The 115,343-nt window shown below is 43.6% G+C and carries 94 protein-coding genes (1 of these 94 cut by a window edge); 51 read left to right on the forward strand and 43 right to left on the reverse strand.

What is annotated here, in order from left to right; translation table 11 throughout:
• Positions 1–901: the 5' portion of a 4-hydroxyphenylpyruvate dioxygenase gene (gene hppD / locus ACTQ9T_RS11740; protein WP_440465184.1), read on the reverse strand. The gene continues 200 nt to the left of window position 1, outside the view; the window shows 901 of its 1,101 coding nt (coding positions 1–901); its start codon is at positions 899–901; its stop codon lies beyond the left edge, outside the window.
• A gap of 177 nt (positions 902–1,078) precedes the next feature.
• Between hppD and ACTQ9T_RS11745 the strand changes: the two genes are divergently transcribed.
• The 5 genes from ACTQ9T_RS11745 (at position 1,079) to ACTQ9T_RS11765 (ending at position 6,795) form a co-directional block, all read left to right on the forward strand.
• Entirely contained in the window at positions 1,079–2,008 is a 930-nt protein-coding gene (locus tag ACTQ9T_RS11745) for a LysR family transcriptional regulator (protein WP_440465185.1), read from the forward strand.
• A 227-nt stretch (positions 2,009–2,235) separates the two neighbouring features.
• Complete coding sequence (locus tag ACTQ9T_RS11750) at positions 2,236–3,432, forward strand: amino acid aminotransferase (RefSeq protein WP_440465186.1); 1,197 nt, start codon at positions 2,236–2,238, stop codon at positions 3,430–3,432.
• 273 nt (positions 3,433–3,705) lie between these two features.
• Entirely contained in the window at positions 3,706–5,007 is a 1,302-nt protein-coding gene (gene fahA, locus ACTQ9T_RS11755; protein WP_440465187.1) for a fumarylacetoacetase, read from the forward strand.
• Between the two features lie 124 nt (positions 5,008–5,131).
• Complete coding sequence (locus tag ACTQ9T_RS11760) at positions 5,132–5,707, forward strand: VOC family protein (RefSeq protein ID WP_189585143.1); 576 nt, start codon at positions 5,132–5,134, stop codon at positions 5,705–5,707.
• A 35-nt stretch (positions 5,708–5,742) separates the two neighbouring features.
• Positions 5,743–6,795, forward strand: a complete 1,053-nt coding sequence (locus ACTQ9T_RS11765) for a TRAP transporter substrate-binding protein (RefSeq protein ID WP_440465188.1) — start codon at positions 5,743–5,745, stop codon at positions 6,793–6,795.
• Between the two features lie 62 nt (positions 6,796–6,857).
• Here the strand turns inward: ACTQ9T_RS11765 and ACTQ9T_RS11770 are convergent, their stop codons facing one another.
• Positions 6,858–7,715 carry an IclR family transcriptional regulator gene (locus ACTQ9T_RS11770; protein WP_440465189.1) on the reverse strand — a complete coding sequence of 286 codons (858 nt, stop codon included), beginning with the start codon at positions 7,713–7,715 and terminating at the stop codon, positions 6,858–6,860.
• 130 nt (positions 7,716–7,845) lie between these two features.
• Between ACTQ9T_RS11770 and maiA the strand changes: the two genes are divergently transcribed.
• The 5 genes from maiA to ACTQ9T_RS11795 all read left to right on the forward strand — a co-directional run bounded on the left by maiA (position 7,846) and on the right by ACTQ9T_RS11795 (position 13,304).
• Positions 7,846–8,493: a maleylacetoacetate isomerase gene (maiA, locus tag ACTQ9T_RS11775; RefSeq protein WP_440465308.1), complete on the forward strand. Its 648-nt coding sequence runs from the start codon at positions 7,846–7,848 to the stop codon at positions 8,491–8,493.
• Between the two features lie 503 nt (positions 8,494–8,996).
• Positions 8,997–10,502 carry a DUF4331 domain-containing protein gene (locus tag ACTQ9T_RS11780; protein ID WP_440465190.1) on the forward strand — a complete coding sequence of 502 codons (1,506 nt, stop codon included), beginning with the start codon at positions 8,997–8,999 and terminating at the stop codon, positions 10,500–10,502.
• A gap of 27 nt (positions 10,503–10,529) precedes the next feature.
• Complete coding sequence (locus ACTQ9T_RS11785; RefSeq protein WP_210540578.1) at positions 10,530–10,811, forward strand: hypothetical protein; 282 nt, start codon at positions 10,530–10,532, stop codon at positions 10,809–10,811.
• 76 nt (positions 10,812–10,887) lie between these two features.
• Positions 10,888–12,162, forward strand: a complete 1,275-nt coding sequence (locus tag ACTQ9T_RS11790) for a tetratricopeptide repeat protein (protein ID WP_440465191.1) — start codon at positions 10,888–10,890, stop codon at positions 12,160–12,162.
• Positions 12,159–13,304 carry a HupE/UreJ family protein gene (locus ACTQ9T_RS11795; protein WP_240216017.1) on the forward strand — a complete coding sequence of 382 codons (1,146 nt, stop codon included), beginning with the start codon at positions 12,159–12,161 and terminating at the stop codon, positions 13,302–13,304. The genes ACTQ9T_RS11790 and ACTQ9T_RS11795 overlap by 4 nt, the downstream gene beginning before the upstream one ends.
• 171 nt (positions 13,305–13,475) lie before the next feature.
• Here ACTQ9T_RS11795 and ACTQ9T_RS11800 read toward each other — a convergent pair whose 3' ends face one another.
• The 6 genes from ACTQ9T_RS11800 to ACTQ9T_RS11825 all read right to left on the reverse strand — a co-directional run bounded on the left by ACTQ9T_RS11800 (position 13,476) and on the right by ACTQ9T_RS11825 (position 18,364).
• Positions 13,476–13,877 (reverse strand): ExbD/TolR family protein, encoded by a 402-nt coding sequence (locus ACTQ9T_RS11800; RefSeq protein WP_413190427.1) that lies wholly within the window; start codon positions 13,875–13,877, stop codon positions 13,476–13,478.
• 38 nt (positions 13,878–13,915) lie between these two features.
• Positions 13,916–14,506: a MotA/TolQ/ExbB proton channel family protein gene (locus ACTQ9T_RS11805; protein WP_352309963.1), complete on the reverse strand. Its 591-nt coding sequence runs from the start codon at positions 14,504–14,506 to the stop codon at positions 13,916–13,918.
• A 257-nt stretch (positions 14,507–14,763) separates the two neighbouring features.
• On the reverse strand, positions 14,764–15,837 hold the full coding sequence (locus ACTQ9T_RS11810; RefSeq protein ID WP_440465192.1) for an energy transducer TonB: 1,074 nt from the start codon (positions 15,835–15,837) through the stop codon (positions 14,764–14,766).
• 169 nt (positions 15,838–16,006) lie between these two features.
• Complete coding sequence (locus tag ACTQ9T_RS11815) at positions 16,007–17,650, reverse strand: sensor histidine kinase (RefSeq protein WP_440465193.1); 1,644 nt, start codon at positions 17,648–17,650, stop codon at positions 16,007–16,009.
• A gap of 14 nt (positions 17,651–17,664) precedes the next feature.
• The gene (locus tag ACTQ9T_RS11820; protein WP_440465194.1) at positions 17,665–18,222 is read right to left on the reverse strand and encodes a response regulator transcription factor; all 558 of its coding nucleotides are present in this window, start codon (positions 18,220–18,222) and stop codon (positions 17,665–17,667) included.
• A gap of 1 nt (position 18,223) precedes the next feature.
• Entirely contained in the window at positions 18,224–18,364 is a 141-nt protein-coding gene (locus ACTQ9T_RS11825; protein ID WP_440465195.1) for a hypothetical protein, read from the reverse strand.
• A 266-nt stretch (positions 18,365–18,630) separates the two neighbouring features.
• Here ACTQ9T_RS11825 and ACTQ9T_RS11830 point away from each other — a divergent pair, with 266 nt between their 5' ends.
• On the forward strand, positions 18,631–19,167 hold the full coding sequence (locus tag ACTQ9T_RS11830) for a Spy/CpxP family protein refolding chaperone (RefSeq protein WP_440465196.1): 537 nt from the start codon (positions 18,631–18,633) through the stop codon (positions 19,165–19,167).
• Between the two features lie 161 nt (positions 19,168–19,328).
• On the opposite strand, the gene ACTQ9T_RS11835 is transcribed toward ACTQ9T_RS11830, so the two are convergent.
• Positions 19,329–20,966: a hypothetical protein gene (locus tag ACTQ9T_RS11835; protein WP_440465197.1), complete on the reverse strand. Its 1,638-nt coding sequence runs from the start codon at positions 20,964–20,966 to the stop codon at positions 19,329–19,331.
• Positions 20,967–21,010: 44 nt separating this feature from the next.
• Positions 21,011–23,068, reverse strand: coding sequence for a hypothetical protein (locus ACTQ9T_RS11840; protein WP_440465198.1), 2,058 nt, complete (start codon positions 23,066–23,068; stop codon positions 21,011–21,013).
• A gap of 259 nt (positions 23,069–23,327) precedes the next feature.
• Here ACTQ9T_RS11840 and ggt point away from each other — a divergent pair, with 259 nt between their 5' ends.
• The gene (gene ggt / locus ACTQ9T_RS11845; RefSeq protein WP_440465199.1) at positions 23,328–25,274 is read left to right on the forward strand and encodes a gamma-glutamyltransferase; all 1,947 of its coding nucleotides are present in this window, start codon (positions 23,328–23,330) and stop codon (positions 25,272–25,274) included.
• A 9-nt stretch (positions 25,275–25,283) separates the two neighbouring features.
• Here ggt and ACTQ9T_RS11850 read toward each other — a convergent pair whose 3' ends face one another.
• Positions 25,284–26,099 carry a helix-turn-helix domain-containing protein gene (locus ACTQ9T_RS11850; RefSeq protein WP_440465200.1) on the reverse strand — a complete coding sequence of 272 codons (816 nt, stop codon included), beginning with the start codon at positions 26,097–26,099 and terminating at the stop codon, positions 25,284–25,286.
• 303 nt (positions 26,100–26,402) lie between these two features.
• Here ACTQ9T_RS11850 and ACTQ9T_RS11855 point away from each other — a divergent pair, with 303 nt between their 5' ends.
• The 9 genes from ACTQ9T_RS11855 to cysE all read left to right on the forward strand — a co-directional run bounded on the left by ACTQ9T_RS11855 (position 26,403) and on the right by cysE (position 39,406).
• The gene (locus tag ACTQ9T_RS11855; protein ID WP_440465201.1) at positions 26,403–27,425 is read left to right on the forward strand and encodes a proline racemase family protein; all 1,023 of its coding nucleotides are present in this window, start codon (positions 26,403–26,405) and stop codon (positions 27,423–27,425) included.
• Between the two features lie 148 nt (positions 27,426–27,573).
• Complete coding sequence (locus tag ACTQ9T_RS11860; RefSeq protein ID WP_440465202.1) at positions 27,574–28,821, forward strand: NAD(P)/FAD-dependent oxidoreductase; 1,248 nt, start codon at positions 27,574–27,576, stop codon at positions 28,819–28,821.
• Positions 28,822–28,925: 104 nt separating this feature from the next.
• Positions 28,926–29,807, forward strand: coding sequence for a 4-hydroxy-tetrahydrodipicolinate synthase (dapA, locus tag ACTQ9T_RS11865; RefSeq protein ID WP_440465203.1), 882 nt, complete (start codon positions 28,926–28,928; stop codon positions 29,805–29,807).
• Positions 29,808–29,918: 111 nt separating this feature from the next.
• Positions 29,919–31,415 (forward strand): aldehyde dehydrogenase, encoded by a 1,497-nt coding sequence (locus tag ACTQ9T_RS11870; protein WP_440465204.1) that lies wholly within the window; start codon positions 29,919–29,921, stop codon positions 31,413–31,415.
• An 89-nt stretch (positions 31,416–31,504) separates the two neighbouring features.
• Complete coding sequence (locus tag ACTQ9T_RS11875) at positions 31,505–32,953, forward strand: alanine/glycine:cation symporter family protein (RefSeq protein WP_440465205.1); 1,449 nt, start codon at positions 31,505–31,507, stop codon at positions 32,951–32,953.
• A gap of 289 nt (positions 32,954–33,242) precedes the next feature.
• Positions 33,243–36,980, forward strand: a complete 3,738-nt coding sequence (gene dnaE / locus ACTQ9T_RS11880; RefSeq protein WP_440465206.1) for a DNA polymerase III subunit alpha — start codon at positions 33,243–33,245, stop codon at positions 36,978–36,980.
• A 72-nt stretch (positions 36,981–37,052) separates the two neighbouring features.
• A complete protein-coding gene (locus ACTQ9T_RS11885; protein ID WP_440465207.1) occupies positions 37,053–37,433 on the forward strand; it encodes an Hpt domain-containing protein in 381 nt (126 codons plus the stop codon).
• Positions 37,433–38,299, forward strand: a complete 867-nt coding sequence (locus ACTQ9T_RS11890) for an RNA methyltransferase (RefSeq protein WP_440465208.1) — start codon at positions 37,433–37,435, stop codon at positions 38,297–38,299. Before ACTQ9T_RS11885 ends, ACTQ9T_RS11890 begins: the two co-directional genes overlap by 1 nt.
• A gap of 195 nt (positions 38,300–38,494) precedes the next feature.
• Positions 38,495–39,406 carry a serine O-acetyltransferase gene (cysE, locus tag ACTQ9T_RS11895; RefSeq protein ID WP_440465209.1) on the forward strand — a complete coding sequence of 304 codons (912 nt, stop codon included), beginning with the start codon at positions 38,495–38,497 and terminating at the stop codon, positions 39,404–39,406.
• Between the two features lie 1,352 nt (positions 39,407–40,758).
• Here cysE and ACTQ9T_RS11900 read toward each other — a convergent pair.
• From ACTQ9T_RS11900 to pheA, 6 genes are all read right to left on the reverse strand, one after another.
• On the reverse strand, positions 40,759–41,292 hold the full coding sequence (locus ACTQ9T_RS11900) for a 2-amino-4-hydroxy-6-hydroxymethyldihydropteridine diphosphokinase (protein ID WP_440465210.1): 534 nt from the start codon (positions 41,290–41,292) through the stop codon (positions 40,759–40,761).
• The gene (gene folB / locus ACTQ9T_RS11905) at positions 41,282–41,719 is read right to left on the reverse strand and encodes a dihydroneopterin aldolase (RefSeq protein WP_440465211.1); all 438 of its coding nucleotides are present in this window, start codon (positions 41,717–41,719) and stop codon (positions 41,282–41,284) included. Before folB ends, ACTQ9T_RS11900 begins: the two co-directional genes overlap by 11 nt.
• Positions 41,720–41,769: 50 nt before the next feature.
• On the reverse strand, positions 41,770–42,732 hold the full coding sequence (rarD, locus tag ACTQ9T_RS11910) for an EamA family transporter RarD (RefSeq protein ID WP_210540598.1): 963 nt from the start codon (positions 42,730–42,732) through the stop codon (positions 41,770–41,772).
• 261 nt (positions 42,733–42,993) lie between these two features.
• The gene (locus ACTQ9T_RS11915; RefSeq protein ID WP_440465309.1) at positions 42,994–45,285 is read right to left on the reverse strand and encodes a bifunctional prephenate dehydrogenase/3-phosphoshikimate 1-carboxyvinyltransferase; all 2,292 of its coding nucleotides are present in this window, start codon (positions 45,283–45,285) and stop codon (positions 42,994–42,996) included.
• Between the two features lie 134 nt (positions 45,286–45,419).
• Positions 45,420–46,550, reverse strand: coding sequence for a histidinol-phosphate transaminase (hisC, locus tag ACTQ9T_RS11920; RefSeq protein WP_440465212.1), 1,131 nt, complete (start codon positions 46,548–46,550; stop codon positions 45,420–45,422).
• A 93-nt stretch (positions 46,551–46,643) separates the two neighbouring features.
• Positions 46,644–47,819, reverse strand: a complete 1,176-nt coding sequence (pheA, locus tag ACTQ9T_RS11925; RefSeq protein ID WP_440465213.1) for a prephenate dehydratase — start codon at positions 47,817–47,819, stop codon at positions 46,644–46,646.
• A 508-nt stretch (positions 47,820–48,327) separates the two neighbouring features.
• Here pheA and ACTQ9T_RS11930 point away from each other — a divergent pair.
• Together ACTQ9T_RS11930 and ACTQ9T_RS11935 are read left to right on the forward strand one after the other, a co-directional pair.
• Positions 48,328–49,269 (forward strand): transaldolase, encoded by a 942-nt coding sequence (locus ACTQ9T_RS11930; protein WP_194619771.1) that lies wholly within the window; start codon positions 48,328–48,330, stop codon positions 49,267–49,269.
• A gap of 108 nt (positions 49,270–49,377) precedes the next feature.
• Positions 49,378–49,845 carry a hypothetical protein gene (locus ACTQ9T_RS11935; protein WP_010201985.1) on the forward strand — a complete coding sequence of 156 codons (468 nt, stop codon included), beginning with the start codon at positions 49,378–49,380 and terminating at the stop codon, positions 49,843–49,845.
• 82 nt (positions 49,846–49,927) lie between these two features.
• Here ACTQ9T_RS11935 and ACTQ9T_RS11940 read toward each other — a convergent pair whose 3' ends face one another.
• On the reverse strand, positions 49,928–50,497 hold the full coding sequence (locus ACTQ9T_RS11940) for an adenine phosphoribosyltransferase (protein WP_440465214.1): 570 nt from the start codon (positions 50,495–50,497) through the stop codon (positions 49,928–49,930).
• Between the two features lie 329 nt (positions 50,498–50,826).
• Here ACTQ9T_RS11940 and ACTQ9T_RS11945 point away from each other — a divergent pair, with 329 nt between their 5' ends.
• A complete protein-coding gene (locus tag ACTQ9T_RS11945) occupies positions 50,827–50,991 on the forward strand; it encodes a rubredoxin (RefSeq protein ID WP_010201990.1) in 165 nt (54 codons plus the stop codon).
• 27 nt (positions 50,992–51,018) lie between these two features.
• Positions 51,019–52,050 carry an alpha/beta fold hydrolase gene (locus ACTQ9T_RS11950; protein WP_440465215.1) on the forward strand — a complete coding sequence of 344 codons (1,032 nt, stop codon included), beginning with the start codon at positions 51,019–51,021 and terminating at the stop codon, positions 52,048–52,050.
• Between the two features lie 104 nt (positions 52,051–52,154).
• On the opposite strand, the gene ACTQ9T_RS11955 is transcribed toward ACTQ9T_RS11950, so the two are convergent.
• Positions 52,155–53,195: a WG repeat-containing protein gene (locus tag ACTQ9T_RS11955; protein ID WP_440465216.1), complete on the reverse strand. Its 1,041-nt coding sequence runs from the start codon at positions 53,193–53,195 to the stop codon at positions 52,155–52,157.
• Between the two features lie 306 nt (positions 53,196–53,501).
• Here ACTQ9T_RS11955 and ACTQ9T_RS11960 point away from each other — a divergent pair, with 306 nt between their 5' ends.
• The gene (locus tag ACTQ9T_RS11960; RefSeq protein ID WP_440465217.1) at positions 53,502–54,434 is read left to right on the forward strand and encodes a DMT family transporter; all 933 of its coding nucleotides are present in this window, start codon (positions 53,502–53,504) and stop codon (positions 54,432–54,434) included.
• A gap of 135 nt (positions 54,435–54,569) precedes the next feature.
• Here the strand turns inward: ACTQ9T_RS11960 and ACTQ9T_RS11965 are convergent, their stop codons facing one another.
• On the reverse strand, positions 54,570–55,988 hold the full coding sequence (locus ACTQ9T_RS11965) for a solute carrier family 23 protein (RefSeq protein WP_189585047.1): 1,419 nt from the start codon (positions 55,986–55,988) through the stop codon (positions 54,570–54,572).
• Positions 55,989–56,529: 541 nt separating this feature from the next.
• Between ACTQ9T_RS11965 and ACTQ9T_RS11970 the strand changes: the two genes are divergently transcribed.
• Positions 56,530–57,963 carry an L-serine ammonia-lyase gene (locus tag ACTQ9T_RS11970; protein ID WP_189585044.1) on the forward strand — a complete coding sequence of 478 codons (1,434 nt, stop codon included), beginning with the start codon at positions 56,530–56,532 and terminating at the stop codon, positions 57,961–57,963.
• A gap of 113 nt (positions 57,964–58,076) precedes the next feature.
• Here ACTQ9T_RS11970 and ACTQ9T_RS11975 read toward each other — a convergent pair whose 3' ends face one another.
• The 3 genes from ACTQ9T_RS11975 to xthA all read right to left on the reverse strand — a co-directional run bounded on the left by ACTQ9T_RS11975 (position 58,077) and on the right by xthA (position 60,951).
• On the reverse strand, positions 58,077–58,475 hold the full coding sequence (locus tag ACTQ9T_RS11975) for a DUF4377 domain-containing protein (protein WP_010202007.1): 399 nt from the start codon (positions 58,473–58,475) through the stop codon (positions 58,077–58,079).
• Between the two features lie 380 nt (positions 58,476–58,855).
• Positions 58,856–60,079 (reverse strand): bifunctional glutamate N-acetyltransferase/amino-acid acetyltransferase ArgJ, encoded by a 1,224-nt coding sequence (gene argJ, locus ACTQ9T_RS11980; protein WP_440465218.1) that lies wholly within the window; start codon positions 60,077–60,079, stop codon positions 58,856–58,858.
• 47 nt (positions 60,080–60,126) lie between these two features.
• Positions 60,127–60,951: an exodeoxyribonuclease III gene (xthA, locus tag ACTQ9T_RS11985; protein ID WP_439293841.1), complete on the reverse strand. Its 825-nt coding sequence runs from the start codon at positions 60,949–60,951 to the stop codon at positions 60,127–60,129.
• Between the two features lie 221 nt (positions 60,952–61,172).
• Here xthA and ACTQ9T_RS11990 point away from each other — a divergent pair, with 221 nt between their 5' ends.
• The 5 genes from ACTQ9T_RS11990 to ACTQ9T_RS12010 all read left to right on the forward strand — a co-directional run bounded on the left by ACTQ9T_RS11990 (position 61,173) and on the right by ACTQ9T_RS12010 (position 68,218).
• Complete coding sequence (locus tag ACTQ9T_RS11990; RefSeq protein WP_440465219.1) at positions 61,173–61,769, forward strand: thioesterase; 597 nt, start codon at positions 61,173–61,175, stop codon at positions 61,767–61,769.
• Positions 61,770–61,778: 9 nt separating this feature from the next.
• Entirely contained in the window at positions 61,779–62,621 is an 843-nt protein-coding gene (locus ACTQ9T_RS11995; protein WP_440465220.1) for an ABC transporter ATP-binding protein, read from the forward strand.
• Between the two features lie 77 nt (positions 62,622–62,698).
• On the forward strand, positions 62,699–63,490 hold the full coding sequence (locus ACTQ9T_RS12000; protein WP_201588425.1) for an ABC transporter permease: 792 nt from the start codon (positions 62,699–62,701) through the stop codon (positions 63,488–63,490).
• Positions 63,491–64,047: 557 nt separating this feature from the next.
• Positions 64,048–65,745 carry an AMP-binding protein gene (locus ACTQ9T_RS12005; RefSeq protein WP_189585026.1) on the forward strand — a complete coding sequence of 566 codons (1,698 nt, stop codon included), beginning with the start codon at positions 64,048–64,050 and terminating at the stop codon, positions 65,743–65,745.
• 769 nt (positions 65,746–66,514) lie between these two features.
• The gene (locus ACTQ9T_RS12010; RefSeq protein WP_201588424.1) at positions 66,515–68,218 is read left to right on the forward strand and encodes an AMP-binding protein; all 1,704 of its coding nucleotides are present in this window, start codon (positions 66,515–66,517) and stop codon (positions 68,216–68,218) included.
• Positions 68,219–68,359: 141 nt separating this feature from the next.
• Here the strand turns inward: ACTQ9T_RS12010 and ACTQ9T_RS12015 are convergent, their stop codons facing one another.
• From ACTQ9T_RS12015 to sohB, 5 genes are all read right to left on the reverse strand, one after another.
• The gene (locus ACTQ9T_RS12015) at positions 68,360–69,229 is read right to left on the reverse strand and encodes an SDR family oxidoreductase (RefSeq protein WP_440465221.1); all 870 of its coding nucleotides are present in this window, start codon (positions 69,227–69,229) and stop codon (positions 68,360–68,362) included.
• A gap of 109 nt (positions 69,230–69,338) precedes the next feature.
• Positions 69,339–70,097 (reverse strand): histidine phosphatase family protein, encoded by a 759-nt coding sequence (locus ACTQ9T_RS12020; RefSeq protein ID WP_440465222.1) that lies wholly within the window; start codon positions 70,095–70,097, stop codon positions 69,339–69,341.
• A 48-nt stretch (positions 70,098–70,145) separates the two neighbouring features.
• The gene (locus ACTQ9T_RS12025) at positions 70,146–71,432 is read right to left on the reverse strand and encodes a phosphotransferase family protein (RefSeq protein ID WP_440465223.1); all 1,287 of its coding nucleotides are present in this window, start codon (positions 71,430–71,432) and stop codon (positions 70,146–70,148) included.
• 163 nt (positions 71,433–71,595) lie between these two features.
• A complete protein-coding gene (locus tag ACTQ9T_RS12030; RefSeq protein WP_227676190.1) occupies positions 71,596–72,846 on the reverse strand; it encodes an acyl-CoA dehydrogenase family protein in 1,251 nt (416 codons plus the stop codon).
• A gap of 260 nt (positions 72,847–73,106) precedes the next feature.
• A complete protein-coding gene (gene sohB / locus ACTQ9T_RS12035) occupies positions 73,107–74,087 on the reverse strand; it encodes a protease SohB (protein WP_194619802.1) in 981 nt (326 codons plus the stop codon).
• Positions 74,088–74,464: 377 nt separating this feature from the next.
• Here sohB and aspS point away from each other — a divergent pair, with 377 nt between their 5' ends.
• The 4 genes from aspS to ACTQ9T_RS12055 all read left to right on the forward strand — a co-directional run bounded on the left by aspS (position 74,465) and on the right by ACTQ9T_RS12055 (position 79,212).
• Complete coding sequence (gene aspS / locus ACTQ9T_RS12040) at positions 74,465–76,279, forward strand: aspartate--tRNA ligase (RefSeq protein WP_194619804.1); 1,815 nt, start codon at positions 74,465–74,467, stop codon at positions 76,277–76,279.
• Between the two features lie 79 nt (positions 76,280–76,358).
• Positions 76,359–77,363: a lysophospholipid acyltransferase family protein gene (locus ACTQ9T_RS12045; RefSeq protein ID WP_440465310.1), complete on the forward strand. Its 1,005-nt coding sequence runs from the start codon at positions 76,359–76,361 to the stop codon at positions 77,361–77,363.
• A gap of 180 nt (positions 77,364–77,543) precedes the next feature.
• Positions 77,544–78,290 (forward strand): glycosyltransferase, encoded by a 747-nt coding sequence (locus tag ACTQ9T_RS12050; RefSeq protein ID WP_194620402.1) that lies wholly within the window; start codon positions 77,544–77,546, stop codon positions 78,288–78,290.
• A gap of 64 nt (positions 78,291–78,354) precedes the next feature.
• Positions 78,355–79,212: a hypothetical protein gene (locus ACTQ9T_RS12055; protein WP_440465224.1), complete on the forward strand. Its 858-nt coding sequence runs from the start codon at positions 78,355–78,357 to the stop codon at positions 79,210–79,212.
• Here ACTQ9T_RS12055 and ACTQ9T_RS12060 read toward each other — a convergent pair.
• Complete coding sequence (locus tag ACTQ9T_RS12060) at positions 79,209–80,336, reverse strand: glycosyltransferase (RefSeq protein WP_440465225.1); 1,128 nt, start codon at positions 80,334–80,336, stop codon at positions 79,209–79,211. The two genes, ACTQ9T_RS12055 and ACTQ9T_RS12060, sit on opposite strands and share 4 nt — an antisense overlap.
• Positions 80,337–80,670: 334 nt before the next feature.
• Between ACTQ9T_RS12060 and ACTQ9T_RS12065 the strand changes: the two genes are divergently transcribed.
• From ACTQ9T_RS12065 to ACTQ9T_RS12075, 3 genes are read left to right on the forward strand one after another with little or no spacing between them, the layout of a single operon-like run.
• Complete coding sequence (locus ACTQ9T_RS12065) at positions 80,671–81,672, forward strand: capsular polysaccharide biosynthesis protein (RefSeq protein ID WP_440465226.1); 1,002 nt, start codon at positions 80,671–80,673, stop codon at positions 81,670–81,672.
• Between the two features lie 44 nt (positions 81,673–81,716).
• Positions 81,717–82,883, forward strand: a complete 1,167-nt coding sequence (locus tag ACTQ9T_RS12070; protein WP_440465227.1) for a nucleotide sugar dehydrogenase — start codon at positions 81,717–81,719, stop codon at positions 82,881–82,883.
• Positions 82,883–83,896, forward strand: coding sequence for an NAD-dependent epimerase (locus tag ACTQ9T_RS12075; protein WP_440465228.1), 1,014 nt, complete (start codon positions 82,883–82,885; stop codon positions 83,894–83,896). Before ACTQ9T_RS12070 ends, ACTQ9T_RS12075 begins: the two co-directional genes overlap by 1 nt.
• A gap of 17 nt (positions 83,897–83,913) precedes the next feature.
• Here ACTQ9T_RS12075 and ACTQ9T_RS12080 read toward each other — a convergent pair whose 3' ends face one another.
• The 5 genes from ACTQ9T_RS12080 to glnE all read right to left on the reverse strand — a co-directional run bounded on the left by ACTQ9T_RS12080 (position 83,914) and on the right by glnE (position 91,263).
• Complete coding sequence (locus ACTQ9T_RS12080) at positions 83,914–85,032, reverse strand: glycosyltransferase (RefSeq protein ID WP_440465229.1); 1,119 nt, start codon at positions 85,030–85,032, stop codon at positions 83,914–83,916.
• A 71-nt stretch (positions 85,033–85,103) separates the two neighbouring features.
• The gene (locus ACTQ9T_RS12085; RefSeq protein ID WP_440465230.1) at positions 85,104–86,177 is read right to left on the reverse strand and encodes a glycosyltransferase; all 1,074 of its coding nucleotides are present in this window, start codon (positions 86,175–86,177) and stop codon (positions 85,104–85,106) included.
• A 54-nt stretch (positions 86,178–86,231) separates the two neighbouring features.
• The gene (locus ACTQ9T_RS12090; RefSeq protein ID WP_440465231.1) at positions 86,232–87,068 is read right to left on the reverse strand and encodes a glycosyl transferase; all 837 of its coding nucleotides are present in this window, start codon (positions 87,066–87,068) and stop codon (positions 86,232–86,234) included.
• 106 nt (positions 87,069–87,174) lie between these two features.
• On the reverse strand, positions 87,175–88,104 hold the full coding sequence (locus ACTQ9T_RS12095) for a branched-chain amino acid transaminase (RefSeq protein ID WP_440465232.1): 930 nt from the start codon (positions 88,102–88,104) through the stop codon (positions 87,175–87,177).
• A 297-nt stretch (positions 88,105–88,401) separates the two neighbouring features.
• Positions 88,402–91,263 carry a bifunctional [glutamate--ammonia ligase]-adenylyl-L-tyrosine phosphorylase/[glutamate--ammonia-ligase] adenylyltransferase gene (glnE, locus tag ACTQ9T_RS12100; protein WP_440465233.1) on the reverse strand — a complete coding sequence of 954 codons (2,862 nt, stop codon included), beginning with the start codon at positions 91,261–91,263 and terminating at the stop codon, positions 88,402–88,404.
• 474 nt (positions 91,264–91,737) lie between these two features.
• Between glnE and tusD the strand changes: the two genes are divergently transcribed.
• The 4 genes from tusD to ACTQ9T_RS12120 all read left to right on the forward strand — a co-directional run bounded on the left by tusD (position 91,738) and on the right by ACTQ9T_RS12120 (position 93,324).
• Entirely contained in the window at positions 91,738–92,199 is a 462-nt protein-coding gene (tusD, locus tag ACTQ9T_RS12105; RefSeq protein ID WP_440465234.1) for a sulfurtransferase complex subunit TusD, read from the forward strand.
• Positions 92,200–92,266: 67 nt separating this feature from the next.
• Entirely contained in the window at positions 92,267–92,590 is a 324-nt protein-coding gene (locus ACTQ9T_RS12110; protein ID WP_240215979.1) for a hypothetical protein, read from the forward strand.
• Positions 92,591–92,644: 54 nt separating this feature from the next.
• Positions 92,645–92,974, forward strand: a complete 330-nt coding sequence (locus ACTQ9T_RS12115) for a hypothetical protein (protein ID WP_440465235.1) — start codon at positions 92,645–92,647, stop codon at positions 92,972–92,974.
• A gap of 8 nt (positions 92,975–92,982) precedes the next feature.
• Entirely contained in the window at positions 92,983–93,324 is a 342-nt protein-coding gene (locus ACTQ9T_RS12120) for a TusE/DsrC/DsvC family sulfur relay protein (RefSeq protein ID WP_440465236.1), read from the forward strand.
• Positions 93,325–93,399: 75 nt separating this feature from the next.
• Here ACTQ9T_RS12120 and ACTQ9T_RS12125 read toward each other — a convergent pair whose 3' ends face one another.
• Complete coding sequence (locus tag ACTQ9T_RS12125; RefSeq protein WP_010201269.1) at positions 93,400–93,969, reverse strand: tRNA (cytidine(34)-2'-O)-methyltransferase; 570 nt, start codon at positions 93,967–93,969, stop codon at positions 93,400–93,402.
• A gap of 362 nt (positions 93,970–94,331) precedes the next feature.
• Here ACTQ9T_RS12125 and ACTQ9T_RS12130 point away from each other — a divergent pair, with 362 nt between their 5' ends.
• Positions 94,332–94,472 carry an entericidin A/B family lipoprotein gene (locus ACTQ9T_RS12130; protein WP_189584958.1) on the forward strand — a complete coding sequence of 47 codons (141 nt, stop codon included), beginning with the start codon at positions 94,332–94,334 and terminating at the stop codon, positions 94,470–94,472.
• Positions 94,473–94,595: 123 nt separating this feature from the next.
• On the opposite strand, the gene hemW is transcribed toward ACTQ9T_RS12130, so the two are convergent.
• On the reverse strand, positions 94,596–95,822 hold the full coding sequence (gene hemW, locus ACTQ9T_RS12135; RefSeq protein ID WP_440465237.1) for a radical SAM family heme chaperone HemW: 1,227 nt from the start codon (positions 95,820–95,822) through the stop codon (positions 94,596–94,598).
• A gap of 383 nt (positions 95,823–96,205) precedes the next feature.
• On the opposite strand from hemW, the gene ACTQ9T_RS12140 reads away from it, so the two are divergent.
• From ACTQ9T_RS12140 to accC, 5 genes are all read left to right on the forward strand, one after another.
• Positions 96,206–96,703: an EVE domain-containing protein gene (locus tag ACTQ9T_RS12140; RefSeq protein WP_201588402.1), complete on the forward strand. Its 498-nt coding sequence runs from the start codon at positions 96,206–96,208 to the stop codon at positions 96,701–96,703.
• Positions 96,704–96,859: 156 nt separating this feature from the next.
• A complete protein-coding gene (locus ACTQ9T_RS12145) occupies positions 96,860–97,900 on the forward strand; it encodes a hypothetical protein (RefSeq protein WP_440465238.1) in 1,041 nt (346 codons plus the stop codon).
• A 484-nt stretch (positions 97,901–98,384) separates the two neighbouring features.
• Positions 98,385–99,752 carry an MATE family efflux transporter gene (locus tag ACTQ9T_RS12150; RefSeq protein ID WP_440465239.1) on the forward strand — a complete coding sequence of 456 codons (1,368 nt, stop codon included), beginning with the start codon at positions 98,385–98,387 and terminating at the stop codon, positions 99,750–99,752.
• A 356-nt stretch (positions 99,753–100,108) separates the two neighbouring features.
• Positions 100,109–100,537 (forward strand): acetyl-CoA carboxylase biotin carboxyl carrier protein, encoded by a 429-nt coding sequence (gene accB, locus ACTQ9T_RS12155; RefSeq protein ID WP_010201260.1) that lies wholly within the window; start codon positions 100,109–100,111, stop codon positions 100,535–100,537.
• Positions 100,538–100,676: 139 nt separating this feature from the next.
• Positions 100,677–102,038, forward strand: coding sequence for an acetyl-CoA carboxylase biotin carboxylase subunit (accC, locus tag ACTQ9T_RS12160; protein WP_010201258.1), 1,362 nt, complete (start codon positions 100,677–100,679; stop codon positions 102,036–102,038).
• A 165-nt stretch (positions 102,039–102,203) separates the two neighbouring features.
• Here the strand turns inward: accC and ACTQ9T_RS12165 are convergent, their stop codons facing one another.
• Positions 102,204–102,824 (reverse strand): hypothetical protein, encoded by a 621-nt coding sequence (locus ACTQ9T_RS12165; RefSeq protein WP_440465240.1) that lies wholly within the window; start codon positions 102,822–102,824, stop codon positions 102,204–102,206.
• Between the two features lie 254 nt (positions 102,825–103,078).
• Complete coding sequence (gene leuA / locus ACTQ9T_RS12170; protein ID WP_240215972.1) at positions 103,079–104,863, reverse strand: 2-isopropylmalate synthase; 1,785 nt, start codon at positions 104,861–104,863, stop codon at positions 103,079–103,081.
• Positions 104,864–105,080: 217 nt separating this feature from the next.
• On the opposite strand from leuA, the gene ACTQ9T_RS12175 reads away from it, so the two are divergent.
• Positions 105,081–105,569: an Lrp/AsnC family transcriptional regulator gene (locus ACTQ9T_RS12175; protein WP_189584927.1), complete on the forward strand. Its 489-nt coding sequence runs from the start codon at positions 105,081–105,083 to the stop codon at positions 105,567–105,569.
• A gap of 5 nt (positions 105,570–105,574) precedes the next feature.
• Here ACTQ9T_RS12175 and ACTQ9T_RS12180 read toward each other — a convergent pair whose 3' ends face one another.
• The 5 genes from ACTQ9T_RS12180 to ACTQ9T_RS12200 form a co-directional block, all read right to left on the reverse strand.
• Positions 105,575–106,831, reverse strand: coding sequence for a YbfB/YjiJ family MFS transporter (locus ACTQ9T_RS12180; RefSeq protein ID WP_440465241.1), 1,257 nt, complete (start codon positions 106,829–106,831; stop codon positions 105,575–105,577).
• 94 nt (positions 106,832–106,925) lie between these two features.
• A complete protein-coding gene (locus ACTQ9T_RS12185; protein WP_440465242.1) occupies positions 106,926–108,278 on the reverse strand; it encodes an ABC1 kinase family protein in 1,353 nt (450 codons plus the stop codon).
• Positions 108,279–108,349: 71 nt separating this feature from the next.
• The gene (locus tag ACTQ9T_RS12190) at positions 108,350–109,138 is read right to left on the reverse strand and encodes a HesA/MoeB/ThiF family protein (protein WP_440465311.1); all 789 of its coding nucleotides are present in this window, start codon (positions 109,136–109,138) and stop codon (positions 108,350–108,352) included.
• A 48-nt stretch (positions 109,139–109,186) separates the two neighbouring features.
• On the reverse strand, positions 109,187–110,059 hold the full coding sequence (prmC, locus tag ACTQ9T_RS12195; protein ID WP_440465243.1) for a peptide chain release factor N(5)-glutamine methyltransferase: 873 nt from the start codon (positions 110,057–110,059) through the stop codon (positions 109,187–109,189).
• Positions 110,060–110,110: 51 nt separating this feature from the next.
• Positions 110,111–112,027: an AmpG family muropeptide MFS transporter gene (locus ACTQ9T_RS12200; protein WP_440465244.1), complete on the reverse strand. Its 1,917-nt coding sequence runs from the start codon at positions 112,025–112,027 to the stop codon at positions 110,111–110,113.
• Between the two features lie 765 nt (positions 112,028–112,792).
• Between ACTQ9T_RS12200 and katG the strand changes: the two genes are divergently transcribed.
• Positions 112,793–114,976, forward strand: a complete 2,184-nt coding sequence (gene katG / locus ACTQ9T_RS12205; protein ID WP_440465312.1) for a catalase/peroxidase HPI — start codon at positions 112,793–112,795, stop codon at positions 114,974–114,976.
• The last annotated feature ends 367 nt before the right edge of the window (positions 114,977–115,343 follow it).

The raw sequence follows: 115,343 nt of genomic DNA on the forward strand, positions 1-115,343 counted from the left end.
CAGTCGTGCCATCGAGCAAGATACCGCGCATCTGTAGCTCAGAGACAGTCTCGCCATGACCCGGTAGACGCTCGCCCAGCATTTGGTAATAAGTATCATTTGGTGCGGTCATGAGTGGAATACCAGCCGCTTTTAGCTTATCGATACTGGCAAACAAGTCATCGCTAGCCAAAGCAATATGCTGAATACCTTCACCGTTAAAGTGCATCAAATACTCTTCGATCTGACCACCGCCCTGCTTGGCTTCTTCATTTAGCGGGATACGGATTTTGCCATCAGGCGCTGTCATGGCTTTACTAGTCAAACCCGTATATTCACCTTTGATGTCAAAAAATCTAATTTCGCGGAAGTTAAAGACACGCTCATAAAAGTTTGCCCAATAGGCCATGCGACCACGGTAAACGTTATGGGTTAAATGATCGATGACTTTGAAACCGTGTCCGACAGGGTTTCTGTCTACATCAGCAAAAAATTCAAAGTCGACGTCATAGATAGATTCACCATCTTTGTAACGGTCAATCAGATAAATCAATGAACCGCCAATACCTTTGATAGCAGGAAGGCGCAGCTCCATCACACCCGTTGGTACGTCTATTGGCTGCGCGCCCATCTCGATGGCACGCTCGTAGGCTTGTTTGGAATCTTGCACCCGAAAACCCATGCTACAAGCACCCGCACCATGCTCTTCTACAAAGTAACTGGCTTGGCTTTTTGGCTCACGATTCAGGATAAGGTTGATGTCACCTTGACGGTATAGCGCAACGTCTTTTGAGCGATGATTGGCCACGTGTGCAAAGCCAAGCTGTTTAAACAATGCTTCGACAGCATCCGGTTTAGGTGATGCGAATTCAACAAAATCAAACCCATTTAAGCCCATTGGATTTTCAAATAAATCTGCCATTGTAATCATCCTTAATTTCAATTGGTGGTCTAAAAATCATAAAAACAGTATGAGAAAGCACTCTTAATCATGAGAAAGCACTCTCAATCAATAATTCTTATTGACGATGCATTTATATTAGATTAGGTTTATTTATAAGACTAATTGTTTTTTATGATTTATTTATCAGGTTTACTTATGAATATCAGCATTCGCCAACTCACCGCTTTCATCCAAGTCGCTGACAACGGTAGCTTTACTCGTGCCAGCGATCAGATGCATTTGACCCAATCTGCCGTTAGTGGATTGATTAAAGAATTAGAATCTGGCCTCGGTATTGTGTTATTTGACCGTACTACCCGTCAGCTGTCTTTGTCGGTAGTTGGACGGCATTTGTTGCCGCAAGCACGGCGTATTTTGAATGAGATGCAGCTATTCGAAAATGAGGCGAGTAGTTTGACCAGCTTGGCGCAAGGTCAAGTACGGCTGGCCGTTTCGCAGTTCGCAGCCTCGTCCATGCCAGCAGTCATCGCCCAGTTTTCCAAACAACACCCCGAGATTGGCGTGTCGTTATTGGACTGTTCAGCAGAAAACTTACTTAGACATATTCAAGACATCGAAGTCGATTTGGGTGTCGGTACTGAGCTTGGTTTTATGGAGACTGATGACGATGTCAACGCTGATTTGTTATATCAGCTGCCATTTTGTGTGGTCATGCCTGACAGCCATGCGTTAGCGCGAAAACGTGAGATAACGTGGCAAGATTTATTAGACATTCCGCTCATCACGCTGCAAGGTCCTTTCATTGAACAAGTGACAGCAGAACTGGACGATCAGATCGCCAGCCATATCCAGCAGGCACGATATAAAGTGAATTTTATGTCTACCGCCCTTGAGATGACCCGTCAAGGATTTGGCATTACTCTATGTTTGCCCTATATGCCTGAGGTTATCGACTGGGTCAGTGCCAACGGCTTGCAAATGCGACCTTTGTCCCAGCCTGTTAAGATGCGACAGTTCTTTATTTATCAACGCTCCTCACGCGCGCTATCCCCTGCCACTATTGCTTTCAAGCAATTTTTACAAACGTATTTTAATGATCACTTTGATGGTTTGCACAATACTTAATTTGCATAATACTTAATTTACATAGTACGTAAGCCAAGTTTATTCAATCCTTGACGCAAACCATAAATATAGTTAAAAAATAAATAGGGCATGTTGGTGTTTTTTAAGCGTTTTATAGATTATTTGGCTTGTCGTCAGTCAATGTGACTAAATCTTACGTTGAGTTAATTATCCATTTGATTTATGCTTTTTGGCTTCGCGACTCATATTTTTTGTAAGGATACAGAATGTTTAGAAGTGTAGAATATTATGCTGGTGACCCTATCCTAGGGCTTATGGACAAGTTTTCTGCTGATCCCAATCCCAATAAAGTCAATTTGGGCATCGGTATCTATTACGATGAAGAAGGGGTACTGCCCGTACTGGACTGTGTAAAAACAGCCGAAGAACGCATCGCAGATCCTATCTCTGCGCGTCCATATCTACCAATGGCAGGATTGCCTGGTCATCGTAGCGCTTGCCAAAACTTACTGTTTGGTAAAAATGCTCAAGTGTTAACTGATGGTCGTGTGGCTACGATAGCGACCCTCGGTGGCTCAGGTGCATTAAAAGTTGGCGCTGAGTTTATCCATCAGTGGTTCCCGCAGTCAAAGTGCTATGTCAGCGACCCGACATGGAGCAACCATATCGCCATTTTTGAAGGCTGCGATGTAGAAGTGGGCACTTATCCCTACTACGATAAAGCCAGCAGTAGCATCAAATTCGATGAGATGATCGGTTTTTTTGAAACTTTAAATAAACAAGATATCGTACTGTTGCACCCTTGCTGCCATAATCCAACAGGTATGGATTTGACCAAAGCGCAATGGGATAAAGTTTTAGAGGTGATAAAACAGCGTGAGCTGATTCCCTTTATGGACATTGCCTACCAAGGGTTTGGCGAGGATGTGGACAGTGATGCTTATGCTATCCGTAAAGCGGTTGATATGGATCTCATATTATTCGTGAGCAATTCCTACTCGAAAAACTTGTCTCTGTATGGAGAGCGTGTCGGCGGTCTGTCTGTTGTTTGCCCTACCGTAGAGGAAACCGAACGCGTCTTTGGTCAGTTAAATTTCATCGTTCGCCGTATTTATACCAGTCCCCCATCGCATGGCGGACGTGTGGTCGATATCGTCATGAATGATGACGCACTATACCAGCAGTGGGTTAGTGAGGTTTATGGCATGCGCGACCGTATAAAAGCCATGCGCTTAAAGCTCAAATCGGTATTAGAGTCTAAACTTCCTGAGCGTAGTTTTGATTATATTACTCGTCAAAACGGTATGTTTAGCTTTACCGGATTGACAGTTGAGCAAATCGAGCAATTACAAACCGAATTTGGTATCTACATGGTATCTAACTCACGTATGTGTGTGGCAGGCTTAAACGTCAACAACATTGATTACGTGGCCAATGCCATGGTAAAAGTTCTAAAAGACTGATTAAATCACACGACTAAAAATGTGGTTTGATAAAAAGGCTGAGCACTTGCTCAGCCTTTTTTTGTGTTCCATTTTGGTGTAATTAGTAAAAATAATAATACAGTCAGTGAAAAGTAATATCGATACATCACGCACTGCTGATATCAATTTTATAGCAGGTATAGCGCCAAGCCATTGCACAAAAAACTTGCAATCCACATATCAATAAATTACATTATACGTAAGTAGTTAATTATAACGTAATCATAAATTTATATTAGCAAGGAGCAAATCATGTCAACGACTGACAGCACCCTCACCTCTTTTATCGATATCACCCCCGATTCTGACTTTTCAATCCACAATCTCCCTTATGGCATTTTTAGCGAGACCAAAGACGCTGCTGGTAATAACAAGCGCCGTGCAGGTGTTGCCATCGGTGAGCATGTACTGGATTTGTCCGTACTGGAGACAGAAGGGTTATTAAGTTTGGAAGGTGGCCCTTATTTTGATCAGCCTACTCTGAATGCTTTTATTGATTCTGGTCGAGACAATTGGACGCAGGCACGTACCACCATTCAAACGTTACTGTCTAGCGACAATAGCGACTTGCGTGACAATGCAGACTTGCAAAAAAAGGCGCTGTTTAAACAAGCAGATGTCACCATGCATTTACCTGTTCGAGTGCCCGGTTTTACCGATTTTTATTCTTCTAAAGAGCATGCCACCAACGTCGGAACTATGTTCCGTGATCCAAACAACGCCCTACTACCTAACTGGACTGAAATGCCTGTTGGCTATAACGGACGCGCCAGCACCGTCATCGTTAGCGGGACGGATATCGTACGTCCATCAGGCCAGCTAAAGCCCAACCCTGATGACCGTCCTATTTTTTCTGCCTGTAAGCGTTTAGATTTTGAGTTAGAGACTGCATTTGTCGTTGGCAAAGGCAATAATATCGGTCAACCAATCGCAGTAGATGAGGCCTCTGATCATATCTTCGGTATGGTACTGCTCAATGACTGGTCGGCACGAGATATCCAAAAATGGGAATACGTGCCTTTAGGTCCATTCAATGCTAAGACGTTTGCGTCTGAAGTATCCCCTTGGATTGTCACCATGGATGCATTGGCCCCGTTTAAAACGACTTGCCCAACACAAGAACCTAAGCCACTTTCTTATCTGAACGAAAAAGCGAGCGATAACAGCTTTGATATCCATCTATCGGTTGAATTACTGCCTGAAAATGCGGAGACGGCTACTATTCTTTGTGAGACCAATTTTAAATATATGTACTGGTCAATGGCACAGCAATTGACACACCACACTATCACTGGCTGCAAAGTCGAAGTCGGCGACATGATGGGCTCAGGGACGATTTCAGGGCCAACGCTAGACTCTTATGGCTCGATGCTAGAGATTGCTTGGAATGCGACTAAACCTGTCACGCTTGATGGTGGCGAGACGCGCAGCTTCATCGAAGATGGCGACACCGTCATTATGAAAGGCTATAGCGAAAAAGACGGCATTCGTGTTGGATTTGGTGAAGTACGCGGCACAGTAATACCCGCGCTTAGCTTTGATTTTGATAAATAATAACCGCATATAAAAAAGGCGTAAAAGTAGATTTAAACTGTCAGACAACAATGATGTACAGTCTATAAGTACTGACAGTTTGTCTATTAATATGAAATTTACGCCCTATCAAAAGGAGTTTGATATGAGCTTTCAAATTGAGAAAATCCATCATGTGGCTTATCGCTGCAAAGATGCCAAAGAAACCGTCGAATGGTATCAAAAGCATTTGAATATGGATTTCATCTTAGCATTCGCAGAAGACCATGTGCCTTCAACCAAAGCCTTTGACCCCTATATGCATGTCTTCTTGAATGCTGGTAGTGGCAATGTATTGGCTTTCTTTGAAGTACCCAACCAACCTGAAATGGGCTTTGATCCAAATACCCCAAATTGGGTGCAGCATTTGGCGCTAAAGGTCAAAGACCGTAATGAGCTATTGATTGCCAAAGAGCATTTAGAACAAGGTGGCATTGACGTCATTGGCGTGACCAATCACGGCATCTTTCACTCTATTTACTTCTTTGATCCCAATGGGCATCGTCTTGAGCTGACTTATGACGATCCAACCTCAGAAGACAAAGTCTCGATGATTACAGACGCCATCAAGCAAGACATGCTAGATGAGTGGTCTCGTACCAAACGCGCCCCAGCACATACGCAGTTTTTGCATAGTGAAGAGCTGGCTGAAGCACGCGAAATAGCGCCTGTCGGTGAATAGCAAACCATATCTAGCCATCATGAAAGGATTCGATGATGAAAGTAAAAACCCCTTTAGGAATACTCTTGGCTGCCTCGATTGCGATGACTGGCTGCTCCAATAACGATCAAGCGGTCAGCGCATCTACGGATGCAGGTGAAGTAACGACGTTGCGATTCTCGCATTTCATGACTGCTACTGACAATATAAACACCGAAGCATTAGAGCCATGGGCGAAGAAAATTGAAGCAGATTCAAAAGGCCGCTTAAAGGTTGAGATATACCCTTCTGCGACGCTCAGCAAACCGGGGGCTACCTATGACGCTACGGCGAAAGGTAGTGTAGATATTGGAATGCAAGCACAAGGATATACAGCAGGACGATTCCCTTTGACTCAAATCGTAGAGTTGCCAGGCATCACAAATACTGCACAGCAGCAGAGCTGTATACTTCATAAACTATATGACGAGGGTGTCATTAAAGACGAATACGAAGACACTCACTTGTTAGCGCTGATAGGCACTGGACAAGGCGCGCTTCATACCGTTGATAAACCGATTCGCACGCCAGCTGATATGAAAGGTCTGCGTATTCGCCAACCTTCTGCGGTTGCGAGCCACATTATTGAGGCGACGGGCGCTGCACCTGTCGGCATGCCTGCCAGTGATACTTATACCTCGCTTCAGCGCGGTGTCATTGACGGGCTCAGCTTTACTTGGCAACCCATTCAAGCGTTTCGCCTTGATGAGCTGATCAATACGCACACCAACATCCCTTTTTATAATTCCACCTTTGTGATCAGTATGAACAAAGATAAATATAACAGCTTGCCTGATGACCTCAAAAAAGTGATTGATGACAATTCTGGCGCAGAGCTGGCAGCGCATATCTCTAAAGTATTTGACGTCAGCAATGCCAAAGCGATGGCTGCTGCTAAAGAAAAAGGCGATATTATGATTGATATCCCTGACCCACTCAACGACCCAGATTGGAGAGGCCCATTAATGGAGGGCTCTCAGCATTACCTAGATGAAGTGAATGCCACTGGTCTAGACGCTGACAACGTATACGAAAAAGCAAAAGCGGCCAGTAGTGCCTGTATGGTTTAGAGGATGTTCGAAAATAAATCTTTTGATGCGATAGCCAGCTAGCTTATAGAATCACATACTGGCTACGCTATTTGATAACGCTGTGCTATCGCCAGTATTTGCTCAACCACGTTATGTTGCTCACTCATCGGTAACTGCTCTGTGGTTCCAATGATAGTAATGGCGTATTCTAACGGTAGCGCTTCACTAGCAATTTTGTCATTAATCGCAGATGAATTAGCAGCGCTACTGGCAAGCTGCGGTAAGATAACAGGAATCGTAATGGCATTAATGCCCATGAGCATATCGCCCGTCACTGTTGCATAGCCTTGAGTACGAATTTTGGCTTGCAGTTGAGTAAAATGTTGCCACTTCTCTGACATCTCTGCTGCAGCATCACTCGTGTGCCATTCGGCCTTAACCAATGGCTGAATGACAACATCAGGTTGATAACTGGCAAATAACTGCCCTGTCGCCGATGTCGTCAGTGGCATACGTGAACCGATGCGAGTAATGATACTGATTGGACTGTCTGGCTCAACCGACTGAATGATAATAGGGCCTTCACTAAACCATTTGGCGATTTGTACCCCGCAACTTAGGGTGTCTTTAATCTCATTAGCCACCTGCGTGAGACGTGCCAAAAGATTGTTTTGGTTGAATCCAGTATGTCCTAATGATGCCAATGTATTCACTCTATCGCCAAGACCATAGCGACCATCATCGAGCTTACGAGCATAGTCTTTACGAATGAGGCTGACTAAATAGCGATGACACTTCGCCGGATGCATTTGCATGGCTTCAGCGATATCCTTTAGCATCATAGGCTCATTGCGATCGATCAGCACATCTAGAATCGATAGCCCAATCTCAAGCGACTGGACGCCACTTTGGTTTTTACTGGTGACAGAACTATCTAAAAGGGTTTTGGCTGCTGGCATGATTTGCTCAATGAATAATTTACTTAGTTAAATGTCAATTTAAAGTCGGGATGAAGATTTAGCATCATCACGCTTGTTTTAGGACGTGTTGAACATTCACAACATATCATAATAAAAGGAATTAACAATGATGACACTTTATGGCTACTTTCGTAGCAGCACTTCTTACCGTACTCGTATCGCTATGAACCTAAAAGGTTTAGATTACGACGATATCGCAATCAATTTGGCACAAGATGAGCAGTTAGAGACTGCCTTTAAAGCGATTAACCCGCAAGGATTGGTGCCAGTATTACAAGCCGATGACTTACTATTATACCAAAGTCCAGCTATCTTGGAGTGGTTAGAAGACGTCTACCCTGAGCAGCCATTATTGCCTAAAGATGCTGCTGGACGTATGCATGTGCGCGCGTTGAGCGCCATGATTGGTTGCGACATTCATCCGCTTAACAATCGCCGTATCTTACAATATTTACGTAATGAGTTATCAGTAGACAAAAAAAATGTCATTGCATGGTGCAATCGCTGGATCAGTGAAGGATTTGCCGCTTTAGAAACACGTTTGGCAGCGGATAATCATCGCGGACAATTCTGCTATGGTGACAGCCCTACGTTTGCAGATTGCTATTTGATTCCGCAGGTTTCTTCTGCTCGCCGTTTTAAAGTAGACCTCAGTGCTTATCCCAACGTCGTCGCTATTGATGCCCACTGCCGCACGCTAAAAGCCTTTGCAGATGCTGACCCTATGATGCAACCCGATGCCCCTAAGCCTCAATAAATCACGAACCCGTTATTGAAAGGATAAGCACGTTGCAAAATAGGTTCTATAGTCGATTTGATGTAAAAAGAACACAGCTTAAAAAGAACATAGCATTGCTGGGATTGATTTTCGAAGCCTCTGTCTGCGCAGGCATAGCAAGCAAGAAAAATTGATATCAGCAGTGCGTGATGTATCGATATTATTTTTCACTGATTAAACCTTCTTATTTTAATACACCCTCTTGATTTTGAACTGATTATAGGCGATAGTTACTGACTTTAGTACAACTGCTTTGATATTGTTTTCAAAACAGTTTTTTGTAAAAAACCGACGACTGGTATGATAAAACCGATAAAAGTTCTAATAATTTGAGCTAATTCAGTGTATAGTTTAAATGAACTTGGTAAGGACACTATTTAATTTAATTAATCAAACTTTAGAATTTAATTGAATTCATCAAAGTTCATATGCTATAAAATTTTCACAGCCTCTATCACTTAAGTTTTTCTACAAGGATCCGTATGAAACACACCACAAAGGCTCTAATAGCCGCCATGACTCTATGCGTTAGCGCAAGCGCCGTCGCCTCTAGTCACCGTGAAGCCCCTTCAATTACCAAAACCCCTAAAGTCGATGCCACTGACTTTTATATGTTCAATAGTTATGAAAATAATCGAGCCGATTACGTCACGATTATTGCCAACTATCTACCGCTACAAGACGCTTACGGTGGACCTAATTACTTCGCATTAGACGACGATGCCTTGTATGAAATCCATATCGATAACAACGGCGATGCTGTCGAAGATATTACCTTCCAGTTTGACTTTACCCAAAACTTAAACAGTATCGAAATCGACTCAGATGGCAACCCATCGACAGCAAAGGTCGCCATTCCTTTGTCCAACGCTGGTGATGCTTCGGTTGCTGCTAACGTACAAACCAGTGAGAGCTATGACGTCACGATGGTCAAAGGCGATCGCCGTAGTGGCTCACGCACTGATTTGGGCAATTTCAAAAAACCATTTGACTATATCGGTACCAAATCGTTTGCTGACTACCCTACCTATGCACGCAGCTTCATTAAACCGTTAAACTTGGGTAGCTGTGGTACTGGTAAAGTATTCGTTGGTCAACGTGCTGAGAGCTTTGCAATCGACTTGGGTAGAGTGTTTGATTTAATCAACCTAAACCCATTAGGTGCACGTAATGGTGGTACTAACATTCTGGCAGATAAAAACATTACTTCTATTGCCATGGAAGTCCCTAAAGCTTGCTTAGTCAACGCGACTGGTAACGATCCTGTCATCGGTGCTTGGACAACGGCTAGCGTGCGTCAAGCAACCTTGGTAAATGGCAATCCTGCTTCTGGTATCAGCACAACGGCCAAAAAAGGCGGTGCATGGACGCAAGTGTCACGACTAGGTATGCCATTAGTCAATGAAGTGGTTATTGGACTTAAAGATAAAGATAAATTCAATGCGTCAGAGCCAAAAGACGATTTAGCGAAATTTGCTCCCTACGTCCAGTACCCCACGCTTCCAGCATTGATTGAAACTTTGTATGGAGATGCGGGTGCAGTAGCGCCAACGAACTTCCCTCGTCAAGATTTAATCACTGCCTTTTTAACGGGTGTTCCTACTATCAACAAACCTGCTAATCCAAAACAAGTGCCGGCAGATATGTTACGACTTAACACTAGCACGCCTGCTGTTGCAGCTGCCAATCAAAATGATTTGGGTGTGATTAGTATTATTCCAGGTCAGAACGATGGTCGCCCAAGTGCTAATGCTAAAGATGTGGCAGGTTTTCCAAACGGTAGACGTCCTGGTGATGATGTCACTGACATTGCGTTGAGAGTGTCTATGGGTGCTTTATGTCATGCTGGATTGCCTGCAGACGTCACTTGTGTGCCTGAGGATGCTAAAGCCGGTAAAGGTCTATTCACTGATGGTGCGCTAAAACCTGCGACCGAATTTGACTCAGTATTCCCTTATCTAACCACCCCAACCCCAGGTAGCCGATAAGCTGAATCTAACCCAAGGAGAAATACTATGCGCTATATAATGTTAGCCGTATTGATCACTGGATCAGCTGCACTTTCTGGTTGTTTCAATGATAATGACAACAATGACTTTGACTCGTCAAATCAGGTTGATAATGCTGTTGCGGCAGACCAAGCGAAAGCGAAGTTAGCTGTTAATAATACCTCTGCTGTGATTGATGCTAGTAATAATGTCGACACTGATGAGCCTCAAGATATTGATCGGGTGATGCTGCCTGAAGCCAATTTGGCAGAACCTGTCGCAGTATCAGGCGCCAATGCCTCGCTGTAGTTTGACCTGAAGTTATCCAAGCACCTAATCAGTTTACTGATTGGGTGTTTCTTTATGTTTTGAGCCGAGATATTTTATGCATTGGATTAAATTCCCTATCGGATTATTACTGTTATTACCTCTCAGCAGCCAACTGCTTCACGCTGCCCCCTTTATACCAAAAGACGATCAACAAATTCTAGCGACCCTGCCTACAGATTCCCCAGCGCCGCGCTATCTAAACGCTGCTGACTTTCGAACTGACACACACACAAATACCCCAGCACAAACCAGTCAATTACTAGAGCGCGCTTATCTACAAGGCGATCCTAGAGCATTGGGTCAGGCACGCGCGCAGTTAGATCAGAGCACAGATCAGAGTATAGATACACTAATGCTACGAGCACGAGCATTGCAGTCAGATCATAAATTTGCTCAAGCAAAAGCGTTATTAACGCAGATATTAGAACAAGAAGAGACTCATCCAGATGCTTTATTGACTCTTTCTTCTTTACTAGTCGTCCAAGGTCAGTTTAAAGACGCTTTGAGCTACTGCAACAAACTTGATGATCCTGAATTGCGTGTTTATGAGTTGGCTTGTCAGGCTCAGATACAGAGCATGACTGGGCAGCTTGAACAGGCAAAACAGACACTCAGTGGGCTGGCGGCGATCGCACCTGGGTTAGATGCATCAACTGCTCGCTGGATATACTTGATGCAAGCAGATGCCGCATTACGTAGCCAAGATACTTCGCTTACCAATCAGATTTTTAGTGTGATGGACGATCAAACCGTACCGGCGCTGATGGCTCGCGCTGACTGGCTATTGAGTATCGGTGAGTATGAAAAGGTGCGCGATATGCTCCAAGCGCATACGGATAAAGACGCCTTGCTACTACGCCTTATCACTGCTCAAATGGAATTAGGCGACCCTCAAGCACAGAAAAACTTGGCCTTGATGAAAGAGCGCATTGAGGTATGGCAGATACGTAAAGAAAATGCGCACATGCGCGAACAAGCGACTTATGCTTTGCTGGCCAATCAAGTAGACTCAGCACTAAAATTGGCTCAAGATAATTGGCAACAGCAGCGTGAAACGGCTGATATCGTGCTCTATGCGAGCGCAGCTATCAAAGCTGGCAGCCAAAAAGACATCAAGCTAATACGCCAATTTATGACAGACACGAAATTCGAATATCCTGCACTAGAGCAAGCGCTACGCTCAGGTAAAATCAGTGATTGTCTAAATTGCCAAGTTGCCACTACGCAAACGTCCAACACTCAAGCCAAAAGCACGCAAACCGTAAGCATGCAAACCGTAAGCATGCAAACTGTAAACACGCAAGGTATGAATAAGGAGAAGCTTTTATGAATGCGCTTCGCAGACTTATTGGAAGTCATACTTATCGTTACCTGACGCTGCTGTTACTGGCGCTGACGTGTTCAGTGGCACAAGCGCATGAGTCTAGTACCGCCTACTTAAACCTCAATCTAAGCGACTCTGAGAGTACGGCAGAGAGTAAATATGATACAGAATATGAGCTTTCACTGCGCGACTTAGCGTTGCTGATTGATATAGATCCAAACAAAGACAGTCAAGTCAGTTGGGCAGAAGTAAAGTCACAGACATCGCTGATAGAGCAATTGATTCAATCCAAAATAAAACTAGAAAGTAACGCACAAGCGTGTCAAATTACAAAATTTGCGCCATTGGCCATTAATACACGTGGCGGATTTAATTACTTATATAGCAATTTTGCCTTAAGCTGTGCTCAGCCGATTGATAATCTTGATTATCAAATATTGGCAGGTATCGATGCCAACCACCGATTGATTCTGACTCAGGCTAATGATGACACCGCCCTACAAGTGCTAGCAGTAGGTCAAAGCCCATTAGGAGCGCAGGCAAATACTGGCTGGATGTCTACCGCGACTAATTTTCTCAAAAGCGGTATACACCACTTGCTAATTGGTTGGGATCATCTGCTATTCTTATTTGTACTGCTCATTCCTGCGGTGTACGTGCGCAAACAGAAACAATTGATTGCTGTCACTAAGCCAAAAGCGGCGCTGCTTGAAGTGTTTTGGATTGCGACTTCGTTCACACTCGCTCACTCCATTACACTTAGCTTGGCGGCACTACAAATCGTTAGCATACCGCCACGCTTTATCGAATCTTTGATTGCACTGTCTATTGCCTTTGCCGCGCTCAATAATGTCGTGCCATTACTACGGGTACGAGCAGTCTATCTGGCCTTTGTTTTTGGACTGATTCACGGTTTTGGTTTTGCCAATGTATTGGTAGACTTGCCACTTGCTACCAGTGCACGTGTATTAGCGTTGTTGAGTTTCAACGTAGGCATTGAGATGGGACAGTTGGTATTTATCGCTTTGGTGTTTCCAATAGCGCTACTATTACGTCACACACAATTTTATAAATGGATTATATTTTATATCGGTTCGCTGATTAGCATTTTAGTGGCACTGTGGTGGTTTTTTGAACGGGCATTTTAGATGATTGCCGTTTTCTTCCTTTTAAGCTGATTCAAAAAATAAACCCTAGGGCGTGTCATCATTTAGATTGTGAAGTTTGAAATAGCTAAATGTATTCATGTGCTGATTGATGATATGCCCTAGCATCTTCTTGATGGTAGGGCGTATTTTTTACGGTGATATTCCAAAAGCTTACTCATTGACGAAAGCTACTTTAGTGAGACCTGCATTGCTCGCAGCAGCCAAGACTTGCGCCACCATATCGTAGCGAGTGTCTTTGTCTGCGCGCAGATGAATACTAAGATCTAGCCCATCACTTGCTGCTTGCGCAAACCGTGTCTGTAGTTGCGGCAATGACAGCGACTCTTCATCCCAAAACAGCTCATTATCTTGATTGATACTGATTTGTAATATGTTATCAGGCAAATCATTAATCGTAGCACTGGTCTTGGGCAGATCCAATGGCACAGTTGGGTTCATCACTGTCGCCGTCACTAAAAAGATAATCATCAGCACCAGCATGATATCGATGAGCGGTATCAGGTTCATCTCGCTCAAACCTTGAGTGTCATCATCTCCTAGATGAAACGCCATGCGTGTCTCCTTTTTTATAGCCAATAAATTGCAAGGATCTAAACATTTGTATTCGTTTTATCTGTCGTCACTGCTGGACGCATCGATGCACCTAAGAGACCATGAGCGATATCATTGGCTAAGAATAACGTTCGACGATTCATACGCGCAATAATGTTATAAAAAATCACAGCAGGAATCGCAACGGCAAGACCAAGCCCCGTCATGATAAGCGCCTCACCTACTGGACCTGCCACTTGCGCAAGCCCTGCCTGCCCGCTCATACCGATACTGCGTAGCGCATGAAATATACCCCATACCGTGCCAAATAATCCAATAAAGGGCGCAATAGCGGCAGTCGTACCTAGTAGCGGCAATCCTTGCTCACTCCGATGTCGATAACGACCAATCAGTTGCAATAAAGTCTGCTCGGTCATCAATCTGCGCTCCTCTGCACTGGCTTGCAAACTAGGCGGTACTTGTTTTTGTAATTGCTGCGCTAAATCAGCCGCGACAGTTTTGGCCAGTTGGCGACTATAATACAGCCGCAAAATCCCTGTGACCCAAGAGGCAACCGATAACGCCAAAAGCGCAAAAAATAAAGCCTTGGTAATAATATCTGTGTATTGCCAATAATCCATAAGATCCATACATCTTCCTTAACGTAATTATCTTGACGTGACTATCTTAACGTAATTATAGTAGATTCACTTTAAAAAAATACCATACTGCTGGGATGATTTTTTCTAAGACTCTGAAGTGCCAAGCACACAGCAAGTGAGGAAAACTTATACCAGCTGGATGTTACACTTGCCGTTTTTTTATATTGATCTGATGATAGACCGTGTTGTTCATTTAAAAACAGCTGCTGTCATTATCATCGGCGAAAGACCTTACAAATTCTATGTTACTTGTTAAATGTCGGTCTCTCATATACCAATGACATCGGCACAATTGCATCAACTGTCTTACCGTCTTTTTGCAGTGGATTGAGTTGCCCTGTCCTAACTTGCGTGGTTGCCATTGCATCGATTATTGGACTGCCTGAGGGTTCAAGCAGTTGCACCTCAGTAATATAGCCTTCTTTATTGACATGCAACTCTAGCATGACGATAAATACATCACCGAGCTCAGTATCAATGCTACGCCATATTAGCAATGGTAAGCTAGTCGTCGGTTCGTGCTTATCGAGCCAGCTGCCATAATCTGCCAAAAACGGGGCAGTCTCGTCACTTTTATTAACCTTACTATTTTTATCAGCCTTCTCATCTATAGCGGCCTGATCAGTGACTTGCTTTTCGGCTTGGGCAGCGGCTAACTTCAGCATGTTGGCAATTGCTTCATTGGCTGCTTGTATGCGCCATTGCTCTTGTTCGGCGAGCTTTCGGTTGGTTTGTTTTCCTAGTGCACGTTTCTGTCTGGCTTGATCACGGTTGAACTGCGCTGTCACAGCTCGAATCATCGCCGATAGATCTTGCTCTGTGTCGTCTGATTCATTTGATACATTCGATATTTTTCTTGATTCTACTGTCGTCAATGGTGACGCTGATGAGGGATTTTCGAGAAACTTTTCAGGATTACTTTCTAAATTGGGTGGTTTTTTAGCCACGTCAGTATTTGTTGTTGAAGGTATTGGCGCTTCTTTTGTTTCAGTTTTTAATGTTGCAGCTGATGACGTCTGAGCAGATGCTACTACTTTTTCTAATGGTTTGATTGGTTGAGTCTCAGAGACGGTTTTTTTTTCTGAGACAGGTTTGGATCGAGGTTCTGTACTTGGCGTATTAGTAGGAGGTGACGCTAATGTGATTAGCTCTAGTTGAATGGTCTCTGGTTTATTTTTTATTTCGGGAGGTTTCGGGGTATCGATAGATATCATTGCCCATACGGTGGCACCGTGCAAGGCAACCACAAAAATGGTGACCCAAGCATTGAGAGGACGAGTGAATGAATTTGGTAGTATCATGATGATTAGAATACTCATTAAAAACAAACCTGTATATCGATTTCTTCAATAAATAACCAAAGCATATCAAACATTCAGTCAGGGCACTGCAAACCACTATGCTTTAATGAATTGACAACGAGTTATCTTCATAAAGGCAATTTGACGTAACGCTTATTTATGTCAGCTCCTTGTGTTTAAAGGGTATCTATTTAATAGGCAAAATTATCTGTACCACCAGTCCTTGTAAGCCATCTTGGCGATTGTAGACATGAATCTGACCCTTATGCGCCATCACAACCGCATGGACAATTGCCAATCCCAAACCATAGCCACCTGTTTCACGATGACGAGCCGAATCAAGCCGTACAAAGGGCTGAAAAATACGCTCTACATCTTTATCCGCGACGCCGCCGCCCTCGTCCATTATGCTGATTTGAATCGCGGGTTTCTTATCCTCCATCTCCACTTCTTTAATATCAGCAATTACTGTTGAATCGGAGGCAGTATGCATAAAAGCATTACGAATGACATTTTCAAGCGCGCTATGTAGCTGTTCTTGATTGCCAAGCACTGTCCAAGGCGTTGTTGAATCAGTGGTAGATGAAGCGTCTGCCACCAATGCATGACTCGGCTGCCAATGCCAACGCACGTTTTTATGCTGAAACTCAAAACAAACGTCTTGTCCAATTTCACTGATGATGTCAGAAATATCAACCACTTCGTTTTCTATATTGTCGATGGTATATTGCTGCATTTGTAGAGATTGAATATGAATGATTTGCTCAATTAGCTCATTCATCCGTGCCGACTCTTTATCGATACGGTCGAGATAACGACTGGCATTCGGTGCAAAGTCGCGAGTCAGCTCAGTCGCCACATCAAGTCGCGCCAGTGGCGATCGTAGCTCGTGCGAGATATCACTGAGCATCTGTTTGCGTGCCAGCTCACTCTCAGCCAACCATTTTGATAGTTTAGCCACGTCTTTTGCGAGTAAACCAAGCTCATCATCTCCCATTTTTGATAGGTCTGGGTGGGTCTGATAATCGCTATCAATCATACGGTGTACGGTATTTTGTACACGGCGAATGCGTTGAGTCATTGTACGGCTCAGCCAAATACAAACCAAGACGCTAAAAACGAGAATAAATAGCAAACGTATGGGAAAATTGCCACGTTGCAGTGCCATAACATCAGCAAAACGCAAATGCGGACGTAATTGTATAATGACAGACTGCTCATCTGGTAAGACGACCGTCACATCAGCCAGCTCAGGGCGACTGTCGAAATCAGCTAGCGTAGCGCTATTTGGCATCATCGGTTGCAGAATATGGTTTAAGAATGACGACTTATCATTCGACATTTTATTATTATTATCGTGACTATTAGCCCTGTTATTGTCCACATTGGGCTGAGCTGCCATTGATTGCATTGATGGTTGCATTGATAGTTGCCCTACTTCACGCCGACTACCCTGCATACCTTTTTGCCTACGCTCATCTCTATTGCGATAACGCGGAAATATAATCGCCCCTTCTTCATCGTAAACTCTTATCTGATTCATGAGTTGACGGTCCTGACGATACATCTGCTTAACTGTACTTAAATCACCCGCTCTTAATGCCTCAACCATCTCTTGACGCTTAATCAATAAACTATCAATTTGTACGTTCATGCGAGCTGTTAGTGCTTTTTCGACCAGCCAACGCTCCACCATGATCGATAAAATAGAGGTGATGATAATTGTTAATAATAGACTTAGAAACAAACGCCAAAATAGTGTGATTCGCACTTTAAACTTTGGTGTTTGCTTAAGCGTTTTATGGTTAACAGCTTTCTTGGAAGCGTTCATCGATGAGTCCATCATTACAATACCAGCTGATAACCTTTACCACGAACCGCTTTGATCGGCTCATCATGAAAAGGTTGGAGTTTTTTGCGGAGTCGCGAGACATGCACATCAAGGCTACGGTCGAAGGGTTGTAATTCACGTTGTAAAACATGCTCTGACAGCCACGCTTTGCTCACCACCTCACCTTTTTGTTTCAGTAGCGCAACCAACAAATCAAATTCTGTCCCCGTCACTTGTAGTTCTATGCCATCTATCTGACAAAGCCGCTGGTTTTGATCCAGATGCAAACGGCTCTCTGGTAGCGGCGTATGCTCTGATATCGCTGCGCTGGTGCGTTTGATGACGGCATTGATACGTGCCAGCAGCTCTCTAGGATTGCAGGGTTTGGTAATATAGTCATCAGCACCAAGTTCAAGCCCAATAATACGATCAATTTCCTCCCCTTTTGCGGTCAGCATGATGACAGGGATATCACTGATATTGGGTAATTGACGCAAGACACTCAATCCATCGATTTTTGGCATCATAATATCTAACACCAGCAAATCGTAAGCAGCAGCGCCATTCAGCACATTATTGCTCGCGGTCTTGAGTTTCTGTATGACAGCCCTCACCATCGTGAACGCAGTCGCATGTCACCCCATGATTGTGCAAGTATTCTTGTAATAACTGGGTCAACTCTTCGTCATCATCGCCTAGTAGTATGTGTGGCACATCTTTCTCCTTGAGCGTTGGATCGCTTTATGAGCCATATTATCAGTCAATTGCTTATCGATTCGCTATAAACGTTACCTTTCTTAATACTTCATAAATGTTCGTAACCTTTAACTGTCGTAATATAGCGTCTATCAGCGACAAATACTGATAACAAGCTGTGATGGATAGTGGCTATCCGGGACACTTAGCATTCATAAGCTGATCAGATAAAAACTGACTTTTTCGCAACCAATAACGTATGCACCCTAAATAAGGTAACGATGATGAAAAAATTATTAATGGGCTCAGTATTAGCAATGTCTAGCATTTTCACCGTAACGGCTTGTACCAGTGTTAATGCAACCACTGATACCACACCAACGACCAGCAAAATGCAGCATAAAGATGGTATGAAAAAAGGTGGTATGAAAAAAGACGGCATGAGAGGTCCAATGTCGCAACTAGATCTAACAGCAACGCAACAAGCGCAAGTCAAAGCCATCATGCAAGCACAACACGGCGATCGTAAAGCTGACCGTACAAAAAACAAATTGGAACGGGCGCAAATGCAGCAACAGATGCAAGCATTGACTAATAGTAGCACTCTAAATACAGCCGCAGTTAATCGCTTAGCTGACCAGCAAGCGGCTAAAACCAAGCAGCGCTTCACTGAGCGAGTACAGACTCAACATGCTATCTCTCAAGTATTGACTGCTGAGCAACGCGCAAAACTTGCTACATTAAAAGCTGAAAAAATGGCGAAAGGTCATAAAGGCTCAGAGCACGGTAAAATGCATGGCAAACCCCATCAAGGCATGTAATTCGTCATTAATAGGCTATTTTTCATTCATACTGAATGTCCTATAAGACTGATTATGAACACATAAAAAAGCGCATCGTATAAACGGTGCGCTTTTTGGTTCCAGATATTTAGATTCAAATAAACCTGTCATTTTAAAGATCTTTCTGGCGCCGTACTGAATTATTCAATCGCCCCAAACTTCTCTTTAGCCATTGGCATGACACTAAACATCATCTTACCCATTGCCGTACCATTGCCATCACGATAATACTGCATCAACTCGCTACCATACTCGCGCACATCAATACTATTACTGGCATTGGGAACTTGCACATTACTTGGTAAGTTCGGAAATGCCATGTCTGTAGCGCTTATAGCGGAGTATTGCTGCAAAACATCTATGACCATGTTTTTATTGGAAGCAGTCTCGCTCGGAAGCTCACTACGCAGATGCTGCCATTTGAGCTGACCACGCTTATCAAAGCCATACAACTGCTGCGTCTCTGCTTTCTCTAGCATTGCACTTTCTGCCGTCTTTTCCTTTGCCTCTGCCATTGTTTCCTCTACTGTCTCACTGCCACTATCCATGCCACTCTTTATCATTGCTAGCATCTGCTGCACTAACGCTTTACTGGTAAATTTATCAGCACCTGTGGTGCTTACCTCGTAAGGCTCACTTTCTTTGATTAGCTCTGGATATCGCTGACTAATCCGCTCGTAAACGATGCGCATATAATCTTGATAAAACTGCTCATAACTCTCAGCGCTTTGTACACGGCGAATAACTTGGTTACTTGCCAGCATTGCTGGTAGCTGATGCGCGGGTAACTTGGGAGAGAGCGAAGCTAGCGTATTAGGGGCGACATAATCAAACTGGCTAACAGGTGCCGCATCAAATGTGGTATCTAACGCTGCAAAATGGCTTTTTATCAACTCACTGCCAAAGCCTTTGGGTAAGGTGCCATCATTAATGGCTAGCTTTAGCCATTTGTTGCGCCACTTTGTGCCGAGCTTATCGTCTAACATTTCTGAATTAAACATCGCAAAATTATCTGCCCATAGATAGATATTGCCATTTTTCAAATCTAGATAAATAGGCTGATTGACACTGCTTTGATGATTACGTGCTTGATACTGCATGCTCGCTAGCATTGTCGCCTTACCAGCCATTGGCTGATAGACGCCTTGTGCATTGATAGACAAGGGCTTTAGCACATAAGCATCTAGCAGCTTTGCCTTTTTGATATCTTGCGCTGTCGTTCGGTCATCATAATTGTCAAATAACTGTTGGTAAGACGCTGGCACGGTGATCTCACTATCATAATTGCTATCTACCCATGCCTCATAGGCATCTGTACACTCAAGGTAACGGTCTTTCAGCGTCGTTCGCTCAGCATCATAATCCGCCGCCAAAATATCTTTATTTTGCGCTTCTGCTTGAGTAAGTAAGGCGGCATATGCTTGATCGTGTGTGTCTTCGCAGTATTCATCGATATAGCCTGAGGCGACTGGCGCTTTGGCATTTATTTTAGTATTTATATTATTAAACTGCTGCTCGTTACTAATCTCCAGATTGCTATGGTAACTAAAAGACTGGCGGCGCTTTTTTTGTAACGCCATCGCCAATGCTGTCTTGGCTGCCACTGGCGTTTGCTTGGCAGTCATCGCGTTAGATTGGTCAAGACTGGTAGATTGGCAACCCGTTAATAATAATGCCCCTGTTACCAATGCACCAACAAATAAATGATTGCCATTAAAAACGGACGCAGTGCTCGCTGACGGAAGATGATTTGCAATGATTTTATATACTGTTCTCATTTTTTATCCTTAATAAATATGGGCTTGAACATGACAAGATAGCGTTATTGATCGTCTACCCTGTTGTCAGCATCATCTGCGGCATCGTCTTCGATATCATTATCATCTTGACGATCAACACTGTCATATTCTGCTGCCTCATCGCTGCTATCACCATCCGCATAATCGCTACCATAGTCGTCATCATTGTAGTTATCGTAGTCATCGTAACTACCACTGCGACCACTATAATCATAGCGGGCATAACGTGCCGTTTGCAGCCTGTCTTTTTGTTGGCGTTGCTCTGCCATCCATGCATTGCCATCGATAGCCGCTTTAGCATTTGCACCAAAAGACTCAGCCAATAAAGGCGTTAGTGCATGGTTATTAAAGCTGCTTTTATCATAGCGTATTTGGTTTAGTACGCTGGTCGTAGAGCCCATCAAATCGCCGCCGATATTTATCCGCTGCTGCTTGGCAAGCAGGCGATCGGCACTGTCTAAATAATAGTAATTTATCTGATTAAAAGAGATCGGACCAATGGCTTCAATTAGCTGCAAAAGCGAGCCCACATCCGCACTTTGATAGCCTTTATTGTATAGCTGAACTTTCGCCAGCGCGGTTTTTAGCATAGCGCCATCAGGATATTTCTGTGGATTGGCATCGACATAATCCTGTAGCGACTTTGTCATGTATTTTAGGGTTTTGCCGATCATCTCACCGCTTTTCTTACTGCCAAAATAGACTTTTACCGCACGGCTCGCCCCGACTTCTTTGGCAAAGGCATCACTGCGAATATCTACCGCGCTAAAGTGCTCGGGCGCAAGCTCTGCCATGCTGCTCTGTATGGCAGCGATGGTGGCATCATACAGCACTGCTGGCGGTAGCTGCGCGGTAATACTCTCTGGCAATCCAAAACTGACGGTATGTGAGGTCATTTGGTTAGGTAAAGGGGTGTTTTCAGGATTAACCAATGCCACGATAGGCATGATTGCTGATGGGTCTACCGTAACTGTACTATGGTTAAAATCGAACGCTAGCGGTATCTGTACGGATGAGGCAATCGTCGGAGTCACATAATCATAGCTATAAACGCTTTGCAGTTGTCGTTGTTTGGGTTTGTACTGACTGACACTATTAAACGTTAAATTTTGATATTGATAAGCATTTGACGCGGCTATCTGTTCAGGCGTGCGATGGAACATACTCAGCATTTGACCAATGACGCCCGTAGATGGCGTTGATGATTGGCTACCTTCTACAGCCTCTGATTTTTGTTTGGCCATCTGTATGGCTTCATAGTTTTTTAACAGATTTTTAGACTTTAAGTTCGAGACCCCTGAGAGAATACCACCCTCTACATTGCCATATTCATTATAGCCATCTCTGTCGTAACCCTCTCGATTGTAGCCATATTCGCTGTAACTGTCTTCATCATAGCCGTCTTCATCGTAGTTAATATCCTCTACAACACAGACTTCATAAGCGTCATCGTCATCATCTTTATTGCATTTATTCGACTCTATACTTACCGCTACTAACTCTGCCATAGCCTCAGTTTGCCTGTCCTCATGATCACTTTCATCATAATTACTTTCACCATAATCGCCATCAGGCTCATAAGCATAGGCTTCTATAATCGTTCTAAGTAAGCTACTAGAGCCTGCATCAATGCTATCTGGATCAATGAAAGGTGCGGCTTGATAATTGGCTTGCGCGACTGCCACATGCTCTGTTGCCAGATGCTGACGAATAGCCGCCAGTAAATGTGATTTGGCTTGATTGTCGGTATTGGGATATTTTTCTTGGTCAAATAATTGTTGATAACGCTCAGATTTGGCAGTGCGGCTGGCATTAAATGCGCGGCCTTGGGCTTTGCTCTGCGCGCTATCAGCGGTACTAAAATCCATCATACTTTTTGATGCCGTAGACGATGATAGCGCAGGGCTTGATTGACAACCTGCCAACCCAAACGTACTGCCAAGCAGTAATGCGCAGCCTGCAATAGAGGTTAATTTGCGCGACTGATATGAATGCTTGTTATGGTTATGGGCAGATGACTGATGATGAGTCATGCCAGAGTGACGCTGTTGGTCGCGTTTATGAGTGTGGTTGGATGACATAGTAATTTCTTCTTATAAATAGACAGACAATAATGAATAAATTCTAGCACTATTATTTATATCACAATGAGTTACAATTTAGTAAGATTAGAACGTATTTCTTAAAAATTTTCAGCATTTTTGATAGGACTGTTTATCTAGCAAACGTGGCGCCAATTATTATGTCAATGAGGACACGCCTTAACATTCAAGCCTCTTTATTTTTACAGTCTTATTTTTACAGACCCAGCATCATCACTTGCTCAAAAAGGAATTTACAATGCAACATCCAATATCAAAAGATGAAATTAACGCTTCTCAAAATAACCTTAAAAACAGAGCAAAAATTAAAACCGCTATTCTATTAATCAGCAGTACGTTTTTAGTATCGCTATCTGCTCATGCGGCTGAGCCAACCACCAATCAATCAACTACCATCAACCCAACATCGATTAATACCAGCGCCATCAATCTCGCTATTATGGCTGATAATCCTACTGTGTTGTCTGAAACCAAACGTGTTACACGAGCCAAAATCAATACGCTTACTTCCACGATGAACAATGCCAATGCCGATCAAGCCATCTATTCTGAAGATGCGATTCATCATCCGGTTTGGGCAAAGAACGGTATGGTCGCCACCCAAGAAGCCCTCGCCTCTGATATTGGACTCAAGATTTTAAAAGACGGTGGTAATGCCGTTGATGCTGGGGTCGCGGTTGGCTTTGCCTTAGCAGTGACTTTGCCGCGTGCTGGGAATATCGGTGGTGGTGGTTTTATGATGATTTATGATGCCAAGCAAGGCAAAACGGTGGCACTCGATTACCGTGAAAAAGCGCCGAGTAGCGCCTCGCGTGATATGTATCTTGATGAAGATGGTAACGCAGTCAGCGACTTGTCTCGTTATCATGGTTTAGCCATCGGTGTGCCAGGGACGGTCGCAGGATTGCTTAAAGCGTTAGAAGATCACGGCACCATGAGTCGCGGGCAAGTGATGGCACCTGCGATTGCACTGGCTGAGGACGGTATAGAAGTCACGGCTGGCTTGTCCGAGTCGCTCACCGCCTTGAGCGATCGTTTACAAAAATGGCCAAGCACCAAAAAGATATTCTTTAAACCTGACGGTAGCGCCTATCAACCCGGTGAGCGTTTAAAACAGCCTGAATTGGCAAAATCACTTAAGCTGATTGCCGTAAAAGGTGCAGATGGATTTTATAAAGGGGAAACCGCGAGTAAGTTGGTCAAAGCGGTCAATGAGGCTGGCGGTAGCATGAGCTTACAGGATTTGGCCAACTATGAAGCCATCGCTCGCGAGCCAGTTAAAGGCGATTATCGTGGTTATGAGATTGTCTCGATGCCGCCGCCGTCCTCTGGTGGTATCCATATCGTGCAAATCTTAAATATCTTAGAAGGTTATCCGCTAAAAGACTATGGTCAAAACAGCGCGCAAACCATTCACCTAATGGCAGAAGCCATGCAGTTGGCTTATGCGGATCGCGCAGAGTATTTAGGTGATTCTGACTTTATCGATGTGCCTGCCAGCGGCTTAACCTCAGAGGCTTATGCGGATAAACTGCGCACTTTAATCAATCCAGACAAAGCCACACCAGCATCTACCATCAAAGCCAACAACCCTCTGCCCTACGAGAGCGATCAGACCACGCATTTCTCTATCGTGGATAAAGACGGTAATGCGATAGCCAATACTTATACGCTGAACTTCTCTTACGGCACTGGCCTTGTCGCTGAAGGTACGGGAATTTTACTCAACAATGAAATGGATGATTTTTCTGCCAAGCCCGGTGTGCCGAATGGTTATGGCTTATTAGGCGGTGAAGCAAATGCCGTTGAAGCAAATAAACGCCCGCTATCCTCGATGAGCCCGACACTGGTATTTAAAGACAGTAAACCTTATATCGTCACGGGTAGCCCCGGTGGGAGCCGCATCATCACCACCGTTACCCAAATCATCTCGAACGTGATTGATCATGATATGAATATCGCTGAGGCCACTCATGCACCGCGTATTCATGATCAATGGCTGCCTGATGAGATTCGAGTGGAGAAGGCACTGAATGTTGATACGGTTAAAAAGCTTGAATCAATGGGTCATACAGTCAGTCCAAAAGCAGCCATGGGTTCGACTCAGTCGATTATGTTGACTCCAAATGGTGTTTACGGTTCTTCTGATCCACGTATCGTTGATGCGGCGGTAGTTGGGTATTGATTTTATTTTTTATGATAAATGCGTTTGACGAAATTGGCTGGGCGACATTCCCGTGAATTGTTTGAACTGACGGCTAAAAGCACTGTGATCGCTATAGCCGCAGTTCAACGATATCTGAGTCACTGACACCTCATGACTAGCCAATAACTTCACCGCATACTCCAAGCGCAGCTTTTGCACAAACTGTAATGGCGACATATTCAGTACGGCCTTAAAGGTACGCTCTAGCTGCGACACGCTCAAATTAGCCAAGTCGGCCAATTGTGCGATATTTATTTTTTGATCAAGATGCGCTCGTACAAACTGAGCAACTTCAGCCAAGCGCGCATGTTTACGTAAAACGCGCTCGTTATCTTCATCAATATCGACTGAAATCCCAACCATGGCGACCACTTGTTGGCTCTTATTATAGATAGGCAGTTTATTGGTAATACACCATCCTAACTGACCGGATGCGTAACTGTGCAGCTCTAAGTTATCAACGATAGACTTCCCCTCTCGCAATACCTTCATATCTTGCAAAATATAATCCCTACTCTGTCGATGAGAAAACACCTCTTCTGTGGTAAACCCTACGATATCTTCGTGCTGACTCAACTGACAGCGTTTTAACAAGGTTTTGTTTGCCAGCTGATAACGTGCCTGCTCATCTTTCACAAAAAATACCACATTGGTCAAAGTATTCAGCAGCGGCAGTAACAATGAGACATTACCGATAAAAGCCTCACTACTGTCAGGACGATAGACAGTCATATTCTGCTGCAATGACGTGGTAAGCATAGCAAGCGCGGTATCTTCTATTACATCTGTTATTACCTCAGTCATCGCATCTCATCCCTGTCATATCAATTTTACATTCAGCCAAACATCCATAACTCGCAGGCTATGTCGCGTATATCTATTATTACCAATTTTTAGGCAAAGACTTCTCTAGTGTACACCGAGCCACTATGCAGAAATACGCATTTATCCATGAAAAAACAGCAAGACGCTCTCTCTAAAAAAGTCCACTCTATATATAGACCTCAGCAAGTAACAACCAACTATTGGCTGTTAAATTAAAACCATTAGGTCTCATGCATAAAAAGCGGAATATAACTTTTTCACGGATGAATTAGGGCGTCGGTCATGTCTTCTATATTATTTAATTTTAAAATTATTGACTCTCATACGGGCGGTGAGCCCACTCGTATGGTCTATGACGGCTTCCCTGAACTCGTCGGCGACACTCTTCAAGATAAGCTGCAATACTTCAAACAAAACTTCGATCATCTGCGCCAAAGTATCATTTTAGAGCCACGCGGCAATGATGTTCTTGTCGGTGCGTTACTCTTCCCTGCTACCAATCCCAAAGCCACAGCGAGCGTTATTTTCTTTAACAATGCTGGTTATTTAGGCATGTGCGGGCACGGCACGATTGGCGTTATCGTCTCATTGGCTTATCAACGAAAGATATCGGCAGGCGTGCACTGGCTAGAGACTCCTGTCGGTCTGGTTAAAGCCACCTTACATGATGATGGCAGCTGTAGTGTACAAAACGTCCCTTCTTACCGTTATAAAAAACAAGTTGATGTTCACGTTCCTGAATTAGGTCTTATCCGTGGCGACATCGCTTGGGGTGGCAATTGGTTCTTTTTAGTCAGTGAGCATGGACAAGACATTCAAGCAAATAATGTCAAAAAATTGACTCAAGTAACCATGCAAATTAAGCAAGCACTAATCGCTGCTAATATCACCGGCGAAAACGGCGGCGAGATTGACCACATCGAGTTATTTACCGATAGCGATGATGACCAAGTCGATAGTAAAAACTTCGTTTTATGCCCAGGTTCAGCTTACGATCGCTCTCCTTGTGGTACCGGTACTAGTGCCAAGCTTGCCTGCTTAGCGGCTGACAACCGTCTAGCACCTGAACAATTTTGGCAGCAACAAGGCATAGTCGGCAGCGTATTCACTGGCAGTTATCAGCATGCAACTGAGCTTAATACTGAGTTCAATACCGATCTTAGTACTAAGCTCAATAATGCAGCTGGTACGGCTTATCCTGCACAGACCATTATCCCAACGATTCGTGGTCATGCTTATGTTTGTGCTGAGACCACACTCATTGTGCAAGAAGACGATCCTTTTAAATGGGGCATCCCGTCTTAATGAGGTCGTAGCATTAGTTATGAAATGACCTGATTTATTGAGTGGCTTAACTTATTAAGTGGCTTAACTTATGAAATGACAGGTTTATTGATAAACGCGTAAACACTCTTAAAACCGCTTAATCGACAGAACGTGAACGAGAAAAATTATGACTACCTTAAACGTCGACTTACATATCATTGGAGGCGGCATTATCGGTCTAGCGGCTGCGGTGACGTTGCAAGCGCGAGGCGTAAAGGTCGCACTGCTGGACGCCAATGAAGTGGGTCAAGGCGCATCATTAGGTAACGCCGGTCATATCGCTACCGAGCAAGTATTCCCCATTGCTGATGCTAGCATGCTCCGTCATGTACCCGCCATGCTATTGAATCCGACTGGACCGCTGCGCATAGACTGGCGCTATCTGCCGCGTTTGATGCCTTGGGCAATGCAGTTGCTCATGAATATGCGCCCTGAGCCCTTTGAGCGGATTCATCAAGCGTTGTTAAGCTTAAATAAAAATAGCCTCCAAGCGTGGCAAGGCTTTGCTGATCAGTGGCAATTGGGCGATTGGATACAAGTAAAGGGTTCGTTATTAACGGTTGAAAAGCCTAGTAGTCTTGAGCTACTAACAGCACACGGTAAGCGTCTCAATGACATTGATGTGAGCAATGAGCTGCTGAGCAAAGAGGATTTATTAGAGCGTGAGCCTGCCTTACAAGACAACCAATTAGCAGCGTTATTTTTCCCAAATACAGGACATATCACCAATTTAAAAGCCGTTATCAATCAGCTTCACCATACTTTTAGACAATTGGGCGGTCATGTCATTGAACATTGTAGCGTCTTTGCAGCGACCAATGATGCAGATGGTATTCATTTGACCACCAGTCAAGGTGACATGACAGCGTCCAAAGTGCTGCTAGCAGCAGGCGCTCACTCTAAAGCCTTGGCCAAGCAACTAACGGGCGTCAACATCCCTTTAGATACCGAACGTGGTTATCACTTAATGCTACCTCATGAAGGCGCGCGCTTACAGATTCCCGTATCGAGTCTGGATCGACGCTTTGTCATGACCCCGATGCAAGACGGCCTACGTTTGGCGGGTACGGTGGAGTACGCAGGACTTGACGCGCCTGCCAATATGCAGCGTGCACATATGCTATTACAACAAGCGCAGCCTATGTTAAAAGCGCCGTTAGATGCTAGCGATAGCGTGTCATGGATGGGGTTTCGTCCATCGACCGCAGACTCCTTACCAGTCATCGACAAAATCGAGCGCGTCTTTTTAAGCTTTGGGCATCAGCATTTAGGGTTAACGCAAGCTGTCGTTAGTGCGCAAATGATTGCCGAGTATTATTTTGATGAAGACCATACGATTGATCCAAAACCGTATCAACTGGCCCGCTTTCAATAAACAGCTTATCAAACGGTTATGAACCAAGTAAAAATCAACCGATTCATCATTGAATCATTACCCGTTAAATCACCATCAATATCAACACCAATAAGGATAGTCTCATGAACATAAATGGAATTTTAGTCCCAATCGTTACCCCTTTCGACAATAACGGTGACGTTGATGCGCAAAAATTAACGACACTGGTCGAAGCCTTTATTGACAAAGGCGTAGCAGGTATCGTCGCTTGCGGTACCACAGGGGAATACTATACGTTTTCGGCAGCGGAGCGCGAGCTGGTATTAACCACTATCGCTGAAGCCGCAAAAAATAAAGGCGCTGAAAATAAAGTCACTCTGATTGCTGGTATCAACAGCTTATCGACTGATCACTCTATTGAGCTTGCCGCACAAGCCAAAGCCTTAGGTTATGACGGCCTGATGCTGTCTGCCACCCCTTATAGTTTGCCCGAGCAAGATGGCATCATCGCTCACTTCGAAAAAGTCGCGGATGCTAGTGAGCTGCCGATTATTATGTACAACTTCCCTGATCGTGTTGGCGTTGCCATTGAATTTGATACTGTTGCTCATCTAGCTAAACACCCCAATATCGTCGGCGTAAAAGAAAGCAGCGGCGACTTTAGTCATGCGCTACGCATGCTGCAAGCTGATTTTGATGACTTTGATGTGGTTTGTGGCTGTGATGATCAGCCCGTTGATTTCTTCTTTTGGGGTGCAAAAAGCTGGATCGCAGGCGCAGCGAACGTCTTCCCAGCAGAGCAAGTCGCATTATTTAACGCCACTCAGCAAGGGGACTGGAATAAAGCAAAGCAAATCATGAGTGAGATTTATCCTGCTATTCATTCTATGGAATCTGGCAACTACAACCAAAAGGCCAAAGCGGGATGTTTAAAAGGCAGCATGGATGTCGGCTCAGTTCGCGTGCCACTAACTGACATGCCAGAAGACGAAAAAGCAGAGTTTTTAGCCTTACTGTCTAAATAGCACTCAGCTCAGCTTAGTAAAAACAATGTTAAGGATAACCCACGCTAAATTTGATGCCGTATTCAAATCTCGAATCGATGACATCAAATTTAGCAGATAAGGATTAGAAAAATGAGCACCAAACAACAATCTACCAAACAACAAGTATTTGAGAAAGCAAAACAGCAGCAATTATGGGCGGGTCACTTAATAGCAGCGGATGGCTTATCAGACGCTACTTTGGACAATTACACGCCGATTGATAACAGTATTATCGGTCAGATTGCTTCAGATACTAGCGATGATGTCGATACTGCCGTGCAAGTCGCTCGCGATGCTTTTGAAAACGGTGAATGGCGGCGTCTGGCTCCTGCTGAGCGCAAGGCTATTATGCAGCGCTGGTGTGCACTCATGCATGAGCACGTCGAGGAGCTGGCAGCATTAGATTGTGTGGATGCGGGCAAACCAATTACCGAATGCTTAAACACTGACATGCCAGCGACTATTGAGACTTTTGAATGGTATGCCGAAGCAGCGGACAAAGTATTTGGCAAAGTCGCGCCGACAGGTAGCGCGGCTTTAGGACTTATCGTACAAGAGCCCATTGGTGTCGTTGGTGCGGTATTACCTTGGAACTTCCCAGCCCAAATGTACGCATGGAAAGTCGCCCCTGCTCTTATTATGGGCAACTCTGTCATCGTTAAACCTGCTGAGCTGACCTCTTTATCGGCTTATCGTTTAACCGAGCTTGCCTATGAAGCTGGCGTGCCCAGAGAAGCGCTGCAAATGGTCTGCGGTCTTGGTGAAAATGTCGGCGCGGCGCTTGGTCAACATATGGATGTTGACATGGTGTCGTTCACTGGCTCAACTGAGGTCGGACGTTTGTTCTTACAGTATTCGGCGCAAAGCAATCTAAAAGAAATCGTCTTAGAATGCGGTGGTAAAAGCCCACAAATCGTCTTTGATGATGCCGTACTCGATGACGCTGCGATTAACGATATCTTATCAGCCGCGTTTTGGAATATGAGTGAAAACTGTAGTTGCGGCTCACGCTTATTAGTCCACAGCAGTCAAAAACAAGCGCTACTTGAGCAATTAAAAAACGGTCTGAAAGATTGGAAGGTCGGCTCACCTTACGACCCTGATACCGCCATTGGTCCTATGATTGAAAAAGCGCATTTTGACAAGGTTTGTCATTATCTGCGAATCGCTAAAGAGGAAGGTGCAACGATCGTTGCAGGTGGCAACATTCATGACGACATGGGCAGTGGCTGGTATATCGAGCCGACTATTTTTGATGATGTCAGCGCTGACATGACTTTGTTTAAAGAAGAAGTCTTTGGACCCTTGCTTGCGGTGACAAGCTTTGAGACGGAGGAAGAAGCCATAAAATTAGCCAATGAAACCAATTATGGACTCGCCGCTTCTTTTTATACACAGAACATCAAGCGCGCTTATCGTGTGGCGTCGTCTATCAAAGCAGGCACGGTCTCTATTAATGGTTTTTCAGAAGGTGATATAACGACACCGTTTGGCGGTTATAAGCAATCAGGTTTTGGCGGCCGTGATAATGGTTTAGAAGCCTTAGCACAATACGCACAGACCAAAACCATTTGGCTGGTCAATTAGCAAACGTATTCAGTCAGCACAGTCATCGATTAAAACAACAGCTTAAATGATTTAAGCCTTTAGTCACATATTTACAGGGAAGTAAGGCCATGGAAGCGATTATTAATACCATCGTCGGCTATATATGGAGCGATGCGTTAGTTTATTTGGCACTCGGTGTCGGCATTTATTTTACCGTGATGACTCGCGGTGTCCAGTTTCGCTATCTCAAAGAAATGGTTAGGCTGTTGTTTGACAAACAAACCTCAACCCAAGGCATTAGCTCATTCCAAGCCTTTTGTATGGCGTTATCTGGGCGCATTGGTGTTGGTAACATTGCAGGGGTTGCCACCGCTATCGCAGCGGGTGGTCCTGGTGCCGTTTTTTGGATGATCGTCATGGGTCTGCTTGGCGGTGCTAGCGCCTTTATTGAGTCTACCCTTGCACAGGTTTATAAGCATACGGTTGATGATCAATACCGCGGCGGCTCACCCTTTTATATCGAGCGCGGACTCAAGATGAAACCCTTTGCTATTTTAGTAGCTACGGTGACTTGTCTTTCTTATGGCGTTTTGGTGCCCGGCGTACAAGCCAATACCATCGCTGATTCTTTCGATACCGCCTTTAACATCTCACCTGCTGTGACAGGGTTAATTATCGTCGCTATGCTAGCTGTTATTATCTTTGGTGGTGTGAAACGAATCGCCAGTTTTGCTGGTAAAGTTGTGCCTTTCATGGCCATTGGTTACATCTTGATGATGGTTATCGTCTTAGCCTTCAATGCCTCAAACCTACCTGCTATGTTCGCTCTTATTTTCAAAAGTGCGTTTGGTATGGATGCTGTGTTTGGCGGTATCGTTGGTCTAGCCATATCTTGGGGTGTTCGCCGTGCGGTATTCTCTAACGTTGCTGGTGCAGGCGAAGCTACTTTCAGCTCTGCTGCTGCAGAAGTTTCTCATCCTGCCAAGCAAGGTTTAGTACAGAGTTTTTCTATCTATATCGATACGGTTGTTGTCTGTACTGCAACCGCCCTAATGATTTTATCTACTGGTATGTATAATGTCATTCCAGAAGAGGGCTTGACTCTGGTCGAAAATATGCCAGGTATCGAAGCGGGCACGGCATTTACCCAAGCCGCTGTCTCGACGGTGTTTAGCCAATATGGAAGTGGCTTTGTCGCTATCGCCATCTTCTTGTTTGCCTTTACCTGCTTGATTGCTTATTACTATATTGCTGAGACCACGCTAGTATACTTAGACAGTAAATTGCGCTACCCTGTTTTAAAACCATTATTAAAAATAATATTCTTAATAGTTTGCTTTACCGGTAGCATGCAGTCTGTTGGCGTGATGTGGGCGCTAGGTGATATTGGTTTTGGCAGTATGTGTTACCTTAACTTCATCGCCATCGTATTACTCAGTAAAACGGCGCTAAAAGTGCTAAAAGACTACGACGAGCAAATGAAGCTGGGACTCGATCCTATCTTTGACCCTAGAAAAGCAGGCGTTGAAAACGCAAACTTCTGGATAGCCTATAGTGATAAATATGATAAGCGTTAATTAAACTATCAGTGCTATCTTATACAAAAAACCCTTCTATATCGCCATGATATAGAAGGGTTTTTTGTATAATGAAACCTATGGTCAAAAACACTCAATTCAATTTGATACCCCTGAATCAGTGGTTGTCTGCGCCAAACAATGCTATTATTAACAGCTAAATCTAAAATGAATAAATATGACTATCGACGTCTTATTCTCTTCCAAAATTCAACATAAAGCATTGATAATAATAAATTTATTTCCTTAGTAGCTAATTCCCCTTTGATCGTACTAGTAAGAGTCCTCTATGGCATTTGTACACCTTGGCATTCACAGCGAATATTCGATTACCGATTCTATCGTGCGCATCAAGCCGCTAGTGAAAGCCGCTGCGGCTGATAATCAGCGCGCGCTCGCATTAACTGATTTGTCCAACCTCTATGCCACGGTAAAGTTCTATCGTGCCTGCCTAGGTGCTGGTATCAAGCCAATTATCGGCAGCGAAGTCATCATGGAGAATGAAGACACACGGCTCACCCTGCTCGCAATGGACAACGAGGGCTACCAAAACATCACTCGTATCGTCTCGCTCGGCTTTACCGAAGGTCGCGCCGACGATGCCAATCATGGGGTGCCGGTCGTTAAGCGTAATCATATTTTAGAACATGCCACTGGCGTGATCGTGCTCCTCACCGAAAAGTCAGATGTGGGTCAGGCACTGGTCGGCTCCATGCCAGAAAAAGCCGACGAGCTGCTGACAGAGTGGCAAGCAAAGTTTGCTGATCGCTTATATTTTGCCATCAAACGCACCAATCGCTCAGGCGAAGACACTTTTATTCGGGCGGCTATTCACTCAGGTGCTAAGCACAACATCCCCATTATTGCCCATAATGACGTGCGCTTCTTAAAGCAAGATGATTTTGATGCCCATGAAGCACGTGTCTGTATCGCAGGCTCCTATGTGCTTGCTGACCAAAATCGTCCGCAAACTTATTCCGATGCACAGTACCTAAAAACCCAAGCGCAAATGCAGCAGTTATTTGCTGATATTCCGCAGGTGATTGATAACACGTTGCGCTTAGCAACCCGCTGTAATGTGACCTTGACGCTGGGTATTAACGTACTACCCGATTTTCCTGTGCCTGAAGGTGAGACGATTGAAACGTTTTTCCGCGCGGAGTCAATGCGTGGGCTTAATAATCGATTAGATAAGCTGTTTCCCGTTGAAGCACGTACTGATAACTGGAGTGACTTCCGCCAAAAGTATGATGAACGCTTAGAATATGAGCTGGAAGTTATCTTATCGATGGGCTTCCCCGGTTACTTCTTAATCGTCATGGACTTTATCCGCTGGGCAAAAGCCAATGGCGTACCCGTTGGACCCGGTCGTGGTTCTGGTGCAGGATCCTTGGTCGCTTATGCGTTAAACATTACCGACCTCGACCCTATCCATTACGATCTACTATTTGAGCGCTTCTTAAATCCTGAACGTGTCTCAATGCCCGATTTCGATATTGACTTTTGTATTGAAGGTCGTGACCGCGTTATTGATTATGTCGCGCAAACTTATGGCCGTGAAGCGGTTTCGCAGATTATCACTTTTGGTACTATGGCGGCAAAAGCAGTGGTACGAGATGTGGCACGCGCGCAAAGTAAATCCTACTTTCTTGCCAGTAAAATGTCTAAACTTATTCCCAAAACACCGGGGATCACACTCAGTCAAGCGCTTGAGCAAGAGCCGCAGCTGAAAGACTTAATTTCCAATCCTGATAATATGGATTATGAAGATGCCATCGAAGTATGGGAGATGGCTATCAAGCTTGAAGGTATTTGCCGGAACGTGGGTAAACATGCCGGCGGCGTATTGATTGCACCGCACAGAATCACGGATTTTAGCGCCATTTATTGTGATGACGAAGGTCACCGCGTCAGCCAATTTGATAAAGATGACGTTGAAGCCGTTGGGCTGGTAAAGTTTGACTTTTTGGGTCTACGTAACTTGACCGTGATTGATGCTGCTGTCAGAAATATCAACCTGCGCCGTGCAAAAGAAGGCAAAGATGCGTTGGTGTTAGAAGACCTACCGTTAGATGATGCTAAAGCCTATAAGCTCTTACAAGATGCCAAGACCACTGCCGTCTTTCAGCTTGAAAGTATGGGTATGAAAAAGTATCTGGCGAAATTACAACCGACCAACATTGAAGACGTGATCGCCATGTGTGCGCTCTATCGTCCGGGTCCGCTCGATGCAGGCATGGTAGAGATGTATATCGACCGTAAGCATGGTCGCGAAGAAGTCATTTATGACCATCCCAACCTTGAGCCAATTTTAGAAAACACCAATGGCGTTATTGTCTATCAAGAACAGGTCATGCAAATCTCACAGGTGATGGCAGGCTATAGCTTGGGCGGAGCGGATATGCTACGCCGTGCTATGGGTAAGAAAAAACCTGAAGAGATGGCCAAACAGCGCGATATTTTCGTCACGGGTGCTACGGCACAAGGTATTGATGAAGTTACCTCTGGTGGCGTGTTTGACTTGATGGAAAAGTTCGCCGGTTATGGTTTTAACCGCTCGCATTCTGCGGCATATGGCGTGCTTGCTTATCAGACCGCGTATCTAAAACAGTACTATCCTGCCGAATTTATGGCGGCGGTATTGACCTCAGATATGAACAACACCGACAACGTTGTGTTCTTTATCAATGACTGCCGTGAAAACTTTGAGTTAACCGTCGTTAATCCGTCGGTGAATCGCAGTGAGTGGCATTTCGTCGCTGATACCCCGACCAATATTATTTATGGTTTGGGGGCGATTAAAGGCGTTGGCGAAGGTGCGGTCGAATCTATCGTTGATGCACGAAGACGTGAAGGCCCATTCAAAGACTTGTATGACTTTTGCCGCCGCGTCGACATCAAAAAGGTCAACAAGCGCACCCTTGAAGGACTGATAAACGCTGGCTGTTTTGATGACTTTGCGGCAACTTTACGACCTGACTTGCCAGCCGATGAAGCTTACGAGATTCGCGGTGCGTTAATGAGTCAGTTGCCAAGCGCCGTGCAAGCTGCGGAACAAGACCGTCAAAACCGTGAAATCGGTATGATGGATTTGTTTGGTGAAATGGATGGTGTCGTTGCCGCGCCACCGTTAGTGATGACGCCAGAGCTAATCTGGGGTGATAAGCATCGCCTAAAAGCAGAAAAGAATACATTGGGATTGTACTTAACGGGTCATCCGATTAATGAATACTTAGAGGAAATTAAACGCTATACCTCAGGTGCACGTCTCGACAAACTAACGGATACTGGCTATAACGGCAGCTGCTATTTTGCAGGCTTAATTATCGATATCGCCAACTTTGGCAATCGTAATGTGATTATCTTAGATGATGGAACCTCAAGACTGGAAGTCAGCTGCTATGCAGAGCGCTTTAATCGTGTCAAAGAACAGTTGAAAATCGATGAAGTCGTCATCATTAAAGGCAGCATCCGTGAGCGTGATGGACGCCTGTTTGCGCGCCTTGATAATGCGATGAGTATGGTAGATGCCCGTTTAAGATGGATGAAGAAGATCAGTATTAAGATTCATGGTAGCGATATTAATTTACTGACACGTCTGCAACCGTTACTTAAGTCTGCACAAGCCAGTATTATTCCAGCACCAAAAATGTCTTATGACAACGAGCAAGACGAGCAAAGTGGCAGCTTCAATGGCAATAGTGGTTACGATGCTGCAATGGGCGGAAGTCTGTTTGATGAAAATGGCAATGATTTATTGGCGCTAGAAAATGACATGAACCAAGATGTGCTTCAGAACGGTATCCATCAAAACCATGCTGGTCAAAGTTATGCCAATAATGCTTTGAGTAATACCGACGCCTCCATTAATGATAGTTGTCTGCCACTGGGACTGAGCATTTATGAGGAATTTGGCATCGCTAATGTAGGGCTATCCGAGCATTGGCGCGTCTACCCTAACGATGATAATTTGCAGCAGTTAAAGAACATGCTGAGCGAAGACAACTTACATTTCCATTACAGCTAAGACGTACCTTACTTTTCGAAACTTCATTATAGTAATCTTATTGCTTTAACTTTTAAAAATTGGACAGTAACCATGGACAAAATCACAAATAATAATATGATTGGACAAACTGACGAAGAGATTATCAATCACGAACAATTCGAAGACATGCGTGACTTGTTAGAAGAAGATTTTGCCGACTTGATACAGGTTTATATCACTGATAGTAAACAACGCATCACAAACTTGCGAACTGCTCAACAACAAAACGATGATGCCGCTGGCTTTGAGATAGCTCACGCTCTAAAAGGCGCTAGTGCCAACTTGGGCACCACTCAACTGATAAACTTGAGCTGCCAATTGCAAGAGCGCTGCCGTGAACGCCGTGTCGGTGAGCAAGCTGTGCTTATTGAAGAGATTGCCATTGCATTACACCGTGCTGAACAAGAAATTAATCAGAGATTGGGACAATAATGAGTAACGACTCTGCACGAGCAGTAAATGACTACCTTGATTGCCTACAAGTGGTTATGGTCAATACGACTTTGCCTGCCAATATTGGCTCGGCAGCACGGGCAATGCATACTATGGGTCTGTCGCGTTTAACCGTTGTAGATCCCAAGCTGCCAATCGATGAAACCAGCGTCTCTCATGCAGCAGGCGGCAGTGAGGTACTGTCATCAGCTTTGATAGCGCCCACACTGGAGTCTGCTATTGGAGACTGCCAGTTGGTATTCGCGGCCAGCAGTCGCAGCCGTCACTTGCCGCGCCCTGTGGTGACACCCACGCAAGCCGCCAAAATCATGTTCGATTTTCTTGATAAACAATCCACTTTCACTACAAGCAACCATACCGACGATAACCAAAGCGCTCATAGCAACGGTAAATCAAACATCGCTATCTTGTTTGGACGTGAAGATCGTGGTCTAACCAACGAAGAGTTGGCTTGTGCTGATTATCATATCCAAATCGATGCCAATCCTGCTTATCCTGTTTTAAATGTCGCCTCAGCCGTCCAAGTGATTGCCAGCTTTATTTTTGCTTATGCCCAAACGCACATTCAGACAGCAGATGATTTAGATAATAATTTGAGTGCTACTGCTCAGCCAACGCTTGATGTACATTTACGTCAGCAATGGGATGAGCCTGCTATTACTCAGCAGCAGTTGCAACAGCTTACTCAGCGTACCACTGACCTGATGGTGCACCGTGGTCTAGCAAATAGCGAGCATCTAAAATCGTTGCCCTCACGACTGTCTAGACTTGGCTCGCGTTTACAGCTTGATCAAAAAGAGTATCAACTATTGAGCGCGTTAATTGCCAAGCTCTCAAAAGACTAAAACAAGTCATTGTTATTGTTTATCAGCTCGCCTTCATTTGACAGCTTTTTACTATATTTTGCAGTATAAAGCTGTTATAACTTGCAGAAGCTTAGCGAAAACATGTATTCCTTATTATCCGAACTTTACGACCACCGATTAGAGGCATCGCTGTTTTAGCAACGACACTCTACCGACGAATAGATAGGACGCTCTATGTCATTGCCAGCCAAACTGTTCAAATCTCTTGCCAGCATCAAAAAAGACCTAACAGAAGATATTGATGCGGTATTTACCCGTGATCCTGCAGCGCGTAATAGCGTAGAAGTATTACTGACTTACCCTGGCATCCATGCACTTATTTTGCATCGCGGTGCGCATTATCTGTGGCAACATGACCAAAAGCTGGCAGCTCGCGTTATTTCTTACGGCTCGCGTATTATTACCGGTATTGAAATCCATCCGGCTGCCAAAATTGGTAAGCGCTTCTTTATCGATCATGGTGTTGGTGTGGTCATCGGTGAAACGGCAGAAATCGGCAATGATGTCACGCTTTATCATGGCGTTACCCTCGGCGGCGTCTCACAAAATAACGGCAAGCGTCACCCGACCCTAGAAGATGGCGTAACGGTCGGTGCTGGGGCAAAAGTATTGGGGCCATTTACTGTTGGCAAAAATGCTAAAATTGGCTCCAATGCCGTGGTCGTCAAACCCGTACCAGCAAACGCCACGATGGTCGGTAGTGCGGCTCGTATGATTTCAGACTATCATGATGAAAAAGGCAATCCTATTGCGACCAAAGTGCAAGATGCCAAACAACAAGAAAAAGCGGCTCAAACGGGTAAGATAAATCAAGACAATATTGAAAGCAATACAACCAGTGCCGCACGTGCCACAGCCTTTCAAGCTTATGGTATCGACCCTTCTTCACAAGACCCTGTCGCTGAAGCCTTCGCTAAAATGCTCGAACACATTCAGCAATCAGAAAACCGCCTAGATCAATTACAATCAGCAATGTGCCAGATCGATCCTGATTTTTGCAAAAAACAATACGATAAACTGTGCTTAGAAGATTTAGATGTGATTGATCGTGCTGATGTAGATGACATCAGTGATGAGAAAAAATAGCTGAGACAGTTGCTGAAAACATAAAAGGTACGGGCGCGTTATACATCAAGAAAGGTGCTAAAGTTGTATTAACTGATATGATGTAGGCTGGGCATTTATATTGCCCAGCTTTTATTTTGAGATATTTTGGCGTAATGGAAAAAATTCATGCTAAAAAGCAGAAGGTAGTGGCTAATGGACATAACGTCCGTTGTCCGATCAATGGGTGGTTTTGGGGATTCTCTACCGTCCAATTCAGACAATAAAAAGGTAGTAATTTAACACCATTATGGGAACATATTCCGTTTGCCATACAGGTAGCGAAGCATCGGCTATATAATTAGCATTCCTTCGTCTATCCTCCTAAATTGTACGAAATTAATTGACCACAGACTTTGATCATAGGGAAAAAATGTCGTTCTTTTATTCTAAAGATGTACATTTTATTTCCCTATCGATTTTTCTGAAATAACGTTAGTTATATAATTTTCTATAGAGTATACCCAAATTGCCATTACCTTTTAAAAGAGCTACTCTCCAATATATTTGGGGCAGTGCATAATCTCTTTGTGGCAAAACTAATGTAATCATCCATAAGTTGCTGATTCGCTTGCCTATCAAGTATTCATTGTCGAAAATTCAGATTCAATAGAACATTTCATTACATTATTCACGCTAGTACTTAACTAAGTTACAACCAATACAATTAGCTTGAAATGCGTTAAGCGACGTTTAATACACGTAAAATAATGGATTAGATATGACCGAAAGAGTAACCAACAAAGCAATTTTCAGTAGTAGAATTTTTTCAATTAATTATGTCACTTATCCTACTAACCACAGCGTTATGAATCACTGTGACCCCGTGCAAAAAGGCCGTTATTACAAATTAAACTTTATCTTAATTCAGCCTAAAGTTGGTGGTGTGTTCAAGTGTTCAAACTGCATTATAAACCTGTTTGACAGAGTTTATTTGTTTCGTCCCGATAAGTATGAGCACAGTGTTTCACGAATTCAGTCTGGTAAACGCGTGTTATTGAGTTTTGCTTTGAATATTTAGCCAAAGCCTATTAAAGCTGGGCGAACTGTCGAATTATTTTTCTTAAGTGAAAGCACCTGATTGGTTTGCCATAGGTATATCCCAGTGGAACCAACTAATTCGCCCCTCTAAGCCTATTAACAGACCACCTAAAATAGACTGCCATAATGGAACCACCTATATTAGGGCATATTTGATGACGCATGAGTAGGCATTGAACAACCAAAAAACCAAAGCGACTACTACAGTGGAAAAAAGAAGCGTCACACCTTAAAAGCGCAAGTCATTTTACATTGGCAAGCAGGTCTCATACGTGAATAGCATTTCAGCCGCTTCAAACACCAGTCACTGCAAGCTCTTCAATCCCTGCTGCCTCATGTGCTTTAAATGGATAGCGATCTGCCATTACAATCCAATTAGACGTTGGTTTAAATGTCGATTTATTGCTTAGGCTATTTTTTCCTTCAGCCAACTTGACTAGCAAAATATCAATATCCATTGTCACTCGCCGTATTTGGTTCGAATCAGTTTGTCGACATCTATTACAATCTCCTTCAAGGTTTTTAAAGGTTTGCTGTAGTTGCTGCAGACTCATCGGTGTTGCTAGTATGAGATGTACACATTGATTGGTGTAATCAGGTTTTGGTTGTTCTAAGTTTGCGGTGAAATCAGGGTTTTGAAAAGCAGTAGATAGCCGTATCTGACCTAGCGTTGCCAAACACTCTAGAGCAAGTGGTAGATATTTTTCGGCTTGATAGTTACTACCCAGCGCTACTATTATCTCCACCACAGGCTGCGCCTGCAAAGTCTCAGGTGGGCATTGTGTTAGCCTTTCCAAATTCAAATGCATCGATGTGTTATACATCATCGGCTTGGCTATTATTAGCTTCTTTGGCAGCTTCTTTGATAGCTAGCTCATCTGTTGACGTTGACGCATAGCGCGTGATTTGAACGCCAACTGCATCCGCTTGCGCAATAGCAGTCGGCTTGGCAACGCTTAACGTTATTTTATGACAAGCGTATTTTGCAAGCAGCTTATCAGAAATTTGCCCAGCCAAATGCTCAAGCAGTTTTGCTTGAATCTCTTTGCACCACGCGCTGACATCATCGCAGACCGCTTTATAATTTAGCGCATCATTGACATCATCTGATACAGCAGCACGGCTAATGTCGGTTTCAAGCGCAATATCAATCAGCAGCGGCTGCGTGATCGCCCGCTCCCACGCGTAAACACCGATGACGGCTTCGACTTTTAAACCTTTTACAAATACCACATCAGATTCAGTATGAAACATGCTTCCATCCTTGTTTGCTACATTTTTAATTCAGAGATTCAATTCAAACTTTATTTAACTTGCTTCAAAGCCTCTTCACGCAGACGCGCGGCTTTTAACACTTTACTTGGACGATGACGCCATAAATCAATGCTGAATAACAGCAAGCCTAGCCAAATCAAGCCAAAGACTGCCAAGCGTTTTAAATCAAATGGCTCGTTATAATAAAACACTGCCAAGAAGAAAATAAAGGTCGGCGTCAGGTAATTCATAAAGCTTAGAATGCTATAAGCGACGAGCTTGGTAGATTTATTAAACAATAATAACGGTATCAAAGTAATCGGCCCTGCGATCATAAGTAGCCAAATGTTTGAGCTAAACCAAAAGCTCAGCTGATGACTAACCACATCGGACTGCCAAAACCACCAAAGACATAAAGGTACTAGCATCGCTGTTTCGACAAACATCGCATCGACAGCTGTCAACGGGGTTTGCCGTTGAATAGTGCCATAAGTACTAAAGCTAAATGCCAAAATCAATGATATCCACGGCAGACTACCAATCATCACCACTTGGATCACGACAGACAAGAGTGCAAATCCAATAGCCACCCACTGCAAAGGTCGTAAGCGCTCTTTGAATAGAATCATCGATAGCGCAACACCTACCAATGGCCCTATAAAGTATCCCAAACTGGCCTCAAGAATACGGTCATGATTGACCGCCCATACATAGGTCAGCCAGTTGGTTGCTATAATCAAACCAGATATCAATGACAGCGCTATCCATCTTGGGTTTTGTTTGAGTGTTTCAATCCATTGCCAGCGCTTAGTGACTACTAGCACAATCAATAGACATAGGAATGTCCATATGATGCGATGACCAATGATCTCAGTCGCATCATAATCGGATAATTGTTTGAAGTATAACGGAAATCCGCCCCAGATAAAAAACGCAATAAGCGCAGTGATAATGCCGCGTCTGGTTGTGGTTATCGGGGCAACGGGTTTTTTGATGACATTTTGGGTAGTCATAATATAGGACAACTTTTTAGAGCAAAGCGCGCCCTCACCTAATTCTAAGTATTATTATCGATTTAGTGGCGAGAACGCAGGGTTACTACAGTGAGATTATAAATTAAAAAGCAATGTACTCATGCCAATGGTGACATGAGTACATTGCTAACGATGTTAGATAAAATTTTTAGGCTAATGTGGCTATTTGATCAGCTAGCCACCATCTGTTTATATTTTACAGTGCAAATCATAGAAGAATATTAATCAGCACTCAATGATTTATTCAGCGCCAGCATCTACTTGGATAGACATACCGATTTGGTTGGCAAGTTCAGCAAATCCTGGGAAGCTGGTATTGACAGTCTCAACCCCTTCAATGGTAATTTGCTTGGAGGCACGCAGACTGGCAACAGAAAAACTCATGGCAATACGATGGTCATGGTGAGACGTAATGTGACCGCCACCGAATACAGGCTGGCTATTATTGACATCACCATTCTCACTTCCAATACCTTGACCTTCGATGATTAGTCCATCATCCGTAACGGTACAGTCGATGCCGAGTGTATGTAGCCCTTCTGCCATTACTGCAATACGATCAGACTCTTTAACGCGCAGCTCTTTAGCACCAGTTAACACCGTGCGACCTTGCGCACAGCTGGCAGCAATGAACAATACAGGAAATTCATCAATCGCCAGCGGTACGAGATGCTCTGGTATCTCAATACCGACCAAGTTTGAACCACGAATCGTAATATCAGCGACTGGCTCGCCGCCCACATGCGTCTCATTACTCAAGCTAATATCTGCTTGCATGAGCTTTAAGATATCAATAATACCCGTACGTGTCGGGTTGATACCCACTTGCGTCAAGGTCAGCTCACTACCTTGACTGATAGCAGCGGCTACCATAAAGAAGGCCGCAGAGGATATATCAGCAGGCACAGCGATATCACCACCTGTCAATGTACCGCCGCCTATTACACTGATACGATTGCCATCAACGGTTACCGGATAACCAAAGGCGGATAGCATACGCTCGGTATGGTCGCGACTGACTTCAGGCTGTGTGACCGTTGTCGTACCCTCTGCCCATAGACCTGCTAATAGCAAGCAAGACTTCACCTGTGCTGAAGCAACTGGCATGTCATATTCAGTACCTTGTAATGGTTTACCGACCGTATCACGACCAGTGATACTGAGCGGTGCCGTGCCACTATGACCTGTACTTTGAATCACAGCACCCATAGCGCGTAGCGGCGCTGCCACACGCTCCATCGGGCGTTTATTTAAGCTAGTATCACCCGTCAACACACTATCAAATGATTGTGCCGCTAAGATACCAGATAGTAGACGCATGCTAGTGCCTGAATTGCCCATGTATAAAGGTGTCTTGCTTGGCTTTAAGCCATTCATACCAACACCATGAATGGTTAATCTTCCTTTATCAGGGCCTTCAATGCTCACACCCATATCACGGAACGCCTGCAACGTGGCAAGCGCATCCTCCCCTTCCAAAAATCCTGTAACATTCGTCACGCCTGTGGCAAGACTGCCCAGCATGATGCTGCGATGCGAGATGGATTTGTCACCAGGGATGGCAATGGTGCCAGAGACAGTATTGCTAGGCGTAATAATATAAGAAGCTGACATGGCAGAAGTATCCGTATAAGGGGTGCTGGCTAACATATGGCCAAAATGTCGCCGTGCGGCTTGCGCGCGGCCCAAAAGTCCCATCAGGGCGGTTGAATCTTTATCAATGATCAGCTGGCGCATAGTCTGTAAGTAGACACCATACTCATCAAGGGCGCTCACAATGGCGCTTTGATTGGCAAAAAATATATCGTGCCACATTTTAGGATCGCTGGCAGCGATACGCGTAAAATCACGAAAGCCACCTGCTGCATAACGAAACATATCTAAATTATCATCATGGCTTGCCAACTGCTCAACCAAATTAAAGGCAAGCAGATGTGGCAAATGACTGGTGTGCGCCAATATGCGATCATGGTGACTAGCATCCATTGATATGACATTTGCGCCCACCGCTTCCCATAGTAGCCGCAGCTTGGTGATGGCTACATTGCTTGTGGTAGGTAGCTCACAGATAATCACGCTATGATTGACAAATAAATTAGCGCGGCGAGCATGATACCCTGAATTTTCAGCCCCAGCAATCGGATGCGCGGGTACTAGTCCTATCGGCAGCGAGCCGAACACCGCTTTAGCAGCATCAATGATATTGACCTTAGTACTACAGACATCCGTCATGATGCAATCAGTGGCAAGCTGTCCGTCATCCATTGCCTGTTTAATGTCAAGAAATACTGCTTCGACGGCCTGTACTGGAACTGCAATGATAATTAAATCACTGCCACCAACGACGTCTTGTAAGTTAGCACTACCAGCATCTAACAAACCATGCTCAATGGCTTCAGTAATACTGGGTACATGCCTATCGGCCGCTACCAAACGCTCACTTAAGCCATGGTCTTTGATGGCTTGGGCAAGGCTGGCACCGATAAGTCCGAGACCGATCACGCACACTTGCTTAAATAACGGCGGCTGGATATTGATAAAGGACTGCTTATTATTTTTTTGATCGTTTTGAATGTTTTGCTGGCAACTCACGGCTTTTCTCTTTGAACAAACGAACGTGTTTTTAGGTCAAACAAACTGACATTCATTTTATAAAGTTTAATTGTCTAATCATCAGTCAGTATAGAGCGTAGTGTATCAATCAGGCGCATATTGTCTTCTGCAACGCCTACCGTGATACGCAACCAAGTAGGCAAGCCATAGCCTACCAATGGCCGTACGATGACCCCTTGCTCGAGCAACGCTTGATTGATCAATAGCGCATCTTCATCATCCATCTCTACCATTATAAAGTTGGCATGTGACTTAATAAAACCCAACCCTAATGCGTCGAACTGCTTCTCTAACCAGCGCATTTGCTCATCATTCATCAGACGAGTTTTTTCGATAAAATCTTGATCAGCAAGTGCCGCCGCTGCTGCCGCCAACCCAATACGACTGACGTTGAATGGCTGACGAATACGGTTTAATAAATCCGCCACTGCTACCGAGCTTAACGCATAGCCAACCCGCAGACCTGCTAGTCCATAAGCCTTAGAGAAGGTACGGACGATGATCACATTGTCAAACTCATCTATGAGTGCCCTATTATTACTTTCAGGGCTGTATTCGATATAGGCTTCATCCAATACCACCAATACCGAGCTTGGCAGACTGGCAACAAACTGGCGCAGCTCTTTATGCTCAAGCTGTGTCCCAGTTGGGTTGTTAGGATTGGCAATAAAGACAATCTTGGTATTAGGGTTGTCTTGAACCGCTTGACTCATGGCCTTTAAATCATGACCGAATCGATGGGCGGGCACTTCGACATCTGTAGCACCTTGCATTTTTGCCAGCATCGAATAGACCACAAAGGCATACTGACTATAAACGATAGCATCATTGGCACCCACAAAACTACGCGCCAAGATATCGAGCAAATCGTCAGAACCATTGCCCAACGTAATCTGATCGATATTGACATCATTGAAGTCAGCCAGTGCTTGCTTTAGATAGTAACCATTGCCATCAGGATAACGCGCCAGCTGACCGAGCTGCTCTGTCACTGCCAACGTCACTCGCGGTGAGCAGCCCATTGGATTTTCGTTGCTAGCAAGCTTTACCACATCTGAGATGCCGTACTCACGAGTCAACTCTTCAATCGGCTTGCCCGTTTGATAAGGAGCCAGCTCTAATATACTGTCGTACGCTGGCACGAGTGGTAATAAGCTTGATTCGGTCAATGGCGTTGTCTGCATATTGTATCCTTAGATGTAATAAACCATCTATTATTAATAATAACAAGAGCTTATGACAGCTATCTGCTATAAATGGTCTAGCTTTTAAAACGCTTACAGTACCGCTTTGGGATATGAGCCCAGTACACGTAAATCTTTTACCAATGGGCGAATATCATTAATGGCTGCGCTAACATTTGGATCATTAACATGACCATCCATATCAATAAAGAACACGTATGCCCACTTATTAGGACGTTCAGGACGCGTCTCGATACTGGTCATCGACACGCCATGATAAGACAATGGTTTTAAGATTTCGATAAGCGCGCCTGCTTTGTCATGTGCTGAAACGACGATAGAGGTCTTATCTTGTCCTGACGGCGCAATCGCTTCGTGACCGATGATAAGGAATCGTGTGGTATTGCTTGGATTGTCTTCAATATTTGAGTAAAGTTTATGCAAATCATACTCTGCGGCAGCGACATCCCCTGCAATCGCAGCCGAATGCCATTCATTCTTGAGTCGACGTGCAGCTTCACCATTGCTAGATACGGCAACGCGCTCCACATTGGGATAATTAACATCGAGCCAATGACGGCACTGGGCAAGCGATTGCTGATGCGAATAAATACGGCTGAGACCGTCAAGCTTGGTATGCTCTGCAACCAAGAAATTCTGATGAATCGGTAACTCAACTTCCCCAATTATTTTTAAGGTAGAAGACAAGAAACCGTCTAAAGTATGGTTGACCACGCCTTCTGAAGAGTTTTCAACCGGTACGACGCCGTACATCGCTGTACCTGCTTCGACTTCACGGAACACATCAGTGATGGTGGTCATTGGTACTGTATCAGCGGCTTTACCAAAATGCTTGAGGGCAGCGGCGTGAGTAAAAGTACCCACTGGACCCAAAAAGGCAATACGTTGCGGTGCTTCTAGATCTAAGCATACCGACATAATTTCACGAAACAATCGCGCCATTTTTTCATCAGCGATTGGACCAGTATTACGCGCCATGACCGCTTTTAGGACTTGCGCTTCACGTTCTGGGCGATAAAAAATAGGATTGGTTTTTTCAGCAGTAGGACTTTTTGCGATGTGTTCTTTTTTGACCGTCGCCACTTGCTGAGCCAGTTTGGCACGGTTATTAATCAATGTCTGGATTTCGCAGTCTACGCTATCAATACTATGACGCAGCTGATCTAAAAACTCTTTTTCGTTTGAGTGGTCGCTTACGTTAGTTTGATTTAGATTGTCCACTTTTTGCTCTGGTGACTGCTCACTCATTACCGCCCATCCTTTTTCTAATATTATTACTGAGTTTTATAACTGTTTGGTGTGACTTTTTAAGTTTATCTATACTTAGGTCTATCTATACTTGGGTTTATCTATACTTAAGCTTATTTGAGATTAGCTCTGACCATATCGCTAGTCACTGTTCAATAAAACAGTTTATCAAAAATATCATGTCCTACTCGCCTACACGATTCTTGGATTCATCAGCCAATACAGCAGACAAGGACACGACCGGCTCTACTATAGCAAAAACTACGCTCAGTGCCCATTCGTAAATGCGTGTAAACTGGCTAACGGCTATAAATATTAGCACAGTTATCTGATATGGCAGCGATAGGCGGCAAAACTATGAGAGAACACCGCCTCAAAACTATGTTACAGTTCAAAACTAATGGTCAATAGCACCTTTAATAAGCATGTTTAAAAATATAAACACGTTTAACAACAGATCCAGTCTTTAGAACATAACTATGTCAATTGATTCACACAAGGATACCTGATGAGCGCATTACAACAGCTTCGCACCATGACCACCATTGTCGCTGATACTGGCGACCTTAGCGCTATTGCCCGCCTAAAACCTGTCGATGCGACCACCAACCCCAGTCTCATTACCAAGGCGCTCATTCACTCTGACAATCAAGCCATGCTCTCAGAAACCATGAGTCGACATCGCGGTGACATCGATGCGGTAATTGATGCGTTAACCATAAAAATTGGCTGCGATATTTTATCGTTGATTGAGGGTCGCGTCTCAACTGAAGTCGATGCGCGTTTGTCTTATGACACCCAAGCGACTATCGATAAAGCGCTCAACTTCATGGAAGCTTATCAACAAGCAGGTATCGACTCAGAGCGGGTATTGATTAAGATGGCAGCGACGTGGCAAGGTATCGAGGCCGCACGTTATCTGGAAACCCAAGGTATTCACTGTAATCTAACGCTACTTTTCGGACAACATCAAGCGATTGCCTGTGCCGATGCTGGCGTGACCCTGATATCACCTTTCGTTGGACGCATTTTGGATTGGCAAAAACGCCAGCAAAACCGTCAGAACGTACCAGTCTCTGATGACATGGGTGTGCAATCGGTCAAGCTTATTTATCAATATTTCAAACAGCATGGCTACAATACGCAAGTCATGGGCGCAAGCTTCCGCTCTACTGAGCAGATATTGGCATTAGCAGGCTGTGATCTGTTGACCATTGCCCCCAACCTCATTGATGAGTTGGCAGCGATGGATATAGAAGTCCCTCGTCAGCTGTCGCCAAGTATGTCGATGGCGTTAGATGATATGACCCGAGTGAGTTTGACCCATGAAGAATTTAGTCAAGCTTATCAAAAAGATACCGTCACTCAAGATTTATTACCTAAGGGTATTGACGGCTTTATCGATGCGCGTGATGAGCTTGCTCAGGCATTGGCAGCGATGCGCAATTAATCGTTGCGATAATGGATGGTTAAACACTGTCAAATAAAAGAAATTTGCCTGCTAATAGTAAGTTCGTTATTATAACCCACTTCAAATAACAAGAAGCAAGGCTTGATTATGAGACGGCTATCAGTGGTATTAGCAGGTAGTGCGCTAGCGATTAGTGCACATGCAGTCAGCTGGGTAGAGATATCTGAGACTGATTCTGGTTCGATTTTCACCTTAGATTCAGACTCTATTGAAAGCTCTGACATCAATATCATAGATGAGAATAACGTCGAAAACATTTCGGTATCCATTCGCAGAACCTATCCACCGCAGTTACAACAGACGGATAAAAAAGGTAAAAAGGATAAAAAAGAAAGCTATATTCATCATAGCGATCAGCAGTTATTGATATCTTGCAAAGATGCCAGTTACTATAAAAGAGCCTATGTCAATTATGGCACTGACAACAAGGTCATCAAATCTTGGCAATCCGACAAACCAATATTGACCAGCAAGGATTTTAAGGTTACGACGCCTAAAACAATCGGTCGCAAAGTAGTAGAGCAAACTTGTGAGCGTTATCAACAAGACCAATAAAATACCAAATAAAATATATTGATACCAAAAAAGCGCGCTGAACTATTCAGCGCGCTTTTTTATTATGCTAAAAACCATTTCTCTAAGCTTTTAATACCGTATAAACAGGCACGGGGAATTCACCATGCAACTCAACCAAATCCAGCAGTACCAAAGCACCGACGACCGTATGATCCGCTGACTGGCACAGCTCATAAGCAGTGGTTAGTGTACCGCCCGTCGCCAAAATATCATCGACTAACAATACCCGTTCAGGTGGCAAGTTGTTTTGCATCTCAAGCGTGTCTTTACCATATTCTAGCGCATAGGCCTTGTTGGCAACAGGCGGTGGCAACTTACCCGGCTTACGCAGCAAAATCATGCCTTTACCCAAGCGACCTGCCAGCAAGCTTGCAAACACAAAGCCACGCGCCTCTACAGCACCCAAGCAGTCCACTTCATCCATCAGCCCTTCTGGCAAGGTTGCAAGCAGTGCATCAATGACCGCATTAACATGACTGCGCAGTAACGGGGTGATATCATAAAAATCAATGCCGACTTTTGGAAAGTCTGGTACTGTGCGGATAACCTGCCAAAACGGGTGGTCAGTATTGAGTATATTAGACAGATCAATTTCGGTATTAGCAGATGTAGCGGCAGCATTAACGCTCATAATAACCCTTATTTCATATGGCATAGATGGTAATAAGTGACGGTGATAAATGACAGACATCACCGTGAAATTAGTGGCGATTACTATAACATAATTTGGTGTAATATAGCGGCGAGACAAACAGTCATACAATCGCCTGAATCAATAAAATGCCAATCATGGACTTGATAAAAGCTGAGTCAGCTCAACATACAAGTGTAAACTTAACTATCAAAACAACGGTTATATGCTAAACTACGGGCGTTTTTAACGTCCAAATATGAGCAGTAATGCTCAGTAGACGCTCTAAAAACACCCTGTAACACTGGTAATGATCGATAGGACTATTTATGAAACGTTATGAATGTATCGTCTGTGGCTGGATATATGATGAAGCGCTTGGCTGTCCTGAAGAAGGGATTGCGCCTGGCACCAAGTGGGAAGACATCCCAGAAGACTGGATTTGCCCAGAGTGCGGTGTTGGCAAGCTTGATTTTGAGATGCTTGAGATTTAGTAGACGACTCTCTAATTAGGACACTTCATGACAAAATCCAATAATATCAATAATGCGGTATTGCTTAAAACCTCTGGAGATACTGGGGTATACCCTACTCCTGACTGGCAACGATTTGGGCAACACCAATGGCGCGAATCAGACCTTAGCGAACACCTCCATCAAGCGATGATAAATATCGGTGATGGCATTGAGTTGTGCGTTGAGGCAGGCGGTAATCCCAATCATCCCCCACTGTTGATGATTATGGGACTTGGCTCGCAGATGATATTTTGGCCAAATAATTTTATCAAGCGCCTTATTGATGCAGGATTTTTTGTGATTCGTTTTGACAATCGCGATATTGGCTTGTCTTCCAAAGTACAAATTGATGGCCTACCGCGTATCAGTCAGTTAAAAATGATGATGCGTTTGCAAACCGGATTGTCTAATAAGAGTACACAGGTTGCTTATAATTTGACCGATATGGCAGAAGATACCGCGCGTTTGATAAAGGCGTTGCAGCTGGGTAAGACACATCTACTGGGTGCTTCTATGGGCGGTATGATTGCTCAAATCGTGGCGGCACGCTATCCAAGTTTAGTACAACGCATGGCCTTGATGTTTACCACCACCAATCGGGCTTTTCTAAAGCCACCCAAGCCTAAGCAGTTGTATACGCTTATCAATCGCCCTGAGAGTCATTCTGAGCGCGATATTGTGCGCCATAGCGTCTGGTTTATGAAAACAGTCGGTACGCCAGGACACGTCAACGTCCGTATGGTGCGTGAAATTGCCAAGTTACGTTATCAGCGCAATTTCCATCCGCTTGGCACCGTGCAACAGCTCAATGCGATCTTGGCCTCGGGCTCTATTAGCCGGTTTAGCAAGCAAGTCAAAGCACCGACGATTGTGCTACATGGCAGTGCAGATGGGCTATTGCCTCCTTCACAAGGACGCGTGGTCGCTAAGACCATTCCCAATGCTAAGTTTCATTTAATCGAAGGCATGGCACACGATATCCCAGAGTACTATCAGCCTTATATGATTGATTTGATTCGCAATCACCTATTGGCTTAATACGCAGTTAACACCGTCAATCATTGGCGATAAAAAAGCGTGCCATGCTATGTATTACTCATAAGCATGACACGCTTTTTTGTCTCTTAGTTTGAGTAAGCGCTTTAATCACAACCAACACTCACCCCTTCTTTATCAATGCACATCTTATTGCCATTTTTTAAGTTGCCAATCCACGCTTTACCATTTGCAAATGTAAAGGCGGGCTTGCCTTGATAACTGTCACCACTCGACACACCCACCTTATCAAAGCGAAAAGGAATCACCAGCTCACCGCCCAAATTGATAAAACCCCAGTTGTCATCGATGCGCACGCCAGCTAGTCCTTCTGAAAAAGGACGAGCATCATCAAATGAATAAGTAATCATCGTCACATTGTTTTCATCGACAAAACCCCATCGACCATCTTGCTGACGTGGCTGTAACGTCGTAAAACGATTGGGCGCTGCTTGCCTAGATTGTGCTGACGCTGTAGCAGACCTACTATTGGCGGTTTGCTTTGCAGACGACGGCTCATTATTATTACTGTCACTACGATTTGGATTGCTAGTCGCTTTGCCGTCTTTATCCAGCCAACTGGTCGCTTGGTTCTTACGTACTTGCGTCACACCGCCACGATAATCATCAATATCACTGATTGACGCAGAAAACGACACGATGGTCTTATTTGCTGTATCGATAACCCCATAGTTGCCGTCTCTTTTGACCACGATACGTCCATCAGATACCGGACGCGCCCAACCCTGACTTTCCTTTAGCATGTCGTAGGTCGCCGGTATCACCTCACGACCCTGCATGTTGAGATAACCGACGTGACTATTGCGCAGCACGGGTAATAAGCCACCAGCTATCTTATCTGCATCGACTTTTTGATAGCGTGATAAATCAACGACTTTTTTGCCTTTACTATTCAGTAGCGCCACTGGCGCACCGAAGTCCTTGGTTGCTAAAAAATAACCGCTACTCGCGGTACAAGAGACATTCTTATAATAGCTTTTGGGTATTTTACAGCTGGCAGCTTGTGCAGTTGGCATCATAAATAGCGCACTGACGAATAAGCCCATAGGAATGCCATATCGTGCCATTTTTAGTTGCGATCCAAATATCAAAGAAAGCGACTTTTTTGATTGAGTACGTCGATGCATAAATAAACCTAGGCTAAAAGTAGTAGAAGCTATATTGAGCATTTTAAGAGAACAATGAAAACAGATTAGCAAATCGCGACCTTCACGCCAATGCTATTCCTGTAAGGATACGACTCGATGATATAAGCACTATTATACATAGTCGAAATATCTTAAAGACGTGACTGCTAAAAATAAATTATGTTTCAACCATTTCATTTTAAGTCTAAAACCTCGACAATGTGGGGTGTATGCATTGTACCGTGAGCACAGTAAGATTAAAAAAAGAACGCCACCCACTAAACGTGATTAATCTAAGGACAACCTATGGCTATTGCCGCTTCACGCTCTGCACCTATTGGCTTGGTTATTGGTTGCATCATCTTTGGTCTGGGCAGTTTAATCGTTGCACACGTTGATATCGGCGGTTGGGCCATGTCGTTTTGGCGACTCGCCATCTCAGGAGTGGTCTTTGCTGTCTTGGCAAAAATCATGGGACAACGTTTGCCACGCTCAAGACGTGCCATTTTTTATGGTTTATTGTCAGGCGCATTTTTGGGGTTCGATTTGGCGCTTTGGCACGAGAGTATCTATGCTGTCGGGCCTGGTATTTCAACCTTACTTAATAGCTTACAGATTTTCTTTTTGGCAGCGATTGGGTTTTTATATTTTAATGAACGGCAATCTATGTTACAGCTTATCAGTCTATTTCTAGCGATGGCTGGAGTGGCGATGATAGGTAGCCCTGAATTTGCACATAACAGTGCCGCAACTTGGGGGTTTATCTCGGGTATCGTCTCAGGGGCAATGCTGGCTGCGTCGATGACCTTTATCCGTAAGACGCATGACACCGAGCCAACACCGATATTTATGCTCATGCAATTAATCAGTATCGGCGGTGTACTGGCGATGATTGTACCGATGTTTTTGTTTGATATGGGCAATATCTTGCCCAACAGTTGGTCTGAGATTGTTTGGGTACTTATTTATGGCACGGTCATGCAGTGCTTGGCTTGGGGTCTGATTGCCTACTCTATCCCTAAGCTGTCTTTGGCGCTGACTGGATTACTACTGCTATCTGAACCAATTGCCGCATTGGTCATTGATTATACTTGGCTGGACAAACCGATTAATACTTTGCAATGGAGCGGCGCGCTCTTGACGATGTTTGCCATTTACTTAGGTTCATTAAAACCCAAGCCGCGCGCACTACGTCGCTATCGGTTTTTTTCACGGTTTTATAAGCGTAAATATAAATAGTTATACAGGTACGCTTATTTATATTTACGTTTTATTTGGCGTATAGCTTTAATGAGGGCGTGTCATCATTTAGACCGTGAAGATTAAAATAATGACACGCCCTCATTTGAAACATGATGCTTAAACGACAATCAATCAGTCTTTTTGACGATTGAATAATGCATTAAGTACGATAGCTGCCAAGGTAGCCGTGCCGATACCGCCCAAATCAAAGCCACCTAAGTGCAGGCTAAAGTTACCCGTTCCCATGATGACAGTGACAGCGGCGATGATGAGATTGCTGTTTTTGCTAAAATCAATGTGACTGTCTATCCAAATTTTGATCCCAGCAACAGTGATAAGTCCAAATACTATGATAGAAGCACCGCCCAATAAGGCCGCTGGTATCGTCTGAATGATTGCGCCAAATTTTGGTGAAAGCCCCAATATGATAGCCACTAAACCTGCTACGACAAAAATCGTGGTGCTATACACCTTAGTTACCGCCATGACACCGATGTTTTCTGCATAAGTGGTGACACCTGTACCACCAAATCCTGCTGAAAAAGTCGTTGCTAAGCCATCCGCTAAAAATGCTCGACCCATATAAGGGGTAACACGAGCCTTAGTCATGCCTTCTACTGCTTTAAAATGTCCCAGATTTTCGGCGACCAAAATAAACGCCACTGGTGCGATCAAGATAATGGCGCTCATCTCAAAACGAGGCGTATGAATGCTTGGTAACCCAAACCATGAAGCAGCAGACACCCCACTAAAATCAATGGGCGTACCAAAACCCATCACATTGGTCATCACAAAATAAGCGACGTATGACAATATCAAGCCAACCAGTAATAAAAGTCGACGTAACATACCGCGCGTAAACACAGCCACACCACTAATCAGCAACACGGTTAAAGTAGCCATCCAAGCATCAAACTGATTCGCAGACACTCCTTGAATGGTCACTGGCGCCAAATTTAGACCAATAATCATGACGATAGCACCCGTGACGATAGGTGGCATCAGACGCTCAATCCAGCCTGTGCCCGTTTTCATCACCAGTAGCCCAATCAAAGCATAAATGATACCGCAGGCCATAATACCGCCCAAGGCGACATTTAAGTTGTCATTAAAGCCTACGCCTGCATACGCAGTCACAGCGATGACGGGGCCAATAAAGGCAAAACTGGAGCCCAGATAGCTCGGCATGCGCCCACCCGTGATCATAAAGAACATCACAGTACAAATACCTGACATCAAAATAGCGAGGTTAGGATCAAAACCCATTAGCAGTGGCGCAAGCACCGTCGCACCAAACATCGCAAAAGTATGCTGCACACCCAGTAATATGCTTTTTGACGGTGGCAAATATTCATTGATACCGACCGGATCACGATCTAAATCGCCACCATAAGGTCGCCAAGTCGGAAACCAACGACCATTTTCAAAATCTGGATTTTTTGGATAGTTCATGGCTGCTGAGGAAATACCAGCCGCTTCTAATGCATTATGAGCAGGTAATGCTTCAGCACTTTTGTCTGATTGAGAGGCGTTATCGGTGGGAGATGTCATGCATTCTTGTCCTATGTGGGCAGAGCTAATAATAGGCTAAAATAACTGGATGAATAAAAACTGAGCTAAAGTTGAACGTCAATAAATAGAAGTAGCTGGCTAAAAATAACGATAAAAACCGAGACTCAACACCATACCTCTTATAATATGTCACCCAATTCATTCATTTATGTTGTAAGGTAGCAAACCAAAAGTATTATTTGGTATGATAGCTATGTTTTGCTAGATGTATAAGGTCGGATATGTTCTACTTGAACTACCGTCTAAATCATTTTTGCCTGACGTATTTCACAGCGACAACCAACTTACAGGATGTTACATAAACGTTGGCTCCAAGCATCATAACGGAGTTTAATAATAAATAAAAGTTATTATTCACTCGTCACATGTACTTCCATGTTTACATACTTTCATAGACAACACCCCAAACTAAACACTTATCGGTGCTTGTTGGTTGGGGCGGTTTATTATATTTTTCATGCCAGTGCTGAAGCCAATCGATAACCTATGCTGATGCACTTAAAATTTTTGGTAGCTTATTATGATTAGTGTTTTTGATTTATTTAAAATTGGTATTGGACCCTCAAGCTCACATACCGTCGGTCCGATGGTAGCGGCAAACTTGTTTTTGGTGTCTTTGCTCAAGCAATCAGAGCTGACCGCTATAGACAGTATTGAGATTGAGCTTTATGGTTCATTGGCTGCGACCGGTAAAGGACATGCAACGGATACCGCCATTTTATTAGGGTTACTCGGACATACGCCCAGCACCATCGATACGCGTCTGACCAGCAACTACTTGGCACCCATATTTTCAGAAAAAAGTCTGAACATATCAGGTGCTCATACGATTGCTTTTGACACAGAGCGTGATATCTATTGGTACGACGATACCGTCCTACCCTATCATCCTAATGCTCTGACGCTTCGAGCATTATTGGTAGATGGTACTCGTTATCAGCAGACCTACTACTCAGTTGGAGGTGGCTTTGTGATTAATGAAGAGAATGCCACCAATCCAGATGAAGACCATGCTAGCCCCACCATTGATAGTATTCCCTATCCTTTCAATAGCGCCGCCGAGTTATTAGAGCAATGTCGCCAGCATGGGCTGAGTATCAGTGATTTAGTCCTCACGAATGAATGTCATTACCGCGATCAAACAGAGGTTTTTGCCTACTTAGATAGCATTTGGGACGTGATGCAAGACTGCGTCAAACAAGGCTGTGAAAATGGCGGTATTTTGCCTGGCGGCTTAGATGTCAAACGCCGCGCGCAAGATCTATATTCACAACTGTGTGCGGAGAAGAACCAACCCATTACAAAAACCGATAAATTAGCAGCAATGGATTGGGTTGATTTGTATGCGCTCGCCGTCAACGAAGAAAACGCCAATGGCGGTAAAGTGGTGACCGCTCCTACCAATGGTGCCGCTGGCATCATACCGGCAGTCCTACATTACTATCGTGATTTTTTACCAAGCTACAGCCAAAGCGGTGTCTATAAATTTTTGTTAAATGCCACTGCCATCGGTAGCCTTATCAAACAAAATGCTTCAATCTCTGGTGCTGAGGTTGGCTGTCAAGGTGAAGTTGGCTCTGCATGTGCAATGGCCGCCTCTGCATTGGCTGAGATTATGGGCGGCGATCCTGCCAAATGCTTGAATGCTGCTGAAATTGGTATCGAGCATAACTTAGGTCTCACTTGTGACCCCGTTGGCGGCTTGGTTCAAGTCCCTTGTATTGAACGCAATGCGATGGGCGCGGTAAAAGCGATCAACGCGGCACGTCTCGCCTGCCGCGGCAATGGTCAGCACTTTGTCTCTTTAGATAAGGTCATTGAAACGATGAAAGTAACTGGGGCTGATATGCTAGATAAGTATAAAGAAACCTCACGTGGGGGTCTTGCTGTTTATGCTGATAACCGCATCCCCACTGCAAGTCATGGTGTCAGTGTAAAATATAGTCAATGCTAATATAATTAATATCAGTATAGACTGTCGTGATGTGATTTTCATAAACACTCATGAAAAAAAAGACCTCTAATTCGTTAGAGGTCTTTTTTGTTTTGACTAGGGCGTGTCATCATTTACTCAGCAGTTTTTGAAACCACTTCGTTTAAAATCCAAACTGGCTTGACCATGTTGGTGGTCTCATTCATCATCGCTTCTTGACGTACGTCTAAAACGTAGCGGTAATTTGGCTCATAAGTGAAGCCTTGGATATTACCGTTTAAAGTTGTATAGTTTTTCTGATAAGTTTGGCGATACTGTAAGCACTCTGATTCAACTTTGGTGCCATTCGCAGTCATAAGATCACAAACTGCTTTACGCGGTGCAATCTCTACTTCAAAGCTTGGAATGTTAATAACTTTAACATTCATAGTCTGACCTTCAACGACCATGGTACGCTCATTGTCCATACCCATAGTAGAACAACCTGACAGGGCAAAAGTAGTCATCAATGCGGCAAGTGCTAATTTTTTCATTATTCAATCCTCAGTTAAGTAATATTCATTATTGCCCGTTTGAACTCGTTTTAATCATTTATAGACGCTCAAAACATAAGGCATTTGTGACCATACTGGCAAAGTCAATTTAGACAACCAAACAAAGCTGATAATTTCTCAGCCGTATCGTCTATTGTTTACTGAGACTAGTATATGTCGCAAAGCGACTTATCCTCTATGACTGGTTTGTAAAGTAACGTCAGCTTTTGCAACTCATGTTAGTCAAACGTATTAAAAAGCAGACCAATCCAATATATATTTGACATTGCAAAAAAATGGTCGAAGTAATCATTACTCCGACCATTTGATCGCTTTCGTTCAGATTGAGAGGACGCCTTAATTAACATCCATTTCGATAATTAGCTACGGTAATCGGCATTTATCTTGACGTAATCGTAAGACAAATCGCAGGTATAAACCGTATCGCTAGCGTCGCCACGTGCCAAATCAATATGAATGGTAATTTCAGGACGGCTCATGACCATTTTGCCCGCCGCTTCCGTATAGCTAGGCGCAACACCACCATTTTGGCAAATCATGACTTCATCTAGATAGACATCGACTTGCTCGGTATCTAAATCTTCGATACCCGCATAACCTACTGCAGCGAGGATACGACCCCAGTTGGCATCACTGGCGAAGAATGCGGTTTTGACTAGTGGTGAATGTGCAACCGCGTATGCCACATCGCAGCATTCTTGCGTCATCTTACCGCCAGTGACTTTGACAGTCATAAACTTGGTAGCGCCTTCCCCATCACGCACGATTAATTGTGCCAGACGAACAAATACTTCGGTTAATGCCTCAAAAACAGGCTGATAATGTGGATGTTCTGAGCTGTCGATAATATTTGAGCTAGCTCTACCTGTGGCGATCAACACACAACAGTCGTTGGTCGACGTATCACCATCGACGGTGATGCGGTTAAAAGACTGCTCATTAATGGCGCTTAACATCTCTTGTAATAAGTCAGCTGCAATGTTGGCATCTGTTGCCACATAGCCTAGCATGGTCGCCATATTTGGTCGTATCATACCTGAGCCTTTTGACATGCCCGTAATATGATAGCTGCTACCCGCCACGTCGATTTTTTGACTAGCAAGCTTAGGAATCGTATCTGTGGTGCGAATACCATTCGCCGCCGCCAGCCAATTATCAGCAGCTAAACTGGCAAGTGCCTCATCTAAACCAGCGATGACCGCCTCACTATTTAAGGGCTCGCCAATCACTCCAGTAGAAAACGGCAATACAGAACTGACATCCACGCCAGCTTTACTAGCCAGCGCTGTACAGATATCAACAGCGCGCCGCTTGCCATCAGCGCCCGTCCCTGCATTGGCATTGCCAGTATTGGTGACCAAATAACGTGGACTAGCCTTAGCAAAATGCTCACGTAATACTCGCACTGGCGCGGCACAAAAGGTGTTTTTAGTGGTGACGACCGCACTGGTTGCGTTCTCAGCAATCTCAATCACGACCAAATCATCACGATCTTTGTAGCGTACGCCCGCAGCAGTAGCACTTAACTTGATACCGTTAATTGGGTAAATAGTATTCGGTACCGCAATATTTCCAACAGCCATAGAGACCTCCTTATTTTTCAATTTTCATAGTTATAAACAGAATACTATTAGGGTTTGCTTAAGTTAAATGCCGACCAAATCGGTGCATGGTCAGACGGTTTTTCCATGGCACGTAGCTCATAGCTGATACCAGCATCGACGCAGTCATCGACTAGGTCTGAGGTGCACAAGATATGGTCGATACGTAGACCGCGCTTAGGCTCGTCGTTAAAACCACGACTGCGATAATCAAACCAGCTGTATAACTCTGTACTCTCTGGATAGTACAGACGGTAGGTGTCAGTCAGCTCGCGTGACATCAGGGCTGCATACCATTCGCGCTCTTCTGGTAAAAATGAGGTTTTTCTATTCTTAAGCCAGCGCTTTGCATTGACTTCGCCAATCCCAATGTCGATATCTTCTGGGGCAATATTCATATCACCCATGATAATGAGCGAGCGCCCTTCCGCCTTCAAAGCATCAATATAAGCCATCAAATCTGCATAATAAGCACGCTTCATAGGGAATTTGGTCGGATGATCTTGGCTTTCTCCTTGTGGAAAATAACCATTGAGTACGTCGATTTCACGACCGTCAAACTCATATCGTGCATGAATAAAACGCTTCTGCGCCTCGATATCTTCGCCAGGAAAACCTTTTTGCACAAATATTGGTGCAACCTTGGACAAGAGTGCCACGCCATAATGGGCTTTTTGCCCAAAATACTCTACGTGGTAACCAAGACTTTCTATGTTTTCTAGTGGAAACTGCTCATCATGTACTTTGGTTTCTTGTAGACCCATCACATCAGGATCGATTACCTCACGTACCGCCTCCAGCTGATGTTGACGAGCACGAATACCATTGATATTAAAACTGACAAAACGGGTCATAAATTATCCTATACTAATTGATGAAAATACGCTGCTAATATACAGAGCTGGGATGTGACCATACATAAAACCCTATCATAACAGAGGTAGACTGACCTAGCTGTTGCGCGCCCTGATATCTTACGCTAGAGTAGTTGTTATTCGTATGATTGCTATCAAATCTTGTGTATCGAATCATGGCTATCACGGAACACTTATTAAAATAATTATTGAGCATTGTTATGACAACCACTATTAGCAAAACTACCAACGCCTTATCAACGACAGCAAATGAAACTACGCCATTATTTGCCAAAGACTACAATGTCTATATTAATCATACTGACGCTGGCGGTATAGTCTACCATGCCAATCACTTGGTGTTTTTTGAAAACTGCCGCCGTGACTGGTTTGGTCAACTGGGTTTGAATGGGTATTTCTTGCAGACCGATGACGGTCAAGTACAGCATTTTGTCGTGAGTCAAGCAGACTTGCAATACAAAAGAGCCATTCTTTTAGACGAAATCATCAATGTACGTATCGATAAAGTCGAATTAAAACCTGCCAGCATTATTTTTTACCAGAGCATTCATCGTCATGTCTCAGACAGCTCCTCTACCGATCATACGAATGACAATGTCAACGCTAAAAACAGTTTATTAAGTAGCACCAAAATCGTCATCGCTTGTGTGCAAAATCAAGTCAGGACAGAGCCTGTGTCTCATGATGAGTCGGATACTGCCGTGGCTAGCGCCTCGCCCATGCGACCGATTCGTGTCCCAAAAAAGCTACGTGATGCTTTACAAGAAGCGATTAATCAGCCTATAAATGCACAATGATTCTGACCTATGAGCCTTGATACTGACACGCCTATCGTTGAATTTGAACACCTCTGGGTACATAGCAAACGTATCACGCCAATCAACACTAGTGATCAACGACGTACAGTTAAAACGCAAATCCATAGCGTGTCTGCCATCTACTATAAATGGATGAGCAAGTTTAAAAAAATATCGACCCCCGATCAGAGGTTGCCGACGCATAAAAAGGTGTTGATAAATGACGTTAGCGGTACACTATTAGCAGGGCAAATAACCGTTTTGACAGGCGCTTCTGGCAGCGGTAAGTCTTTACTGCTACGTGTGCTTGCAGGATTATTACCGATGAGCAGCGGTGAGATTTGCTTGCGTCGTCATGATGCATCAAATAGCGGCAGTTATAAAAGCATTCATGATACACCGCCGACCCAGTGGCGCACACGCATCGCCCTACTGGCTCAAAACCCACAGCTGTTAGAAGGCCGTGTGCTTGAAAACTTACAGATGCCCTATCGCCTACAAGCGCATCAACATCTTGACTTTGATATCGACTGGCATATCGCTCAGTTGGTCTATTTAGAGCGCAGTGCTGACTTTTTACAACAAGAGGCAAGTCATCTCTCTGGTGGCGAGCGCCAACTGGTCAATACCTTACGTCTTTTGCAACTAAACCCACAGGTATTGTTATTAGATGAGCCCACAGCGGCTTTAGACATCGATACCTCAACCCAGCTAGTGAATCTACTGGTTAACTGGTTGCGCGGCGATGCACAGCGCACCATATTATGGGTGACTCATGATACACAAGATATCATGCCATTAGCCGACAGGCATTGGCACATGCAGGCAGGCGTATTCACCAAAATGCGCTAATCTCATAATCGACTTTTAATCATGACCGCCCCTAATACTTATTTCCCTCACCTTAACGACATTAATAATGAGCAGCTATGAGCGGTACGGATGATATGCAAATATTCCTCACTTACGGTGATATTGCGCTTGCCAGCAGCTTAATTATTATCGTCCTTATCCTGTCATGGCGACTACGCTTAACATTAACCAAAACACTATTAACAGCGGCTATTCGTACTATAGTCCAGCTGAGCTTTATCGGTTTGATTCTGGCATGGATTTTTGCTCGTGAGCAATGGTATGAAGTCCTTCTCATACTGACTATCATGACCTTGATTGCAGGAGGTGCAGCCAAAAATCGTGTCAAGCGCAGCTACAAAGGTTTATTCATCGATACCCTCCTCGCTGTCAGCCTATCAGCCGTATTGGTCACCAGTATCGCCATCTTTGTGATATTAAGAGTGCAGCCGTGGTATACGCCGCAATTTGTCATCCCTATATTGGGCTTAATACTAGGCAACTCTTTAACCGCCATCTCATTGACCAGCAATCAGTTGATTGAAGCTTTTCATGAGCAGCAAGGACGTATCGAAATGATGCTCAGCCTCTCTGCCAGGCCCTTTGAAGCCGTGCATGAGCAGATACGAGCGGCCATCATCAATGGTATGACCCCAACGCTGAACTCTATGCTGGTAGTTGGTATTGTCAGCTTGCCAGGGATGATGACAGGACAAATACTGGCGGGTGCAGATCCTACTCAAGCGGTACGCTATCAAATTGTCACGATGTTTTTAATCTGTGTTAGCAGCACTTTAGGATGCACTATTAGCGCCTTACTCATTTATCGACGCTTTTTTAATAAACATGAGCAGTTCCTTTCACCGTAATATAAGCGGCTGAATTTAGAATTGATACAGGCTACTGTGATAAATTTTCATAGCCTCAATTTTAGTGACACATGTTTATTGACGTATCTATTTTATTAAAAGTCGGCTATAGTTTTGAGATAGCGCTTTGATAGATTATCAACCTCGTCATAATTAGACTTGTTTCTCCTACACCACATATCAACTGTATCTCTTAGTATATTTTATGTACTACTCAGTATCACATACTGGTATTGTTTTAAACCATATTCATGCTAATGTATTGTTTAAATATATCGTTCTTTTGATACTTTGGTTGTAAATAACAGATTAAAAATATTCGGAATAAATACTGTTTTTGTTACCCAGCCATTTTTTCATCTTAGTTAATTATTTACCCCAAAAATAGTTAATTAGAACCATATAATAGCGAAAATTTTACCAACCAGTTGATAAATAAGGATGTTATCGCTCTTAGCGGACACCAGTCCACGTCAGCACTGATTTATTTTGTTGATGCGGATATGACTGCTTTCTCACTAAACTTTAACCTATATTAACTCGCAAGGACGCTGACTATGACGTTAAATAAACCTTGGCTTGCCCAATATCCGGCAGGCGTACCGAAGTCGATCGACCCAGATAAATATAACAGCATAGTAGAGCTATACGAAGAATGCTTTGATCGCTTCCGCATGCATCCAATGAGTATCTGTATGGGCGTTACTCATACGTATGATGACATTGACAAGGCGTCACTAGCCGTTGCTGCATGGTTACAAGCTCAAGACTTACCTCAAGGCACGGTGGTTGCACTGATGATGCCAAACGTCCCGCAATATTTGCCGACGATGATTGGTATCTTGCGTGCCGGTTACGCCTGTACGCCTGTCAATCCACTCTATACGGGTCGTGAGCTGCGCCATCAATTAAATGACTCAGGTGCTAAGGTTATTTTTGTGGTTGATAACTTTGCCCAAGCGCTTGAGCAAGTCATCGACGAGACCAATATTAAGCGTATTGTCCTCTCAAAAATGGGCGATATGATGGGTCTAAAAGGTATCTTAGTGAATACCATCATTCGTCAGGTAAAACGTCTCGTACCTAAATACAAGCTTGATGATCCTAAGCATGAGATAACCAAGTTTCCTGACGTCCTTAAAAAAGGTAGAAACCTGCCATTCCAAAAGCCGAAACTGTCTTTGGATAAAACGGCCTTTTTACAATATACCGGTGGTACAACGGGTCTGTCTAAGGGAACCATTTTAACTCAGCGTAATATCGTAGCCGCTGCTATGCAGTCTGAAGCGTGGTTCCGCCCTATTACTTCAGAAATTAACGAGGTATACATCAATCTGGTTATGGCTTTACCGCTATATCATATTTTTGCCTCTATGCTTAGTATGTTAGGCATGCGCTCGGGCCACACTTTTATCTTGATACCTAACCCGCGAGATATACCAGGTTTTATCAAGACCTTGTCAAAACAGCCGTTCCATATATTCCCTGCCGTTAATACTTTATTTAAAGGATTACTTGATAATCCAAACTTTAAAAATTTAGATTTTAGCACCCTGCACCTCTCACAGGCAGGTGGTATGGCAGCCACTCCGCAAACAGCCGCACGTTGGTTGGAGGTCACGGGTTGTCCGATGATTGAAGGCTGGGGTATGACTGAAGGTGTGGCAGTAGGTACTAACAACTTAGTAACTGACCGCAATTTTAACGGCACTATCGGCTTACCACTTCCGAGTGTCGATGTCATTATGATCGATGATGATGGCAATCGTGTGGGTCTGAACCAAGCTGGCGAGATGTGTGTCAAAGGTCCTAACACAACGTCAGGTTATCTCAACAGAGACAGTAGTGATGACTTTACTAGCGATGGTTACTTCCGTACTGGTGATATCGTCAGCATGGATGAAAAAGGCTATATCACCTTATTAGATCGTAAAAAGGATATGATTTTGGTCTCAGGCTTTAACGTATATCCGAATGAGATTGAGTCTGTGATGCTCGAGTGTGACGGTATTATTGATTGTGCAGTCATTGGTATTCCTGACGAACATCAGGGCGAAGCGGTAAAAATTTATATCGTGCCAGAGGATAACAACGTCACCAAAAGTGTCATCAAAGAGTTTGCATTGGATAATTTGACCGGCTATAAATGTCCACGTCATATCGAATTTGTCAGCGAACTACCAAAGAGTAACGTCGGTAAAGTATTGCGTCAAAAATTGCGTGAAAGGCATGATGCAGATCATCCTCAGTCATAAACAAGCTGAATAAATTTACATATAGCAGCCACATAAATTTAGACATAAAAAGCGCTTCACATAAATTGTGAAGCGCTTTTTTTGCTCAGCTATTCAAAATGAGGACACGCCCTAAACTTAGAGTCTGCTGAACATCTTATTTTTTCTAATGAGCAAATTATCCTGACCACCAAGATAGGATTCTGTTCGGAAAAAAACATCAACAGATTGTAACAGTAACTTCAAAGCATACTCCTTGAGCGCTGCCGTTTAGAACGGCACAGGACATAAAGAAATAAGACTTAGTTATTTTTTCTGTGATATAGAACAGCTTATCCCAACTTATCTACCACTCATCCTTTTTGATTTACAACACATATGACTTCATTTATCAAATTTATATATGGACTGTGAAGTACGCTTATCATAATATCGAATTCAGTTGTAGTTGTGTTAGTGTGTTGCCAAAATATGTCAGTCAATGTTCTAAAGTTTTAATTGATAAGGTTTTTATTGAAAGTGACTTACAAGGGTTATTGAGGCATGACGATATTTTTTAAGTGACATTTTAATCATCAAATGTACTTATTTACCGTTTAATCTACAAGGCAGATCATTCTTTGTGATTGGACAAAATTGTATAAAGGCCACCGTATGTTAGCAGTCAGTTAATAGTTAGGATAGCACTCAGCACTGCATTGCTTACCATGCGATGATTTATGTTGTTGACAGGGATGTGACTACTTTCTTATAAGACCTTAACTTATATTAATATTTAAGGACGCTAAATATGACCGTGAATAAACCTTGGCTTGCTCAATATCCTGCAAGCGTACCCAAGACAATCGATCCTGATCAGTACGAAAACCTGATAGAACTCTATGAGGAATGCTTTGATCGCTTCCGTCTGCATCCAATGTCTATCTGCATGGGTGTGACACACACTTATGGAGACGTTGATAAAGCCTCACTAGCGGTTGCTGCATGGTTGCAAGCCCAAGGTATTCCCAAAGGCAGTGTGGTCGCCCTCATGATGCCAAACGTGCCGCAGTACTTGCCAACGATGATTGGTATTTTGCGCGCAGGTTATATTTGCACACCTATCAATCCGCTCTACACTGGTCGTGAGCTGCGTCATCAACTGAATGATTCGGGCGCTCAGATTATATTTGTGGTCGATAACTTTGCCCAAGCACTTGAGCAAGTCATCGATGAGACAGCCATCAAACGTATTGTCCTCTCAAAAATGGGCGATATGATGGGTCTTAAAGGTATCTTGGTCAATACGGTTATTCGTCAAGTAAAACGCCTTGTACCCAAGTACAAGCTTGACGACCCTAAACACGAGGTAACCAAATTCCCTGACGTTCTCAAAAAAGGCAGAAACTTACCGTTTCAAGCACAAAAGACCTCTTTAGAGCAAAAGGCTATTTTACAGTACACTGGTGGTACCACAGGGCTGTCTAAAGGCGCTGTGCTGTCGCAGCGTAACGTAGTAGCAGCAGCGCTACAGTCAGAGGCGTGGTATCGCCCTGTGACTTCAGAAATCAATGAAGTTTATATCAATATGGTTATGGCCCTGCCGCTCTATCATATTTTTGCTTTTATGCTTAGCCTATTGGGTATGCGTTCAGGATATACCTTTATTTTAGTACCAAATCCGCGTGATATGCCAGGCTTTGTCAAAACACTGTCAAAACAACCCTTCCATATTTTTCCTGCGGTTAATACGCTATTTAAAGGCCTGCTCGATCAACCAAACTTCAAAGATCTCAATTTTAGCTCGTTGCGTATTTCGCAAGCTGGTGGTATGGCTGCTACCGAGCAAACGGCTAAACGCTGGTTAGAAGTGACTGGCTGTCCAATGGTTGAAGGCTGGGGCATGACCGAAGGTGTCGCTGCAGGTACTGCCAACGTCATCACTGATCGTAAGTTCAACGGTACGATCGGCATACCAGTCCCTAGCGTCGACATCATCGTTGTGGACGACAATGGTGAACGTTTAGGACTACATCAAGCGGGTGAGATGTGTATCAAAGGACCAAATGTCACGTCAGGTTACTTTAATAAAGACAACAGCGATGACTTTACTAGCGATGGTTATTTCCGTACTGGTGATATCATTAGCATGGATGAAAAAGGCTACATTACCTTATTAGATCGCAAAAAAGACATGATTTTGGTATCAGGCTTTAACGTCTTTCCGAATGAAATTGAATCTGTCATGCTTGATTGTGATGGCATTATTGATTGTGCAGTGATTGGTATTCCTGATGAAAACCAAGGGGAAGCGGTTAAAATTTATATCGTTCCTGTAGACAATAATGTTAGCAAAAGCGATATCAAAGAGTTTGCGCTAGATAATTTGACTGGCTATAAATGTCCGCGTCATATTGAGTTTGTGAGTGAACTGCCTAAGAGTAATGTGGGTAAAGTACTGCGTCAAAAGCTACGTGAGCAGCATATGCTAGACAACCCACAAACCTTCTCATAATGAAGATAAAGCCTTACCATAAGGTTCATTATTGATGTATCGCTAAATGGATGCATTAGTAATAACTCCATAAGAAAAAAGCCCTCTACATCATCTGTAAAGGGCTTTTTATTATCTGAATTTATGTCAATCTAAACACCGTTAACTCAGTTTATTGAGTACTTGTAATGGTAAATGTTTCATTGCATGACTGACCATAGACCAAGGCAAGCTAGGCACGCAAGCTTCTTGAACACCCGCTTCGATTGCAGCAACCATTGCTTTGGTACCCGTATCAACATCTACTTCGAACGGTAACGGCTTGGCATTTTCGTTGATTTCAGTACGAATATAGCCTGGATAAATAGTAGAAACTTTAATCGGCAATTTGGTCAATAGCATATCAGCTCGAATACCTTCTGCCAAATGAGCCAGCCCCGCTTTAGTCGCACCGTAGGTGGTCAGATGCCTAGGTAGACCACGCATCGCTGACATACTCGATATCACCACCAAATGACCACTATTCTGTGCTCGAAAAATACCCATGGCGGCTTCACACTGTGCCAGCGCTGAAATAAAGTTAATCTCAGCAGTGCGGCGATTGGTCTCAAAACGACCTTTACCGATACGGCGACTCTCACCGACACCAGCATTGACCACAACACGATCGATACCACCAAAGTCAGCGGCAAAAGCATCGAAAACCTCAAAAACTGCATCGTAATCACTGACGTCTAATACTCGATATTCAACGCGAATATTGGGATAAGCTGCCATCAATTCTGACTTCAAGCTCTCTAAGCGATCAGTACGACGGGCACAGATAGCAAGGTTGTAGCCAAGCTTGGCAAACAGTCGAGCCATGCCCTCGCCTAAGCCTGAGCTAGCACCAGTGATTAAAATGGTTTTATCACGTCCTACTTGCTGCTTATTTAAGCCTTTAAGATAGCGTGACGGTTGAATCGCACTCAATACCTGTTGCTGACTTTGCTTAGTACCTTTTGTGACTAAGCTCATTAATTGGTTTTTCATAAACAATCCTTTGTATATCAATAACGAAATAGCTTTCACACGCCCTAACCACTAAATCGCGGATATGTATTCAGCGCCTTATATGTCGCCAAAATAACAGTTTTTTCGTCTATCGCCAAGTGACAAAGCGTTTTCCGTCAGCAAACAAGTGACTATATTCATTAAGAGACATTAGGCGTGTACTCTGATCTTTTAGCGTAATAGACGTCACCCCTGTATTGACCAAGCTTTTATTGAGCTGATAAGCAGTCTGGCTACCTTGCTGCAATAGCTGCGCGGTAATAGCAGCGATCACGCCGCCTGAGGTAAAGACTAATACTGTACTATGGTGATCTAAGCTTAAGCTCGCCACTTGCATACGTATTTGCTCAACTGCTTGTTGGGCACGGCTGCTAAACTGTGACCAACTCTCAAGATAGTCATGGTCATCATCACCCGCATGCCAGCGCTGCATCGCTCGATCGAACAGTTCAGCTAGACGCGTCGCTGGAACATCTGCCTTTGCAATTTCAATCGCAATGGCTGCTTTACTAGCAAAAGCAGGACTGGATTTGACCAATACATCTTTGTGATTAAACTCATCAAACTGCGGAATGATGTAGCTGTCAGGCTCATCTATATCGAGTGCGGCTAAAATGGGTGCCTCGTTGCTGTTATCCATAGAGGACTGGTAGCTCTCCCAAAAATGTCGCGCCGAGTCTTGCTGCCGTACTAAGCTGCCACTAAAAATAGCGTCGATTCTGCGCTGAGTCGTCGCATAATGCTGACCGAGCATTTGCGCTTGAATACTGCCTAGCTCTGAGAGCTGATCATAATTTTCTTGTCCAAATGATGCTTGACCATGACGTGCCAAAAGTATGGTTGTCATAAATAATCCCTTTTGATTGTATTCACTAAATGGCTGCTTTTAAGAAAATTAATTGTCAGAGGCATCCGTACTTTTAGCAAAATAGCCTTTTGGTAAAATACCTTTGACCACTTTTTGTACTGGGCTTGGTAGCTGTTCAATCGTTTGTGCGTCGATACCCATGTCTTTTAGATGCGGCTGTACATGAGTATTAAACAGCATCTCACCTTCATACTGCGCTATCAGCTTTAGACATTTAGCGTGTAATACATGGACGATAAGCCAAAAATTCTTAAAGGCTGGATTGGTCGTTTGTTTATTATAGTAGCGATAGTAAATTTGCTGGACAATGCCCGCCAGACGGAATAGACCAAACACTTCATAAAAGGTCCAGTTGGCTATCTCTAAGCCCGTTTTTTCAAGATAATAGTCGACCACTTCATCACGGGTCATCATACCTTTTAGATGTGTTGGCTGACGGCGTGACTGCTGCATGACGATGTTGTCATCTGCTTCAATCCAGTAAGCCAAGGCGCTGCCCAAATCCATCAAAGGATCGCCAAGAGTTGCCATTTCCCAATCGAGTACACCAATCACTTTGGTCGGGTCGTCAGCTGCCAAAATCACATTATCAAAGCGCCAATCGTTGTGAATAACGCAAGTTTTGCTATCAGCAGGCGTGTGCTTGCCAAGCCATTGACGTACCAGTGCAAAGCTTGGTACGTTAGGTGTTTTGGCTTTGACATAACGTTTATCCCAGCCCGTGACTTGGCGCTCACAATAACCGTCACCACGACCCAGCGTGACCAAATCAGGATGTTCGGTATAATCCACTTGATGTAATTCAACCAAAGCGTCAATCACATTGGTACATAATGTACGGGTCTGCGCTTCGTCTAAATCAATGCCTTTGGGTAAATTGGCACGAGGAATGATGCCTTCCATGCGCTCCATGACATAAAAATCGGCACCAATGACAGTTTCATCGGTACATAAGGCAATCATTTTGGGTACATAGGGATAAGCATCTTTTAATGCTTTTTGTACGGTATATTCACGTACCATATCGTGCGCTGACTTGGCTTTGGTGCCTTTTGGTGGACGACGCAAGATTAAATCTTGGCTCTCGCCTTCACCCTCATATTGCAGACGATACGTCCAGTTTGACGCGCCGCCTGAAAATTGCGTGACCGTTGGCTCGCCTTTTATATCGACACCTTGCTCACGTAGCCAGTTGCTGACTGCTTGGGCGTCGAGCTCTTCGCCCTCGCGGACATCACCGCCTTTATCAAGTACTTTATTATTAGTTGCGCTGTTTGTCATGCCAGTATTGTTGGCATGGTTATCAGTTGCCATGAGACATTCCTTATCATGTGGTCATTTATTTTTATAACATATATCAGTGATGAAAAATTCACTATCAAATATTGATAGTGAATTTTTCATTGGGTTTTACGTCAGGCCTATTATTAAACGAATGGCGATTGAAGCCGATGACTACGTTGGTTAGTAAGCACAATTATGCTTTGGCAGGTTTAGACGGACGGCTAAAACCTTGGCGCTTGAGCTCTAACTTAGCAATCATGGTTTTATGCACTTCATCAGGGCCATCCGCTAAACGTAATACACGTGCTTGCGCATAAAAGCTTGGCAGCATCGTATCTTGGCAAACGCCCATTCCACCATGAATTTGAATCGCCATATCAACCACTTCTTGCAACACCGTCGGCGCAACCACTTTAATAGCAGAAATTTCAGTCAATGCGGCTTTTGTACCTTGCGCGTCCATTTTTTGCGCGGCATACAAAGTCAGCAGACGTGCTTGGTCAATCTTGATACGCGCTTCAGCGATACGCTCAAAATTACCACCCAACTGTAATAATGGTTTGCCAAAGGCCGTACGTGACATGCCACGCTTAACTGCCAACTCTAGAGATTTTTCAGCAGCGCCAATACAACGCATGCAATGATGAATACGACCTGGCCCTAGACGACCCTGCGCAATCTCAAAGCCCATACCTGGTCCACCGATAAAGTGACTGACCGGCACGCGTACATCATTAAAGCTGACTTCGCCATGACCATGCGGTGCATCATAATCGCCAAATACTTTGAGCATACGCTCGATATTGACACCCGCTGTTTTCGCTGGCACCAATACCATAGAATGCTGCTGATGACGACCTTTGCTCTCATCAGGGGTGTAAGCCATCACAATCAGCACATCGACCGCAGGATCGCCAAGACCAGATGACCACCATTTGCTGCCATTGATGATGATCTCATCACCGTCAACTACGGCTGTGGCTTGCATATTGGTCGCATCGCTTGAAGCAACATCAGGTTCTGTCATACAAAAAACTGAACGAGTTTTACCCTCTAAAATCGGCATCATCCATTTGTCTTGCTGCTCTTGCGAGCCATAGCGCCATAACAATTCCATATTGCCGCTATCAGGAGCATTACAGTTAAATACATAAGGCGCAAGTAAACTGCGACCGGTCAACTCTGCAATGGGTGCGTAATCGGTCACTGAAAGCCCAGCACCTAAAGTATCATCGGGTAAGAATAGATTCCACAAACCCGCTTCGCGTGCTTGCTTACGCAGGCTTTCGTACTTTTCTGGCCACTGCCAGTTTTTCCAATTGCCATCCGGATTTTGCGCATGGCATTCTTGCCAAAACTGCGCTTCGATCGGCTCAATTTGGGTTTCGATAAATGCTTTGACTTTGGCGTGCATGGCTTGACCATGTTCTGTTGCCGTAAACATCAATGTATTGTCAGACATAGGTGACATCCTTTTCTTTGTTGATTATTTTCATCAAACTTTGATTAAAAAGTTGATGGAATCTTTATAGTGTACGTACGTATACTGTCTTCTGTATGCATCATTTATAACACAGCAATTATTATTAAACAGCAAAAAGGCGCGACCAGCTAGGACACGCCTTTTACAAAACACAAACAATGCATCGATAAGAATCAAAACCCTAAAATACTATATATCCATTAATACAATGATATCTAACGCTATTTTAGGATATTTAAACGACTATTAAAATCAAAACGTGCTAACGCATCTGGCAGCTTATTAATTGCTAAGCTTACGGTCGCTTCTGCCGCTTGAGCCAATCCTAACTTTTCAGCGAGGGTTGGTTTTTGGCGTGAGTGCAATGCGTATACTTCATTGTCTTCCATACGCTCTAAAATATAGCTGTCTGAGGTTTGCAAGCTATCGATCAAGTTAAGTTTTAATGCATCTTCGCCATACCAATGCTCTCCAGTGGCCACTTTTGCGACATCCAGTGTTGGACGATAGTTATTCACAAAGTGTTTGAATAGCTCGTGCGTCTGCTCCAGCTCTTCTTGATATTTGGCACGATCTTCGGCATCGTTTTCGCCAAAGACAGTGACTGTGCGCTTGTAATCACCAGCAGTAAACATCTCATAATCGACGTCATGGTTTTTTAGCCATTTATGGAAGTTTGGCAATTGTGATACCACACCGATTGAGCCAATAATGGCAAATGGTGCCGCCACTACCTTATCCGCGACGCACGCCATCATATAGCCACCGCTCGCTGCGACTTTATCGACACAGACAGTTAACTTTAGACCAGCATCTTTCAGACGTACCAGCTGTGCTGCCGCTAACCCATAACCATGCACCAAACCACCGCCTGATTCAAGGCGTACCACTACCTCATCACCTTTGTTAGCCGCACTGATTAACGTGCTAATTTCTTCGCGAAGATGCTTAACCGCGGTTGCTTTGATATCACCATCAAAGTCTAGAACGAAAACTTGTGACTTATCATCGGCATTTTTTTTCTTATTTTTGGTTTTTGCTTTTAATGCCTGTTTGGCTGTTTTAGCCATCGTTTTTCTGAACTGCTTAAGAGCCGCTTTACCTTGCGTGGCTTCCATTAAGTCTTCACGGCGTTGTTCTTGGTTTTTATTCAAATGAATAACCCGTAATTCAACAGGATTTTTGGCAGGATGAAAAAGCATGAGCAGTATTCCTTACATTATTAAGATAACTTTATTGAGATAAATTTAATAGGATCAATAGGATTTTATAAGTGAGCTTGATATGTGCACAGCGGCTCATGTTTTCAAGCAAAATGACAATATTTAACCCAATGCAGATGTTACGGGATAAATACCCTCGATACCGAAGCATTCCTGCGTTTTGATTGGACTCAGCTGGTTGTATAACAAGGGCAGATTAGGCATAATATGCGTTTATATCATATTTTCTGCAGCCAACGTGATGACCATTTGTCTTAATCGCGTTGTTTGTGCTTTTTTTTGCGCATCGCTTGAATCGTGCAACAATGGCTGCATTATTGTATTTCGAATTGGGCTGACAACTGGATAATTATATTATGACGCATAGCGAATACCGAGACGAATATTGCGGAGCCGTAACCGAAAGCTTACTTGAGCAAACCATTAATATCGTAGGCTGGGTACATCGTCGTCGCGATCACGGTGGCGTAATTTTCTTAGACATGCGTGACCGCGCGGGCATCTTGCAGGTCGTCATTGACCCTGATACCCCAGAAGCTTTTGCGATTGCTGATGCTGTACGTCCTGAATATGTGCTAAAAATTACTGGCCGTGTACGTCGCCGTTATGAAGGTACTGAAAACAATAGCATGACCAGTGGTCAAATTGAGCTGTTGGCTAAAGAAATTGAAGTGTTGGCGAAATCTGAAACACCGCCATTCCCATTGAATGACGAAAAAACCACAGTTTCAGAAGACTTGCGTCTAAAATATCGTTACCTTGATATGCGCCGTCCGCAAATGCAAGAGCGTATGGTTTTCCGCGCCAAAGCGACCTCAGCGATTCGTCGTTATTTAGACGATCATGGTTTCTTGGATGTTGAGACGCCTATTTTGACTCGTGCGACGCCAGAAGGTGCTCGTGACTATCTTGTGCCTTCACGTACACGCCCAGGTAACTTCTTTGCATTACCACAGTCGCCACAGCTGTTTAAGCAACTGTTAATGGTGTCAGGTTTTGACCGTTATTATCAAATCGCTAAATGCTTCCGTGATGAAGATTTACGTGCCGATCGTCAGCCTGAATTTACTCAGGTGGATATTGAGACTTCTTTCTTAAATGAAGAAGAAATCATGAACATCAACGAAGGTCTGATCAAGCATTTGTTCAAGACTATGATGGACGTTGAGTTTGAGCAGTTCCCTCGTATGACTTACGCAGAAGCAATGCGTGACTATGCTTCAGACAAGCCTGATTTACGTATTCCACTAAAACTGGTCGACGTTGCAGATTTGATGAAAGATGTTGACTTTAAAGTGTTCGCAGGTCCTGCTAACGATCCTAAAGGTCGTGTTGCTGCTCTACGTATCCCTGGTGGCGCATCGATTAGCCGTAAGCAAATCGATGCCTATACCAAGTTTGTCGGTATTTATGGCGCACGTGGTTTGGCTTACATCAAAGTCAATGACGCTAGCAGCGTCAACAATGGCGTTGACCAAGAATCTGGTCTACAATCTCCTATCATCAAAAATATGACCGATGATGTATTGGTAAGCTTGATTGAGCGTACTGGTGCAGAAGACGGCGATATTATCTTTTTTGGTGCGGATAAAGCCAGTGTCGTTAATGACGCAATCGGTGCTCTACGTCAAAAAATTGGTCTAGACCTTGAAATGACGACTTGTGAATGGGCACCACTTTGGGTCACTGATTTCCCAATGTTTGAAGAGACTGACGATGGTCGTTGGACGTCAATGCATCATCCGTTCACCAAGCCTAAAGGCTCAGTTGAAGAGTTGAAAAACAACCCAGAATCGGCCCTATCTATCGCATATGATATGGTATTAAACGGTACTGAAGTGGGTGGTGGTAGCTTACGTATCAATACCTTTGATATGCAGCAAGCCGTACTTGAAGCTTTAGGTATCGGCGAGCAAGAAGCTGAAGACAAGTTTGGTTTCTTACTCGATGCATTGAAATTTGGTGCGCCACCGCATGGCGGTTTAGCCTTCGGTTTGGATCGCCTAATTATGCTTATGGTAGGCGCAGAGTCTATTCGTGACGTGATTGCCTTCCCAAAAACTAAAACTGCTGAGTGCCCATTAACCCAAGCCCCTGCTGAAGTTGATAGCAAGCAGCTACGTGATCTTGGTATTCGTGTGCGCGAAAAAGCTCAGGCTGATGCCAAATAACCTGTTCAATAATTGGTCTCATGATGCTCAGATCTGTTTTACATTGTTTGTTACATGATTCATCACCATGCGAATGGTCATGAATCCGTATCATATTTTCAAATTCGTGCCATTATCTGTGTTGCAGATATTGGCACGTTTTGTTGCGTGGGTGATTATAAAAATACCCAGTCTGAGTATCATGCGTACCGTCAATATTAATATAGCACTGACCCGCCACGAGTTACCAGACAATGAAAAACGATCCTTAGTCAAAGATATTATTTACCACCAATGTATGACCAGTATTGAGTCTATCAAGAGCTGGGCAATGCCACCTGAGTGGAGTATCGCTCAAATACAAGATGTGCATAACAAAGACATTCTTTTAGAAGGACTGGCTAGCCCGAATGGTATGCTCGCTATCGTACCGCATTTGGGTACGTGGGAGATCATGAATGCTTGGCTCAATCAATTTGGCTCACCAACCATCATGTACAAGCCCGTTAAGGGTAATATGACTGATGACTTTATACTGCAAGGTCGATCGCGCCTCAATGCAACGCTAGTACCTACTGATGGTAGCGGCGTCAAAGCCATATTCAAAACCCTCAAACAAGGCGGCTTTAGCATTGTATTGCCCGATCATGTTCCTGACCCTTCAGGCGGTGTTGTCGTACCGTTCTTTGGTGTTAAAACGTTAACCAGTACTCTCGCCTCCAAACTCGCTAGCAAGACCAAATGTGCGTTGGTCGGCTTATCTTGTATTCGCCGTGACGATGGTCGTGGTTTTGATATTTATTGTTATAAACTCGATAGTCCGGCCTTATATGACCGTAATACCGAAACAGCAGCTCATGCGCTCAATCAATCTATGGAGCACATGATTAAAGATAACTGTAGCCACTATATGTGGGGCTATCGACGTTTTAAGCGCATCCCAACTTTAGGCAATCCCTACCGTGCTAATGAAACAGTATTGGCAGATTTCATTCGTGCCAATCGAGATCATTTATCTTTGTCTGCTGCCTCGTTAGCGACCAAATCATTACCTCCTGATAGTGATGCTAATCACAAAAACGTACTAAACGAGAATCAGCAGTAATAACCATACAAATTTTTGAACGTTTAAACATATCGTCAATGATAGCTGTGCTAACATTGACTCATACTTTTATGCCTTTTGCTTTTGAGAGTAACATTTTTTCATTCACATCAATACGAATGCACTATGGTAACTGACGTAGCCGAAAATTTATCGACAAATCGCCCGCAAAAAGACACCATGCGTGCTGGACAACGGTATATTATTTGTATGAAATGGGGCGATAAGTACGGCCCTGAATACGTCAATCGTCTGTATAACATGGTCAATCGCCATTTAACGTTAGATTTTCAGATGATCTGCCTAACCGATGACAGTACAGGTATCGACACTGCTATTGCCTGTTACCCTATACCTGAAATGGATTTACCAGATGGTCCTGAACGTGGCTGGAAAAAACTGACGACCTTTAAGCCAAATTTATATGATCTAAAAGGGGTAGCGCTATTTTTAGATATCGATATTGTTATCGTTGATAATATTGATAGTTTTTTTACTTACAAAGCAAAATATAATGATAGCGTCGTCATTATCCGTGACTGGAAAAAACCATGGCGCATGATTGGTAACAGCTCGGTCTATCGCTTTAATATTGGTATGAATACCTATCCCGACTTGCTGGCAAACTTTGAACGTAACTTTGAGACCATTCGTACCCAAGTTCGTCACGAGCAAGCCTATCTATCCAACTACTTACATGAATATCACCACTTAGAGTATTGGGATAAGACATGGTGCGTTAGCTTCAAATACCAATGTATCGCGCCCATTCCCTTTAACCTAGTGCGTAAACCTACTTTGCCTGATGATGCAAAAATCGTTATTTTTCATGGTGAGATCAATCCACCAGACGCCATTGCTGGCGGCGGCGGTAAATGGTATCGACATGTAAAACCAAGCCCATGGTTAAAGAATCACTGGCAATGATCGTTTAAATAATAACGATATTTGAAATCAATTACTGGGAAGAAGTCAACTACTAGGAAATAGTATGGCGCTATACTTGAGGTTACCTGCTACGGCTGGGTTTAATATTGATAATGAGCTCATCGTTATCGATGCTTTTAATGCCAATGAGCCAGAGCAAAGCCTGCACAAGAAAAACGTTAATATTATCGCCTCAGGCCCCTCTATACAGCAGCTACCATTATCAGAGCTGTTGGACACGCCTACTATCTTTGTCAATGGTAGTATCAGTCTAACTGAGAAGTATTGCTTCACCGATATCGTCGGCTATGTCATTAGCGATGCACGCTTTATCCACCATCAACCTGAGATTTTACAGCAGTATTATACTGGTCAACCTCTGTATGCAACGCTAGCTGTGTTTGAAGCGATGGCAACAGCCCTCCCCAATATCATGCGGACTTACCACCATGTCATGCGTGTGTTGTATCCAGTAGACAGACCTTGGGGCGTCAAATCAAATAAGCTATCATTTAGTAAGCTGATTTTTAAGAAAAAGCTACTAAATAGGAAAATGCCGTTATCATACTTTATCAACCATCCAGATTTTATTATTGATGGCAGTTATAAAGCAGTTAATATCGGCGTATCTCTAAATATTACGCATGGCTTTGTAGAGGCAGGAACTGTCGCTTATGTGGCCACACAGTTGGCTTTCTCACGTCATGCGGCTACTATCCACTTATACGGCATCGATTTGCTCAACAGTGAGCAGCCACGCTTCTACGAAAACAAGAACAACAGCGCCCCAAGTATGCTTAGTAAGGTCATGAGCGAGCGCATTGTACCTTCGTTTAACTTGCTAAGTAGAACTTATAAGTCGCATGGTGTCTCTGTCATTAATCACTCCCCTGTCTCCAAAACCCTATTCGATGATCTCTAATATTCATTGCCTGATGAATTCAACACTGAACCAAACGCTAAGTATTGCTGGGCGATGTGATTCGGCAGTAGTTGCTGATTGAGCGATACTATATAGTGTGTTGGATCGTCTATTGCCTGATCGATGAGCATAGCCAACCCATCGATGTCACCTACTGGTACTAAGCTCTTAGCAGGTAACAGCTCCCTTGGACCAAACGGGCAATCAGTACTTATTACAGGTACGTCTAACACTTGCGCCTCAACGATGGTATACCCAAAACCCTCAAACTTAGAGCTCATTATCAGCAAAGCCGCTGAGGCAATCAATGGATAAGGATTGGCTTGAAATCCAAGAAACTTCACACAATCGTCAATGCCAAGCGCCGTAGCTAACTGTTTAATCTCACTCTCCAGCCTCCCCTTACCCACCAAGACTAAAGGATAGCGCCGTGCTGTTTTGGCATAGGCATGCAGTAAGTCGTGATGACCTTTCATGCTATCGAACGAGGCAACTTGAATCATATAGCCTTTATAGGTTATACCGAATTGGCTGAGCGCTAACGATTGCTTGGCGGCTTTCTTTATGTCATCGACAGCGCAAGGATTATAGATGGTCGTCGTCTTATTCACATTGCCTATCAGTGCCAATAAATCCTGACGCGCCCCATCGCTGACGCAGCTACACGGATGGGCGCCATAGACCATTTTTAGATGATTTATAGTCTGTACCGGCGCATCTAATAATGGATTCTGAAACTGCTTAGATAGCGCCGTATGTAGTACATTCACGATATTTGGTAATCGACTATATGCCATGATCCAGTTTATTTTATAGATGTTGGCCAATATCAGATCTGGTGTTCCTATTTGACTCAATACATAATCATCGATACGCCTAGCGACTGCTTCATAGGCCTGTGCTTGGTTAGATTTTGGCTCGATATTTTGCTCAGAAAACACCTCGTCATATGGCACTACATGATGTTGAACACGTGAATCTAATGGCATATCTTGAGTATATTCGAGACAAAGCACATGAACGTTATAATTTAAATCAGCATAAGCACGTGCCAGAGTCGTGACCATGCGCTCAGCGCCGCGACCTTCCAGCGCCTTTAGTATTAATAGAATAATAGGTGGCATCAGGGTCTCAGCTCACAATTTTATTGAAGTATAAGTAGGGAGGATCAGCCAAATGAGTGTATCAATAGTCATAATTATTGCAGCGTTCTGACTTTATATGCTAGTCTCATCTACCTTTAGACCTTTGCTTTTATTGCTTGAAGGATAGTCATGGCTTGTCTGACTTCCCATAGCATAACAAACCATAGCATAGAAAAATAATCATCAATTTTTATTGTATATACCCACTAAACCTTGTCAATACTCATATCAACAAATATCATCGCTGGATTGATGTAGCTAATACAAACATCAGCGTGTTGATAGAACATGTTTACAAAAAATAGGATCAGTCATGAAGCAACCTGACGAGAAAACATTAGATGTTGTCATCGCCTGGGTGGATGGTGCAGATCCCATGCTCAAACAAAAAAGAGAGGGTTATAAATCAGGCAAAGCAGTCGCTTCAGATGCGATAACGGCCACGCGTTTCGCTAGTGACGACGAGATATACTATAATATAGCGTCTATCATTAAATACGTGCCTTTTTGTCGTCATATATATATTGTCACCGACCAACAACGACCAGCATTCATCGATGATTTTGCCAAGCAAAATATCTGTTCAGCAGATAAAATACGTATTGTGGATCATAAAGAGATGTTCGTTGGTTACGAGCAGTTTTTACCCACTTTCAATACCCGATCGATTGAGACGATGATATGGAATATTAAGGAACTGTCTGACTATTTCATCTATATGAATGACGATTTCTTTTTTAATCAGCCCGTGAGGATCAATGACTTTTTGGACGGTGAAAAAATTATCATTCATGGGCAGTGGCGTAAAAGTGCTGCATTAAATGCCAAGCTTAATTTTCGAAAATCTCGCTTCAAACTGTTTGGAACACCGATACAACCGAGGCACACGATAGCGCAAATGTTAAGTGCTAAAATACTTGATATGGATAAATTTTTTGAGATTCATCACTATCCTCATATTGTCGATAAAAATATTTTAAAAGCCCATTTGTTGGATAATCCTCAATTATTGACAGAGCAAATAAAGTACAAATTCAGGAATGTTGCGCAAGTAAACCCCATAACACTGATGAATCATTTAAAAATCCAAAAAGGCCAAGCCGAGTTGAAACCCGATACGTCTATCAACTATCTAAAAAATGAGAAGGGTGTCGAGGACTTTATAACTGATTTGCACAAAGAATCTATCAAATATGGGTGCATACAAAGTCTGGATTTACTTGAAGCGAACTCCTATCAAAAAATTACCACTGCTATGGTGCAAAAATTCTCAGCTTATTTACCCTCGTCATTATTGTTAAATGGCAATAAATAGCAATAAACTTAAAATAATAAACAAAAGACAACCTTGGATATATTATGAAAATAGCAGTAGTAGGTACAGGCTATGTAGGCTTATCAAATGCAATGCTATTGGCACAGCACAATGAAGTCGTCGCTGTCGATATTATTCCTGAAAAAATAGACCTATTAAATGCAAAACAATCTCCAATTGAAGATGAAGATATTGAAGACTTTCTATCGCATAAAAATCTCAACTTTTCTGCGACACTTGATGCTGCGACAGCCTATGAAGGGGCTGATTTCATCATCGTCGCAACGCCGACCGATTATGATACCAAAACCAATTATTTCAATACATCAACAGTAGAAGCAGTGATTGAGCAAGTACTTCTAGTCAATCAGCAAGCGACTATTATTATAAAATCTACAGTGCCCGTTGGCTATACCGCTAGTATTAGAGAGCGATATGAAACGGATCGCATTATTTTTTCGCCTGAGTTTTTACGAGAAGGCAAAGCACTACACGACAATCTTTACCCTTCTCGAATTATTGTGGGCGCACAGTCTGAACAGGCACAGCAGTTTGCTGAGTTATTGCTTGAAGGCGCTATCAAAAAAGAAGTACCGCTACTATTTGTAGAATCAACTGAAGCTGAAGCCATTAAACTGTTTTCTAATACCTACCTAGCCATGCGCGTGGCCTATTTCAATGAGCTCGATACTTACGCACAAACCTTTGGGCTTGACACCAAACAAATCATAGAAGGTATTGGCTTAGACCCACGTATAGGTAACCATTATAACAATCCGTCATTTGGCTATGGCGGCTACTGCCTACCCAAAGATACTAAGCAGCTATTGGCAAATTATGATGAGGTGCCAAGCAACCTTATAAAGGCTATTGTCGATTCTAATAGAACTCGCAAAGACTTTATTGCTGATAAAATTATCGAAAAACGGCCAAAAATCGTGGGCATACATCGACTGGTCATGAAAAGTGGATCAGACAATTTTAGAGCTTCTGCGATACAAGGTATTATGAAGCGCATCAAGGCAAAAGGTATCGAAGTTGTTGTTTATGAGCCTGCACTGCAAGAGAGTGAATTTTTTAATTCGCGAGTTATTCAAGATTTAGAAGCATTCAAATCGATGAGTGATATCATCGTGGCAAACCGCCTATCTGCTGACATACAAGACGTCTCTGATAAAGTATTCACAAGAGACCTATTCGGGAGCGACTGATGAAAGTTTTAGTCACGGGTGCTGCAGGCTTTATTGGTTTTCATTTGATCAAAGCGCTACTGGAAACAGACTTATCTGGTAAAGACCATTTTATCGTTGGTATTGACAATATCAACGACTATTACGATGTGGGTTTGAAAGAAGAGCGCTTGAAGATATTGAGTGAAATATCAGCGCCAGAAAACTTTACGTTCATTAAGTTAGACCTTGCTGATCGCGATGCTATGTCAAACCTTTTCTCTGATTATCAGTTTGATACAGTTATTAATTTGGGTGCCCAAGCGGGCGTACGCTACTCTATCGAAAACCCGAACGCCTATATTGATTCAAACGTGGTTGGCTTTGTTAATATACTTGAGGGCTGCCGTCACCACAATATCAAGCACTTAATCTATGCCAGCTCTAGCTCTGTCTATGGTATGAATATCAAACAGCCATTTACGACTGCTGATTGTGTTGACTTTCCTATCAGCCTATATGCCGCTACCAAAAAATCGAATGAGCTCATGGCACATAGCTACAGTCACTTATACAATATCCCTACGACAGGATTAAGGTTCTTTACGGTTTATGGTCCCTATGGTAGACCTGATATGGCGTATTTTTCTTTTACCAAAAAAATTCTGGCTGGCGAACCCATTGATATCTACAATAACGGTGATATGCAGCGTGATTTTACCTATATTGATGATATTGTAAAAGGTATCATTCGAATAATGGATAAGGCTCCTTCTCCTCAATACTCTACTATCACTACAGCGACTGCCCCATACAAGATTTACAACATTGGTAACAATCAACCAGTCACTTTGCGGCGCTTTATAAGTGCTATCGAAGACGCTTGTGGCAAAAAAGCGCAAGAGAATTTATTACCGATGCAAGCAGGTGACGTGCCGATTACTTATGCGGACATAGATGAGCTGGTAGATGATATTGGCTTCAAGCCTGAAACCAGTATCGAAGACGGTATTGAAAAATTTGTCGCTTGGTATAAACAATATTATTCAGTTTAAGTGAGAAGCATGTCTTATTAAGCTTCCAAGTAGTCAACATACTGCTGGGCAATATTAATAGGTAAAAACTTCTCATCAAAATCAACTCTAAAGTTTTCTGGATGTACCATTAATTCTGTCATCTTGGTCGCTAAGCTGACTACATCATCTACAGGCACAAGGCTAGTAGCAGGCAACATCTCACTTGGTCCTGACTGGCAGTCTGTGCTGATAACTGGAGCATTCAGAGCAAGTGCTTCTGGGATAACTCTAACAAATCCCTCAAATCTTGAAGAAAGCACCAAACCTCTTGCGTGTTTCATATAAGGATAAGGGTTTTTATTGAATCCTAAGAATATTACCTTATCAGAGATATTGAGCTCTTTTGCAAGATCTCTTGTTTCATCAAACAATCTACCCTGACCTAGTAATACCAAAGGGTAGACCATTGAAGATTCAGCGTAGGCTTTCAATAGGACATCATGTGCTTTTTGGTACTTGAAGCTTCCTACATGTAAGAGATACTGTTCTGATTCAAGAAAATGATCTGATAAATCAATTGGCTCATTACCCATTTTCTCGATCAATAGCTTATCAAAGGAGTTATAAATAGTAGTACTATTGATACGTGAGCCTAAGCTGGCCTGTAAGTCAATCTCTACACCTTTAGAAACACAAACACATGGATATTTTTCATAAATATTTTGCAGTTTTTGAACTGTATCACTACTACTATCAGAATCATTTAATCCAAATTTGTGAGACACACTATTCCTGATAACGTACATCAGGTTTGGTAATTTACTATAGACCATGATTTTATCTACTGGTTCTAGATTTGACAAAACTATGTCTGGCTTACCAATCTTTTTTAAAACGTACTTATCGACTGCTCTAGCAAACAACTGGTGGCGTATTTTCTCTGCTGGAATGACTTTGAATGGCTTAGATCGAAAGACATGGTAGTTCAGATTTGGATTAAGGTCATATTCAACGAGAGGTTTGAACCTCAATATATGCACTTCATAGCCTAGCTCATAAAAGCCCTGCCCTAAAGTAAGTACAGAACGTTCAGCACCGCCACCCTGAAGACAATTAATGACAAGCAGCACTTTTTTTTTGTGATTATTCTTATCGAAATTTTCTTTATTAACCATCGTAGACCTATCTAAACTTAACTTATTTATTAGCATGACAAACATCATGTATGAGGTTTTTTATCATTATATTAGGAGACAAAATCAATATATTTTTGAGCAATGCTAGCCGGTAGTAGTTCCTCGTCAAACACAGAGTTAAACTGACTTGGGTTTTTCATCGCTAAGCTCAGTTTGGCGGCAATAGCTGCTATCTCTCTCATAGGCATCAAGTGACTCTGTGGTAATAATTCACTTGGACCTGACGGACAATCGGTACTAATAACTGGTGTATCCAGCACTAGGGCTTCTGCAATCACTAAAGCAAACCCTTCCCAATCAGATGTTAAGACTTTGAACTGAGCATGTTTGATATAAGGATATGGGTTCTCATGAAAGCCCAAAAATATCACCTTGTCTTCTAAATTAAGCTCTTTAACCAATTGCTCTGTTTCACTCTGGAGGTTACCTTTCCCTAACAATAATAATGGAATTGATTGATCTGTTAGCGCATAAGCTCTTACCAGCACATCATGACGCTTGGCTTCTTTAAAACTGCCTACATGAATAATATAATTTTGATATTCAGGGACGAAGGCATTGGCTTGTTTTAGAATATCGTCTCTATCAATTGGGTTATGAATGGCTGTCGTTGATGTGATATTACCGAAATTTTCTATGAAATCCTTTTCAACACCTTGACTGACACAGGCACAAGGGTTTTTTGAGTAGATCCTAGTAAAGTTTTCTTTTTTCTGATGGCCAATATCTGCCTGTTTAAATTTATACAATAATGACAAAGTATTGTGAATCACATAGACGATATTAGGCAGACGACTGTAGCTAAAAACACTATCTGAACGATCCAGATTCGACAAAATAATGTCAGGCTTTCCAATATTTTTTGTAATATAACGATCTACTGAACGCGCGAAAAATTTATCGCGGCGTAATGCTCCTGGTATCATTTTATAAGGCTTAAATTTAAGCACATGATAGATAAGATTCGGATTTAGTTCATATTCAACAAGTGACTTGAACCTCAAAATATGCACGTCATAACCCAACTCATGAAACCCTTGTCCTAGAGTAAGTACAACTCTTTCTGCACCACCACCTTTCAAGGCATTGATAGCAAGCACTACTATTTTAGTATTATCTTTCATAGATGAAAACCAAGAATTGCATTAATTTTATTTTTATAGAAATGCTAAAAATGCCTACTCTTTCCAGTACTTCTCAATCCACCCTACTGGTAAGATAAAATGGCGCAAATGACGTAGTGGACTTTTTAAGTTTTTGGGCTCAATAAGCTGTTTCAAATGTTCCTTGGCGTTATTAGCAGCGTTTTTGTTATATCTACCTTCGATCGCATGCGTTGGATACAAATCACCAGGGAAGATAACCAAACGAGCGCCTTTAGGAATCTTTGGTTCTTTAAAGTAGTTAAGCGGGAATGGTTGACGACACTTGCGTCTAAAGTGTGCCACCCATGCCTTTGGAAACAGCTTGACGCCGCCGGGGGCATTACGAGTGACAAAACGCTGCTCAAAACGGTACTCATCAGCGATACCTTGCGGATCTGCTTTGAATTTTTCTTGCAGTGAGACAAGCGCCCCTATCTGGAATCTAAAGCAAGATGTCTGTCCCAAGCGCTCTAATGGATTACTAGGATTATAAGACAAAATAACATCGTCTGGTTTGCCGTATTCAAAGAAAGGATCGAGACTATCTACGATAATCACATCCAAATCTACAAACAGTACTGTCCCTGTCAAATCACCTAGCTTTTCACCCCACAAGCGAGACTTTGGCCACTTACCGAGTGTATTGGTTGGCATAGTGACATCTAATGGTGGTAGCGCTTGGCATTCAATTTCTGGACGAACATCTGTTGTATCATCAGTGAAGCAGACAAATCTAAATGGTGGTGTAATGTTGCGAGATACCATGCCATATAGTTTATTGGCATAATCAGCACCATATTTTGTGCCCCATTTAATACAGATGATTTGTTTGATATTCTTATTATCTGCTGTACTAGAATCTATTGGCATTGACTGCTCACTTTAATATTATGAATAAATATGATGGCTATATTAGCACAAAAAAAAGACTGAACAATTATGTTCAGCCTTTTTGGTCTTCAAAGTAACTGCTTTATCAGTCAATAAAGCTTAACCAATCCATATATTTCTCATTGCGACCATGAACCACATCAAAATACAGCGTTTGCAGTTTTTCAGTCAGCTCACCACGGCCGCCATTACCAATAGTGCGGTCATCGTATTCACGAATAGGTGTGACTTCCGCAGCAGTACCCGTCATAAAGATTTCATCCGCCAAATAAAACTCATCACGAGTGATACGACGTTCAGTGACTTTGATACCCAAATCTTCGGCAAACTGGATAATTGTGCGACGAGTGATACCATCCAATGCCCCGCCCGCTAAGTCTGGCGTATGGAGCTCGCCGTTCTTGACTAAGAATAAATTCTCGCCTGAACCCTGACAGACATAGCCTTGTGAATCCATCATGATCGCTTCGTCATAGCCATTACGCGTAACTTCTCGGTTCGCCATGATAGACACCGGATAATTGCTCGATGCTTTAGCCTTACACATAGTGACGTTAGGCAAATGATGAGAATAAGAAGACGTTTTTACTCGGATACCCTTTTGAATCCCTTCTTCACCCAAATAAGCACCCCAATGCCACGCAGCAACCATCGCATTGATACTATTATCATGGGCAGCTAAACCCAGCTTTTCAGCACCAATCCATATCAGCGGGCGGATATAAGCTTCTTCTAGGTTGTTCTGCTTAACCACATCTTTATGGGCTTGCTCAAGGGTAGCTGCATCAAAAGGCACCTCCATTTGAAAAATAAAGGCAGAGCCAAGTAAGCGTTCCGTATGATCTTTCAAACGGAAAATAGCGGTACGCTTATCATCGGTTTGATAGGCGCGCACGCCTTCAAACACGGCGATGCCATAATGTAAGCTGTGAGTCAATACATGAATTTTGGCATCTGGCTGTTCAATCATTGTGCCATTCATCCAAAGCTTACCATCTTGTGTTGCCATATTCATTTTATAGTCCTTATGCTAGCGCTGGCGTCTAACTTTTTTGAGTAAATTTTAATTAATGGTATTTAACAACATCATATGATAACACCACAGCATCGATTTTTATTGCTTAAAACACAGCATTATTATGACGAACGACTGACAGTGTTATGATAATGTGCGACCGATTATATCATTGGCCATGCTGGCAAATGCAAGGTTTTAGTTTGTGCTTAGGTGGCTCTTGTTGATATTAAAATATTGAGTTTGAGCACATTGCCTTATATGAGCAGACGATAATTAAAGAAGTTACTATTATTTTTACTCTGCTGATTCTACACCCATAAGGTGTTGCCACTGCGCTTGTACTAATGCTCGAGTCTCTTGCCATAGCGACTCATCAACGAGTAATGACTGCTCTGATAATGCTAACTGATGGGTGGCAGCGCGTATTCTCAGATAGGCATCGGTCAACTCCTGACAGACTTGCTCTTGCCAAATGCCAAGCAAAGCAACTTCTGCAAAAATACGCACATTGTCACTCCATTTGGTCAAGCTTGGATATTCATGCGAATAAGCCAGTACAGCAAACTGTGCTAAAAACTCAATATCTACAATACCGCCTGCATCCTGCTTGAGATGAAACTTGCCTGCTTGCTGTTGCCATTGACTGGTACCTAGATGCTTTTGCATTTTGATACGCATACTGGTGACTTCATTACGTACTTGATCCAATGTCCGTGGCAATGACAACACATCTCGGCGAATATCACAAAAGCGTGCAGTGACTCGTCTGTCTCCACAAATCGCGCGAGCACGTACCAGCGCCTGATGCTCCCATGACCACGCTTTATCGATTTGATAGGTTTCAAACGCATGACAAGATACCACCATCATGCCAGCGTTACCTGAAGGGCGCAGACGCATATCAATCTCGTATGCTCTGCCATCTCGTGTTTGAGTATTGAGATAATTCATCAGCTTTTGTACAAGGCGTGCGGCAAATTTCATCCCACTCACTGACTTCTCGCCAGTGGTCATGCCTTGCTCTTTTATCTTATGTAAAAATACCAAGTCCAAGTCTGAAGAGTACGATAGCTCTAATCCGCCAAGCTTGCCGTAACCGATGATAGCAAAGCCGCAGTCTGCTTCAGTGACTGGATCACCATCTTGGCCAATCGGATACCCATAGCGGTTCACAATCTCCGCAAAAGCACGCTCTAACGCTGCCTCCAGTACTACTTCAGCAATATATGTCAATGAGTCCGACACTTTCATTATCGGACGTTCAGCCAATACATCGCTAGCCGCGACAGCCAATACTTGGTTCTTTTTGAACAGTCGCAAAACGCTTAGTAGCTCTTCTTCATCGTTAGGCTCGACGCGCAGTAACTGTTGGCGCAGGATATCGCGCAGCTCACGCTTATCTGGCAAATGGCGATAGCGCTGCTGCAAAAAAGTATCCAACAACACAGGATACTGCGCCAGCTCTTTTGCGATCCAAGGACTGGCTGATAGCATCGGTATCAGCTCGATCGTTGCATTGGGGTTTTCAGCAATCATCACCAAATATATAGACCGGCGGCAAATAGCCTCTAGCAATGCAATCAAGCGTGGCAAAGCAGTATTGGCCAGCTGCTGCTGTTCTTGATGAGCGAGTAACGCGTGGACAATCACAGGATAAGCATCATCCAAGCGCTCTCTGGCCTCATCACTCAAGTTAGCAACCATTTTTGACTGCCAAAACTTCTGTAATAACTCACGATTGCCTTTTGTTAATACTTCGTCTAAGCGCGCAATCTGCTCTTCTAAATGTTCTGGCTCTAGGTCGGTATCTTCATTATCAGGTACTTGGCGCTCAGTGACCATACGTTCAAATGGCACATTGACATTGTCTCGATGATGATTGAGCTGGCTGAGCAAAGCATTCCAGTCGTCAAACGCTAACGTGACTGCTAGGTTGTGCTGCCAATAAGGATCATGTGGTAGACGCTGAGTCTGCTGATCATTGATCGCCTGAATAGCATGTTCAAGCCGACGCAAAAAGCGATAAGCCATTTGCAGCTGCGCGTACGTTGACTGCTCTAGATATCCAAGTTCGCACAACACTTGCATTGCTTGTAGACAAGGCTTAATCTGTAGTTGCGGATGCCGACCACCGTAAATCAGCTGAAAAGCTTGTACAATAAACTCAATGTCTCTGATACCGCCCGCGCCAAGCTTAATATTATCTAAGTCTTCACGCTGTGCAACTTGATTTTGAATCAGAGATTTCATTTCTCTGAGTGCTGAAAAAGCACTGTAGTCAACATAATAACGAAAGACAAACGGTTTAATCAGTGCCTGAATCTCATCATAAAATGGCGGCTCTATCTGCCCGACCACACGTGCTTTTAGCCAAGCAAAACGCTCCCAAGCACGTCCATGCAAGGCAAAATACTTCTGTAAGGCTGAGAGATGGATGGCCAAATCACTTCCATCACCCCATGGGCGCAAGCGCATATCTACCCGAAATACAAAACCATCTGCCGTTTTATTATCCAGTAGTTTAATAATCCCTTGACCAAGCCGAGTCATAAAACGCTTGTTGTCTATGCTACGAGTGCCCTTCGCTTTGTCACCATTGGTCTCACCGCGCGCTTGATGCACAAAAATTAAGTCAATATCGCTCGATAGATTCAACTCATGAGCACCAAGCTTACCCATGGCCATGATTGCCATATCATCGATCTGCACATTGCCTAGCTCATTGACAAAGGTTGGTTCACCGTACTTAGCAACTAAGTGCTGATAGGTATACTCCTTGGCAAATGAAATACAACCATCCGCAAACTCAGATAACTCATCGGTTAATTGCTCAAGGGCAATCATGCCTAGGGCATCTTGCCAAATCCAGCGCATCATCAACAGCATCCGTAAGTTTCGGAGGCCGCTCATGACCTTGGCTTCATCAGCAAGTTGGTAATTTTCATCTAGCGTGTAATCTTGGATCAGATCATCGATTTGCTGGCGTGTTAAGGTATGATCAAGAGGATAACTGCGTAAAAACGTCTGACATGAAACGGTCCGACTTTCCCAAATCTGATAAGCAAACTCACTTGCCGTTTGCAATACTTGAAGTTGTTCTACGGTAGGCTGATAATCTGTACCATTGTTCACACGTGAGGGCATAGCAGGTAACATAGTGACGAAAACTCCTTACATAGAATGGTAAGACTACGTGAACCTAGCTCATAAGTTTATTGTTTTTTCTTACGAGGCAGTCACAGCATCAAATAATAATACTTAATGTGCCTACACTTGAGATAAAACCACGTTAAATAACAGTGACTCTATTTGGTTTGCGGCGCTTTATGTTAGCATAAACATCTTTGATAGAGACGACTCACCTCTCTTTTATGATATAACGATATTAGGGCATGTCATCAATTAGCACATGGATACATTTTAAGCCGCACAATCTAAATGATGACAAGCCCTAGATGTGACAGTATGATCCGCTGTATGTCGCACTATCAGTATAAACTCTGTTTTCTGTCACGCAAATTTGCACACAAGCACTATAATAATAACGACCAAATTTCTTTATACAAAGCATTTATAGCAACTCGGCCCTACTTTTTAAACTCTTATTTATAATATGTGATACCGCGCCTTATGACGACCACTACCCCATTATTACTGATTACTGCTGACCCTAGTCATCCATTGGCACACTTGGCGTTACGTTACGCACGCGCTTACCTAAAGAGCGCAGCGAATAGTCATGATATTGATGACAATGATATTAATAGTACAGGCAGCAGCGATAATGCTACCACTGAACAACCACTGCTCAATGTCTTCTTTTATGGGGACTCGGCTCATATAGCCAATCGATTGCGCTGGCAGTCAGCTGAGCAAATTGATCTAACGCAAGAATGGAAAAATCTGGCTGACCATTATCAGTTACCCTTGCCCGTCTGTGTCAGTACTGCGCTCAGTCGTGGGATTAGTGATAGCGAAAACGGTACTCGCCATCGGCTTGACGGTGACAATCTTGCGAAAGGGTTTACGTTAGTGGGACTCAGTGAGCTTGCGATGATGATGCAAAGCAACTGTCGCCTCATACAATTCTAGCAGCGCATTATTAACAGCGACTGCTTTGACGACGACTGCTTGTGACAAACAACTTTTGGAATAAACCATGAAATTATTGATTCAGCTGCGTACACCAACAGAAATGGCAAGTTATGAAGGTTGTGCCCTCGCTTTAACATTGGCAACGTTTGGACACGACGTCCAGCTGTACTTAGATGCCCCTGTTTTTGGTTTATTGATGCAATCTGACTCGCGGCTGCATGGCATGATTCAATCACTTGAGCTTTATGACATGCCAGCTGCTTGGCTACCTGAGGATGTCTTTAGTGGCTGGGTCACTGGTATGTTGCCGACAGATTTGGCATCACAGCTTACACTAGTGCCAGAGGTCATCAACTCACAAGACTTTGAGCAGATACTGACCTTTTAAATCGCTACAGAATTTAGGCTTATAAAATAACAAAGCACGTAATCGGATACTTTTATGGCAACTTTATATCAATTACATAGCAGCATGGACAAGCTCAGACGCAGCACAGAAGAGATATCACGCACTTGGCACACAGGTGACAGTATTCTACTACTAGGCACAACTGTCGCTTTTATTGACTGGCTTAATGCTTATTTGAATGACAGTGAGATAGATGGCATTGCGGGTATTTATGCCTCAGCAGATGACATAGCGCAGTTAACAGAAAACACTACTGGCAAGCTAAATTTAGAGAGCAAATTGACCCGTATTTTAACGGATGAAGAATGGGTCGAGCTGACTCAAGACAGCCAGTTTGATAAAGTGGTGACCACTGCCTTATGATTATACCTATGCCTATGCCTACTACGATGGCGACAACCGATATCGCCTTAGATCAAGACGGTCATTTATGTGATCACACTATTTGGTCGCCTGCGATTGCGCAGCAGCTGGCAAATACGTTGGATATCAACTTGATTGCTGAACATCTAGAAATTCTACAACAGGTGCGTGCATTTTTTGTCAAATTCAATCATGCGCCTGCCACGCGTCCGCTCATTAAATGGCTCCAAAAAACCCTGCCTGAGCAGGATATAAGCAATCAAAAGTTGCAGCAACTATTTAATACTGGATTGGTCGCGCGTCACGTCAATCGTCTCGCTGGATTGCCCAAACCGCCTAACTGTTTATAGAGTCACACTGATTGCTATCCGAATTTGGAGGTTTAAAACATGACTTCCAATCAGAATCAATAAGTATATCAATCGCTATTTAGGGTCGTATACTGTCAGAGTGTCATAACCAACACTGCGACCTTCATCACCCACAAAACCCTGCTGACGCCATATCTCATATAAGCATATCGCCACACTATTGGACAGATTCAAACTGCGTGAATCTGCCAGCATGGGCAAGCGTAACCAATGATCGGCACCAATACTTTCACGAATGTCATCTGCCAGCCCTGCTGTCTCAGAGCCGAAGACTAGGGCGATGTTAGGTGGCGATGTCAGCGCACTTTTTTCACCATCATCACCAGTGACCTGCCCACTAAAATTATAATCATAAAATGGCTTGCTCAGCTTGGTAGTCAATGCTGTGATGACATGACAGTCCGATGCTATGAGCGCTTGCCTAGCAGCTGCCCAGTCGTCATGTACCTGCAGGTGGGCATACTCATGGTAATCCAATCCTGCACGGCGTAGCTTCTTGTCGTCAAGCTCAAATCCTAAAGGCTTCACCAAATGTAACTGTGCCCCACTATTGGCACATAAACGAATAATATTGCCAGTATTACTGGGCATTTTGGGTGCTACCAGCACGATATGAATAGTCATTATCACTCCATCAATTGTCTGAATATCATTATTTTAATTCTCTAGCAAATTTTATATAAATAAAACTTGGTGTCAGGCTGGCTTAGTCTACTATTGTTAGTAGCTTCGCTCGTTGTCTTTATATGAGAATTATCTTGAATAGAATATATATATCAAGCGTAATTAAAAGTTACAGTTTACTGGCAAAAATTACATTTTGATACTGGGCATATATTTTAACTTTCTTTATGATGGCTCTACTGGATTGCGAGATAATATATACACATTGTTATCGTATCCTGTAATCCTTCAGTGAGGCTTAAGCAATCTGCTTAGCGTCGCTGCTGTTACTTATAACTACCCATTTATTTTGAGGAATTATTATGAAAAAATTAATCATTGCATCTTTGACGGCTATGTTTGTATTGACTGGTTGCAACACTTTTAAAGGTCTAGGTCAAGACGTATCTGGCGCCGGTGATGCTGTAACTGGTAGTGCTCAAGAAGTTCAAAACAAAATCTAATTATTAATTCATTAGACTTGTTTTTAAAAGGCTTACCATTTATTTGGTAAGCCTTTTTTTGTTTCCATATTTTATCTTGTTGAGCAATCATTTTGCAGCATCTTTAAAACGAGCAAAGTCCTGTTATAAGAACGCTCTTAATATTTGGTTTAGATACCTGCTGCCTAATACTGTTGGCTTTAGCTGCTGACGATCATCTACGAGTAACCCCTGCTTGACTAGCTTATCTACTTGCCCAGCGACACTGTCATAGCAAAGTCCTGTTCGATCCTCAAACAGTGCCCACGACACACCATCGTGCAGACGTAGTGCATTTAGCATAAACTCGCTCACCAATTCGTCACTAGCAATCTGTTGCCAACCAATCATTTTTGGAAAATTTTGGCTGTCATGAGATGTCTCAGTTATATCTTGATAGTCGACATAATCCTTGGGTAAACGTGACTTACTAAAACGATAAATACCTGATTTTGCTACTAACTCACTACCTTGACCTTCATGTTTTTCTACAGTCACCTTGCCATGAGCACCCGCGCCAATCGCCAAATAATCACCAAACTGCCAGTAATTGACATTGTGGCGGCACGGCTTATCGGAAGCGCTAGACCATGCCGACACTTCATAATTGTCATAGCCCAATTGCTGTAGCAATGCCTGACCGGCTTGCTCAATATCAGCGAGGCTATCCTCATCTGGCAAAATGGGCTGACTGCGATAAAACACCGTGTTAGGCTCAATCGTTAGCTGATACCAAGAGATATGGGTCGCGCCAGCATTATGCGCGGTTTGAATATCACTAAGTGCTTCAGTCAAGCTTTGCTGCGGCAAGCCATGCATCAAGTCGACATTGACGCGCTCAAACCCAGCACTCCGTGCTGCCTTAATCGCTGATAATGCTTGCTTGGGATCGTGTATGCGCCCGAGGGTTTTGAGCTTATCCGCAGCGAAGCTTTGCACACCAATTGACAAGCGATTGATACCGACATCCAGATATTGAGCAAATGGCGCGTGTTCAAGCGTACCCGGATTGGCCTCCATCGTAACTTCAATATCATCTGCGAATATAAAACACCCACGCAAGCCCGCAAATAAACGCTGATACTGCGCAATCGGCAGTAGTGATGGCGTCCCACCACCAATAAATATCGAGCCAATTTCACGTCCTTGAGTCAACGACTGCTGCATTTGAGCATCCAATAACAAAGCATCGACGTATTCGTCATACATCGATAGCTGACTGTCTACTGGCAGCTCATGCGAATTAAAGTCGCAATAAGGGCACTTCTTCACACACCATGGAATGTGAATGTAAAGTGCTAACGGAATATTCATCACGTTTATATCAGTCATATGAGCATCGCTATTGGTAAAATCGAAGGCATTAGTCTTATTTGGTATGTAGGATTGACTATAGCTATAAAAAGTATCGCTAGGATAACGGTTAGAGGCCTTAATGAAAAGCATCGTGACAACAAAATAACTCACAAAACCACTCACAAAATCTATGTTAATACTGGCATCTGACAGGCAATATAGCCATTACTCACAGAAATTGGTCGCTAATAAACCACCGCTATAGTAGATTCACTTTAAAAAAGAGGCAGTGTGACTGGGCTGAATTTTTCGTCGCCTCTGTAATAGCAGCAAGCAAGGAAAATTTATACCAGTCACACCTAACTGGTAATATATCGATTTTATTCTGAACTGACTATACCAATAAAGGAATACCAGATATGGCCTATTGGCTGATGAAATCAAACCCAAAGTTTTTTAGTATTCAGGATTTGCAACGCTTAGGCACAGAAGGTTGGGATGGTGTGCGCAACTATCGTGCCCGTAATTTTATGCGCGATGACATGCAAGTCGGTGACAAGGTATTCTTTTATCACTCTAGCGCCAAACCCTCTGGCGTTGCTGGCATTATGACCGTCAGTCAAGCGGGCTATCCCGACCCGACCCAGTTTCATCCCGAACATCGTCACTACGACCCTATCGCCACCGAAGATGAGCCACGATGGTACATGGTAGATGTCACCTTTGAACAGGCATTTATAGAGGTCTTACCCTTATTAGAGCTCAAGTTTTTGCCCGCACTTGAGGACTCATTGCTGCTTAGGAAAGGCTGTCAGCAGTTAACCGTTATTCCTCTAGAACCCAAACACTGGCAGGCTATCATCGATATGGCAGAAACGCTTGATTTGATATCCGCCAATAACAATCTTGCACTGTAACCATTGCGTATGTTTTCTATGACATCAATTAACACTTATTCATGCGTTTGCCTTTTAAATTTTGCTATATTTATCAGCCCAAATAAAAAACTATATACCCAAAAGCAATATTCTAACCTTTTATAACCGTTATATTTTAATCATCAGGACTCGTCTATGAGCGCACCCAAACTAGTATTGTCTTTATTAACCGTTAGTATGCTTGGCCTAACGCTGAGTGCTTGCGGCAGTGATAGCGATAAGATCAAAGAAGAGTATGACCGTGTAGAAGATCAGGTTAAAGATGAATACGATCGTATAGAAGACAAGGTCAAAGAAAAGTATAAAGAGGCCGAAGATAAGCTGACCGATGACGAAAAGAGTATGGCAGAGATTTTAGAATCTATATTTTTACCAGAGGAGTCATTTGACAACTTCTTAGACAAGCTCACTCCAGAAGGCGGACGCGGCGGTCTCTATGTCGGACACTTCGTCGAGCTAAACGACGGTGATAATAATGACATCGATATCGGTGCGGTCTACTTCGACATCAGTAATCAAGGTGCGGGTAGCGTCGATGGTAGCTTTAGTTATCAGCAGCAAGCTTGCCAAGAAAATAATGCTTTAGGCATAAACTCAGCGCTCAAAATTGACAACTATATCGCTGGCAAAGTCACGGGTAGCCTCGATACCTTAGAGTTTTTGGATGTCAAATATGTCAGTGATTTAGGGTTAGAGACGCCAAACTTACTCACCACTTTTGCAGGGAGCTTTGAGGAAAAACAAGCTGGCTCACCATGGAAAGGCAGTTTTGAATACCTAGACGGTTTAGGCGGGCAAAAACTGTCCAGCGGTGAAGACAACTGCAAGGTGACTTATACCCTAAGCAATCGCTCCAATTTCACCACTTACGCGCTCGATTACGACCTTGGCAAGATGAACCTCGATGTAACGGGCAATGGTAGCCAAAAAACCGTTACTTGGCAGAATCCGATCAATACTCAGCATGTATTGGTCAGTCAAATTGATGTTAATAAAGCCGAGTCTGGCGCCAATGGTTACGTCCAAAACCTCGTGTTGAGCAACCTTGAGACGCAATTTACACCGGTGATTCCAAACAGCTCGACCAACTACGCCATCGTAGTGCAAGCGTTCGATGCTAATAACAACTTGATCGGCTATCAAGCAGTGGTACAAGATTTGCCAGAATCCCGATAGATTTTGGCCATATAATAGACTTTCTTGTAGAAGCCTAGGGCGTATCTTCATTTCAAAAATGGTGATAAAAATGAGATAAATTGCCGTCAAACAAGAAAAATAGTGCAGATAATATCGGGATATTAACCAGCTATTTGACGATGTTTGGCAAGATTTAGCCATTTTTAGCCCGTTCAGATGACTATCGAGTGAATTGAAGACACGCCCTAGGTTTAACCCACGTGATGGATATTACTAAGCACCATAAAACCTTTCTAAAACGTTGACATCCCAGTCTGGCTTCTTTACCATCTTATCTACTTATGACCTGTCAATCTATCACTTGGATTGACGGGTTATTTTTATTTAAGTGTCTTTACTTATCGAATTGCTTGTCTTATTTATTGTCAGTACAACGCCACTGTTGCTGTCTCGCTATTGAGTGGTCGATGACAGTATTTGTCTATCAACACTAACCACCGCGAATTATGAAAAGTTGCTAATTATGGCTTTGCCAATATCCTTTACCGATTTCAAAAGCTACAGTTTACGTTTGGGCGTGCTCGCCTTACCCATCTTGATTACTCAGTTTTGCCAAGCAGCACTGGGTGTCGTCGATGCTATCATGGCAGGTCAAGTTTCTGCCCTCGACTTGGCAGCGGTCGCTGTTGGCTCTGGTATTTGGCTGCCACTGTTCTTATTAGCCACGGGTATTTTAATCGCCACCACCCCTCTCATTGGGGAAGCTATAGGACAGAATAAACACAACCAAGTACCACATATCACTCAGCAATCCTTATGGACAGCAGGTGTGATTGGGATTCTTGGGTTTATTATTGTCAATCTTGCACCCAATGTCCTTGGTGTCATGGGCGTCCCCGAAAATATCCAACCGATAGCGTCACAGTATTTACATGGGGTGTCGTTTGGTTTTCCTGCACTGGCGGTCTATGCCGTCCTACGCAGTTATTGCGAGGCGCTTGGGCGACCTGAGCCGGTGACAGTGATTAGTATCATTGGCCTGATCGCAGATATCCCGCTCAACTATATCTTTATCCATGGTCTGTTTGGCATGCCAGAAATGGGCGGCGCTGGCTGCGGGGTTGCAACGGCATTAGTATTATGGATAAACGTCTTATTGCTCGTCGCTTATACCAGCTTTACTAAGCGCCAGCAATTTGCCAGCACGCGCTTTTTTTATAGTTTTGCCAGACCCAATCGCACACAGATAAAAAAACTGCTCAAGCTTGGCATCCCGATTGGCATCTCAATCTTCTTTGAGGCCAGTCTATTTAGCTTGGGCGCACTGGTCATCAGTCCATTGGGTGAGCTGGCAACTGCCTCGCATCAAGTGGCACTGGCGGTGACATCGCAGCTGTTTATGATACCCATCTCGGTTGCCATGGCACTGACCATTATGGTGTCCAATCGATTTGGTGAAAAGAACCTGCTGGCGCTGCGCCATGTACAAGCGACTGGACTTATCTGGACCGTGCTCATTGCCATCGTTTGTATGCTTGGAATTTGGCTATTCCGCCCACAACTGGCAGCCGCGTTCACGGACAATGTAGAAGTCAGAGCACAAGCCATGCACCTCCTCATCTTTGCCCTTGCTTACCAACTATTTGATGGTTGGCAGGTCAACATTGCCGGGATACTGCGCGGTATGCAAGACACCACGATACCGATGTGGGTGACGCTATTTTGCTATTGGTTGGTTGCCTTGCCACTTGGCATCTATTTGGTGCGTTTCACGGATGTGGGCGCGCAAGGGTTTTGGATGGCATTGATCACGGGTTTGTTCTTATCCTCTATCCTGCTAACCCTGCGTCTACGCTATCAACAAAAGCGCCTCAGGATACTTTGGGCTTAAAGTTGCTATAGTCGGTTCAATATAATTTGGATACAAGGAAGGCGAGCGAAAGTACTACAATTAGTAGACTAAGCAAGGCTGACACCGTATCCAACTTATATAGGATTGACTATATCATTCTTCTCTAATCGTAGTGTCTAGTAACCAATGCTGGCACTACTCGGCCACATAGACTATGATAAATCACTGATGATTTCTTACTCATAAGAAAAGCTTACGTCAAAATATGTAAAATTTCTCAGTTAACAACTGTACATTGATTGCTCATTGCCATGAATCTAGGTATCATTAGCAATTACTTAGACAATATTTCGTTACACTATTTCTTGAATTTAGTACAAGGCATTATAAAAACTATGGATATTGAAAAAATACGTACCCTAATCGCCCTCATGGAAGAAAGTGAACTGGTCAATTTAGAAATCAGTTCGGATGATGAGCATATTAGTCTGACAAGGCATTATGACACGCCAGTACCGACGATGATGGCTGCGCCTGCTGCTGGAGTAGCGCCTGCTGCTGCTGACACAAAACCAGCCATAAAAGCTGGTAGCGTTGAAACCTCACCAATGGTTGGCGTGTATTATTCAGCGCCTAGCCCGAATGATCCACCATTTGTGAAAGTCGGACAAAAGGTTCAAGCGGGTGATACGCTTGGTATTATCGAAGCCATGAAAATCATGAATCCTCTTGAAGCGACTCAAAGTGGTGTCGTTGACGAAATTTTGGTAGATAACTCTGAAGTCGTACAGTTTGGCCAGCCTATGATTCGCTACAAAGCGTAATAAGATTCGCCAACCTTTACTTCGTTATGATTGATATCTCGTTATTGCTCATCGCTTCTCACCATTGCATTTGATGATGGCAATCGATGACTGGCATAGCGACTTAGTCATTAACTACCGCTTCGACAAGGATGACCCCATGATAAAAAAACTGCTCATCGCCAATAGAGGTGAAATCGCACTACGCATCGTTCGTGCGTGTAAAGCGCTAGGAATCGAAACCGTAGGCGTCTACTCAACGGCTGACGCCAATTTGATGCACCTGCGTTTTGTTGATGAGGCCATTTGTATCGGCAAGCCAAATGCCAATCAAAGCTATCTTGATATCAATACTATTTTAACCGCAGCAGAAATCTCTGGTGCTGATGCTATCCATCCCGGTTATGGTTTTTTGTCCGAAAACGCCGAGTTCGCTGAGCGTGTTGAAGAAGCAGGCCTAACCTTCGTTGGCCCTAATGCCGATCATATCCGACTCATGGGTAATAAAGTCTCCGCTATTAATGCCATGAAAAAAGCAGGCGTACCTACCGTACCCGGCTCTGTTGGAGCGGTGACCTTGCACAATGCGGAAGAACAAGCACGCAACATTGGTTTTCCCCTATTGATCAAGGCGGCGTCTGGTGGTGGTGGTCGTGGGATGCGTGTGGTTGAGCGCTTCGAAGAGGTCATCGGACAAGTACAAGCAGCAAAACAAGAAGCTGAGCTATGGTTTGGTGATGATACCGTCTATATGGAACGCTATCTACAAAACCCACGTCATGTCGAAGTACAAGTACTGGGCGATGGCAATGGTAATGCGATTCATCTATATGACCGTGATTGCTCATTACAACGTCGTCATCAAAAAGTCCTAGAAGAAGCACCTGCGCCCGATATCCCTGATGATGTGCGCGAGCCTATCTTAAGGGCATGCGTCAAAGCTTGCGAGCTGGTCAAGTATCGCGGTGCCGGTACGTTTGAGTTTTTGTTTGAAAACAACGAGTTTTTCTTTATTGAGATGAACACTCGAGTACAGGTAGAGCATCCCGTTACTGAGATGATTACGGGTATCGACGTCGTCGTTGAGCAGCTAAAAATTGCCGCAGGTTACGGCTTGTCTTATCGTCAAAGCGAGATTGAAATTCAAGGTCATGCGATTGAGTGCCGTATTAATGCTGAAGATCCAGCGACCTTTATGCCTTGTCCGGGTACCGTCAACCAGTTGTTTGCGCCAAGCGGTGCTGGCGTTCGATTTGATTCGCATTTGTATCCTGGGTATGAGATACCGACGTATTATGATTCGTTGATAGGCAAGCTTATCTGTCATGGTCAAACTCGCCAGCAAGCCATCTCTAAGACACTACATGCGCTTGATGAATTGGTGATTGAGGGCATCAAAACCAATATTCCTTTACATCGTGACGTGATATTAGCGGATGATAGTTTTGTACAAGAAGCACAAAACATTCACTATCTAGAAAGAGAATTATTAACAGCACACAAAGCAAAGTCAGCGTCTTAATTTGCCACTTTATTTTTATATAACGATAATGAGCAACATTATCATTTAGCGTTGATAAATAGACTAAAAAAACCCGCTATCTATTAAGATAGCGGGTTTTTTAATGGGCTCACATAAAATTTAATTTTCTTTATAGACAATAATATTAATAGAATATATCAAACATTATGGCAATACTCTGTTGAAGTTCATAAAGCATTCTTTGCCATCAGGGTCAGCGCACCACTGCATTTGGTTGCCATCATGGTTCAAAAACGCTATCAGCGCTTCATCAGTTTGATCAATCTTATTACCAGAGCAGTCTACTTCATTATTGTCATATACCGTTCGAATGGCAATAACGGGTAAGCCTTCTTCGCGATGAGTGACCAGATAGCGACCGTACGTCCATTCTTCACCACTGACAGCCCACATTTCATTGTCGGCACCAAAATTATATAACTCACGGCATTGATTGGAAGCCAACGCTGACGCCATTAAATTATTGCGGGAGTTCGGCTGAATATTGAGAACACGCTCTTCGCTTTGTGTAAGAATCCCACCGTCTGTACCAGCATTTATTTTTGGCTCATCACCTTTGCTTGCTGGCGTGTCTACCAATGCCGCTTGTCTAGCCTCGGCCTCTTTAGTCATGGTCATACTACTGTCTAAGTCTATTTCCCATTGTCCAGCAATGGCAGGACTAATATGCGTCGTAATCGTCGGCTTACTAACTACTTCGCCGTTCACTGGCAAGGAAGCCAGAATAGAGGCCAATGTAAATGAAGCAAATGATATCGGTTCCATAATTAACCTTTTTATTTATAATAATTGAGCAATACGCACATTAGCGTAAGTCTTAGACACCAAAAACACAAGTAACATTATGCTATTGGGTTCATGAATTTATGACACACAGAATCCAATAAGCTATTAATTATTTTATCACTCGTGCCTGTTTTAACCACTCAAACAATAACGCCATGGCTCTCACTGACGAATCGTAAAGAACCATGACGTTATGCGTGGGCAGTATTACCCTATCAAAGCATTATTTGCTATTAAGCAGCCGTAGTATTTAGTGCTTGAGCAAAGGCGGATAATGCCCCTTTTAACATCGCTGATACCGTGCTGCTACAGGTGCCAATACCAGAGTACACCTCGCCATCAACATTCAATTGAATGTAAGCGGCAGCATTGGCATTGGTTTTGTTATCACGATTGTTATCATCATCGATGCCATTACCGCTATTGTGCTGCGGATTGATCGCGTGCTCAGCATAATTGATGATATGTAGCGACTTGCCAGTATGCTGAGCAAGACCATTGATAAATGAGGATAATGGACCATTACCCGTGCCATCGATAGTAATGGTATCGCCATTCATCTGTACTTGACCGTTAAAATAAACCTGCCCACCTTTATTGTTCACGCTGTAGTCTAGTAGCTCAAAGCTGCCTTGACGTAAATAGGTGTCCTCAAAGGTCTGTAAGATTTCATCATTTTGTAATTCGCGCGCCACTGTTTCGGCTTGCTGCTGAACCACGCGGCTAAAGTCAATTTGCATCCAACGTGGCAAGTTAAAGCCATAATTGCGTTGCAAGATATAAGCGACCCCACCTTTGCCAGACTGGCTATTGATACGTACCACATCTTGGTAACTGCGACCAATGTGCGCTGGATCAATAGGTAGATATGCCACATCCCAAACGTTATCGGTTTGATCTGTATGTTGCTCATTATAATCGAGAGATTTTTTGATGGCATCTTGATGTGAGCCACTAAAGGCAGTAAAGACCAATTCACCAACATAAGGATGACGTGGATGCAGCGGCAAGTTATTGCATTCGCTGACCACTTGGACGATTTCACTCATATTGCTAAAATCAAGCTCAGGATCAATACCTTGGCTAAATAAGTTCATCGCCATGACCATAATATCCATATTACCGGTACGCTCGCCATTACCAAGCAACGTCCCTTCAATACGATCTGCACCCGCAAGCACCCCTAGCTCAGCAGCGGCAACGGCACAGCCACGGTCATTGTGCGTATGCAAACTGACAATCACATGCTCACGCATAGCAAGATGGCGACAGAAATACTCAACTTGATCGGCAAAAACATTGGGCATAGATGCTTCAACAGTCGCCGGTAAATTAAAAATTACTTCTTGACCATTCTGCGGCTGCCAAACTTCACAAACCGCATCGCAGACTTCTACCGCATACTCAGTCTCTGTCTGGCTAAAGCTTTCAGGCGAGTATTGAAACACCCATTCTGTTTCAGGGTATTTTGCCGCATATTCTTTCAATAGCTTGGCACCTACGATAGCAATTTCTTTAATCTCAGCTTTGTCTTTGCCATAGACTTTTTCACGTTGGACACGGCTGGTTGAATTATAGACATGGACGACAGCACGTTTTGCGCCTTTTAATGATTCAAACGTACGGGCAATTAAATGCTCGCGCGCCTGTACCAAGACCTGCAACGTCACATCATTAGGCACGTGGTTTTCTTCGATGAGTTTGCGGGCAAAATCAAACTCAACTTGCGCCGCTGATGGGAAACCAATCTCGATTTCTTTAAACCCTACATCGACTAAAGTTTCAAAAAAGCGCATTTTTTGTTCAATAGTCATCGGATCGATCAAAGCCTGATTACCATCACGCAGATCGACACTTGCCCATATTGGTGATTTCTCAATCGTTTTGCTTGGCCATGTGCGATCTGGTAATGAGGGCGCAAACGCAAATGGACGATATTTTTGATAGTCAAAAGCGGCACTTTTTGGTGCCTTTTTGGCAGTCGGCGTGGCTACAGTGCGTGTGGCTTGGTCAGACATAATCAATCCTTAGGTAATATGAAATTTATATTTTAGCGAATAAGGCTGCTGATTAGATCAGTATTGAGCATACGAGATAACTAAAACTTATACTCTAATAATAGCAAAGTTTATGAGAGAGAAACCCGCTTTATTACACTATAATTAGAGTTTATTTAGTGAAATAAAGCGTTTTTGTAGATATAATTAGATTATTTCACTAGCGAGTAACTATTCCATGCCTAGTAGTCATTCTGATAGTCCCATACTGACTGATATTGATGAGACCGATAGACGTTTATTGTGTTTATTACAGACTGAAGCCCGAATGAGCATCACCGAGCTTGCCGAACGTGTCAATTTATCTGCGACCCCTTGTGCCCGCCGCATCAAACGCTTAGAAGATACCGGTGTCATCACTGGCTATCATACCAAAACAGATGCGCAAAAACTTGGCTACCCGCTCGCCGTATTTATCGCAGTCAGTATGGATCGTCATACGGCTGAGCGTTTCGAGCAGTTTGAGCGCAAGGTCCAGAGTTTTGAGGAAGTTATTAGCTGTAGCATCGTCACAGGGCGCACGGAAGACTATCTTATTAAAGTGAGAGTGCGCGATATGGCGCATTACGAGGAGTTTTTATTACACCGGCTCAATCGTATCGAAGGCGTGGCTCAAGTGCATACCAGTTTTGAGCTACGAGAAGTGTTTAGCCGCAGCGTGGTCTAAAGGATTTAAGCACTTGTGGGTGACTGTCGGTGGAACAATATCAGCAATATTAATCCAATAATAAGTCCAATAGCAGCAACGAGCAACCCTGCATTGAAATTGTCGTCCTGCCCTGCCAAGGCCACCGTCACCAATGGCCCTAAAAACTGCCCCAATGCATAAGCCAGTGTCGCCAATGCAATCAGCAAATTAGAATAGGCAGGATTGATATTTTTAAACAAAGTGAGTGTCATCGATACCATACCAACGAAAGTTAGCCCTAAGATAGCGGCATTACCATACAAGCCAAGTGCACCATCGAACCATATGGGCAAGCACATACCAAATGCTTGCAATACCGTCAAACCCATCAAGGTTTTTGTTTCCCCAATTCGCTTGGCAAGTGCCCCCCACAAGGGGTTTGATAACATGGCAAAAATACCAACAACCAGCCAAATCAGTAATCCAGCATAAGTTTGCGCTGTTAACCGCTGCGCTGCCATCACTGGCAAAAAAGTCGCAGAACTGATATAACCAAACCCAGCAAGTACATAGCTCACAGAAAGTAGCGCAAGGGCTTTATGGTGACCAGCAACGGCTTCGTATAAGGAATGCTTAAAATTTAAATAGGTTTGATGCACCGATATGTGCTGTTTAGAGCGAATGTACTGAGATTCAGTATGCTGTGACTGTCTTGGTTTTATAGCATAGAGCAGCCACAAAAGTGGCAGACTAGTAAGACCTGCTACTAGCCAAATCACATCAAAATGATAACCCAATATTAGTAGCCACCACGTCAGTATGGCGGAGGCGCTAATGCCAACACCAATACCTGCATAATGTACTGCCGAAAGTACAGAGCGACGCTCAGGACTGAGATTTTGAATCACAAACGAAGAGCTTAAAATCATTGCCACACCGCTTGCAATGCCTGCCAGCAAGCGAATGATATACCATAAATTTAACGACATAGATGGCACAACCAGCAGCATCGTTGTGACGATACTGACCATGACCCAAAGCGTCATGACCTGCCATGTCGCGCGCTGAGGTACGAACATGGCAATGAGCGCGCCGATAAAGTATCCAATATAATTGATTGAAGCCAACCAGCCTGCAATCGTCGTTGATAGCGACAATTGCACCATAATATCAGGTAAGGTGGCGGTAAAGAGAAAACGTCCATAGCCCATAACCACTGCCATGCAGTAGAGACCGATACAGGCAATGGCAGCTTCGTTGGTAATCGTCGGGACCATACGGCTTTTAAGAGCCGTCATCATGACAGAGCCATTTTTGCGACCATTAGCACACAATCCTTTGTGTTAAAGCATTCAAAAGCAGTGACAAGTTAACAATGAAACATACAATAAAAACTTACGATACATTTAATGCCGGTGGCATGGTTGCATCTATCTCTGTATGTCCCAGCATTTGCACACGTTGATCACTAAACATATCCATATCAGGCGCAAGCGTACGCATAAAACGGTCAAAATAAAGCATCTGCTTGGTCAATAAGGCAAAATCACGTGGAAAATGGATGCCATGACGCTTACCGACTTCTACGATTTCTAGCATCATTTTATTCATCTCATCGGCTTGTTCTTTGCTGTTAAAAGGCACACCGCTGGTAAAGGCTTTGTCCTCCGCCATGATGGTTTTCATCATACGCTGCAAATCATTGCCCAACGCCACCACATCGACTTTATTACCACCATGCGTCATCTCCATATCAATCATATGGCGTGCCATTGATTGATAGTCACTGTCCTGCATGGCTTGCATCATGCCCATACAAGCCCGCCAGCTTTCGGCTTTAAGCTTACCGACAATACCAAAATCTAAGAACCCAATACGGCCGTCGGTCAGCAGCATCAAATTGCCCGCATGCAAGTCAGCGTGGAAGCTATTGCACAGCATCAGACTAGCAAACCATGTGTTTAACGTATCTGCCATAACTTGTGCAGGATCAGCACAGTATTGGCGCATGAGCGACTCATCGACCATAGAGACGCCATATAGACGGCTCATCGTTAATACACGCTTGGTGGTCAGCTCTTCGTAGACGGTTGGTGCAACAACACGAGTGTTACCTGATACTGCTAAAAACTGCTGAAAATCGCGAATATTCTGTGCTTCAGCGATAAAATCAGTCTCGGCAAGCATACGCAGACGAATCTCATCGATAATTGGCGCAATACTCGCAAACTTCATCGATGGCATGAGTAGCTCAAGCAGCTTAGTCACCCCATGCAATACGCCCAAATCAGTCTGCATGATAGTCTCGACGCCAGGTTTTTGTACCTTTAGCACCACTTCATCGCCATTGTGCAGACGAGCTGCATGAACTTGAGCGATAGAGGCAGAGGCCAGTGGCTCTGAGTCAATATGGGCAAACTTATCAGCGAGCGTCATGCCATCAATCGCCAGCTCCTCTGTCAGAACCTGTTCAATATACGCAAAAGACAATGGCGTCGTCTGATCCAAACAACTTTGGAACGCCTTGACATAGTCGCGTGGAAACAATGACGGCGTACTGGCAATAAACTGGCCAATTTTGATATAAGTCGTACCTAACTGCTCAAAGGTTTCTTTTAGCAGCATGGCATCAGGTTTTTCACCTTTTGCCACTCTCAGCGCAGATAAACCTGCCACGCTAGCCGTTTGGCGAACACGATTAACAACATTAAAAGTATGCTTTAATAAATGCGGACGATGAATTTTCATAAGAAACAACTATGGTAATAAAAGGAATATTTGGGGATAGATGATTACAAAAGCTAAATATCGAGTCATTGCTAATGACTGGTGCACACGGGACACTGCGGGTCTTTTCGATATCCCATCAGCCGCTGCTGCATCTGACTACCATCCCATATAAGCAGCTTATTTGTCAGTGGATTTTTGGTTAATCCCAAATATTGCAACGCGGCATTGGCTTGCAAATTGCCCATAACAGCAGTGGTACTAGCCAGCACTCCTGAATTGGCGCAAGTACGCTCATCAGCGGCTTCGTCAAGCACCACTGAACCAAACACGCAGTGATAACAACCAGTGTTCAAATGAGGCTCAAACAGTGCGAGCTGCCCTTGCATAGCAATCGCCGAAGCAGACAATAGCGGAATCTGGTAGCGCACACTAATACGATTGATAACATCACGCGTCGCAAAATTATCAGTACAGTCTAAGAGCAAATCAGGCTTATCTGTCGCCATGTCAAGCAACTGATAAGCGTTGTCTTCATCTAACCGCGCCACTGTGCCGCGAGTCTTTATCAAAGGATTGATGCGCTCTAACATGGCTGCTGCGGTCAATGCTTTGGGCTTACCGATATCGTCAGGTAAAAATAAAGTCTGACGTTGCAGATTACTCGCCTCAATTTTATCATCATCGATCAGATGAATATAACCTACGCCAGCACGTACCAATGTTTCAGAAGCAGGACAACCAAGGCCGCCTGCCCCTATCATCACCACGCGTGCTGATTTCAATCGTAGCTGAGCATCCATATCCCAACCATTTAATAATACCTGCCGTGCGTAACGGAGCAGCTCGTCATCTGATAGCTGTACCAGCGCTTCTACCATAGTCATTCAAAGCCTATAATCAAATAAGTTTACTAATAAAAAACCTGTCTACTGAACTTGCCCTAGCGTGACGCGATCATTACCACCGTAATCTTTTACGGTATCTACTGACTCAAAATTACTATTCAAAAATAACTGTCGAACAGCATCACCTTGATCATATCCATGCTCGATAGCCAGTAGCCCACCTGTACGTAAATACTTTGTTGCTTGCTGGACGATATGCTCGATATCAGCCAAACCCTGATTGGGTGCACTCAAGGCGCTGATCGGTTCAGCTGTTAGACCTGCCAAATGCTCGTCTGTCTCGTCAATATAAGGAGGGTTTGACACGATAATATCAAACTGTGGCTCATCGCAAATAGATAGCGCCTGATACCAACTGCTTTGAATAAATTCAACATTGGCAACATTATTGCTCACCGCATTATGCTGAGCCACTTTAAGCGCCTCGGACGATAAATCAACCGCCACGACTTTCCAATTAGCGTGCTTTAACTCATGGGCAAGACTGATAGCAATACAACCTGAACCTGTCCCTAAATCTAACAATCGCTTATTACTGTTATGTGTTGGCTGAGCATTTATCCAATTTAATACTTGCTCTACTAATACCTCGGTATCAGGCCTAGGTATCAGCGTGTGCTCATTAACAGTAAAATTAAGCGACCAAAATTCCTGATGACCAGTCAAATAAGCCAAAGGTGTGCCCTGCTTCATTTTAGCCACACCAGTATCAAATTGCTCAAGCTCAGTATCAGACAACTGGTAATCTTCATCAGTCATCAACGCTATCGCAGGCTTATCTATGACATGCAGTAGCCAATCAGTAAACCAAAACGACGGTAGCGGATTATCTGTATCACCATTCGTCAGTTGCCCAATTTGTTGCTTTATTTGCCGAATGGTCGATACGGTCATAGATAGCTCTTAAAAAACGGTGAATGAATAAAGGTGAAAATACTGCTTGGCCTACTCTGATGCGCGCGGTGGCTCTTTAGTGTCGGTCAGGTTAGGATTGGTCTTGCTTAGCTTGTCACCTATACCATTACCGCCGCTTCCATCATTATCATCATCGCCATAAATATCATCGTTATCACCAATGACAATGTGTTTATCGACAAAATAAATCAGTGCCAAAATTGGAATGCCAATCGCAAAGGTAAAGATAAAGAAAAACGGGTAACCCATATTATCAACGATGGCACCAGAATAACCACCCATCACTTTGGGTATCAGCGTCATCAATGAAGAAAAAATCGCATACTGAACGGCGGTAAAGCGAATGGAAGTCAATGCGGATAAGAAGGCAATAAATACGGCGCTCGCAAGGCCTGCGGCCAAGTTATCAAAAATCACTGCCAAATACATGACTGGCAAACTGCCTGGATTGTACGTCAATAGCACAAACAGTAAGTTGGTTGCACAGGCTAAAATAGCACCAATCATCATAGCTTGCATAATACGGAAACGCTGAGCCAATAGCCCACCTAAGAAACCACCTGCAATCGCCATGATCACACCGACCAGTTTCACGGCATTGGCGATATCAGTCTTACTAAAGCCCATATCCTGATAAAAGACGTTTGAGATAACCCCTGCCACGATATCTGAGATACGGTATAGACCAATCAACAACAATAATAATAGCGCTTTTTTGCCATAGCGTCGAAAGAAATCTAAAATTGGCTCAATCCAAGTTGCCATGGCCACTTCTTTTTTGACCAGACCCACTTGGACCAATACATAGCCTGCCGCCATTGCCACACCTAAGCTTACTAGCAGATGCAAGGTTTCTACAAAGAAGCTGACAAACGCCCCTTCAAACTCTGGCAGGACTTGTCCCATTACTATATAAGCAGCGATAAACGCAATCACTGAAAACACAAACAATGCTACTAATCTGACGTAGTCTTCACGAGTTTCAGCGACCAATGGCGCTTTATTAATGATTTTGGGCTGGTTAATAATGAAGTAGAGTAGCAACAACGGTGCACACGCAACCAATGCCAAAAAGTAAAACTTAATAGCTGGCATCAGCATTAGTGGTATCAATGCCACTGTGCTATCAAACACGGTATTGATCAAAATATTGATTAGGTAAATAACACCAAACAGCAAACCCGGTACGAGCAGTAAACCAGAGTACACAAGGAATATTTTTAAATTGCTTTTTTGCTTTTGGGTTTGTACCGTCTCAGCAGTTGGCTCATAGCTGGCAAACGTCGTTAGCACCCCTAATGTCATGACTCCTGCCATGATGTAGTAAGTATTACGCCATGCCTCATAACTATAAAAAGTCTCATTCGAGCCAAAGTAATCCGCCAAATACAATGCGCCCGCCCCAGCCACGATCATACCGATACGATAGCCTGACACATAGATAGAAGACAAAATAGACTGCATAGATGGCGGTGCCAGCTCGATACGATAAGCATCAATCACGATATCTTGTGTCGCAGAAGAGAAACCAAGCAGCACGGCAGCGCCTGCCATATAGACCAGTACATCCTCACTGACAGGGTTAACTTTTGCCATCAAAATGATCGCCAGTACAATGAGTAGCTGCGACACGACCATCCAGCTGCGGCGACGCCCAAGCCATTTTGTCAAAAACGGCACAGGAAGCGCATCAATCAATGGCGCCCAAATAAACTTGAACGAATAACCCAATGCTGCCCAACTAAACATGGTCACAACATTTCGGTCGATGCCTGCTTCTCGAAGCCATAATGATAAGCTTGAAAAAATAAGCAATATCGGAATACCCGCTGAAAAACCCAAAAACAACATAATAATGACACGGGGATCTAGATAGGCTTTTGCAGCCTCTCCCCAGGATTTTTTGACAAGTGGCTGATTGGGTGGCACAGATTTAACAGCAGACATAATAACTCACCGAAACTTGAGACAAAAAACACAACTGCGCACAATTTTTATCAATCATTTATAACAAAAATCCGCTATTAGCTGTCGCCAAAAAGGATTGATAAAAATTGCTCAGCGTTGCACAAAACGAGCATTACCACAAAATTCAATTATGGTACTTGAGAACGCCTACCTTGACTAGATATTTCTGCATTAACTTATCACGGACAGCACTCCACTGGGACATCTATTTCACAGTCGTAACAGGGGATATGATAATCTGTAATTAAGGGTAAAAATTTCCTGATCTTTCCATACATTCTCTTTGTTTTTAAGAGTACCTAACCATTCTTTTTTTGCTATATCGACCAAGATAAAATCAGCATGGGTTGGATTCTTGATACCCAGTCATGGCGTTAACCGTGCATCGGACTATAGACAACTTCAAGACTTTGATGATTGGTTATTTAAAACTTATGATTCTTATATATTAGTTTTATAAATACATAGTACTTGGTTATGCTTTGTGTATAAGCAACGGTCAACACGATTAACTGTTTGTCCTCTTTATCAACACATCTATCAACAAAGCCTAGGAGCTATACAATGTCCAACTCGACCCCCACCACAGCTGATAAGAACGCAACACCAGATGCTGGACGTTGCCCCGTTAATCATGACAGCAACGATGCACCAACCAATACAACTTATGACAAAGGTGATGATAAAGGCCCAACGATTCATAGTGAAAACGTGGATGAAACACATGCACCGCAGCGACCTAGCATGGGTGGCTGCCCAGTCATGCACCAAGCTCACACGACGACTGCATCCGCCGCAACCGATTGGTGGCCTAATAGTCTGAACTTAGACATATTGCATCAGCAAGACAAAAAAACAGACCCAATGGGTGAAGACTTTGATTACGCCGAAGCTTTCAAACAGCTTGACCTAGAAGCGGTCAAAACTGATTTGAAAAATCTAATGACCGAGTCACAAGAATGGTGGCCAGCGGATTGGGGTCACTATGGTGGTCTCATGATTCGTATGGCATGGCATTCAGCTGGTACCTATCGCGGTGCTGACGGACGCGGCGGCTCGAATACTGGCAATCAACGCTTTGCGCCATTGAACAGCTGGCCGGACAACGTTAACCTCGATAAAGCCCGTCGTCTATTATGGCCAATTAAGAAAAAATATGGCAATAAACTGTCTTGGGCTGACTTGATGATTTTGGCAGGCAATATGGCTTATGAATCTATGGGTTTTAAAACGCTAGGTTTCGCTGGCGGCCGTGCTGATATCTGGCATCCAGAAAAAGACATCTACTGGGGCTCTGAGCGCGAATGGCTAGCGGCTACCAAAAACCGCTATGACAGCGACGAAGACCGTGCCTCACTCGAAAACCCACTAGCAGCAGTACAAATGGGCTTGATCTATGTGAACCCTGAAGGGGTCGATGGTAACCCTGACCCGCTCAAAACAGCGCAAGATATGCGTACCACCTTTGCTCGTATGTCGATGAATGATGAAGAAACTGTCGCATTGACGGCTGGCGGACATACCGTTGGTAAATGTCATGGTAATGGTGATGCAACGATATTAGAGGATGAGCCAGAAGCTGCCGATGTTGCTGAACAAGGCTTAGGCTGGCGCAACCCTAAAGGCAATGGCAATGCAGGTGATACCGTCTCAAGTGGTATCGAAGGTGCATGGACGACCAATCCTACCCAATGGGATCATGGCTACTTTGAGTTGCTATTAAACCAAAACTGGGCGTTGACCAAAAGCCCAGCAGGTGCTTGGCAGTGGGAACCAACTGATATCAAAGAAGAAGACCGTCCGTTAGATGCGCATGACTCAAGTGCCCGCCGCAACCCAATCATGACCGATGCAGATATGGCTTTGATCAAAGATCCTATCTACCGTGAGATTTCAGAGAAGTTTCATCAAGAGCCTGCGTACTTTGATGAAGTGTTTGCCAAAGCATGGTTCAAGCTGACTCATCGTGATTTAGGTCCTAAAGCTCGCTACTTAGGTGCAGACGTGCCAAGCGAAGACTTTGTATGGCAAGACCCTATTCCAGTAGGTAATGCAAACTTGAGTACTGATGATATTGCGACCCTAAAAGCGCAAGTATTGGACAGCGCTCTGAGCCGCCGTGAGTTAATCATTACCGCTTGGGACAGTGCACGTACATTCCGCGCTTCGGACTATCGCGGCGGTGCAAATGGCGCACGTATACGCTTAGCCCCGCAAAAAGACTGGGCGGGCAATGAGCCTGAGCAATTACAACATGTGCTTGAGACGTTGACCAGCATTCAGTCTGGTTTTGACAAAGACGTCAGTCTAGCAGACCTTATTGTATTGGCTGGTAATGCCGCTATCGAGCAGGCAGCAGACGATGCAGGCGTAGACGTTACTGTACCGTTCACAGCAGGTCGCGGTGATGCTGATGGTGACATGACCGACGCTGAATCTTTTGCAGATTTGGAGCCTTTGCACGATGGTTATCGTAATTGGGTCAAGCAAGACTATGCGGTATCACCTGAAGAGATGCTGCTTGATCGCACTCAATTAATGGGCTTGACTGCGCCTGAAATGGTGGTATTGGTTGGTGGTATGCGAGTTCTCGATACCAATCATGGTCAAAGCCAACATGGCGTCTTTACTGACCGTGCTGGCGTGCTTACCAACGACTTCTTTGTCAACTTAACAGACATGAACCACACGTGGCACCCTGTGAAAACGGGTAATGATACTGCCGGTAACTATGAAATACGCGAACGCAGTACTGGCAAGATCAAATGGCAAGCCAGCCGTGTGGATCTAGTCTTTGGCTCAAACTCTATCTTGCGTGCTTATGCTGAGTTATATGCACAGGATGACAACTTAGAGAAATTTGTTCGTGACTTCGTTCGTGCTTGGAACAAGGTCATGAATGCCGATCGTTTTGATATCGCTGACTAGCCTTTTGTACTTAGTCTGACGCTATTTATTAGGGTTGACAGTACGGATTAAATCCAAACTCTACAAACAGCTATCTTTTAAAAGGTGGCTGTTTTTTTTGTTGAACAATGCGCTTTTATTGCAATTTCAAAACTAGTCATAGTCAAAATACCCCAAAAACGCTACGATACTGCTGATATCAATTTTTTGTAGCCTCTGTCGGTACAGGCATAGCAAGCAAGAAAAATTGATATCAGCAGTGCGTGATGTATCGATATTTCTTTTCACTGACTGTAGCAATTAGGTTATAACCTCTATATTCCTAATTATTATTAATTCATAGCTATTTATTATATACAAGAATAATAGATTTGATTTACACTGGTCG

Source organism: Psychrobacter sp. ASPA161_6 (genome assembly GCF_051970285.1).
GTDB lineage: Bacteria > Pseudomonadota > Gammaproteobacteria > Pseudomonadales > Moraxellaceae > Psychrobacter > Psychrobacter glaciei.

Bases quoted from the DNA above. Each gene is read 5' to 3' on its own strand.
- ACTQ9T_RS11745 (WP_440465185.1), top strand. From the start codon at position 1,079: ATGAATATCAGCATTCGCCAACTCACCGCTTTCATCCAAGTCGCTGAC.
- ACTQ9T_RS11750 (WP_440465186.1), top strand. From the start codon at position 2,236: ATGTTTAGAAGTGTAGAATATTATGCTGGTGACCCTATCCTAGGGCTT.
- fahA (WP_440465187.1), top strand. From the start codon at position 3,706: ATGTCAACGACTGACAGCACCCTCACCTCTTTTATCGATATCACCCCC.
- ACTQ9T_RS11760 (WP_189585143.1), top strand. From the start codon at position 5,132: ATGAGCTTTCAAATTGAGAAAATCCATCATGTGGCTTATCGCTGCAAA.
- ACTQ9T_RS11765 (WP_440465188.1), top strand. From the start codon at position 5,743: ATGAAAGTAAAAACCCCTTTAGGAATACTCTTGGCTGCCTCGATTGCG.
- ACTQ9T_RS11770 (WP_440465189.1), bottom strand. From the start codon at position 7,715: ATGCCAGCAGCCAAAACCCTTTTAGATAGTTCTGTCACCAGTAAAAAC.
- maiA (WP_440465308.1), top strand. From the start codon at position 7,846: ATGACACTTTATGGCTACTTTCGTAGCAGCACTTCTTACCGTACTCGT.
- ACTQ9T_RS11780 (WP_440465190.1), top strand. From the start codon at position 8,997: ATGAAACACACCACAAAGGCTCTAATAGCCGCCATGACTCTATGCGTT.
- ACTQ9T_RS11785 (WP_210540578.1), top strand. From the start codon at position 10,530: ATGCGCTATATAATGTTAGCCGTATTGATCACTGGATCAGCTGCACTT.
- ACTQ9T_RS11790 (WP_440465191.1), top strand. From the start codon at position 10,888: ATGCATTGGATTAAATTCCCTATCGGATTATTACTGTTATTACCTCTC.
- ACTQ9T_RS11795 (WP_240216017.1), top strand. From the start codon at position 12,159: ATGAATGCGCTTCGCAGACTTATTGGAAGTCATACTTATCGTTACCTG.
- ACTQ9T_RS11800 (WP_413190427.1), bottom strand. From the start codon at position 13,877: ATGGCGTTTCATCTAGGAGATGATGACACTCAAGGTTTGAGCGAGATG.
- ACTQ9T_RS11805 (WP_352309963.1), bottom strand. From the start codon at position 14,506: ATGGATCTTATGGATTATTGGCAATACACAGATATTATTACCAAGGCT.
- ACTQ9T_RS11810 (WP_440465192.1), bottom strand. From the start codon at position 15,837: ATGAGTATTCTAATCATCATGATACTACCAAATTCATTCACTCGTCCT.
- ACTQ9T_RS11815 (WP_440465193.1), bottom strand. From the start codon at position 17,650: ATGAACGCTTCCAAGAAAGCTGTTAACCATAAAACGCTTAAGCAAACA.
- ACTQ9T_RS11830 (WP_440465196.1), top strand. From the start codon at position 18,631: ATGAAAAAATTATTAATGGGCTCAGTATTAGCAATGTCTAGCATTTTC.
- ACTQ9T_RS11835 (WP_440465197.1), bottom strand. From the start codon at position 20,966: ATGAGAACAGTATATAAAATCATTGCAAATCATCTTCCGTCAGCGAGC.
- ACTQ9T_RS11840 (WP_440465198.1), bottom strand. From the start codon at position 23,068: ATGTCATCCAACCACACTCATAAACGCGACCAACAGCGTCACTCTGGC.
- ggt (WP_440465199.1), top strand. From the start codon at position 23,328: ATGCAACATCCAATATCAAAAGATGAAATTAACGCTTCTCAAAATAAC.
- ACTQ9T_RS11850 (WP_440465200.1), bottom strand. From the start codon at position 26,099: ATGACTGAGGTAATAACAGATGTAATAGAAGATACCGCGCTTGCTATG.
- ACTQ9T_RS11855 (WP_440465201.1), top strand. From the start codon at position 26,403: ATGTCTTCTATATTATTTAATTTTAAAATTATTGACTCTCATACGGGC.
- ACTQ9T_RS11860 (WP_440465202.1), top strand. From the start codon at position 27,574: ATGACTACCTTAAACGTCGACTTACATATCATTGGAGGCGGCATTATC.
- dapA (WP_440465203.1), top strand. From the start codon at position 28,926: ATGAACATAAATGGAATTTTAGTCCCAATCGTTACCCCTTTCGACAAT.
- ACTQ9T_RS11870 (WP_440465204.1), top strand. From the start codon at position 29,919: ATGAGCACCAAACAACAATCTACCAAACAACAAGTATTTGAGAAAGCA.
- ACTQ9T_RS11875 (WP_440465205.1), top strand. From the start codon at position 31,505: ATGGAAGCGATTATTAATACCATCGTCGGCTATATATGGAGCGATGCG.
- dnaE (WP_440465206.1), top strand. From the start codon at position 33,243: ATGGCATTTGTACACCTTGGCATTCACAGCGAATATTCGATTACCGAT.
- ACTQ9T_RS11885 (WP_440465207.1), top strand. From the start codon at position 37,053: ATGGACAAAATCACAAATAATAATATGATTGGACAAACTGACGAAGAG.
- ACTQ9T_RS11890 (WP_440465208.1), top strand. From the start codon at position 37,433: ATGAGTAACGACTCTGCACGAGCAGTAAATGACTACCTTGATTGCCTA.
- cysE (WP_440465209.1), top strand. From the start codon at position 38,495: ATGTCATTGCCAGCCAAACTGTTCAAATCTCTTGCCAGCATCAAAAAA.
- ACTQ9T_RS11900 (WP_440465210.1), bottom strand. From the start codon at position 41,292: ATGATGTATAACACATCGATGCATTTGAATTTGGAAAGGCTAACACAA.
- folB (WP_440465211.1), bottom strand. From the start codon at position 41,719: ATGTTTCATACTGAATCTGATGTGGTATTTGTAAAAGGTTTAAAAGTC.
- rarD (WP_210540598.1), bottom strand. From the start codon at position 42,732: ATGACTACCCAAAATGTCATCAAAAAACCCGTTGCCCCGATAACCACA.
- hisC (WP_440465212.1), bottom strand. From the start codon at position 46,550: ATGCAGACAACGCCATTGACCGAATCAAGCTTATTACCACTCGTGCCA.
- pheA (WP_440465213.1), bottom strand. From the start codon at position 47,819: ATGAGTGAGCAGTCACCAGAGCAAAAAGTGGACAATCTAAATCAAACT.
- ACTQ9T_RS11930 (WP_194619771.1), top strand. From the start codon at position 48,328: ATGAGCGCATTACAACAGCTTCGCACCATGACCACCATTGTCGCTGAT.
- ACTQ9T_RS11935 (WP_010201985.1), top strand. From the start codon at position 49,378: ATGAGACGGCTATCAGTGGTATTAGCAGGTAGTGCGCTAGCGATTAGT.
- ACTQ9T_RS11940 (WP_440465214.1), bottom strand. From the start codon at position 50,497: ATGAGCGTTAATGCTGCCGCTACATCTGCTAATACCGAAATTGATCTG.
- ACTQ9T_RS11945 (WP_010201990.1), top strand. From the start codon at position 50,827: ATGAAACGTTATGAATGTATCGTCTGTGGCTGGATATATGATGAAGCG.
- ACTQ9T_RS11950 (WP_440465215.1), top strand. From the start codon at position 51,019: ATGACAAAATCCAATAATATCAATAATGCGGTATTGCTTAAAACCTCT.
- ACTQ9T_RS11955 (WP_440465216.1), bottom strand. From the start codon at position 53,195: ATGCATCGACGTACTCAATCAAAAAAGTCGCTTTCTTTGATATTTGGA.
- ACTQ9T_RS11960 (WP_440465217.1), top strand. From the start codon at position 53,502: ATGGCTATTGCCGCTTCACGCTCTGCACCTATTGGCTTGGTTATTGGT.
- ACTQ9T_RS11965 (WP_189585047.1), bottom strand. From the start codon at position 55,988: ATGACATCTCCCACCGATAACGCCTCTCAATCAGACAAAAGTGCTGAA.
- ACTQ9T_RS11970 (WP_189585044.1), top strand. From the start codon at position 56,530: ATGATTAGTGTTTTTGATTTATTTAAAATTGGTATTGGACCCTCAAGC.
- ACTQ9T_RS11975 (WP_010202007.1), bottom strand. From the start codon at position 58,475: ATGAAAAAATTAGCACTTGCCGCATTGATGACTACTTTTGCCCTGTCA.
- argJ (WP_440465218.1), bottom strand. From the start codon at position 60,079: ATGGCTGTTGGAAATATTGCGGTACCGAATACTATTTACCCAATTAAC.
- xthA (WP_439293841.1), bottom strand. From the start codon at position 60,951: ATGACCCGTTTTGTCAGTTTTAATATCAATGGTATTCGTGCTCGTCAA.
- ACTQ9T_RS11990 (WP_440465219.1), top strand. From the start codon at position 61,173: ATGACAACCACTATTAGCAAAACTACCAACGCCTTATCAACGACAGCA.
- ACTQ9T_RS11995 (WP_440465220.1), top strand. From the start codon at position 61,779: ATGAGCCTTGATACTGACACGCCTATCGTTGAATTTGAACACCTCTGG.
- ACTQ9T_RS12000 (WP_201588425.1), top strand. From the start codon at position 62,699: ATGAGCGGTACGGATGATATGCAAATATTCCTCACTTACGGTGATATT.
- ACTQ9T_RS12005 (WP_189585026.1), top strand. From the start codon at position 64,048: ATGACGTTAAATAAACCTTGGCTTGCCCAATATCCGGCAGGCGTACCG.
- ACTQ9T_RS12010 (WP_201588424.1), top strand. From the start codon at position 66,515: ATGACCGTGAATAAACCTTGGCTTGCTCAATATCCTGCAAGCGTACCC.
- ACTQ9T_RS12015 (WP_440465221.1), bottom strand. From the start codon at position 69,229: ATGAAAAACCAATTAATGAGCTTAGTCACAAAAGGTACTAAGCAAAGT.
- ACTQ9T_RS12020 (WP_440465222.1), bottom strand. From the start codon at position 70,097: ATGACAACCATACTTTTGGCACGTCATGGTCAAGCATCATTTGGACAA.
- ACTQ9T_RS12025 (WP_440465223.1), bottom strand. From the start codon at position 71,432: ATGGCAACTGATAACCATGCCAACAATACTGGCATGACAAACAGCGCA.
- ACTQ9T_RS12030 (WP_227676190.1), bottom strand. From the start codon at position 72,846: ATGTTTACGGCAACAGAACATGGTCAAGCCATGCACGCCAAAGTCAAA.
- sohB (WP_194619802.1), bottom strand. From the start codon at position 74,087: ATGCTTTTTCATCCTGCCAAAAATCCTGTTGAATTACGGGTTATTCAT.
- aspS (WP_194619804.1), top strand. From the start codon at position 74,465: ATGACGCATAGCGAATACCGAGACGAATATTGCGGAGCCGTAACCGAA.
- ACTQ9T_RS12045 (WP_440465310.1), top strand. From the start codon at position 76,359: ATGAATCCGTATCATATTTTCAAATTCGTGCCATTATCTGTGTTGCAG.
- ACTQ9T_RS12050 (WP_194620402.1), top strand. From the start codon at position 77,544: ATGCGTGCTGGACAACGGTATATTATTTGTATGAAATGGGGCGATAAG.
- ACTQ9T_RS12055 (WP_440465224.1), top strand. From the start codon at position 78,355: ATGGCGCTATACTTGAGGTTACCTGCTACGGCTGGGTTTAATATTGAT.
- ACTQ9T_RS12060 (WP_440465225.1), bottom strand. From the start codon at position 80,336: ATGCCACCTATTATTCTATTAATACTAAAGGCGCTGGAAGGTCGCGGC.
- ACTQ9T_RS12065 (WP_440465226.1), top strand. From the start codon at position 80,671: ATGAAGCAACCTGACGAGAAAACATTAGATGTTGTCATCGCCTGGGTG.
- ACTQ9T_RS12070 (WP_440465227.1), top strand. From the start codon at position 81,717: ATGAAAATAGCAGTAGTAGGTACAGGCTATGTAGGCTTATCAAATGCA.
- ACTQ9T_RS12075 (WP_440465228.1), top strand. From the start codon at position 82,883: ATGAAAGTTTTAGTCACGGGTGCTGCAGGCTTTATTGGTTTTCATTTG.
- ACTQ9T_RS12080 (WP_440465229.1), bottom strand. From the start codon at position 85,032: ATGGTTAATAAAGAAAATTTCGATAAGAATAATCACAAAAAAAAAGTG.
- ACTQ9T_RS12085 (WP_440465230.1), bottom strand. From the start codon at position 86,177: ATGAAAGATAATACTAAAATAGTAGTGCTTGCTATCAATGCCTTGAAA.
- ACTQ9T_RS12090 (WP_440465231.1), bottom strand. From the start codon at position 87,068: ATGCCAATAGATTCTAGTACAGCAGATAATAAGAATATCAAACAAATC.
- ACTQ9T_RS12095 (WP_440465232.1), bottom strand. From the start codon at position 88,104: ATGAATATGGCAACACAAGATGGTAAGCTTTGGATGAATGGCACAATG.
- glnE (WP_440465233.1), bottom strand. From the start codon at position 91,263: ATGTTACCTGCTATGCCCTCACGTGTGAACAATGGTACAGATTATCAG.
- tusD (WP_440465234.1), top strand. From the start codon at position 91,738: ATGACGACCACTACCCCATTATTACTGATTACTGCTGACCCTAGTCAT.
- ACTQ9T_RS12110 (WP_240215979.1), top strand. From the start codon at position 92,267: ATGAAATTATTGATTCAGCTGCGTACACCAACAGAAATGGCAAGTTAT.
- ACTQ9T_RS12115 (WP_440465235.1), top strand. From the start codon at position 92,645: ATGGCAACTTTATATCAATTACATAGCAGCATGGACAAGCTCAGACGC.
- ACTQ9T_RS12120 (WP_440465236.1), top strand. From the start codon at position 92,983: ATGCCTATGCCTACTACGATGGCGACAACCGATATCGCCTTAGATCAA.
- ACTQ9T_RS12125 (WP_010201269.1), bottom strand. From the start codon at position 93,969: ATGACTATTCATATCGTGCTGGTAGCACCCAAAATGCCCAGTAATACT.
- ACTQ9T_RS12130 (WP_189584958.1), top strand. From the start codon at position 94,332: ATGAAAAAATTAATCATTGCATCTTTGACGGCTATGTTTGTATTGACT.
- hemW (WP_440465237.1), bottom strand. From the start codon at position 95,822: ATGACTGATATAAACGTGATGAATATTCCGTTAGCACTTTACATTCAC.
- ACTQ9T_RS12140 (WP_201588402.1), top strand. From the start codon at position 96,206: ATGGCCTATTGGCTGATGAAATCAAACCCAAAGTTTTTTAGTATTCAG.
- ACTQ9T_RS12145 (WP_440465238.1), top strand. From the start codon at position 96,860: ATGAGCGCACCCAAACTAGTATTGTCTTTATTAACCGTTAGTATGCTT.
- ACTQ9T_RS12150 (WP_440465239.1), top strand. From the start codon at position 98,385: ATGGCTTTGCCAATATCCTTTACCGATTTCAAAAGCTACAGTTTACGT.
- accB (WP_010201260.1), top strand. From the start codon at position 100,109: ATGGATATTGAAAAAATACGTACCCTAATCGCCCTCATGGAAGAAAGT.
- accC (WP_010201258.1), top strand. From the start codon at position 100,677: ATGATAAAAAAACTGCTCATCGCCAATAGAGGTGAAATCGCACTACGC.
- ACTQ9T_RS12165 (WP_440465240.1), bottom strand. From the start codon at position 102,824: ATGGAACCGATATCATTTGCTTCATTTACATTGGCCTCTATTCTGGCT.
- leuA (WP_240215972.1), bottom strand. From the start codon at position 104,863: ATGTCTGACCAAGCCACACGCACTGTAGCCACGCCGACTGCCAAAAAG.
- ACTQ9T_RS12175 (WP_189584927.1), top strand. From the start codon at position 105,081: ATGCCTAGTAGTCATTCTGATAGTCCCATACTGACTGATATTGATGAG.
- ACTQ9T_RS12180 (WP_440465241.1), bottom strand. From the start codon at position 106,831: ATGATGACGGCTCTTAAAAGCCGTATGGTCCCGACGATTACCAACGAA.
- ACTQ9T_RS12185 (WP_440465242.1), bottom strand. From the start codon at position 108,278: ATGAAAATTCATCGTCCGCATTTATTAAAGCATACTTTTAATGTTGTT.
- ACTQ9T_RS12190 (WP_440465311.1), bottom strand. From the start codon at position 109,138: ATGGTAGAAGCGCTGGTACAGCTATCAGATGACGAGCTGCTCCGTTAC.
- prmC (WP_440465243.1), bottom strand. From the start codon at position 110,059: ATGACCGTATCGACCATTCGGCAAATAAAGCAACAAATTGGGCAACTG.
- ACTQ9T_RS12200 (WP_440465244.1), bottom strand. From the start codon at position 112,027: ATGTCTGCTGTTAAATCTGTGCCACCCAATCAGCCACTTGTCAAAAAA.
- katG (WP_440465312.1), top strand. From the start codon at position 112,793: ATGGGTGGCTGCCCAGTCATGCACCAAGCTCACACGACGACTGCATCC.